A 112,770-nucleotide genomic window follows, 5' to 3' on the forward strand; every position below is an offset into this window, starting at 1 on the left:
CGAGGTGGAAGCCGTGCGCGACCTCCTGCCGCGCACGGTCAACCCGGAGAATCCCGAGAACGTGAGCGTTTCACGGCCCTCCGACGCTCTGGCGGCGAAGAACGCCGCGGACCTCGCGTTCACCGGCCTGCTGGTCGGGCTGGGCTCCGTCGCGCTGCTCGTCGGAGGCATCGGCGTCGCCAACACGATGGTGATCTCCGTACTCGAACGTCGCAGGGAGATCGGGCTGCGGCGCGCCCTCGGCGCCACCCGGGGGCACATCCGGACCCAGTTTCTCGCCGAAGCGCTCCTGCTGTCCGCACTCGGCGGCCTTGCCGGGACGGCCCTCGGGTTCGGAGTCATCGCGGTGTTCGCCGAGACGAACGGCTGGCCCATCTCCGTACCGCCCGCCGTGTTCGCCGGCGGCATCGGCGCGACCATGCTGATCGGGGCCGTCGCCGGCCTCTACCCGGCGATCCGTGCGGCGAGAACCCCTCCGACAGCCGCCCTGAACGGATAACCGTACCCGCGGCAGAAACCCCGTTCGTCCCCGCGTGGGAGGGGACGTATCGCGCCCCTCCCACGCGGCGGCCGAACGAATGCCATCGCGACGCGGCTCAGGCCACTGACGCAGGTATGCGCGTCTCCGATGTTCTCCAGGCCGAATGAATGCCATCGCGACTCAGACCTCTCACGCAGGCATACGCACCTCCGACGCTTTCCAAGCCGAACGAATGCCATCGCGACTCAGGCCGCTCACGCAGGCATACGCACCTCCGATGTCGATCAGGAAGGGAACCACTCATGGACATAAAGCTCGGCCCGCCATTCGCTCCGACCCGTCGGCACCCTGTCGTCACCCGCGGGAAGTGGCCGAGGCGCGTGCTCATCGCCGCACTGGCGATCGCCGTCACGGCCGGCCTCGGTTGGGCGGCGTTCGCCTTCGGCGCCCGATGGATGGGCACCGCTTCATTCACCGACGGATTCCCGGGGTGGGGCACCGGCCGCACCGTCGGCGTCCAGGACGGGTTCGTGCCGGACGGCGGGCACCTCTCTCCCCACGACACCGAACTGCCCGCGATCGCCAATCTGGACCCGAAGCTCCTGCACGCCGTACAGGAGGCGGCGGACGACGCGGCCGACGACGGCGTCGACCTGTTCCTGACGACCGGCTGGCGGAGCAAGGCGTACCAGCAGCGGTTGCTCGACGAGGCGGTCGTCAAATACGGCAGCGAGCGAGAGGCCCGCCGCTACGTCGGCACTCCCGAACAGTCGCACCACGTCACCGGCAAGGCGGTGGACATCGGTCCGACCGACGCCGACAGCTGGCTCAGCCAGCACGGAACCGACTACGGGCTGTGCCAGACCTACGGCAACGAGATGTGGCACTTCGAACTCGCCACGACGCCGGGAGGCGTCTGCCCCGAGATGCTCCCCGACGCGAGCGACGGCCGGTCGGCCCCAACGGAATAGATCTACGGCTGCGCCGTACGGCGCGCATCGAACGGCCGGCGGATCTCCATGGCCGCGATCGGCCGTAGTCGTCGAAGGAGGGCCGGAACTCACCGTCCGCGGGTGCTGTACGGCGGGTGTCGGCAGGTCCGATGGTGATCAGCGGCGTACGCCGGTAGGTCGGACGGTGATCAGCGGCGTACGCCGGTAGGTCGGACGGTGATCAGCGGCGTACGCCGGTAGGTCGGACGGTGATCAGCGGCGTACGCCGGTAGGTCGGACGGTGATCAGCGGCGTACGCCGGTAGGTCGGACGGTGATCAGCGGCGTACGCCGGTAGGTCGGACGGTGATCAGCGGCGTACGCCGGTAGGTCGGACGGTGATCAGCGGCGTACGTCGGTGGGTCGGACGGTGGTCAGGGGAGATCGGGGAAGCGTTCGACGTTGTCCTCGACCCAGGAGAGCAGTGACCCCAGGGGTACGCACGCGTCCCGTCCCAGGTCGGTCAGCTCGTACTCCACGTGCAGGGGGACGGCGGGGTAGATGGTCCGGGTGATCAGTTCGTTCTTCTCCAGCCGGCGCAGCACCGCCGTCAGGACCTTGGGGCTGATTCCGTCCAGCCGTGTTTTGATCGCGCCGAACCGGACAGGACCGGCCTCCAGGGCGCCCAGCGCCAGCGCGCTCCACTTGTCCGCCAGCAGATCGAGCACGAGCCGGCACGGGCAGCTTGCCGAGTAGACGTCCCGGGCCGCCTGCGGAATGTGGAAATGCGGCGTGGCCATGTTACTTCCCTTTGGATAGCAGGATCCGTTGCAGGTAACTAGTACCTGTGAAGTAGCTTGCCATAACGGACGTGCCGACGCCCAGCGCGGGTGCGCCGTACGGCCTGCGGTGCGGGGCTCAACGGGGAACGGGAACGGTCAGCGCGTCGTCATCAGTGCTGGGTTCTCCGCGTCCTCGGCGTGACCGTACTCGGCATGTTCAGTCGTGAGAGGAGATGGGGCCGATGGCGATGACGGCGTTGGACTACGAGGGCATCCGGCAACTCCTGGCGCGCTACAGCGTTGCGCTCGACCTTGGGGACGTGCCCGCCTTCCAGGCGTGCTTCGCGCCCGACGGCTACTTCGCCGAGACGGGGCTGCCGCTGGAGACACCCGAGGGGCGTTTCGAGGGGCGGAAGAGCATCGGCGAGTTCGCCGCGCACTTCATCGCGAACGCGCAAGGTCATATCCGGCACTGGTCGTCCCCGCCGTTGATCGAAGGCGATGGGCACGACGCGACAGGCTTCACCTTCCTGATGGTCCTGCGCCCGGGCTCGTCGCCCGGCACCGGCGTCATCCTGACCGGCGTGTACCGCGACCGCTACACCAAGATCGACGAGCGGTGGCACTTCGCGGCACGTGAGTTCACCGCCGATCCGCAGCCCGAGCATCGCGGCACCTCTTCGCGGGATCCGCTGGTCGCCCGTTTCGACGACTTCGTCGCCGGCCGATCACGATCCTGATCGAACTCCCCCACGTCAGGGTTCGGAAGCGCCCGGTCCGGCAGGGGGCTCGCGGTGCCATCGGACGGCCGATCACACATCTCGATCATGCGAACAGAACGCATGTCACCTGAGGCATGTCCCTAGATCTGAGGAGGTTGTCATGCCGCGACAGAACCGGTTGGGCAGGATCGGCATTTGGACCGGGGCCTGGAGCAACGCGTTGCGCGGCGACGGTCCGGCCGGCGCGGGCACGTTCGACGTGGCGGCCGAGCTGGACGCGCTGGGTTACGGCACCCTCTGGCTCGGCGGGAGCCCGGCCGTCGCCCACGCGGCCCCGCTCCTTGGGGCGACCTCCCGCATCACCGTGGCCACCGGCATTCTCAGCATCTGGGAGCACGAGGTCGCCGACGTCGCCGCCCAGCGGGCCGAGCTCGAACGGACCCACCCCGGACGCTTCGTCCTGGGACTTGGGGTGAGCCACAGCCACTTCACCGAACGGTACGAGCGTCCGTACGCCGCGATGCGGGAGTATCTGTCCGCCCTGGACTCCGCCCCGGATCCGGTGCCCGCCGAAGCGCGCGTGCTGGCCGCCCTCGGCCCCAGGATGCTGGCCCTGTCGCGGGACAGGGCCGCGGGCGCGCACCCGTATCTCGTGACCGTCGAGCACACCGCCCAGGCCCGCGAGATCCTGGGCGAGCACGCCCTGCTCGCCCCCGAGCTCAAGGTGGTCCTCGACCCGGACCTCGACAGCGCCCGCGCCACCGCGCGCGATTATCTCCGCTTCTACCTCTCGATGCCCAACTACACCGGCAACCTGCTCCGGCTGGGCTTCGGGAAGGACGACTTCCGCGACGGCGGCAGCGACCGGCTGGTGGACGCGGTGTTCGCGCTCGGGGACGCCGACGCCATCGCCGGAAGAGTCGCCGGTTTCCTGGCCGCGGGAGCCGATCACCTCGCGATCCAGGTGGTGACCGACGACCCCCAGCACGACCTGCCGCGCGACGCGTGGCGCCGCCTGGCCGAGACCCTTCCGCTGGCCGGCTGAGCACGGACCCGCTCCACGGCGGCACCCCGCCGTGGATCCATCAAGAACCATCATGAGGAGAACACGATGAGTGACACCCAGGAGAGCAAGGCCGCCATCGCCGTTGTACGGCGGAGCATCGAAGAAGTGCAGGGACGCGGCGATTTCGACGTCTTCGACGAGCTCTTCGCCGACGACTTCGTCGACCACACACCGCAGCCGGGCATCACCGCCGACAAGCCCGGCGTCAGAGTGCTGTACAGCGCGCTACGGTCCGCGTTCTCCGACTTCGATCCGGACATTCACTGGCAGGTGGCCGACGGCAACCTCGTGACGACATTCAAGATCTACTACGGGACGCACGCGGGCGAGTTCCTCGGCATTCCGCCGACCGGCCGGAGGATCCAGTTCGAATCGGTCGACGCCATGCGGGTGGTCGACGGCAAGATCGTCGAGCACTGGGGCGTGGGAAATCTCTACTCCCTCGTGCGGCAGCTCGGGGGGCTGCCCGACACGGGACAGTCGATCTAGTTAGTGCAAGGGAGATCACTCACGTGATCCGCCCCTGGAACACGCCCTAATCCTGGGCCGTGGGGCGAACGACGATGTCCCCCACGTCGACACCGTCCGGCTGCTCGATGGCGAAGGCGATGGCGCGGGCCACCGCGTCCGGCGGGATAGCGATTTTGTCCATCTTGTCGAGGATCTGGGCCTTGAGCTCGGGATTCGACATGGGCTCCGCGAAGTCCGTACGGACGAAGCCCGGTGAGACGACGGTTACGCGCAGGCTGTCGCCGGCTTCCTGGCGCAGGCCCTCGGAGATGGTGCGCACGGCGTTCTTCGTGCCGGCGTACACCGACTGGAGCGGAACGATGCGCAGTCCGGCAGTGGAGACGGTGTTGACGAAGTGTCCGAAGCCCTGCTCCCGGAACACGGGCAGGGCTGCCGCGATCCCGTACAGCACGCCCTTGAGATTGACGTCGATCATCTCCTCCCAGTCCTCGACGCGGAGGTCGTCCAGGGGGGAGATCAGGCCGACCCCGGCGTTGCTGACCAGGACGTCGATCTTGCCGAACCGGTCGCATGCCAGCTTGACGAGGCCGGACAGGTCCTCGCGCCGCTTCACGTCCGTGCGGGCCCAGGCGGCTTCACCGCCGGCCTTTTCGATGCGGGCGGCCAGGGCCTCAAGACGGTCCGGACGGCGTGCCCCGAGGACGACCTTCGCACCGCGCTCGGCGAGCAGAAGCGCGGTCGCCTCGCCGATGCCGCTGCCGGCGCCCGTGATCGCCACGACCTTGCCTTCGATTCCCAACATGATGGGCAGTCCTTCCGGAAGAGGAATGAGGGCAGATCACGCTCATGCCCTACAGTGAAAGTGGAGGCGCCGCCACTTCGTCCACACTAAGTGGCGACGCCTCCACTTAGCAAACGGAGAGAGGGAAGAGCCACTGATGGCCCGAGATGCAGGACGTCCACTGAGGGCTGACGCGCAGCGCAACCGGGACAAGATCCTGGCCACCGCGGTGCGTGTGTTCACCGAGGAGGGACTCGACGCGCACTTCGAGCGCATCGCCAGGGAAGCGGGCGTGGGAACCGGCACCCTCTACCGGAACTTCCCCACCCGGGAGGCCCTGATCGAGGCGGCCTACCGCAACGAAGTGGCCCGATTGTGCGACTCCGTCCCCGGCCTCCTGGCGACCATGCCGCCGCATGAGGCCCTGCGCGCCTGGACGCGCCGCTTCATCGACTACGCCACCGCCAAATTCGGCATGGCCGACGCCCTGCGAGCCGTCGTCGCCTCGGGCACCAACCCCTACGCCGACAGCCACGAGATGATTCAGGCGGCCCTCTCCTCGCTCATGGCCGCCGGTACCGCCGCCGGCACGATCCGGTCCGACATCCGCCCGACCGACATGTTCGCCGCTCTCGCCGGGATCGCCCTCACGTCGGCCAAGCCGGAGCAGCGAGAGCAGGCCGAACGCCTCCTCGACCTCACCCTGGACGGGCTGAGACCCGCCCGGCCACAGCTACCCGAAAGCTGACGTCGCAGCCCCGATCACCTCTGCCATACGCCCTAGTGCGGGGCGTGGCGAGCGTCCTCCACGTTGCCGAGTATGTGCTCCCGCCCCCATGCGCCGAGCGGCGCCAGTGCCTCGTTGAGCGAGAAGCCAAGCGAGGTCAGCGAGTATTCGACGTGGGGCGGCACCTCGTCGTACGCCTCGCGGTGCACGATGCCGTCCACCTCCAGCTCCCGCAGATGGGAGGCGAGCACCTTCTCGGTCACCCCCGGCAGCAACCTGCGCAGCTCACCGAAGCGGCACGCCCGTTCGTTGAGCGCCCAGAGGATCAGCACCTTCCACTTGCCGCCGATCACGTCCATCGCCGCGTCGATCCCGCATTCGTACGCCCCCGGCCTCCGCGCAACCGCCATGACCCACCCTTCCCACCTGCTCACTCACCCCAGGGTAACCACGCACTCCAAAGTGCGTACTTGATCGATTCGGGGCCTGCGACGAGTCTGACCAGCATGAATGACAACACTTTTGAGAAGTCCCGGCTCACTCTCCTCGGGCTCGGCGCCATGGGTACCGCGCTCGCCCATGCGTGGCTCGCCGCCGGGCATCCGCTGACCGTCTGGAACCGTACCGCCGGTCGGGCCGAGCCGCTCGCCGCCGAGGGCGCGACGGTCGCCGGCACGACCGCCGAGGCGGTGGCCGCGAGCGATCTCGTGGTGATCTGCCTGCTCGACGACGCCTCGGTCGGCGAGGCCCTGGCGGACGCCGATCTGACGGGCAAGGACCTGGTCAACCTCACCACCGGCACCCCCGCCCAGGCCCGCGCCCGCGCCGAGTGGGCCGAGGAACGCGGCGCCCGTTTCCTGGACGGTGGGATCATGGCGGTCCCGCCGATGATCGGCGCGCCGGGATCCGGCGGTTATGTCTTCTACAGCGGATCCCGCGCCCTCTTCGACGCCCATCACGGCACGTTGTCCATACCGGCCGGCACCAGGTATGTCGGGGAGGATCCCGGCTTCGCCGCCCTCCACGACGTGGCGTTGCTGAGCGCGATGACCGGGATGTTCGCCGGGGTCTCGCACGCCTTCGCCCTGGTCCGCAAGGAAGACCTCGCGCTGAAGGACTTCGCCCCGTTGCTCGTCGATTGGCTCACCGCCATGGCCCCCTACGCGTACGGGATCACCGGCCACCTGGAGAGCGGTGACTACACCGGGGGCGTGGTCTCCAACCTCGCCATGATGGTCGAGGGCAACGCGACACTGCTGCGCACGGCCGAGGAGCAGGGAGTCAGCGCCGAGCTGCTGACCCCGTTCATGGCCCTGATGGAGCGCCGCCTCGCCGACGGCCACAGTGATGAGGGCACCACAGGTGTGATCGACCTGCTCGCTCGCTGAGGGATGCCCCATGGATCTTCGCCTTCCCGCAACGAGGAGATCCGCGGGGAAGTCCGAGGTCGCCTCGCGCCGGTCGGCCTTCCGGCTCGGCCGGACTCTCCCGTCGTGGGAACGTCCATGCTGATGGTGTGAACGAGGAACACCTGCCGATCGGGCGGTTCGCGCGGCTCTGCCGGCTCAGCGTCAAGCAACTGCGTCACTACGACGAGCTGGGCCTGCTGCCCCCGGCGCACGTCGATCCGGACACCGGCTACCGCTACTACCGGCCCGATCAGGCACGCGACGCGCTGCTGATCGGCCTGCTGCGCTCTCTCGACGTGCCCCTGCCGTCGATCGGGCAGGTGCTGTCCGGCGAGACGGGCGTGCTCGGCGGCGTACGCGACCGCATGGAGGCCGACCTGGCGCGCCGCGAGCGCAATTTCGCCGCGCTCGAACGCATCCTCTCCCAGGGCCTGCCACGGCCGGAGGTGACCGTCGTCCGCGAGCCCGCCCGCCGGGTGGCCGTCGTACGGGACACCGCGTCGCCGGAGCGGATCGGCCCTGTCACCTCGGCGTGCATGACCCGGTTGATCGCGGCCGTGGGCGAGCCGAAGGGACTGTTGATCGGGCTGTTCCCGCTCGACCTCACCCACGAGGTCGCCGTGGCCGTCACGGTGGAGACGTCCGAGGACGTCCCCGGGACGTCCCCGGACGTCCTGCCGGGTGGCCTGTACGCCTCGGCGACCCACATCGGGCCGTACGACCAGATCTCCCTCACCGCGCACGCGCTGCTTGCCTGGGTGGGCGAGCGCGGGCACACGCCCGGCGGCCCGCTGCGTGAGGTGTACGTCTCCAACCCCGCCACCACGTCACCGGACCTGCTGGTGACCCATCTGATGATCAAACTGGAGGATCCGGAATGAACTGATGACGGCCACTCCTCAGGCGGAAAACCTGGGTACGACAACCCTTTGGGGCGGCCGGGCGTATGGACGGGTATGAGACCGAAGACGGCTACGTGAGCAGCCATCAGGAGTTCACCGAGTTCGTCGCGGCGCGGGGAACCAGCCTGTTCAGGATCGCTCACCTTACCTGCGGGTCCCGTGACGAGGCCGAAGACGTGCTGCAGAGCGCGCTGGAGAAGGCCTACCTCAACTGGGGCCGCCTGCACGCGGGTAGCGACCCCGAACCGTACGTGCGTCGCATCATCGTCAACACCGCGATCAGTCGTGCCCGTCGCCACGCGATCCTGCAGATCCTCTTCACCCCCGCGCCGCCCGATACCCCGGCGCCCGACGCCCTGCCCGGCGTCGAACTCCGCCAGATCCTGATGATCGGCCTTCGCGCCCTGGCACCTCGCCAGCGGGCGGTCCTGGTCCTGCGTTTCTTCGAGGATCTGACCGAGGCCCAGACCGCCGAGGTCCTGGGCTGCTCCACCGGAACGGTCAAAAGTCAGACGTCCAAGGCCCTGACCCGTCTGCGCGCTCTGATCGGCGCCGATCTCCTCGATGAGGCGTTGCCCCATGTCGAACCTTGAGAACGAACTCCGTCAAGCGATGATCGAGGAGACCACCGCTCTGGGGGCCCCGCCCGATCTCGCCCAGCAGACGATGCGGCGCGCGCGTCAGCGCAGGAGGTCTCACCTGAAGGCACTGGCCGTGGCCGCCGCGATCGTGGTCGGGGCGGTGGCCGTACCCGTCTATCTGGGGGGGCAGACGAGCGACGTGGCCGCCCCCACCCCGTCGGCCGTCGTCGACGGCGTCCAGACCGGATACCTCCCCCCCGGCCTCGGCACGCCCGAACAGGAGAAGGTCCGCGACGGAGGCCTCCCGGGAACCAGGGCGACCTGGGGCTCGGGAGACGACCAGGTCCTCGTCACGGTCTACCGTCCCACGGTCCTTGAGAGCGGAGATTCCGAGCACCTGCTGGCCAGGTTCGAAGAGTCCTCCGGCGCACTGCGAGGAGGCGTCCTGGTGCGCGGACGCCCGGGGCTCACCACACTCGCGGACGACGACCTGGTCTGGGTGGAGCGGCCGGACCTGGTCCTGCGCGTCTCCGTGGGCACCCGGCACCGGAGCGACCTCCGGGCCATCGCCGACGGCCTCGAACCCGAGGGTCGCACCGGTGATGTCTTCGAGGGGCTGCTCGTCACCTATCTCCCCGCCGGCCTGTACCTGGACGGACCCACCTCCGTCAACGGCTCCACCTCCTGGACCCAGATGCGGTGGAGCGGGAACGACGTCTCGATGCGGCTGCTGGCCGTGCGCGGAGCGGACGCCGAGGATTCGCAGACGCTGCTCGCCTGGGCCAGAACCCATCAAGATCTGTCCGGCGGCACCCCGAAGAAGGTCCGGGGGAAGCCTGGGTACAGTGCCACGCTGGACGACCCCGACCAGCGTCAGGCACACGTGCGCCTGTGGGTGGAGAAGCAGGGACTCGGATACATCCTGGCCATCAGCCGGCCCCTCGCCCCCGAACTGGACAGGATCATGGACGGCCTCGTTCCCGTCGAACCGGCACCCATACCCGGCGAATCGGTCGACGGAATCGGCGTCACCTATCTGCCCCCCGGCTTTCAGCGAACGACGCCCAGGGACGACATGCGGTTCGGTACCGGCTGGAGCGCGACGATCGGTCGCTGGTCGGGAAGTCGAGGCGACGTCGAGGTCACCGTGGCCCGAGGCGCAGTCGTGCACAGCAGCCAGTGGCTCAACGAGTTCTTGCGAGGGCAGAAGCGGCAGTCCTCCCCGGTGGGAAGAGCGCCTGCGGGGATATGGACCACCGACCCGAACGGCTGGCGGGGAGCCTTCTGGGTGGCCCCGGGCGTCGCCCTCCACGTCAAGGTCAGCCCGGACCTGGCCGGCGAGCTGGGCAAGATCGTCAAAGGTATCCAGGACCCGAACTCCTAGCCGCGGCGGGGCCTGGACCTGCGAGGTCCGGGCCCCAGGCCGACGACAACCGGTTCGGCAGACGGGTCCATGAAGGCACCCCGAGGTCCGGGCCTCGCGCTGACGGCAACCGGTGCGGCAGACAGGTCACCACGAAGGCACCCCGAGGTCCGGGCCTCGCTGACGGCAACCGGTGCGGCAGGTGGGTCATCGCGAAGGCATGGCTCCCGGATTACGCCCGAACCGCCCGGGACGTGAACAGGGTCCGTGCGCGGGCCAGCGCCTCGGCGTCTTCGAGCACCTGTCCCGGGCGGTTGCCGTATCCGAGGAGTTCTCCGCCCCACCGCATGCCCATGTAGTCGGCGGTCAACCGCAGCGTGCCGAGCAGGGGCTCCACCCGGGCGGTGTCCTGTGAGGTGTGCGCGGTGATCGCCCACATGGTCTTTCCCCGCATCCGGTTCTTGAAGTCGGCGCCCGGCACCCGGAGCCACGCCGTCCAGTGGTCGAGATAGGTCTTGGTGCTCGCGGACACGCTGTACCAGTAGAGCGGTGACGCGATCACCAGATCACTCGCCCCGAGGGTCGCCTCCAGCAGGACGCGCTCGTTGTCCACCGGCTGTGGATAAGTGCCCTCCCCCTCGTGGCGGACGTCGCCGAACGTCGGTAGCGGGAGGTCGCTCAGCCGCAACCAGCTCTGGTTCGCCTCCGCGGGAAGATGCGTGGCGGCCTGCCGTGCCAGCGCCTCGGTGTTGCCGTCCCGGCGCGTGCTGCCCAGCAGGAAAAGGAAGTCCACGGAACCACTCCTATGCTCATGCATTAGTTGCATGAGCATAGGAGAGCGTGCCCGGGCCATGCCAATCCGGACACGGCCTCCCGAGCGGACAGCCGTCGATCACCGCCTCGACACAGTCGTCGTAGCGGACAGCCGTCGATCACCGCCTCAGCCCGGTCGCCGCGCCCATGGCCCCGCAGCCGCCATAGCCATCGGGGCCGACCTGACCGCTGCGAAATCACCGAGGGCCGACAACCGGTCAGCGGCGCGGGTTCCAGCTCGTGGTGTCGACGGTCAGTCCGAGACGGCGGGCGATGTCATCCCACTTCACGTACTTGAAGTTGGTGTTCTCGCGCGCCTCGCCCTCGGGGTCCAGTGCTTCGGGGGTGTTGGCGCCGTCGTGCGTGACGAACAGGCCCTTGGGGAACCGGCGGCCGAGGGGCACGTTGACCACCATCGTCCCGTCGCTGCCCTGCACGCTGTCGACGCCGCCGCGCTCGCCGACCTGGAAGGAGCCGATGAAGGCGTTCCGGCCCCTGCGGTCGTAGACGGCGAAGGTGTCGCCGCCCTGGCCGGAGGCGATCAGGTAGCCCTTGCCGTCCTTGCCGTAGTAGATGGTCACGCCCTCGGCGTCCGCGGTCAGGTTGTCGCCGCCGTATCCGGGATCGACGCCGGAGACGCACTCCTCGGTATCGGCGTCGTAGGTGGCCGGTACGCCGTACTCGCGGACACGGTCGATCAGTACCGGTGAGCCGGTGAGGTCACCGGAGATACGCCAGATGCCGACATCCTCCTGAGCCGCGTAGAGCGTGCCGGTCTGGGCGTCGACGACCATGCCCTCGATCTGCGGGCCCACGCCCGGCTCGTCGCAGGGGCTCCAGCTCTGGCCGTTCGGGAGGGTGAAGCTCGACGGCAGGTCGATGGTCCGGAGCATCGTGTAGCCGACCTTGCCGCCCGGGGCGTCGGTGAGCTTCAGCAGCGCGAGCCGCGTCGTGTGCCGGCGGCTGACCAGGACGTAGGTGCCCGAGTTCCGCTTCCAGGTCGCGAGGCCGTACACGGTCTCGGCGTTGTTCACCTCCGCCTGGGTCGCGTTGAAGATGAACGGCGCCGCGGGGTCGGTGATGTCGGTGAGCGGCCGCCGGTTCCGGTCCGCCTTGGCCGGGTCGACGCGGTAGACGCGCAGCTTGTCCGAACCGCGATCGGAGGCGACGAAGATGTCCGACCGGCCCGCTCTGGAGGTGTGGCCGTAGACGACGTCCACGTTGTTCAGCCGGCCCGGCTCGTCGTCCTGACCGGGCGCGGCCGGCGCGGGCAGGTGCTGGAGTTGCTTGCCGTCGAGGTCGTAGACGTACAGACCGCCCTCCTTGGCGGTGGTTGCGATCACACTCGCCGCCGGTGAGGTGGGGTGGACCCAGATCGCCGGGTCGTCGCCGTTGGCGTTGCCGCCGGCCTCGTCGTCAAAAAGGGCCGGGGTCTCGACTCGGGGTTCGACGGTGGGCAGGTCTCTCGCCGTCGCCGGTAGTGCCGCGGCACCGAGCAGTCCGATCGTCAACGCGGTGGATGCCAGGGCGGTCAAAGGGCGCATTGACTTCTCCTCGTAAGGGAACCTTGCAACCTTGATCCTGTTCAGAGAAGAGGAAGGGGCGATGAACCGCGCCGAAACTCCCCGCCAAATCGGGGTTCCGTTAGTTGTCATGGCCGACCGCCTTCTTGCCGACGGCGACGGCGACGGTCGGCTGTGTCGAGAAGAATGGGCTCTGGGGACCGTCTGGTGAACTGAAAGTCGATGAGCTGGGGCAATCCGCCATGGGCGGCCATTTCACGATGCGGAGCCGGCCGAACAGATTGCCAGGCCCATCAGCGCTCGGGTGGCGCCCACAAAGCTGCGCGTACCCGTGCCACCTTGCAAGGTGAGGGCCCGGCGCAATGCCATACGGCCGAGGTTCTATAAATACGTCGCTGGATACACGGATGTAACACCCTTAACACATCATTAGTGCGAAATATCCTTAATCGACATTCGACGGCGATTGTGGCCGCGAAAGTGCGCTGAGGAGGATCATGAGGGTGCCGAAGAGCCCGAGCGACGTGCGGGACGCGCTGGTCAGAGGAGTGGGACGGCGAAACTTCCTGCGCGCGGCAGCGGTGATGACCGGCACTGGCGGCGCGCTTCTGGGATCGCGTTCCGCTCATGCCACGTCGGCATCGAATTCCGCCCCGGCGGTGACACTGCCCGGGGAAATACTCCAGCCGGGAAAGGGTCCCATCCACGGCAAGCATTACCTGCCGTCACGGGTCGAGCAGGTCAGGTGGGGTTACGTGCCCGCGGTGGGCAGCCGGCAGGTGCTGCGAATGAGATCGGGAGAGACCGTCACCGTCGACGCCGTGTCACACGAGGGCATCCTCGAAGACCAGGGACGTGACCCGGTCGCCTACTTCGGCAGGCATGGCGTGTCTCGCGGGAACGTGCTCGATGACGCCGTCACGATCGCCCGCGACTACTCGCGGACAGAGCGCAACTTCGATGTGGACGGGCCGCACGTCGTGACCGGGCCGATCTATGTGGACGGCGCGGAGCGAGGCGACGTGCTCAAGATCGAGGTGCTTTCGATGCTGCCGCGCGTGCCGTACGGCGTCGTGTCGAGCCGCCACGGCAAAGGGGCGCTGGCCCGGATGGCCGACGGTGGTGCACCGGCCGGAATAACCCTGGACGAGGTCATGCCTCCCGTGGCGACCGACGGACGGTCCACGGGCGACCCGACCCGCTACGGCAACGTGTCGGTGTTCACGCCGGTGCGCCGCGGGCGAAGGGGTGTGGCGAGCGGCGTCATGAAGCGCGGAAGGTCCGGTACGGTCACCTTCCCTTTGCGTCCGTTCATGGGAGTGATGGGGGTCGCGTTCGCATCCGAGGGCGAACTGACCGCGCCGGCCCTCAACTCGATTCCTCCCACCCTCGGCGGCGGCAACATCGACATCAACCTGCTCGGCGTGGGCGCGACCTTCTACCTGCCGGTGTTCGCCGAAGGGGCCCTCTTCTACACCGGGGACTCGCACATGGCCATGGGCAGTGGCGAGGTGGCGCTGACCGCGATGGAGGGATCGCTGCGCGGCACCTTCCGGCTCACCGTGTGCAAGCCCGGATCAGACGACGCCCCTTCGGTCGCCTTTCACTATCCGTTCGCCGAGACTCCGCAGGCATGGGTGCCGATCGGACTGTCCGACCCGGACGGCTCACAGAACGGGCAGGTGAACGACCTCAACATCGCCATGCGGAGGGCGGTCGCCAACGCACTCGACTTCCTCGAACACGACCAGGGCATGGACCGGGGCGTCGCCTATGCCTACCTGTCGGCGGCCGCGAACTTCGAGGTGTCCCAGGTCGTCGACCGCACCACCGGAGTGCACGGTGTCATCCTCAAGGAGCATTTCTCCGGCTGAACGCATCGGGAGACCATAGTTGTCGATAAGACAATTTACGGATTTATACGCTATTTGGCCTATATGCATATGAGCTGATCGAACCGATCGAGCGGAATCAACGTTTCAGCGTTGTGAAGCTTCTCTATGTGATCGGCGCCGCCCTGGCCGTGATCGCGATATGCGCGGCAGCCGTACTGATCTCACGACCGGTGAGCGAGTCGCCGCCGGTGCCGGTCGCGTGCCCGCAGCGATGGGACAGCACCACGATCGGCGGCTGGGTGCCCGCCGCCGCCGACCTCGACGGGATCGAGGAGTCCCTCGTGCCCGGCGAGCCGGCCGAGGCGATGATCTGCGCCTATCCCGGGGACAACGCGCACCCGGGCGGCGAGCGGCTCGCCGGGTCCCGGACCCTGACGGGCGAGACCAAGGCGATGGCCCGCGACCTCGCCTACCTTCCGGTGAGCACGGAGGCTCACGGCGGTCCGTGCACGGCGATGGGAGGGCCGATGACGAACTACCTCATCCGGTTCGCCTATCCCGGCGGGGAGGCGCTCTGGGTGGGCAGCGCCGAGGAGGTCAACTCCTGCGTGAGGACCACGAACGGCACGGCCGACAGCCGCTCCTACATCGGGCCGAGCCTCACCACCGCCTACCGGACGGGAACGTGGAAACTCTCACGGCCGGACGACCCCTGCACGGGGCGCACCACCGGACGCCGGGGCCAGGACGAGCGGATGGTGCCCGAGGGGCCCGTCTCGGTCCTGGTGTGCGGGGAGATCGCCTCATCCGACAAGCGGTCTCCCCGGCTGGAGCATGGCCGGCAGGTGGCCACGGCCCTGGCGGAGACGCTGAACTCCCCGGATACCCGGCCCAGCGAGAACATCTGCCATCAGATCGCCGGCGTGGACGACCGCACGCTCCGACTCCTGTTCGCCTACGCGGACGGACCGCCCGCGGACGTCCAGATCTCGATGGGCTGCAAGCCCGGCATCAACAACGGGCTGCTCCAAGCCGACCTCGACGACCCCGTCCGCGACGAAGTGACGCGACTCGCCCCGCCCAAGGACGGCGGAGCCGTACCGGGTGAATGATCTCAGTGGTCGAGATGCTCGGGCTTGTCGGTGCCCTCACCGCCGACAGGACCAGCGTGGCGGCTTGGAAGCCGGCGGCCACACGTCGTGGAGCACCGGCTCCTCCGTAGGGAGCAGGTCATCCGGCGTGCTTGTCGAAGGCCTCCACCCCTGCCTGGGCGACCGTGATGTCCTGCTCCACGTTTCCCGCGCTCACCCCGATCGCGCCGACGACCTCACCGCCCGCCCCGGCCAACGGGATGCCGCCGCCGAAGATCACCAGGCCTCCGTTGGTCACCTCGATGCCGTAGAGCGAGCCACCGGGCGCGGCTGCCACCCCAAGCTGCTCGGTGGTCATCCCCATCAGGATGGCGGTGCGGGCCTTGCGGACGGCGATGTCGATGCCGGCGCGGATGGCGCCGTCCTGGCGTGCGAACGCCAGCAGGTGTCCGCCGTCGTCGACCACGGCGATGTCCATGGGCTGGCCGATCTCATCCGCCTTGTCCAGCGCGGCGTCCAGCACGTGGCGGGCCTCGGCGAGGCCGAATCGTGCGGGCATGATGACGTCTCCCTTCACTGATCATTACGGTCGTGGGCGATCTCTCCCCTCGCCGATCGATACGGTCGTGGATGGTCCTCCCTTCGTCGATCGATGAGATCGCTGGCGCCTTCGCGCCCCTAGATGGGCACCTGTTCCAGCTCCGCGTCCAAGGTGATCTCCGTGGCGCTGAGTGCCACGGAGACGGGGCAGGTCTCCTTGGCCTTCGTGGCCGCCCGGCGAAAGGCCTCCGCGTCGACGCCCGGAACGGCGGCCCGCACGACCAGCCGGATCTCAGTGATCAGGTAGGCCTCGCCGCGCTGGTTCTGGGACACCGTCGCCGTGGTGTCGATCCGTTCCGGGGGTGTGCCGGCCGCGGTGAGCAGCGCTGACAACTGCATGCTGTAGCAGGCGGAGTGTGCCGCGGCGACCAGCTCCTCCGGGCTGGTCTGACCGTCCGGCTCGCCGGCCCGGGTGGGCAGCGAGAACGTGAACCGGCCCGCTCCCGAGGAGACGAGGGTGACCGTTCCCGATCCGGTCATCAGCTCACCGGTCCATCGTGTCGTGGCAATGCGATCAGGCATGGGAAGAGCCCTCCTGCTGCTTGAACGGGATGCCGACGACCAGCCGGGCGGCGTTGTGCCCCATGGTGCGGGCACTCGAAGGCGGGCCCGCCACCGCGGGCGCGTCCGGCGGCAACTTGGCGTGGTGCACACAGATGTACCCCGCGGCGTCCACGCCTATCCCCACGTCGAGGTTGGAGGCCTGGGCCGCGGCGAAGGCCAGCTCCCGCGCGCCTCCGTCCGCCGCGTTCCCGGCAGGGCACGACCCGTTCTCCGGACGGTACGGCCTGTCTTCAGCACGGTGGAGCCCGTCTTCGGTGCGGTGGAGCCCGTCTTCGGTGCGGTACGCCTCGTCCTCGGCATGGCGGGGCACGCTCTCGATGCGGCATGGCACGCCCTCCTCCTCCATGCCGGCGTTGATCTCACGCAGGCAGTGCCGATTTCCGAGATCCGGGTGGTGGAGCAGCACCACGGCGGGCCGGTTTCGCCCCGCGCGATCGGAGTGCCGGTCATTGGCAGGTGCGTGGTGCATGATCCGTCAGCTCCTCACCACGGTCCTGACCGCATGATCTGTCAACCTCTCGCCCACAATCCCGGCCGCATGATCCGCCGACCTCTCACCCGCGGTCCCGAGCACGTCATCCATCGGCGCTCACCGCGGTTCTGGCCGCCCGTGCCGCCGCGTAGCTGACGACCAGGCCGGTGGCCACCGCGTTGCGCGGGCCCTCGGAGCCACGTACGTTGCCGGTCCCGCTGACGATCCCGAACTCCGCGACGGCCTCCGCGATCATGTCCGGGATCTCGAAGTCCAGCGCGGAACCGCCCAGAACCACCACAAAACCCGTACGCCGGACGTTGCCGCCCGGGACCACCTGCTCCAGCGCACGGAGCGCGTTGACCACGAAGACCCGGTGCTTGGCGGATCTGCGCACCTGACGGATCTTCTCCACGCCGTGCCGGGTGGGGATCGGGTGCATGCCGGCGTCGGTGAGCACGACGACGCGGGCGAAGGTGTCGGCGGGCAGGGGCTTTTCGAAGAAGCGGACGGTGCCGTCCTCCATGCGGATGTGGAAGAAGCTCTCCGCCTTCGCCAGCGGGTACTTCTTGATCTCTTCGGCGAGTTCCAGGTTCTCCAGCCCGAGCTCGGAGTCGATCAGGTTGGTGACCAGGTCGCCCGCCCCGGCCAGGTGCACCGAGTGCACCTCGGCGCTCTCGGTGGACATCGCCGCGTCGGTGGATCCGCCGCCGAGGTCGAGGATCGCCACCGGCCTCTCGGTGCCCGGAGTGGTGAGCGCGCCCAGCAGCGCCATGTCGGCCTCGACACCGCCGATCAGCACCTCCGTACCGAGGGCCACGCGCAGCTGGGCGGCGAGCAGCTCCATCGGCCCCCTGCTGGTACGCACCATCGCGGCCAGCGCGACCGCGTTCTCCAGCGCGAACTCCCCCGCCAGACCACCGGTGATCCGCTGCGGTACGAAGGTGTCCACGGCGAGCACGTCCTGGATGCGTACGGTGTCGACCGGCATCGCGGTCAGCCCGGACATGGTGTCGCGGACGCGGGCGAGCATCCCGCCGACATGGGTGCCGGGCTCGCCGACGGCGTCGATCAGGGGCTGCACCCGCTGCAGCGTCGCCATGATCTCCTCGGCGCCGGCCTCCATCTCGACCGGCCGCTTGGCCTTCTCGCCGATCAGGGTCAGGGTGCCGGCGGGGATCCTGCGGTCGGTGATGTCCCCGGCCGGGGTGCGCACCACCACGGCCGAACGGTTGCCCACCAGCGCCCGCGCCACCGGCGCGATCATGCGGGTCTGCTCGGGATCGAGCTCGAACACCGTGGCGATCCCGTAGGAGTTGGACAGGGTCCGGATGGTGCGGCCCTGCTCCGCGACCTCGACGGCGGCCAGCATGCCCAGCGGCACCCTGTCCACCAGCGTGACCTCGTCGACCACCGGCACCTGCTCGGCCAGCCGGTTGGCGATCAGGTTGGCGTCGTCGGCGTGCACGACCACGCCGGTGACCCGGACCCCGCGCGCGGCGGCGCCGTTGATCCCCGCGGCGGCGTCCTCGAAGTCGACGCCGGCGCCGACCACGCAGATCACCGCGCTCCCGGCGGCGCAGCGCGGCAGATCCGGGAAGGCCACGGTGGTGCCGACCCCCAGCCCGACACCACCGGGCGTCTGTGGGTTGTGCCCGATCATCGTGGACTCCGTGATGATCGTCTCGGTGATCGTCTCCATGGCCATTCCGCTGATCACGGGGGTCGCCTCGTTGACCAGCACCGTCTGGAGTTCGGCCGGATCGCGTCCGGCCCTGGCCAGGGCCGTGCGCACGACCTCGACGACACCCGAGACGTTCTCCGTGGTGCCCTTCACCCCCGAGGTCCTGCCCAGCGCCCCGGAGAGGTAGGTGACCTTCCCGTCCTCGCCGACGTCCGTGAGGCACGCCTCCGTGGTCGAGTTGCCGATGTCCACCCCTGCCACCAGGGACATGATCTTCCCCAGCCTCAGCCGGCGTCGGCCATGCTGATCAGCGCACCGAGCTCCACCGGCCCGGCGTCCGGGCGTACGAACTCGGTCTCCTTGATGTGCAGCAGCGCGGCCTTGGCCTGCCAGCGCGGGCGGGCCATGTAGTCGTTGCGCGAGGGCACGGGTTCGGGCGATTCCCCCTTGGCGTACCGGGCCGCGTTGCGGCCGATCATTCGGAAGGTCTCCAGGTCCATCAACGGCGCCTGCGGGAACAGCTCCAGGTTGGAGAGACGGACCAGGTCCTTCTGGTGGATCATGGTGGTGCCGCGCGAGAGGATGCCGATCCCGATGCCGGAGCCGGAGAGCCTGGCCGCGGTGTGGGCGATGACCGCGAGGTCGGCGCTGGAGCGGAGCCGGATGATGCGGGCGTGCACGCCCTGCTCCTCCACCCCGGCCAGCAGCTCACGCAGCACCTCCGCGTGCGGAACGTCGACGATGGTCTTGGAGAAGAAGTCGCCGAACGCCGGTGAGATGCCGATGACCACCTCGTCGGAGCGGCGCCCCTGATGGGCCGCGCCCTTCTCCTCCAGGTGCAGCGTGCGCCGACCGGCTGTTCCTCCCGCCGTCCCGGTCGGAACCGCCTTCGGGGAGGAGCCTCCGACCTCCTGCTCCGGGTTGCGGGCGCTGACGACGTGCCGGAGTTGTTTCATCTCCTCCCACCGCGCGCCGCTCGGACGGTATCCGCTCCCCGGACCCGCGTAGTCGTTGGCGTCGTTGACGGCCGAGAGCGTCGTCAGCTCCGGGGTCAGGATCGCCGAGGTGTGCAGCAGGTCACCGGAGACCCGCTGCCTCAGCACGCCCAGCAGCGCCTCGGCCACGTCCGGGAAACCGCCGGCCTCCAGCCCCTTGACGATGTCGAGCCCGGTGACGCCCCGGTCCATCACCGACTGCGCCGACTTCAGGTCCTCGAGCACGTCCCGGAGCGGCAGCTCCTTGCTGCCGTGGGAGTAGGTGACGGCCTCGATCTCCCTGTCGGTGATCGGCGCCAGGTCGAGGTGGGCGAACACGCCCTGCAGCGCCCGCGCGGCCCGGTTGCGGGCGGCGAGGATCTCCGCCTCCGGGACGTGCCGGAGCGCGCCGTCGACCTGCAGGTCCCGCTGGAGGGTGTTCCAGTCGTCGTAGTCCTCGGGGTCCATGTTGGAACCGGCGAACATGTTGTCGTAGTTCGGCACGGCGGAGTAGCCCGAGCAGATGAAGTCGGTGCCGGGCAGCAGCTGCGGCATCATCCGCGCGGTGCGGCGCATGTCGGAGTGCGAGAAGGACTGGTCGTTGCCGGAGGCGCATTCGAGGTCGACGGTGCTGGCGATGAGGTTCTCGGCCAGTACGGCGCGGATCCCCGCCGGCACCGCGCCGGGCACGCCGATGCAGCTGATCGAGCCGTTCTGCAGCCCCTGGACCCCGGCGCCCTTGGCGACCAGGATGCAGCGGACCTCCAGGTACAGCATCGACTTGCCCTCGGCGTTGCCCATCTGGACCTCGGCGCCGGTGCCGGAGGTGAACCGCATCTTGATCCCGCGGGACGCGTACGCGGAGGCGAGGAACGCCTTCGACCACGGGGTGTCGTCGCCGTCGCAGAAGACCTGCTCGGTGCCGTACACCGAGATCGTCTCCGCGTAGGCGGTGATGCCGCGCATGCCCAGCTCAAGCTCCGTGGCCTCCTCCAGCGCGCACTGGGTGAGCACGCCTGGCTTCCCCGCCTGGGCGCCGACCTGCAGCGCGATGGCCACCAGCGGGGCGTACCGCACCACGCCGAGGGTGGTCTCCAGCTCGCGGAACCCTCGCAGCCCGGCCTCCGCGGCGTCCGCGGCCACCTGGACCGGGTTGTCCCGCGCGCTCGTGGAGTGTCCCTGGTTGGCCGGGGTGCGCCGCGCCCGCATCTTCTGCATCGCCATCATCATCTCGACCACGTTCATGGTCTTGACGACCTCGAGCAGCTTGGCGGGCGTCAGGCCGGACGACACCGCCAGCACCTCGGCGCGCGACACCCTCGGGTCCAGCAGCATGTGCGCGATCTCGGTCGCCGGGATGGCCATCGCCCGCTCGGCCGCGGCGGCGTCGATCGCGTGGTCGGCGATGAACTGGTCGAGGAAGTCGAAATCCTTCCTGTCCTTCCCGTCCATCTCCACGATGGTCCCGTCCTTCACCCGCACGCTCGGCTGCGGGTCGTACGGGCTGTCCATCGCGACCATGCCGACCTCGGGCCACTCCTCCACGAAGCCGTCGAGGTTGACCGGGCGGTTCTCCAGGATCTCCGTGCGCTTGGAACGCCTGGGGGCGGCCGGTGTCTGACGGCCGGGCCGCTGAGGGGCCGCCGTCGCTTGGGTCGTTGACGTTTGGGGACGTGCCGCGCGCTTGGTGCTCATCTCCGGTCTCACCTTCCTGATGCCTCTGTCGCCGGCGAATACGTCCGGCGAACGCGTCCTGTGAACGCGTGGCGTGCTCAGCTCGCGAGGATGCCCCGGCGCTCGTACACGTCGGCGGCCTCCCTGATCAGTTGCGCGCACAGCGTGGCGGAGTAGTCACGCTCCAGCTCCTCCGCGATCGCGGTCAACTGCTGTTTCGTGGAGGCGCGCGGCCGCAGCGCGTTGTAGAACCCCAGCACCTTCTCGTCCGGCAACGCGGTCAGCTCGGCGGCCCTGCGGAAGTTCTGCCCGAGCTGCGGCCTGCCGACGGAGTCCGCGATCTGCGCCTGCAGCCGCAGCGTCTCCGGCGCGATGCGGAGATCCTCGGCCGCCACCTCGCCGGCCAGGACGGCCTCCATGGTGATCTCGTCGAGACGCTTGCCGGTCGGAGTCCTGAGCAGCTCCGGACGGTGGGACGCCAACGGGTAGTCGCGCTGCGGATCCAGCTTTTCCGAGGTCATCGGCTCGCACCTGCCTTCTCCATCACGAGCCCCGCGGGCTCGATGTCACCGGAGTCGCCACCGTCTCGGGGCCGAACGCATGAACGGTCACCGCGGTGCCGATATGCGACGAATGCTAAGAAACGTTACGTTGCAATGACATAGCGCTCATTACTTGGGCAAATTTGGCGATTTAATTACCTCGTTTCAACGATGTGACCCCCTTACAGCCGGGTACGGCGAGCGGCTACTCGTCCTCGGCGAGCAGCCACGCCAGCCTCGCCACGACGGCCGGCCGCCGGGAGTCGTGCGCGGGCAGCTCCCCGGCGAGGCGTTCGAACACCTCGAGGTCGTCGTTGCCGGGCTCGCTCTGCGCGAACGTCCACAGGGCGTCGAGGTCGCGGTGATCGAGGACGGCCGACCGCAGCGCCGCCACCAGGTGGTAGCGCTCCGCCCGGATGGCGGGCGCCTCCGAGTTGGCGAGCAGCGGCGCGTGGCAGGCCGCCACCGCCGCGCGTACGTCACCCGAGCTCAGCGCGGCCCGCGCGGCGAGGAAATCGGCCTCGACGTCGGCCCGCAGCCGGTACGGCTTGGCCTGCATGCCCGCGTCGCCGAGCTGTGTCCGGAGCCGGTGGATCTCGGCGCGCACCGTCGCGGGGTTGCCGTCGTCGCCGTAGAGCTGCAGCGCCAGCTGCTCGGCGGTCAGCCCGGCGGGGTGCAGGGCGAGCAGGGCGAGAAGCTCGGCCCACCGCAGGGTCAGCGGCAGCTCGCGGCCGTCCAGCACCGCCACCGGCCGATCTCCGAGGAACGACAGCGACAGCTTGGGCCGGCGCGGCGCCGCCCGCGCCGAGCGGGGAATCCGGAGCAGGTATCCCTCGGCCAGCGGCTCGACCAGCGCCTCGCGGCCGTCGTCGAGCAGGACTCGATCGGCGCCGGATCGGATCCGGACACGCTCGGGCCACCGGCCGAGCGGCTCGGCGGCGATGACCCGCCCGGTCGGGGTCAGCAGCGCGCCCGCCTCGCCGCGCAGCCCGGCCAGGTGCGGCATGTTCCTGATCCGCAACCGCTCGTCATGCAGCTGCATCTGCCCGCGCAGGTGACTCTCGGCGAGCTGCGCGGTGGCGTTGACCAGGCAGACCACCGCGGGGTGCAACGCCTGGAGCAGTCCGCTGACGTCGACCGCGCCGAGCAGGTCTCCGGTGTCCGGGTCGTGGATGGGCGCGGCCGCGCAGGTCCAGGTGTGATAGGTCCGTACGAGATGCTCTGCGGAGTAGATCTGCACCGGGGCGTCGATCGCGAGGGCGGTGCCCATCGCGTTGGTCCCGATGACGTCCTCGGTCCAGCGGGCGCCCTCGCACAATCCGACCGGGTCCGCCCGCAGGCAGATGTCACTCGGCCCCTCACGCCAGAGGATGGTGCCCTCCGCGTCGGTGACGATCATGACGTGCCGTGACTCGTCGGCGATGCCGACCAGCAGATCACGCAGGAGTGGCACCACGGCACGCAGCGGATGGGCCGATCGCACGTCGGCCACCTCGTCCGATCCGTAGACCATCGGCGGCTGGTAGTCCTCCGGGTCCACGTGGGCGGCCAGTGAGCGCCGCCAGGACTCGGAGATCACCGAGCGGAGCGACGCCGTCGTCTTCTCGCCGCCGAGCGTGGCCTCGCGCACCTGCTGCAGCAGATGGAACTGCGCCACGGGGTCCGACGCCAGGCTCAGGGCCGTCGGGGCCACTGGGGCCGCTGTCGGTGTTTCGGAGGGGTGGACTTTCATAGTGCGCTCCGCGGCGACCCTGACGGGGCGCGTCAGGGCAACCGTCACTGCCGGTGACCGGGCCTACACCAGCATGCCGCGCGACGCCCGCCTCTACCTCGGCGAAAGCGGGCAGCCGACCGTGCCCGCCAGGCGTTCCCCCGTGCAACGATGCTGCAACGTCGGCCTTCCTAAGTTGATATATAACCGTCAATTCATGATATAGGGGGCAGAACCATGGCAAGGTACGCGGCGCCGGGTCAGCCAGGCAGTATCGTGACGTTCCAGCCACGCTATGACCACTTCATCGGCGGTGAGTACGTCCCACCGGCAAAGGGCCAGTACTTCGAGAATCCCACCCCGGTGACCGGCGGCACGTTCACCGAGATCGCCCGGGGCACCGCCGAGGACGTCGATCGTGCGGTGGCCGCCGCGGAGGGCGCCGCGGCCGCGTGGGGCCGTACCTCGCCCGCCGAGCGCGCCGGGGTGCTGAACAAGATCGCAGACAGGATCGAGCAGAACCTGGAGGCCATCGCGGTCGCCGAGTCCTGGGAGAACGGCAAGCCCGTACGGGAGACCCTGGCCGCGGACATCCCGCTGGCCGTCGACCACTTCCGCTACTTCGCCGGGGCGATCCGGGCGCAGGAGGGCTCGATCTCGCAGATCGACGCCGACACCGTGGCGTACCACTTCCACGAGCCCCTGGGCGTGGTCGCGCAGATCATCCCGTGGAACTTCCCGATCCTGATGGCCACCTGGAAGCTGGCCCCGGCGCTGGCCGCCGGCAACACGGTGGTGCTCAAGCCCGCCGAACAGACCCCGGCCTCGATCCACGTGCTGCTGGACCTGATCGCCGATCTCGTCCCGCCGGGCGTGCTGAACGTGGTCAACGGGTTCGGCGTGGAGGCCGGCAAGCCCCTGGCCCAGCACCCGCGGGTCCGCAAGGTGGCGTTCACCGGGGAGACCACCACCGGGCGGCTGATCATGCAGTACGCCAGCGAGAACATCATCCCGGTCACCCTCGAACTGGGCGGCAAGAGCCCCAACATCTTCTTCGCCGACGTCGCGGACTCGCGGGACGACTTCTACGACAAGGCGCAGGAGGGCTTCGCGATGTTCGCCTTGAACCAGGGCGAGGTGTGCACCTGCCCGTCGCGGGCGCTGATCCAGTCGTCCATCTACTCGACGTTCATGTCCGACGCCGTCGCGCGGGTGGAGAGGATCAAGCAGGGCCACCCCCTGGACACCGACACCATGATCGGGGCACAGGCCTCCAACGACCAGTTCGAGAAGATCCTCTCCTACATCGACATCGGGCAGAAGGAGGGCGCGAAGATCCTCACCGGCGGCGAGAGGGCGGACCTCGGCGGCGAGCTGTCCGGCGGTTACTACATCCGGCCGACGGTGTTCGAGGGCCACAACAAGATGAGGATCTTCCAGGAGGAGATCTTCGGCCCGGTGGTGTCGGTGACCCGGTTCGACGACTACGCCGACGCGATAAAGATCGCTAACGACACCCTGTACGGGCTGGGCGCGGGCGTGTGGTCGCGCGACGGCAACACCGCCTACCGCGCCGGCCGGGAGATCCAGGCGGGCCGGGTGTGGACCAACTGCTTCCACGCCTATCCCGCACACGCCGCGTTCGGCGGGTACAAGCAGTCCGGCATGGGCCGCGAGAACCACAAGATGATGCTCGACCACTACCAGCAGACGAAGAACCTGCTGGTGTCCTACTCGCAGAACGCCCAGGGTTTCTTCTGATCATGTCCGTTCGAAAACGCCGTTCTCGCCCTTCAGGAATCTGATCATGTCCGTTCAGGAGCACCGTCCCCGGCCTTCGGGGAAGCGAGTGGATCTCACCGACGCCGCGGCCGACCTGCTGCGACGGCTCACCGGACAGCATGGGCCGCTGATGTTCCACCAGTCCGGGGGATGCTGCGACGGCAGCTCCCCGATGTGCTACCCGCTGGGAGAGTTCCGCATCGGCAAGGCCGACGCCCTCGTCGGCGACCTCACGGTGGACGGCATCGACCAGCCGGTCCCGGTGTGGATGTCGGCGTCGCAGTTCGAGTACTGGAGTCACACCCACCTCACGATCGACGTGGTGCCCGGCCGGGGCAGCGGTTTCTCCGTGGAGGCTCCGGAGGGCGTGCGCTTCCTGGTCCGCTCCCGGCTGTTCACCGACGACGAGCTGAGCGAACTCGACGACGCCTGACCATCCACCCGCGCCCCGCCGGGATCGGGTGCCGACCGAACTCGCCGACGTCTGACCACCGGTCCCAACCGACAGGCGAAGGCCAGGACCGTCAGGAGCGCACGCCTCATACAGCGATCACCTAAAAGTCATGTGACACACGGATATCGAGTGATGCAGCTGTGACTGCCCGTGGCAGGGAGATGATGCTGAGGCCGTGTCCGGTTATCCGGTTAATCGTTGTGCGACGTCCGATACCCGCCAGCCCTGGCCGCCGGTGGCGGGCATGCTGTGTCAAATGGTCAACTTTTCCGAAGGGCTCATTGATCGGTTCGTCCTGTCCAGCACCGAGTTCGAACGGAAACTGCAAGCAGTGCGGTCCGAGCAGTGGACCTGGCCGACCCCCTGCACGGAGTGGAACGTGCGTCACCTGGTCAACCACATGACTCGGGGAAATCTCAGCTACACGCATCTGCTGCACGGCGGCACCGGTGCGGATTTCCTGCGTCTCCGGGACATCGACGCGCTGGGCACGGATCCGGTCGGTGCGTATACCCGGTCCGTGCAGAAGTGCGCCGAAGCCTTCGCCCGGCCCGGTGCCCTGCAGCGGGTTCTCGACTATCCCTTGGGCCAGGTGACCGGGCAGCAGGCGCTCGCCGTGAGGACCACGGACAGCACTGTCCACACGTGGGATCTCGCTCGGGCTCTCGGCGTCGATGACAACCTCGACATCAGTCTGGTCGCGTGGATCGACGACCATCTCGACGAGATCTATGACGGATTGGCGGAAACTCCCACCGCCGCCGAAACGAACCACCAGTTTTTTGCAGCTCCCCAGGATGTGCTCGCCCACGACGCGTCGCGACAGAACCGGCTGTTGCATCGAATGGGCAGGAGAATCAAAAGCGGTCGCTGAGATCCGCACGACATGTTCGCTGCGACGCTCACCTGCCGCCGCTGGTCCGCTGATGGCACAGGTCGTCCGAGCGAGACAGCACGATCGCAGGCGTCACGGCGGATGCTCTCACTCGTTCGAGTTCGGTGGCGGACGGCCTGATCCGCGGCGCGGCCGCTCGGTGTGGGACCGCCGGACCGACTCGGGCATGACCGGTCCATACCGCCGACGTGGCGTCCGATTTCTCCGGTTGCGTCCTGGATGGGGTGCACAGGCGTTTACCCTTGAGGTGAACGTCTGTGCACCCCATGCCGTCTCACGACCTACGGAGAACCGTGCCCGAAGCGATGACCGAACCCGCCGAGGCTTCCCACCCGCGTTTCCTCGTCGCCGTCCTGGCGTTCTGCGGCGTGGTGGTGGCCGTCATGCAGACGCTTGTCGTGCCGCTCCTGCCGCACATCCCCCGGCTCACCGGCAGCACCCCCACCGCCGCCAGCTGGCTGATCACCGTCACCCTGCTCACCGGCGCCGTCTGCACCCCCGTCCTCGGACGGGTCGGCGACATGTACGGCAAGCGCAGGGTGCTGCTGGCCTCCCTCGGCGTACTGGCCGCCGGCTCCGTGATGTGCGCCCTCAGCTCGCACATCGGAGTGCTCATCGCGGGCCGCGCCCTGCAGGGCGCGGCGCTGGCCGTGGTGCCGCTGGGCATCAGCATCATGCGGGACGAACTCGCACCCGAGCGGATCCTGCCCTCGGTCGCGCTGATGAGCTCGACGCTGGGCATCGGCGCGGCCGTCGGGTTGCCCGTCGCCGCCCTCGTCGTCGAACACGCCGACTGGCACATCATGTTCTGGGCGTCGGCCGGCATCGGCCTGCTCGACATCGTGCTGGTGCTCTGTTTCGTGCCCGAGTCGCCGCTGCGCTCGCGCGGCCACTTCGACGTCCTGGGCACCCTCGGCCTGACCGCCGCCCTGGTCAGCCTGCTGGTGGCGGTCACCCAGGGCGGCGACTGGGGCTGGACGTCCGTCCGGACCCTCGGGCTGCTCGCGGTGGCCGTGGTGGCCGCACTGCTCTGGGGCGTCTACGAGCTGCGCGCCTCCTCCCCGATCGTCGACCTGCGGGTGTCCGCACGGCCCGCGGTGCTGCTGACGAACCTCGCCGCCATGCTGATCGGCTTCGCCTTCTACGCCAACTCCCTGGTCACCGCGCAGATGGTGCAGGAGCCCACGAGCACCGGTTACGGTCTCGGCGCGTCCATCGTCGTCAGCGGTCTGTGCCTGCTACCCGGCGGCCTCGCGATGGTGGCGCTGTCGCCGGTGTCCGCCAGGATCTCGGCGCGCTACGGCCCCAAGGTCACCCTGGCGCTGGCCTCGGCCTTCATGGCCGTGGGCTACGTGGTGCGCTTCTTCACCAGCCACCAGCTGTGGACGATCATCCTCGGCGCCACCGTGGTGGCGGCGGGCACGGCCATCGCCTACTCCGCGCTGCCCGCGCTCGTGATGCGCGCGGTGCCGGTCGGCGAGACCGGCGCGGCCAACGGCCTCAACACGCTGATGCGATCGATCGGGCAGGCCTTCTGCAGCGCGGTCGTCGCCGCCGTCCTGGCCAACATCACCTTCCAGGTCGGCGGCCACACCGCACCGACCCTCCACGCCTACCTGCTGGTCTTCCTCATCGCCGCCGGTGCCGCGCTCCTCGCCCTGATCGTCACGCTGTGCCTGCCGGGTCGTACGGCTCCGGTTTCGACTACCGTCGGACAGGACCGGATGACGGACGCGGCAGAGCGTTCGCCGACGGCACTCGCGCGGGAGCACGCATGACCGGGCACGCCACCGACGAGGCGACGGGCACCGGGGCCGCCACCGACGCCGGTACGGGTCCCGCCGCCGATGTCGGCACGGGCCGCGGCGCCATCGTGCGCGCCGCCCGGCGGGCGTTCGCCCTGCGCCCCTACGCCGAGGTGACCCTGCGGGGCATCGCCGCCGACGCCGGGGTGAGCGCGTCGCTCATCGTCAAGCACTTCGGCAGCAAGGAACAGCTGTTCAACACCGTCGCCGACTTCGAGCCGGCGGCCGACGAACTCTTCGCGGCGCCCCTCGACACGCTCGGCCGGCACCTGGTCCTGACGGTGGTGCGCAGCCGTCGCGAGCAGAAGGGAGATCCGCTGCTGCGCGTCGTGTTCTCCCTGGGCAACAGCGACGAGCGCTCCCTCCTGCGGGAGCGTTTCCGCGAGCAGGTCACCTCGCGGCTGACCGCCCTGCTCACCGGCCCCGAGCCCGCCCTGCGAGCCGAGCTGATCGCCGGTCAGCTGCTCGGTCTGGGCGCCACCCTCAGCCTCCACCCTTCGGGCGCCGGATCACTGGCCACCCCCGAACACCTGGCCGACCTCTACGCGCCCGCGCTCCAGCGCCTGGTCACCGGCTGAGCGGGAGCGGTCGGGTGCCGCCCGTCCGATCTCCCGGCCGTTACGGGGCGGCGCCGCGGTGAGCCGGCCTACTTCGGCTGGTCCGCCGCGGCGAGCCGGGCGGCGCGGGTGGTGAGGTAGTCGCGCTCCGGGATGCTCGTCGTACGGCTCGCCGCCGTCCTGTAGTCGTCGACGGCGGCCTGCCGGTCGCCGGCCATCTCCAGCAGGTGGGCCCGGGCCGCGTAGAAGCGGTGATGCCCCGCCAGCCGCCCGTCGGCGTCGAGTGCCCTAAGCATGTCGAGGCCGAACGCGGCGCCGTGCGCCATGGCGGCGGCGACGGCCCGGTTGAGCGAGACCACGGGGTTGTCGGACATGCGTTCCAGCAGGCCGTACAGCGCCAGGATCTGCGGCCAGTCGGTCTCCTCGGCCGTCGCCGCCTCGTCGTGGATCGCGGCTATCGCCGCCTGGAGCTGGTAGGGGCCGACCGCGCCCCTGGCCAGGGCGCCGGTGACGAGCGCGACCCCTTCGGTGACGGCCTCGCCGTCCCACAGGCTCCGGTCCTGTTCGGCCAGCGGGATCGGGACGCCGCCCGCACCGGTCCGCGCGGGGCGCCGGGCATCGGTGAGCAGCATCAGCGCGAGAAGCCCGGCCACCTCGCACTCGTCGGGGAGCAGCCCGTGGAGCATCCTGGTCAGCCGGATCGCCTCGCGGGACAGCTCCACGCGTTGCAGGTCGGGGCCGGCGCTGCTGGCGTAGCCCTCGTTGAAGATGAGGTACAGGACGTGCAGCACCGAGCCGAGCCGTCGCGCCCGCTCCTGGGGGGCCGGCATGCGGAACGGGACGCCGGACGCCTTGATGCGCTGCTTGGCCCGGCTGATCCGCTGCGCCATGGTCGCCTCGGGCACCATGAAGGCCTTGGCGATCTCGGCCGTGGTCAGACCGCCCACGGAGCGCAGGGTGAGGGCGATCGCCGAGGCCGGGGTCAGCTCCGAATGGCAGCACAGGAACAACATGATCAGCGTGTCGTCCCGGTCCGTCTCGTACGCGTCGTCCGCCGGCGGCGCCGTCCGCCGGTCCGGGGGCTCCTGCGTGGCCACCCGTTCCTCCCTGCGGCGCCGGGCCTGCTCGTTGCGCAGCTGCTCGATCATCCGGCGGTACGCGACCTGGATGAGCCAGCCCCGCGGGTTGCCCGGCACGCCTTCCGCGGCCCACTGGGCCGCGGCGTCCAGCAGCGACTCCTGGACCGCGTCCTCGGCGGCGTCGAAATCTCCGAAGCGCCGGGTGAGCACGCCGACGACCTGCGGCGCGAGTTCGCGCAGCAGGTCGTCGACGACCGGACCACTCATCGGTCGCGGCTCCTCGGAACTGACCTGCACATCACCCGGCACGCCCCGATCGGCATTCGACGCTCACAGCTCCTCGGACCTGACCGACATCACCTGGCGCACCTCGATCGGCATGTTGAACGGCTTGCCGCCGGGCCCGGGCGCGGCGGAGACGTACGCGGCGAGCTCGATCGCCCGCTCGATGCTCTCGCAGTCGACGATCCAGTAGCCGACCAGGAACTCCTTCGTCTCGGGATACGGACCGTCCGTGACGACGGGAGGGCCGTCACCGTTCGCCCGCACGATCCGGCCCTGATCCGGGCTGGCCAGTCCCTGCGCCTCCACGAACTCCCCGGCGGCGGTGAGCTTCTCGTTCGTGGTGTGCATGAACTCGATGTGCGCCTTGACGTCCTCCGGGGCCCAGGTGTGCATCGGCTGGAGGTCGTTCTGCTCGCTGAACTGCATCAGCATCATGTACTTCATGTCATCGTCCCTTACGTTCTCGCCGGCGCTTTCACGTACAGGTAGAAGCACGCTCCCCCGGTCTCGACATCCTGGCGGGCATCCGGGAAAGAAAAATCAGCCCGGGTCCGTACGACGTGCCCCCACGGGCTGACCGGGGCCACCGCTGGAACGGCCCGCCGTCCTCACGGTGAGGTCGGCCCGGCCACACGTGAATGCGTCCTTCCCTCGGTCCAGAGCCCATCTGGCTCCTATCATCACGGAATGCTCCGTGAATCAAAGGGACTTGCCGTGCTGATCACCGCTTTCAGCCTGGCGGCTGCCGGTTGCGGCTCGGCGGGGCGGCAACCCTCGGCGGAGCGGAGACCGGAGGGCGTCGCGACAACCGCGGCGGTTCAGCCGGAGACGAGTCCCCCGTCATCGTCTCCCGAGGACGAGAAGTACGTGACGGGTGCGTTCGACTTCATCTATCCCGACCGTGGAGCCTTGGCGAGGGACCCGGTGAACGTTCCGCTCGCGGGCGATCCCTGGAAGCTCGTCCACCTCGCGGACTACGGCGTCTTCGACGCGCTGACGCACGTGGTGGCTCCCGCCGAGGACGACGCCTGGGCGTTCGGGTGGACCGGGGGCTCAAACGGTTCCCCCGTCGCACTCAGGTGGGACGGCTGGCAGTGGGTGAGCAGCGCGCTGCCGGGCGGCGTCAAGGGCTCCGTCATCGACGCCGGCTCCTCCGCGCCCGACGACGTCTGGTTGCACGTCAACGCCAAGGAAACCTCCTCCGCCCTCCACTGGGACGGCGTCCGCTGGACGGTCTCGAAGGAGTTTCCGTTCACGGTGTGGCAGATCGAGGTGCTGGACAGCACGCACGTCTGGGCTCTCCCCTCCGCTGACGCGACCGTGGCCTGGTTCTTCGACGGAACCGGCTGGCGGGAGGCGCCGCTGCCTGACGGAGTGCTCGGCCTGGCGATCGGCGCGACCGCACCGGGCACCCTGTGGGCGGTCGGCACGTCGGGGAAGGGCGCGCAGACGGCCACGGGACTCTTCCGCTCCGACGGAACCGGCTGGACACGCGTCTCCTTCGGCGGGATCTTCCCCGCCGACGACGGGGAGGGGTACCTGCGGCTGGAGAACCTGGTCACCGGCGGCGAGGACGACGTCTGGGTCTTCGGTTCCCGGACGGAGCGTCAGGAGGAGTCCGGCGAGGGCGAACGGCCGCGGAGCCTTCCCGTGGCGGCCCATTGGGACGGTCGCTCGTGGCGCGCGGTGACCGTACCGCCCAAGTGGCGGCTCCGCGCAGCCGTGGCCGACGGGCGTGGTGGCGCTCACGTCATCGTCTGGCCCGCCGACGACGACCCCGGCGCGGACATCCACACGACCTCGGTCCTGTCGCTCGCCGCGGACGGATCGTCATCGGTGTCCGTACCGGAGGTTTCCGGCGGGCGTGTGTCCCTGAACGACCTGGCCGCGGCACCGGAAAAGATCTGGGGAGTGGGCGCGGCCTACCCGTCGGAGGTGACGCTGACCGCCTCCACCTCCGCCGTCTACGCCCGGACGATCACCCCCTGAGACGCGTCACGGAGCGGATCGGCGGCCACATGATCCGTGGCATTCGGAGAGCGTTTCACCCGGTCTGCCGACTTCCCCGGAGTAAGGGCGCACGGAGCGGATCGGCGGCCCGGAACGCGGCCACGTGCTCCGTGGCATTCGGAGCCGGGTCTGCCGCCTTCCCCGGATGGGGGCGCTACGCGGCAGGCGTCGTCGACGTCGCCGTGGATCGGTATCGAGAGGGTGAGATCCCGTACTGCCTGACGAACGCCTGGCGCAGGGTCTCGGCCGTCCCGAACCCGCAGCGGGCCGCCACCCCGGCCATGGGCAGGGAGGTGGAGACCAGGAGGTGCGCGGCGGCCTCCGTACGGGCCTGCCGGACGAACCGGCCCGGTGTCTGTCCGAGGTGTTTGAGGAACAGCCGGGTCAGGTGCCGTCCGCTCACGCCCGCGCCGACCGCCAGCGCGACCGTGGTCAGGTCGGAGTCCAGGTGACCCGTGACATGGTCGACCACCTTCTTGACCAGGCTGTTCACCGACGGCGAGGCGACGGTGAACATGCTCATCTGCGCCTGGTTGCCGGGTCGCTGCAGGTAGGTCACCAGGCTCCGCGACACTCGCCGCGCCAGCTCGGCGCCGTGGTCTTCCTCGATGAAGGCGAGCGTGAGGTCCAGGGCACTGGTGACGCCGGCCGCCGTGTAGGTGTTCCCGTCGCGAATGAAGATCGGGCCGGGATCGAAGAGGACCTTTGGATGACGGGCCGCGATGTCGTACGCCTGCTCCCAATGGGTGGTGGCGCGCCGGCCGTCGAGCAGGCCCGAGCCCTCCCCGCTCCGAGCCGGAGGCCCGTCCGGGAGTTTCACGGGGCGACGAGCGGCACCGAACGTGGCCGGCCACGACCGGTGCCGCTCGCACCTCGGCTCACTGGTCAATCGCTACCCTCTGCCGCTGCCGACGGGGTTCTAGCGATTGAAGGGACCGCGGTGGTCGTGGTGCCAGTCGGGCCGTCCGCCGTGCCAGTGATTGTCGTGATGCCAATCGGGCCGTCCGCCGTGCCAGTGATCGTCGTGATGCCAGTCGGGCCGCCCGGCATGCCAGTGATTGTCATGGTGCCAGTCGGGCCGCCCGCCGTTCCAGTGGTTGTCATGGTGCCGGTCACGCCAACCGCCGGGTGGGGGGTCATTCCGTATTCCGGACAACAGAGGAGCGGCTTCCTGGGTTGTCGCGCTCGCGCCCGCGGGCTGAACCGACATCGTCAGGGCGACGATGAGACTGGAAGCCACCAATGTTGCGGCGGCGAGGGCATGCTTCACCATGGAAAATCACTCCGTGTCTGATGGTTGATCCCGGCATGCTGCCTGGACTGTCGAGCGCCGACCGAGTTCGCGAAAATGTCGAATCGACGTCCTGATTAAAGACGCTAGTTGAGGACATCTGGTCGATCTCCCCAGGGAGAACAAAGCCTTGGTCCGGGATCAATACCGAAAAAGAAAGTCGGAGGTTACGTCGGGACGGAGATGACAAGCCCGATATTGACGATGAATATGGTTATCAAGAATGCGCCGGCCCGGAGCGGGAAATCCCTTTGAAGGCCATGCCGGATGTGCGAGCCGACGCATGATCACGAACTCACAGGACTTCTCTCCGTCCGGGACGGCACCCCGGGCGGGCCCACCCGAGGTGCCGTGGAGCGACAAACCCACCTGAATGTCGCAGGCGATGAACTGCGGCGAACGTGGTCGACCACGACCGTTCGCACCTCAGCTCGCCGGCCAGTCGCTCCATTTACTCCCTTATTGGACTATTTCTAGTGGATGTGGCCGAAATAGCCGTAATTGTTGTAGTAGCCGCCCCAGCGGTTGCCCGGGTGGACGTGGTAGCCCGAGCCATCGAAATTCCTGTGAAGGTAGGGTCCGCCGCCCCAGGGATAGGTGGGGTCATAGGGGTCGTGGGAGATACGGCCGCCGTTCAGGAGCACGGATGCGGCCGTGGTTTCCTGGGTTACGACGCTTGCGCCGGCGGGCTGGGCGGACATCGTCAGGGCGACGATGAGACTGGAAGCCACCAATGTTCCGGCGGCGAGAACGTGCTTCACCATGAAAATCACTCCGTGTCTGATGGTTGATCCCTGCGTGCTGCCTGGACTTACAGGGCACCGTCTCGGTTTCCAGGAAATATGCCGAATCGGCGTCCTCACTAAAGACGCTAGTTGAGGGACATATGGGCGGTCTCCCCAGAGAGAACAAAGGCTTGGTCCGGGATCATTACGGAGCAAGAAAGCCGGAATTTACGCCACGGCAGAGATCATGAGCCCGGATGGGCGTCCGGATCCGTGTCACCTCCGCACTTCTTCTCCGGCATACACGGGCGGTGAATTCACCACTCCGGAGTGATGGAAGCACGGGCGGCCAGAGCCACGGTGGCGGCGGATCCGGGATGTTCCGCCCGCTCCTTCGCCGTCCGGTTAAGACCCGATGAGACGGCGGACCGCTCTGTCGCCAACGCGTTTCCACCGATTGGTAGGACAAATTTGCCGATAAATGGCCTGTTTGTCTGGTCCGACCGATGCCTAGTGTGGCGGGTATGACAACGACCGACTCGGCGCCGACGACGCCTCCGGAACAGCGCCCACCGTTCGTCCCGGAGCCCGCGGAGGCGATGGCGACGATCTCGAACGCCGGCGCGGGTGCCGCACCGCGGCAGTACTGACGTTCACCACCACACGCGACGAGAGAGTTCTTGCCATGCGCATATTCCTGGCCGGGGCCACCGGGGTCATCGGCAGGCGGATCGTGCCGCTGCTGATCGAGCAGGGTCACCAGGTCACCGGCCTGGTACGGCAAGCCGCGGGTGCGGCGGCACTACACGCCCAGGGTGCGGACGCGGCGCCGGCCGATGTCTACGATGTCGACGCGCTCGCCCGGGCCATCCAGAGTGCCGCGCCCGAGGTCGTCATACATCAGCTGACCGATCTGAGCGACGGCAACGGCGAGTCCAACGCGGTGATGCGGAAGACGGGCACCCGCAACCTGACCAATGCCGCACTGGCCGCGGGCGTCAGCCGCATCGTGGCGCAGAGCATCGCGTGGGCCTACGAGGGCGGGGATGATCCCGCCACCGAGCAGACACCGCTGGACCTGGGCGCGAGCATGCCCAGGCTGACGGCCGTACGGGGTGTGGCCGCGCTGGAGGGTGCCGTGCGAGAGGCTCCGGAGTGGGTGGTGCTGCGTTACGGGCTGCTTTACGGCCCCGGCACCTGGTACACGCGCGGCGGGCTGGCCGCCGGCAGGGCCCAGGCGCGTGAGCTGGTCGCGGACGCCGATGTCAGCAGCTTCGTACACGTCGACGACGCCGCCGCGGCCGCGGTGGCGGCTCTGGCATGGCCCTCGGGCGCGGTGAATGTCTGCGACGACGAGCCGGCCGCGGGATACGAGTGGGTTCCGGCGTTCTGTCAGTCGGTGGGAGCGGCGGCACCGCGACGCACCACCGACGCGGTCCGTCACGAGTGGGCACGGGGCGCGGACAATCACCACGCGCGCAAGCACCTGGGCTGGACTCCGCGCCACCCGTCCTGGCGGGAGGGATTCACCGCGTCGTGACGGGGTGCCAACGGCGGCACCCATCGGCACTCATCGGTGCGGCCGGGGCGGGAGGGATTCACCGCGTCATGACGGGTGGCGCGGAGTCCAGCCCATCGGCGCAGCCGGCGCGGGTCCGCCTCCCACCGGGGTTGTCCGCGGGCCGAAGCCCGGTGAGATCAGGACCGGCGGAACCAGGTCAGGGGAGCGTGACGAACTTGCCGAGGAAACGCCGCGCCGAAGGGGTGTCCAGGCGGTAGTCGATGTTGGTCGACTTGCAGGTGTCGTCGTCTCCACTGATCGTCGTGGCCACGAGCAGGTCCGAGGTGGAGTCTCCCAGGAAGTTCGGGCCGCCCGAGTCTCCGTAGCAGGTGCTGCCGTCGCCCTTGGAGTGGTCCACCGACAGCTGGAGCCACGAGCGGGTGAGCTTCTCGAAGGAGATGGACGTCCGGCTACGCGTGTCGTTGTAGTTGAACTCCTTGCCGTGCGTCCCCTTGATCGGGCCCACTGCGCCGTACCCGACGGGGGTGAACTCCGAGGTCTTCAGGCTGCTGTCGGCCTTGAGATTGTCGAGCATGCCCTCGGTGGGCAGGGTGGCGGGCTTGATGTCCGGGATGGCCGTGCTGAAGACGACGACCGCCATGTCGTAGAGCTCGTTCTTCTCCTTGAACCGCGAGTCGGGCACGTAACGACCGGTGTAGACCTTGTCCCCATGCTTGTAGTGGCTGGAGAACGTGACCCTGGCGGTCTTCTCCCCCGGGTCACCGCAGTGAGCGGCGGTCAGGAAGACGGTCGGCGAGATCAGCGTGCCGGTGCAGTAGGACCATGTGCCGTCGGGGTTCGGCTTGTGGCCGAGAATGGCCCCCACCTCCGGATGCGCGACGTCGTCAGCGGAGCCGTTGGTGATGGCCAAGGCGGGAGAGGCCATACCGGCGATCAGTACAGCGAAAATCGGGACAAAGGGAGCAAAACGCATGAAAGGACTTTAAGCACATAGGGCCTCTATATGACACAGTGCAGGGAAAAGATCTACTTCCGGAGCCGTCCGGCACCTGCCGAAACCTGACCCCGTTCTGTCCCGTCAGTCCCATCCCTTTTCGCCGGTCCCATCTTTGAAAAGAATGGGACCGGCCTCGTCGTCCCCTGGACGATCTCCTGGCCGACCGGCTGGGTCCGGGCCCGCCGGGTCGGCCTCAACCGCGCTCATCGCCCGTTCTACAGGTGGGGCAGCACTTCGGCGGCGATCAGTTCCAGGTGATCGAGATCGTCCATGTCGATCAGCCGCAGGTGCACCCGGGTGGTGCCGATCGCGGCGAACTCGCCGATCCGCTCGACCAGCTGTGCGGGCGAACCGATCACCGGGTCCTCCGGAGGCAGCGCGCTCGGCACGTGCAGCGGAGCGGCCCGGCGCCGGGCTTCGGCGTCATCGCGTCCGATCGCCACGACGATGCCCGCGGAGAGCGTCAGCGGGGCGCGGCCGGCGTCGGCCCGGCCCGTCCGCTCGCCGGCCTCGATGACCCGCTCGTACGCCTCGGCGGTCTCCGCCACGCTCTTGAACGGCATGTTGAACTCGTCCGCGTAGCGGGCGGCCAGCTCGGGGGTGCGCTTCGGCCCGCGACCACCGACGATGATCGGCGGACCGGGCACCTGTACCGGCTTGGGCAGGGCGGGCGCGTCGACCAGCCGGTAGTGGTCGCCGTGGTAGTTGAACAGGGAGCCCACCGGGGTCGCCCAGAGCCCGCCGATGATGGCGAGCTGCTCCTCCAGGCGGTCGAAGCGTTCGCCGAGCCCGGGGAACGGGATGCCGTACGAGGTGTGCTCCCGCTCGTACCAGCCCGCGCCGACGCCCAGCTCGATCCGGCCGCCGCTCATCTGGTCCACCTGCGCGACGATCATCGCCAGCGGGCCGGGGAGCCGGAAGGTCGCCGAGGTGACCAGCGTGCCGAGCCGGATCCGGGAGGTCTCCCTGGCCAGGCCCGCCAGGGTCACCCAGGCGTCCGTCGGGCCCGGCAGGCCGCTGTCGGGGCCCATTGACTGATAGTGGTCCGCGCGCAGGAAGCCCTCGAACCCGCCGTCCTCCGCCAGCCGGGCCATCCGCAGCTGGTCGTCGTAGGTGGCGCCGCGATGGGGCTCGGTGAAGACACACACACGCATGCTTGTCATCCTCTTTCCCCGGCCGGCGCCGGAGCGTCTCGCTCCATCAGCAGTTCGTGCAGGTCGGCACTGCACCGGGCGACCTGTTCCAGATGCGCGTTACGGCCCAGGCTGCGTGGTCGCGGGATGTCGATGTCGACCACCTTGCGGATCCGGCCCGGTCGCGGGCTGAGCACCACCACCCGGTCGGCCAGCAGCACCGCCTCGTCGATGGAGTGGGTGACGAAGACGATGGTGGCCGAGCTCTCCATGTGGACGCGCTGCAGCTCCACCGACAGCTCCTCGCGGGTGAGCGCGTCGAGTGCGGAGAACGGCTCGTCCATCAGCATCACCCGGGGATCGCCGATCAGCGATCGGCAGAGCGAGACCCGCTGCTGCATGCCGCCGGAGAGCTCGTGCGGCAGGCGCTTCTCGAAGCCGCCCAGCCCGACCATGTCCAGCAGTTCCTGGGCGCGGGCGCTGTACGCGGCCCGCCGCCAGCCGAAGATCTCCACCGGCAGCAGCACGTTGTCGAGCACCGACCGCCAGGGCAGCAGCGCGGGCCGCTGGAACAGCATCGCGATGTCGCGGCGGGCCTTGGTGATCCGCTCGCCCGCGACGGTGATCTCGCCTTCGGTGACGGGAAGCAGGCCGGCGATGAGGCGCAGGAGGGTGGACTTCCCGCATCCCGATCGGCCGACGACCGCGACGAACTCACCCTCCGCCACATCCAGGTCGATGCCGCGTAGCGCCTCCACCGTGCCGGAGCGTCCGGTGAAGGTACGGGAGACACCGGCGAGTCGGATCATGCGGGCAGGCTCCCCATCCAGCGACGGTGATTCCACATCTCACCAAGATTATCTGGATCGCCCGGCGAAAGGCAGTCCTCAGATATGAAATGCCGGTTTTATTCTATTTCACATATATGAATACCGTTTTGTGCATGATTCACCCCATAAAGCGACTCGCGCGCCCAGGGCGGTTTCCTCGTACGCTGTCCGCGAGGTTCCTCACCCACGGCTTCGGCCCTGGGCCGTCCCGCTCCAACTCCCCCGGCCGGCCGAAAACCCGCCGGCCGAAAGGAAACGGTGTTCATGAGAAGGCTCACTCATACGATTGCCGTCGCGACCCTGGCCGCCATGTTCGCCACCGTGGCCGGTTGTGGCGGAGAGGACAGTCCGGATAAAGCTGGTAGTTCTTCCGCTAAAGCCCTGGAAAAAGTGACCTATTTGACGTCATTTGGGAACTTTGGGCGAGACTCGTACGCGTGGGTCGCGAAAGAGAAGGGTTTCTTCGCGGACGCCGGGTTCGAGGTGGACATCAAGCCCGGAGGCGGCACCGGCGACAACATCACGAAGGTCGAGGCCGGCGCGGCGATGTTCACCCCGCTCGATCTCACCGGTGTTCTACTGGCCCGGGGGAACGGCGGCGCCAAGGGCGTCACGGTGGTGGCCGGCATCCAGCAGAACACCATGGCCGCGATCATCAGCCTTGAGGGCAACAAGATCACCACCCCGAAGGACCTGGAGGGCAAGACGCTCGCCGACAGCCCCGGTTCGGTGGTGCGCAACCTGTTTCCCACGTACGCGAAGCTGGCCGGCGTCGACGCGACGAAGGTCAAGTGGGTCAACGGCCTGCCGGCGAACCTGATCGGCCTGCTGGCGGGCGGGACGGTGGCCGGCATCGGCCAGTTCGTCGTGGGGCAGCCGACCGTGGAGTCGGTCGCCAAGGACAAGAAGGCCGTGGTGCTGCCGTACAGCGACGTGATGGACGACCTCTACGGCAACGTGCTGGTCACCTCGACAAAGATCGCCAAAGAGAACCCGGAGATGGTCAAGCGCTTCACCGCGGCGCTGATCAAGGGGCTCGTGTACAGCATCGACAACCCCAAGGAGTCGGGGGAGATCCTGCAGAAGAACGTCCCGGCCGCGACGGCCGCGCCGGCCGCGGCCGAGTGCGAGCTGATGGCCGCGTTCGTCCGGCCCGCGGATTCGGGCGCCGCGGCCGGCACGATCGACCCCGAACGGGTCGCCCGCAGCATCGGGATCCTGCAGGACGCCGGTGCGATCCCGGCCGGCCTGACCCCGGATCAGCTCATCGACTCCAGCCTGGTGCCGGCGTCCTGACCGTTCCGTCATCGAACGGGCGCACCCGCCGGTCTCACCGGCGGGTGCGCCCCTGGTGCCGCCGCCGGTCGATGAGCCGACCGGACGAGCCGCCGGTCGATGGGCCAGACCGAATGAACCACCCGTGATGGGCCGGACCGGATGAGCCGCCGATGGATGGGCCGGGCCGGATGAGGAGAAAGAACCGTGACATGGTCGAGGTGAGCGAGGCCCGCCCCCCGGTGCGCGCCAAGGGATCCCGGGAGCGCGGCCCCGGTGGCGGGGCGGCGACCACGGCGCTGTGGCCGATCCTCGGGCTGGTGGTGGCGATCACCGGTTGGTGGCTCGTCACCTCGGCGTTCAACCTTGTCCATCCGGCGGTGCTGCCGCCGCCGCAGGAGGTGCTGACCGCGTTCGACGCGAGGTCGGCGGAGTTGCTCGAGGGGTTGGGCGCCACCACGCTGGAGACCGTGGTCGGCTTCCTGCTCTCCGCGGTCGCGGGGGTTCTGATCGGGCTCGCGCTGGCCGCCTCGCGGGCGATCGAGCGGATGTTCTCGCCGCTGCTGGTGGCGATCAACGCGGTGCCGAAGATCGCGTTCGGGCCGCTCCTGGTCGTCTCCCTCGGCTGGGGGCAGCGGCCGATCCTGACCATGGTGTTCCTGCTCAGCTTCTTCCCGATCGTGCTCTCCACGGTGACCGGGCTGACCACCACCCCCGCCGACCTCGCCGAGCTGGCCAGGTCCCTGGACGCGTCGCGCTGGCAGGCGTTCCGCAAGGTACGGTTGCCGGCCGCGCTGCCGCAGATCTTCGTCGGTTTGAAGATCGCCATGCCGCTGGCCGCGATCGGCGCGGTGATCGGCGAGTTCCAGGCCGGTGAGGGGGGCCTGGGCTACCAGATCGTGCAGTACAGCGGGGTCGCCGACAGCGCCACCGCCTGGGCCGCGATCATCCTGGTCGGGGTGATGAGCATCGTTCTCTACTTCGCCCTGGTGCTGGTGGAACGGCTCGCCTTGCCATGGGTACGCGACACCACCTCGGCCCGGTGAGAGCGGGCCGCCCCGGCCCGGTGAGGTGACCGGACCTCGGTCCGGTGAGAGCCGATCGCCTCGGCCCGGTCGAGGCCGAGCCGTGTCGCACGCTCAGGCGCGCACTCCGTACCCCGTGAGCTCTCGCACCGTCGCACGCTCAGGCGCGTACCCCGTACCCCGCGAGCTCTCGCACCGTCGCACGGGCGCCTATCGTGTGCAGCGCGTCGAGCGCGTGCAGGTACGGCTCGACGAACCGCCTGTCGTCGGCGAGGTCGCCGAAGAGGTCCCGGTTCTCGATGAAGGCCGTGGGGCGCTCACGCTGCGTCCTCGCGGCGGCCGTGAGCCGGTCCCTCAACCGGTCGACGACCTCGATCGGCTCACCGGATTCGTCGGTCCCTTCGGCGTAGCGCGCCCAGCTGGCCACCACTGCGGCCGCGCGGGCCACCTCCCCGCCCCGGGCCAGCTGCTCTCGCACAACGGGAAGCAGCCATTTCGGGATCCGGTCCGACGACTCGGCGCACAGCCTCGCCAGCGTGTCCCGCATCTCGGGGTTGGAGAACCGTTCGATGAGGGTCCGCTTGTAGACGTCCAGGTCGATGCCCGGCACCGGCCGGAGCGTCGGTGTGGCCTCGACGTTCATGTAGTCGAGAAGGAACTTCGCGATCGCGGGGTCGGTGGCCGCCTCGTGGGCGTACCGGTATCCGCTGAGGTAGCCGAAGTAGCAGAGCGCCTGGTGGCCGGCGTTCAGCAGGCGCAGCTTCATCAACTCGTACGGCTCCACGTCCGCGACGACCCGGACCCCGGCCTCTTCCCAGGGGGGCCTCCCAGCGGGGAAACGCTCCTCGAGCACCCACTGGGCGAACGGCTCGCAGACCACCGGCCAGGCGTCCTCGACGCCGAACCGCAGAGCCGTGGCCTCGCGGTCCTGGCCGGTGGTGACGGGAGTGATGCGATCGACCATCGAGCTGGGGAACGCGACGGTGTCCTCGATCCAGGCGGCGAGATCGGGGTCGGCGAGCCGGGCGAACGCCGTGAAGGAGCGCCGTGCGACCTCCCCGTTCTCCTGGATGTTGTCGCACGACATGACGGTGAACGGCGTGATCCCCCGGGCCCGCCGACGGCGCAGAGCCTCGGTGACGAGCCCGAACACCGTGGCCGGGATCGCGCCGGGCTCCAGGTCCGCGCGGATCGCGGGGGCCTCCGCGTCGAACTCCCCGGTGACCGGATGGATGTTGTAGCCGCCCTCGGTGACCGTGAGCGACACGATCCGCACCGCCGGGTCGGCCATCTTCTCGATGACCGCCTCCGGATCGTCGGGGGCGAAGAGGTATTCGATGATCGATCCGATGACGCGGGCCTCCCGTGCTCCGCAGGGATGCTTCACCACGAGCGTGTAGAGGCCGTCCTGCGCGGTCAGCGCGTCCCGCATCCGCGCGTCTCCGGGGAGGACCCCGACGCCGCAGATGGCCCAGTCGTGCGCCTTGCCCTCGTTCATCAGCCGATCGAGATACATCGCCTGATGGGCGCGGTGGAACCCGCCCACCCCGAAGTGAACGATGCCTGCCGTGAGCCCCGACCGGTCATAGGAAGGAATCGCCACCTCCCCGGGAAAGGTTCCGACCGTCTCCTGCGTCAGTGCGGTCACCGCCATCAATCCCCTCGTCAGCGCCCCCTACCTCGTCTTTACGCTCATCCGGGCCAACTCCGACAGCTCCGAAATTTAAATTGTCGGTATAGGGAGAGGGCGGCAAGGAACGCTCCGGCCTCCGAGGGGGAATTGTGGTGACAAAGGTGGTGCGGGAGCCCCGGACTGCCCTCTACCTGCGCACTCGCGAAATCTCGGCGATCTCCCCGTCGTTTTGAGCCGGCTTCTCATGAACGTGCCGATCCGACGGGCCACCGGGGGGTGCGCGCCTCGGTCGGATTGTCCGTGCTCCGGGAGCCGGATACCGCCCAGCCCCATGAGGCCCCCTTAGCGGTGCCGCAGAGCTGGCGCTAATCTGGCGCGGACTGAGTTTGTGGGCTGACCCCCGCTCCTTCATGCAAGTGGGTTCCGTCCGGTTTACCGTCCGGCCGGAACCGATGAAAGGAACCACATGAGATCTCGCAGTATCGGTGGTGCCGCCCTCGCGGCCGCACTGTGCGTCGTGGTGAGCGCCCCACTGGCTCCCTCCGCCCTGGCCATTTCCGCCAATCCCGGTCATCAGCACTCTTCGGCGGGTGCGGCCAACATCGGCGACCCGTACTTCCCCGACCAGGGCAACGGGGGCTTCGACGTGCGGCACTACGACGTCGCGTTCACCTATGACCCGGCCACCAAGCGCATGGACGCCACCACGACGATCACTGCGACCGCGACTCAGGACCTGGACCGGTTCAACCTCGACTTCCGGGGCCCGGAGATCACTTCCCTGAAGGTGGACAGGCGCCGGGCCGAGTTCAAGCGTGACGGCCAGGAGCTCGTCGTGACGCCACGCGAGAAGCTCAGGGACCGGAAGTCCTTCACCGTGGTCGTGAAGTACGCGGGGACTCCGCCGGTCATCACGGACCCGGACGGCTCCATCGAGGGCTGGGTGCCGACCGATGACGGCGTGTTCGTGCCGGGCGAGCCGCAGGGCGCTCCCGCGTGGATCCCGGCCAACGACCACCCGACGGACAAGGCGACGTTCACCTTCCACGCGACCGTGCCGGAGGGCATCACCGCGGTCGGCAACGGCCAGCTGCTGTCGCAGAGGACCAGGAACGGCCAGACGACGTTCGTGTGGGACTCGACCGAGCCCATGGCGACCTATCTCGCCACGGTGACCATCGGCAAATTCCAGGTCGCCAAGTCAAGGACGCCGGGCGGGATCCCCGTCTACACCGCGGTCGACCCGGCGCTGGCGAGCGCGTCGGCGGCCAGCGTCGCCAAGATCCCGGACATCATCGAGTACTTCTCCTCGATCTTCGGGCGGTACCCCTTCGCCTCGGCAGGGGCGATCATCGACCGCGCGCCGGATGTCGGCTACGCCCTCGAGAGCCAGACCAAGCCGATCTTCTCCAGCGCCCCGAGCCTCAACACGATGGCGCACGAGATCGCACACCAGTGGTACGGCGACAGCGTGTCGGTCAAGCGGTGGTCCGACATCTGGCTCAACGAGGGTTTCGCGACCTACGCCCAGTGGCTGTGGACCGAGCACAGCGGAGGGGCCACGACGCAGCAGACGTTCGACAGCACGAGCAACTACGGGCGCGCCGCGACCTCGGCGTTCTGGCAGACCGTCACGGCCGACCCCGGCACCTCCGACATGTTCGGCAACGTGCCGTACAACCGCGGCGCGATGACGCTGCACGCGCTGCGCGGCAAGATCGGCGACACCGCCTTCTTCCAGCTGCTCAAGAAGTGGGCCACCGCGAACCGATACGGCAACGCGAGCACCGCCGATTTCATCCGTCAGGCGGAGAAGACCTCGGGCAAGGACCTGAAGACCTTCTTCGACGTGTGGCTCTACCAGAAGGGCAAGCCCACCACCTGGTAATTTCGCCCTCCCGGTGATCTCCCGCCGATGGCGGCGGGCTCATCGCCGACCGGCCGACAAGCCTTCCACCTGGAGGCTTCGCCCTTACCAGCCGCATCCGACGGCAGCCGATGGCCGTGCGAACCCGTTCGCACGGCCATCGGCCGTCACGGCTCCTGGAGCGGCGCTCCCCACCCGAGGTGGGTCAGGCAGGGTTCGACGTCACGGGCGCGATGCGGCTGTTGTGCAGGTGCTCGTAGATGACGGACGTGCGGACATCGGCTATCTCGGCGCGTTCGGTGAGTTTGTCGATGACAAACGCGTAGAGGCTGTCGTTGTCGGGCACCGCGACGTGGATGATGAAGTCTTCGGTGCCGGTGGTGACGAACACGCCCAGGGTGTCGGGCAGCCGGCTGACCCAGTTACGGAACGCCTCGATGTTGCGCCTGGACGGCGGCCGGATCCGTACGGCGATCAGGGCCTGGACCGGCCGGCCGATCGCGGCCAGATCGACGTCGAGCAGGGCGCCCCGGATGACACCCCGCTCGCGTAGCGCGCGGGTGCGGTCCAGTGCGGTGGTCGGCGAGACACCGACCGCGGCGGCGATGTCGCGGTTGGTCCGCCGCGCATCTATCTGCAGTTCTCGCAGAATCGCCGTATCAAGTTCATCCAAATCCGCCATGTGGCCATGGTAGCCGTACTTAATACGGATGCTTTGCTTCGATCTCGAATATCCGCCTACCATTCCAGCGAGATGGTGGATATCAGCAGCTACGGAGGGAGCAGGTCGGTGAGTGACAACCAAGCGGCCCCGGCGGTCGGATACGCCCCGGAGGAGATCCAGACGGGAGAGTCGACCCGGGCGGCGAAACTGAAGTGGGTGGTCGTCGTCGACGAGACGCTGCCCGCGGGACGCGGTGTGAATGCCGCGGTCTGCGTCGCCTCGGCCACCGCGGTGGCCGTTCCCGGGCTGCTCGGCCCGGACGCGAAGGACGCCGAGGGCGCCGCTCACCCGGGCCTGCCCTGGGCGGGATGCTCGATCCTGGCCGCCTCGGCCGAGCAACTGACGGCGATCCGGGCCAGGGCCGCCGAGGCCGGCGACGTGTTCGTCGCGGACATGCCGAGCCTCGCGCAGAGCACCCGCGTCTACGACGAATACCTCGACCAGATGGCCGCGTCCGGCCCGGACGAGATCGCCTACTACGCCTTGAGCCTCGTCGGCCCCCGGAACAGGATCGACAAGATGGTCCGCAAGCTCTCGCTGCTGCCGTGACCGGACGCGCCCGCACGGCGTCCGCTGAGGCCCGGTGAGCTCTCAGACACATTCGGCTGGTGGGGTGCCGATGGTCGTCGAGAAGCACCTGTCGCCGCGGGGACGGCCATGCCCGGCTCAGTGCGGGGCCGGCAGTCCCGCGGCGGCGGCGTCGAACAGCGCCGACGGGGTCGGTTGGGGCCGGCGGGACGGAGCCCTCAGCCGGTTACGGCAAAGTTTTTGTTGATCGGTCTGGGAGCGGGCGCCGGCGCCAGCCCCCTGTGGCCGTGGCCGTGGCCATGGCAGTGGACGCGCCTGTGGCAGTTTCCGCGGTCGTGTCCATGCCCCCGGCCGTGCCAGTACTCACGACCATGCCCGTGCTCGCGACCGTTGCCGCTGGCGTTGTTGTTGTTATTGCTGTTGTTGGTGCCGTGACCGGGCGCGGTCGGTGTGGGCATCGGCGTGACCGTCGGAGTCACCGTCGCTGTCGGGCTGACCGTCGGACTCACCGTCACCGTCGGACTCACGGTCGGACTGACCGTCACCGTCGGACTCACCGTCACCGTTGGACTGACGGTCACCGTCGGACTCACCGTCACGGTCGGACTCACCGTCACCGTCGGACTCACCGTCACGGTCGGACTCACCGTCACCGTGGGGCTCACGGTCACGGTCGGACTCACCGTCACCGTTGGACTCACGGTCACGGTCGGGCTCACCGTTACCGTCGGGCTGACCGTAGGGCTCACCGTCACCGTTGGACTGACGGTCGGGCTGACCGTCACCGTCGGACTCACCGTCGGCGCCGCGCAGTTGGCCCTGGTGATTGTGTTGGTGTCGAGGCTGACCTGACCGTTGCGGGCCAGCGCTCGGCCGTCAATGGTGGCGCCGGTTGTCACCGAGATCGACGTCAGGGCAAGGATGTTGCCCACGAAGGTGGAGTTCGTGCCCAGCGTCGCGGAACTGCCCACCTGCCAGAAGACGTTGCACGCCTGCGCGCCGCCGATGAGGTTGACGTTGCTGGCCGATCCGGTGATGAGCGTGGAGGCGATCTGGAAGATGAAGACGGCGTTGGGGTCGCCCTGGGCGTCCAGGGTGAGCGTGCCGGTCAGCCCAAGCGAGGACGTGGACTTGTATACGCCGGAAACGAGTGTCTGGCCGACGAGGTCACCTGCCACGCTGGTGGCCGGGGTCCGTCCGGCGGCGTCGTTGTACGCGGTGGTCAGGTCGGACTGCGCTTGAAGCGCGACGGCGTCGGCGACGTGCTGTGCCCCGATGACGGTGCCGGGAGGGAAACCGGTCACCGCGCTTCCCGGGCTCACTCCCAGATCCCCGATGATGGTGCTGGGACCGGTGTTGGTAACCGTGGTCCCGGCCAGAACCGCGAAGCCGCCGGCGGTTCCGAGACCCACCTGCGGTTCTGCGGCGCTCGCACTCAACTGCGTGGCGATGAGCACAGCCACGGCGGGGACGATCGCGAACCCCACCGCCAGCCGGGAGAATGCGGGCGACCTACGGGAGACACGGCTGAAGATGGCTTTCATTGAGCGGATCTTTCTCCTATGGAAGGGCCCTGGAGTCGCCCGGCTGTCACGTCGGCAGAGGGTGAAAACGTCCGGTCGCGTGAGTCACCGACCAATCGCGGGTGCCCCCGTGGAGCGATCAGCGGTTCGTGAAGCCCGAGAGCTCTACCCCGTGAATCCGCATGCTACGTGGAGATATCAACAATTGCGGACACGAACCGCTTAAACTGCAAATAAAGATCGATCAATTCTTGAGTTCATGTCCTGAAATCACCCAATAAAAGAATTCTCCTTTATCCCGCGGATATGCTGCCGAATGACCGGATCCGGCTCACCCCGGCGCGAAAGGCCGCGGTCAGGCGGTGATCATGACGGGGCTGCCCAAGGGCACCCGGGACAGCACGCTCAGCGCGTCGGCGGGAACTCGCACACATCCGTGGCTGACCCCGCGCCCGAACACGGTCTCGTCCGACCAGCCGTGCAGGGCGATCGTGCCGGGCCCGCCGCCGAAGGTGTCAAAGCTGTCCGAATGCGTGCCCAGCGGAAGGATCAGCGGGCTGTAGGTCGGGCGGGTGGGAGCTCGGGAGGCGAGCAGGAACGTCCGTCCCGTCGGCGTGGCCGTGGACGGGGCGCCCACGGCCACCGCCCACGATCCCAGCCTGCGGCCGGCGTCGAACACGGTGAGCCTGTGGGCAGAAAGATCGACCCGCACCCGGTAGGCGCTGTAGGCGTTCCGCAGCCCTCCACCGCCGACGTAGATCCATCCCGTCGACCGGTTCGGCCGGCTCGGCAGCAGAACCCGCGCCCACCCCGGCTGCTTCTGCACCACCGGAACCCACGTCGGGCTTCCCAGCTCCGTGGTGGGCAGCACCGCCACCGGCGGCCCACCCGGATGGGCATACACCACCTGCGGCGCCGTGGGATGTGACACGACCCCGTCCATGGGCTCGAACGGTTCCGGGTCCTGCGGCGCCTCCCGCAATCTTGCGAAGGTCGTGGCGAGCGGCAGTCGAGCCGCCTGTGCCGCCGACACCGCGACCGGCGTGACCGGCGTGACCGGCCTCGGCGAGACGGACGGCGCCCCGGCATCCGGTGGCACGTCCGTCCCGCAGGCGGCGGCCAGGGTCACGACGGCCAGCGTCGTGCACCACACGATCGCCTCTGCCGACCGGAGAGTCGCATGACCGGGCCTGCCGAACCGAAAGCGACCGGGCACCGAGAACCTCCAGAAAAGCCAGTGAATGCGACATCTTCCGCATTCGACCTTTGGGCCCGAAAGAGATTACGGCGCCGCGGCCATACCGGGCGGCCGACACCATACGAGGTACCAGAACCCCCGATTCGGAAGAACCATACACATATAGCACCGCAGAACAGCGTGAATGAATCTTCCTCGCCCTCGGCGGCTGCAAAGTTTTTCCGAGTCCTCGGTCGGCGGCGATTTTCCCGGAATTCCATGACATGGAGTAATACAGAAGGGATGGTGACGGAAATATCTCCGCCACCATCCCTTTTCGCTTACCTCAGTGCTTTTCTCCCATCACCGTCACCGGGAGTAGGCCTCCAGCTCGTAGAGGGAGTAGCCGTACGACGTCGCGCGCGTGACGCCCTGCATGCGGACGTAGCGGGCGCTGACCGGGCTGAACGTCACGTTGTCCACGCCGCCGTTTCCGGTGGTGGTGGAGTAGACGGTGGTCCAGGTGGAGCCGTTGGCCGACGTCTGGATCGAGTACGCCGACCCGTAGGCCGACTCCCAGCGCAGCACCGCCCGGGCCACGGTTTTCGCGGATCCGAGATCGACCTGGAGATACTGGTTGTCGTTCCACCCGCTCCCCCAGCGGGTCGTCGGGTCGCCGTCGACGGCCGCGCTCGCCGGGTAGAAGAGCTGGGATTCGGACGCCTTCACCGTTCCCCCGCTCGCCAGGTTGGCGATCGGGTCACCGCGGTGAGCGGGGAACGACACGACCTGCTGGTAGGTCGGCCGGTTCTGCCAGGAGATCAGCGACTGCTTGATCCCGCCGAGCGGCGACTGCCGGATGGAGTCGGCGCACCACTGGTCGCCCGCCGAGCACGCGTCGTCCGCCGGATAGGTCGTCGCCGCGGGTTCCGCGAGCGCCGCCGACAGGCTGTTCAGCAGGACCGTACGGCAGCCCGCCACCGTGCCGTCCCCGCAGTACTTGCTGGGCAGCGGACCGGTGACCGGGTCGCCGAGCACGGACCGGACGTCCTTGCTCACGTAGCCCCACCAGCCGTACTGGAACGACGAGCCCTTGTGCGTCTGGGCCTCGTTCGCGGAGGTGGGCAGGCTGGAGAGGTCACCCTGCTGATGGCCCGAGGGCGACTCGTTGATCTGCAGGGCGTTGACCAGCGACTGGTACAGGCCGGCGCCCAGGCCGGGCTTGAACTGCGCGTTGACGAGCTTCGGCCACCACGCGTCGAACGCGCGGATCGCGTCGGCGTTCGTGTAGGCCTTGCTGCCCTGCGAGGTTTCGAGCCTCCTGGCTCCCGACGCCGCCCAGGCGGACAGCTTGGAGACCGCCGAGGCGAGTGCCGGGTCGGTCACGGTCGCGCTGTTGATCACTCGGAGCAGGTCGGGCAGGACCTTCTTGCCGCGCAGGTCGGTCGTGGCGGCCTCGGCCATGATTTTCACGGTGCCGGCCCGGTCGAGCTTGCCGGATCCGGACAGGGCCGCCTTGACCGGGGCGTCCAGCAGGTCGGCCCGGTGAACCGGCCCGAAGCTGAAGTTGCCGTCCGCGGCGCCGTAGTCCTTGGCCTGCTTGTTGTTCCAGCTGACGAGGTAGTCCTGGTCGGCCGTCTGCGGGTGGGTGGCGGAAGCCTTGTACGTCGCGGTGTTGGTGGACGGGTCGAAGCCCGCCCACTCGTGGGCCGCGTCGGCCGGCATCGGGAGGTTCGGGTCGGAGACCGCGGACCTGACCGGGTCGTTGCCCGACATGAAGTACGCCGCGTCGGAGGAGTTCACGTAGAACCAGTTGAACGCGAAGCCGATGTTGGAGGCGGAGTTCGCGAACGCCGCCGCGTCACCCATCTGGTCCGTCTCGTTGAACATCTGGAACCCGATCGCCGAGTCGGCCTCGTGCTGGTACGTCGACCGCAGGGTGGCGAAGGCGGTGGGCTGCCCGCCGACGGTGCCGCGCCAGCTCACCAGCCCGTACTTCGTCCGCTCCACCACCAGGTCGTACGAACCCGCGGCGGTGGCGTCGGCGACGCTGGGCTTCCACGCGTTGGTCTTCTTCAGCGTCTCCATCGCCGTGCAGACGCCGTGGTAGAGGTAGTACTTCGACTCCTTGGTCACCGCGCCGCCGCCCGGCTCGCAGAGCTGGAGGGCGTAGGTGTCGGTGATGTCCTGGCCGCTGGAGGTCGCGCTCCAGGCGTAGTCCGCGCCCCGGCCGAGCAGCACGTAGAAGTTGAGCCCGGAGAACGCCGCGCCGCGTGCCTGGATGCCGGGCCCGGAGATCTCCTGCAGCATGAGCAGCTGGGGGGCGAAGTAGCCCGTCTGCGGGCCGAACACCGCGATCGGATGCCCGGACGCCGACTTGGCCGCCGACACCACCACGGCATTGGACATGCCGGGCTTGGAGTTGTCGACGAGCATCCCTTCGAGCACGCCCTTCGCGGCAGGGGTCGCGGCCGTGGCCGAGGCGGTGGCCGATCCGGTCTCGTTCTCGGTGATGTCCACGGGCGCCGTCCCCGGGTCGGGCAGTACGGCCCCGGTGGCGCCGGGCGCGTTGCCTGAGGGGAAGCTCTGGCCGTTGTGCAGGGTGAGTGTGGCCTCCGGGTCGTTCTGCGCCCGGAACGCCGACCAGACCTGGTCACCGGCCGCCGTGCCGTACTTGGCCCGGGCCGCGACCCGCACCAGCGCGGACTGCATCTCCGCGCCGCCGCCTCCGCCGAACAGCCCGCCGATCACTCCGGAGATCGCGATCAGGTCGGTCATGGTGAAGTCCTGGGGCCCGCCCGCGTTGGTGATCGCGTCCATGTGCCCGGTCAGGACGTACTCGCCGGGGCAGTCGCGGTTCGCCATGCAGCGGTCGATGTAGGCGTTGATCCCGCTCACGTAGTCCTGCACGTCGGCGTAGAGCTGCGCGCCTCGGGCGCTGGAATCCCTGAGCCTGTTGATCTGTCCCTGGAGGTCCGCCTCGGTGTAGGGGGAGTTCCGCCAGGCGCTCTGCTCCAGCGCGCGGTTGCCCGGTGCGCCACCGGCGAACGGCGTCAGCTCACCGCGGCCGACGTGCCGCATCAGGTCCATCACCCACAGGCGGTCCTGCGCGCCCGCGTATCCGGCGCCGAACATCGTGCCCTGCCTGGTCGTCCCGGTGATGTGCGGGACGCCGGTCGCCTTGTCTCGGACGATCTTCACGTCCGGTCGGGGGCTGGTCGTGCTCTCCACCTGCCCCGCCGGAACGCCGAACGAGCCGTCGTTGAAGAAGGTGGTGATCTGGTCGTCGGTCAGCCCGGTGTAGCCGGAGATGAGGTTGGCGTACTTGCCGAGCTGGTCGTTGCTGTGTCGCGGCATCGTGCCGAACCCCTGGTTGCCGAGGATCTCGACCAGGGTCGCGTTGCCGTTCTCGCCGGGTGGCAGGATGTCCGCGCATTCGCCGAGGCAGTAGTCGGCGGGGGTGAAGACCGCTGCGGATGCGGGCACGACGAGGGAAGCCAGCGTGAGGATCGCAGCCGCGGAGGCAGCAGTGATCTTCCGCCGGAGACGTGCGGGCATGTGAGAACCCCCAAAACATGAGGCGTGCTCGGATGTTGGGAGGAACATACTGCCGGGCCAACGGCGGATCAATGGCCGATGTGATAATCACCCACGCGGATCATGACTACCGGTAATCACCGGCGGTCGATCGGGCATCGTTCGACGAGCCGAAGGACGGCGGACGAGCCCGTCGCGGGGTCGGCGCCGCCTGGGGACAGCTCGAAAGCGTCCCGTCACAACGGGTCGAAGGCCGGGACGGCTGACCGGCCCGTTGCGGGGTCGGCGCCGCCTGGGGACGACTCGGACCCGACCTGGTGTGGAGTCGTCATCGCCTGGGGACGGCTCGGAGGCACCCGTCACATTCGGTCGAGAGCCGGGATGGCCGCCGCCAGGGTGGCCACGGCGTCCTCGGTCCACGGACCGGCCGTGATCACGACCACGTGCTCGATTCCGAGTGCCGCGAGTGCGGCACAGCGCTCGACGAACGCTTCGGAGGTCTCACCCGGTTCGAGGCGGGTGCTCAGCGTCTTCTCGATCTCGCCGTACGGCCGGCCCACCTCCTCGCAGTGCCCGGCGAGGACGTCGAGCTTGCGCCGCACGGTCTGGCCCCCGTCGGGGATGTCGAACAGGTTGCACGCGTCGGCGTACCGCGCCACGAAACGCAGCGTCTTGGTCTCGCCCATGCCTCCGAGCAGGATCGGCGGATGCGGCAGGCGCACGGCCGGAGGATTGTTGACGGGATACGCCAGCCGGTAGTGCCTGCCCTCGAACGGGGCGTCGTCACCCGACCACATCTGGATCGCGAGCCTCAGCGTCTCCTCCAACCGCTCGAACCGCTCCGCGACGGGCGGAAGCGGAAGATCCATCGAACGGGCCTCCATCTCGTGATAACCGGCCCCGATTCCCAGCCAGGCCCGCCCACCCGAGAGCACGTCGAGCGTGGTGACGGCCTTGATCAGCATGCTGGGCGGGCGGTAGGTCACGCCGGTCACCATGGTGCCGATCCGGACCCGCTCGGTCAGCGCGGCGAGAAACCCGAGCGTGGTGTACGCCTCCAGCATCTCCGCGCCGGGCGTACTGGTCGGGTCCGCCTGGATCAGATGATCCGCCACCCATACGGTGTCCAGGCCGCCCTCGTCCGCGGCTCGGACGATCCGTGCGAGCCGCGGGGCGAGGCCCTTCGAACCGTCCGGCCATGAGTAATTCGTGATGTTGAGACTGAGACGCATGGCTGCCAGCCTTCCGCGCGACCGGCCGCGGCGCGTCATACGGGGGACGGCCTCCGCCATACGTCGTCGGGAGTAGCAACCGCCCCATGCCCTACCGAGAAAACAGCCTCCTACCAGGGCGGCTTCCGTTTTGAGCCCGCACCGTTCGCGTTACTTTTCGAATGACCCGGGCATCGACCAGGAATGCACGAGAACCCAGACGATCCGGCCGCGGTGACGCCCCCTGAGAACCCTGACGGCTCCGTCACGGTGACTTCCCACGAGCACCCGGACGGCTCCGTCACGGTGACCCCTTGCGAGGACGGCCCGCTCCTGCTGCGCGGGGCGTTCACGATCCTGACCCAGGAGGGGCGTTCCATCGACCCGGGCAGGACGACGGTGGCGCTGTGCCGCTGCGGCCGGTCGGCGACCAAGCCGTTCTGCGACGGCTCGCACAAGGCCGCCGGATTCCGTGCTTCCAGCGAGCCCGACAGCCCGAACTGACGGCGCACCCCCGGCGCCCACCCGAACATCGCCGAGATCCGTCAGGGACTCGTCACGACGCCCACCTGCCGCAGGGACGTGGTCTCCTTCCGCCAGCAACCCAGGACATACTCGGCGAAGAGCCGCTCAAGGGCCAGTGAGCAGGCGGCGCCGTACAGAATGTCCCCGGCCAGCGACGGCTGCGCGTCCGTCAATCCGCCGCACATGTCGTTGGCGGCGATCTGCTCGTGGACGGCGTCGGCCTGCACGTGCTCGTCGTAGAAACGGGCCGCCGTGTCGTCACCGCCCAGCCGCCGCAGGCCCTGGCCATACCTGCGGTTGGGGAGCGATGAGGTCATCTCGAACGCCGCGAGGTGCCCCAGCAGGGCTCCGCGATGCCGCCGGTGGAGTCCGAACAGTGACATGACATTGGATATCGCCAGCGTGATCGCCGGAGCCCGGTCAAGGTAGGCGCCGTAGGAATCGTCAAGATCCAGCCCGCGCATGGTGGCCCGGAACAGCTCCGAATGCATCCGCTCGACGCGTCCGCCGCCGTACTCGTCCGCCTGGATCTCCACCAGCGCGGCCTTGGCGGAGCCGCGCAACCGGGGGATCGCCCACGTGTGCGGGTCGGCCTCCTTGAGATGGTAGATCGACCGGTGCATGACAAATTCGCGGAACTGCCCGAGGTCGGCCTCCTTCTGGAGGAACCTCGCCAGGGAGGGTCCGTCGTCGTCGGCCACCAGATCGGCCAGGACCTGGCGCATCTGCGCGGGTGGCGTGAAGGGTGGGCGCGGTACGGCCTGCGCCAGGCCGTGCTCCAACCGGCCTTCCAGGATCTCCCGCGCTGCCAGCAGCGCCGGGTTCCACTCCCACCGGTCGTCCACCCCGTCGAAGCCCTGGTAGTGCAGTTCGTAGCAGGCGAAGAGCGCGAGCTGGAGATCCTCGTCCCCCAGAACCGGGTCCCCGGAGTACGGGGGAAGGGGGTCGAGCGAGTGCGGCAGGCGCGTCAGGTGGTCGAAGAGCAGGGCCGTGATCGGACCCCGCGGCGTGGGCAGCCGCATTACCGCCTCCAGAAGCGATGGACTGCTCGGTAAGAGGTCCAAAATGGTGATCCGGCACGCGTACCCGGCTTCTGTTCCATGAGCCCTCTCCATTCCGCGGCCGATTTTCTGGCCGCTGGAGGTTCCGATGCCCTCGGCGACACCGCCGAAACGCCGGAAAGATCGCAATACATAACCTCTGAGCAGCTGAAACACCGCAAACCGAAGGCTTTACCCAGGGGATGGAGAACATGCTCTCCGCTGGATGGCTCGATAAAGAGAGCTCAAAAAAGACAATGGGTGCGTTATGCGAATCGGGATCCTGGGACCGCTGTACGTGCGCGACGCCGAGATCCATGGCGCTCGGCTGCGGGTCCTCCTGGTCAGGTGCCTCATGACCCGACGGGGTGCCCGGGGGTCTTCTCCACGATCCTGAAGCCCACCCCGCGCCAGGCCGGCTCGATGGCGAGCGTGAGCCCGGTCGGCCCCGCCCCGACGATGAGTACCTGGGTGTCGTTCATCACTTTCTCCTCCGTGGTCATGGAGAGGAGCGTGTCCGATCGCGCCGTCGGCTCACTGCCAGGACGCTGCCAGGACACTGCCCGGCCGCAGTATCAGGACGCCGTTGATCGCACCGCCGGGGTGCCGTCCCGCCGCGATACCGGGGCACTGTTGATCGCGGCCAAGGTGCTGTCCGCCCGCAACACCGGGACGCCGTTGATCGCGCTGCCGGGTGCCGTCCGTGCCTTCCGGGCTGCCCGGCTACCGGCCGCCGGCGGATGACGGGGCGGAATCAGGATTCGCCCGGCATGACCGAGGGAATACGACAGGCAGTCGCGCCCGCGGGAACGATGCCCATCGGATTGGGCATGTCCGGCAGAACCCGCCGTAACGCAGGGTCTTACCCGTGCCGACGCCTCGTGCCGTGGAAACTCGTCCTCGGTTCGGCCGACATGTGATCTCCTAGAACCCTGGCAGCAGGGGTCGGGAGGTACGGTCAGCTCATGTCTGAACGCAGCATGCCACACGACGCCACTTCATGGTCGTGCCCCCACGGGCAGGACGCCCGCCGAGGCTGCGAGGCCTGCTACGAGGAATCAGCCCGCCCCAGCCAGGAGCTGTCGTTCTGGACGGTCGCCGCCTGGTTCACCACCGACCGGCCCATCCCCATAAGGACCATTCAGGACGTTCACCACCACGGCCGCCATTTCGCCCTCGACCAGCCGTCCGCCCCGCTCGTCTACCTCCTGACCGGCGAAGCCTATGCCCGCGACGGCGTTCAGGCCGTGGCGGGCGTGATCGGCTTTCTCCTGCAGAACCGGCACGTGATCGCCACCTTCACCGTCACCGAGACCCGGGCCACCCACCGCTCACCCGCCACGGCCACCAAGCCCAAGACCACCCGCCAGACAGATGTATGGCTCCACGAGCGCGGGCCCTCCTGAGGAGCGCTCCAGACCGTGACGGCCATCGACGTGATCTCCCGCCGCACCCGGAAAGCGGCGGGACAGACCTGGCGCGGTGAGAACGGCCGGGACGGCGAAGACCACAAGGTGGCGAAGGGGATGAACCGATCCGGACTTGATTGACGCCTTGCTCTGGGGGAACTTTGGTACCTCACCCCGGGAAGGTACGGTCAGCTCATGTCTGAGCGCAGCATGCCGCACGACCCCAGCTCGTGGGCGTGCCCTCATGGGCAGGATGCCCGTCGAGGCTGCGTGGCATGTTACGAGGAATCGACCGACGCCGACCCGGAGCTGTCGTTCTGGGAGGTCGTCGCGTGGTTCACCACCGACCGGCCGATCCCCATCAGGACCCTGCAGGACGTCCACCACCACGGCCGCCGTTTCGCTCTCGACCAGCCGTCCACGCCGCTGGTCTATCTCCTGACGGGCCATGCCCGCGCCGAGGACAGCGTGCAGGCGATCGCGGGCGTGGTGGGCTTCCTCCTGCACAACCGGCACGTGGTCACCAGCTTCACCGTGACCGAGACCCGGGCCACCCGCCGCTCGGTCGCCACCCCGGCCAGGCCCGTCACCACCCGCCAGACCGACGTCTGGCTCCATGATCGCCGTCATCCCCGATGACGCCTTCCATTGCTAAACTGGACAATATAGTTGTCGATACAGCGAGGCGGGCCGTCGATCGTGTCAGATGACCCTCCCGGCTTCGAGCTTCCGCTCCGGCTCTTCCTCGGCTTCCGGACCCTCATCGACGAACTCCACGCCGAGCTCGCCCGTCAGGGCCATCCCGACCTGCGGCCGATGCACGGATTCGTTCTCCAGGCGATCGGCTCCCGCGGCACGACCGCCGTCGAGCTCGGCAGGCGGCTGGGGATCTCCAAGCAGGCGGCGGGCAAGACGGTCGACACCCTGGAGCACCTGGGCTACGTCGAGCGCGGCTCCGACCCCGCCGACGCGCGACGCAAGATCGTACGGTTGACCGAGCGGGGCGTGGACAGCCTGGTGCGGTCGGCGCGCATCTTCGACGACCTGCGGGCGGGCTGGGCGAAGACCCTCGGTGAGGAGCGTCTGCGCGCCCTGGAGGCCGATCTGCGCGCGGTGACACCGACGGACTTCTTCCGGCTCGACGTGCCCGGCTGGTTCGGCGGCTACTGACCCTGCGAACGTACGCCTCACTCGGCCACGAGTGCGTGCCGATCGCTCCGGGCATGCCGCCGGACCGGGTGGCGGCGGTCAAGAAGCGGTTCGACGCCGCATCATGACCGGGCCACGGACCACCTCGGAGCCACTCGTCTAGGGACGAGCGGGCCGGGCGTCCAGGGCGTCCTGGAGCGTGGGGAAAACAGGGATGCGCATCGTCAGCCCGGTGATCCAGAGGATGCGGGTGGCGCCGCGCTCGGTGGCCACCAGAGCGAACCAGCCCTCCTCGCTGAGGGCCTGCTTCCAGTAGTTCACGATGAGACCGGTCGCCCGGGAGTCCAGGAGGGCGAGACCCGAGAGATCCACGATCAGGTCCGAGCCGAACAGGGCGAAGGCCTGGTCGAGGAAGTCACCGGCGAGATCATGGATCGAGAAGTCGAGGCTTCCCCGGATCACCACGACCCCCACGCCCTCGTTGGCCGTGGCCCAGAACTCCGCGGCCGGCGTCTCCAGGTGAAGCTCGGGCATCAGACGCTCTTCCGGACAGACGGTGACGGCGAGTGAAGCCCTGCCCTTTGGCGGTGCCGTGAAACGCGAACCCCTGGGCGGCCTCTCCGATCGTTCACGCCAGGAAGAAGATCAGCGCACGTTGAAGTAGACGCGGACGGTGGTGGCGCCGTGAGCGGTGTGGACGCGGACGAGATCGCTGAGGAGGTTGGTCACGAGGAGACCCCGGGAGCCCGGGTGGCGGGGGCCGACCGGGCGGCGCCCGGCGAGGGGATCGGCGATGTGTCCGGCGTCACTGATGTCGAAGACCACCCGCAGATCCTCCGACCACAGGCGCAGAACCCCCGACCCACCGCCGTAGTCGAGGCTGTTCGCGGCCAGCTCGCTGACGATCAGCCGCAGGTCCTCCAGGCGTTCTCCGGCGAGCCCCGTCCGGGAGGCGTAGTCGACGGCGAACGCGCGCACGAGTGCCAGGGTGCCGTTGCCGAAGGCGAAGGTGACGAAGCCCGGCGGCGGATCGGACAGGGGCTGGTTGTAGTCCCGCACGATGCGGTCGGGCGCGTAATCGCCGCTGGAACGCGAGCCGGAGCCGTCGATGAGGACGGGATGGGTCGCCTCGGCGTCCCTGATGACCTCCGGGTCCAGCCCGTCGAGGTCGTAGGGGCACAGGATGGTGACGGCCCGGCCCGAGAACGCGAGGTTGATCAGTGCCTCGTGCTGCACGCACGCCGGATACTCCGTCGCCGACCGTCCGGGCCAGATCGGCTCTCCGATGATGCGGACCCTGCCGGAGGAGTGCCGGTCGGCGAAGGCGCGCAGGACCCCGGGAATGATGCGGCCGGGATTGCGGCCGGCCTCCGTCATGTCGAGAAACCGCACCTCGGAGGCCATCTCGCCCAGCTCGGTCTGGATCAGCTTCAGGTTCTGACCGGGCACGGCCACCGCGACCGGCTCACCCGCCTCCAGACCTTCGCGGATGAAGGGCAGGGTGCCGTCGAGATACTGCCGGCTCCCCCGATAGAACAGCGCCGGATGAACGAACGGATCCACCTCGGTGGTCGTCGTGCTCATCTGGTCTCCACTTCGATCGGGGAAGGATCTGATCCGATCAAAGTGAGTACGGATCTCAGACAGTAAGGCGAACGGTGCAGGTACACCTTGCTCTCGGAGGGAAGGTCACGCGCGGCCTTCGCCAGCAACCATGCCCCCCGAACATCGATGAACGTCAGTCCCGCCAGGTCAAGATGCATGTCCCCACCACTGGCAACCAGCCCGCCCAGGGCCTCCTGCCAGATTTTCCTGGTGGTGTGGTCGATCTCGCCACTCACCTTAAGTCCGTTGAGCCGGTCGATCCGGAGGCCCTCGAAACCCGGCCCGTGAACGCCGGACGCCGGGCGATCAACCTCCACCGCCGACAAAGGCCCGAGATGTCCCGACTCTGGCCAGATCGACACGATGACCATCCTGAAGTCGATGACGGACTCTTCCAAAGTACCTGCTTTTAACTTTTAACGGAAAAGGCAGAAAAATTCAGATGATGCCAGAGAAAAACCATCGCGACTTCGGCTCTCAAAGCACGTGGCGTGAACCTTCCTCACGACCGTGGCCCCGAAACACGCGGCGCGAAAACTCTACGCACCGTAGCCCCGAACACACAGCGTGAACGCTCGACCCGACCAAGATCCCGCAGCACACGGCGCGAACGTCCCGCACGACCACGGTCCCCGAAGCACGCGGCTACGGCCCCCCGAAGCGCGCGGCGCGAACGTCGTTGCCTCAACCCGGGGACGGCAAATCAAACCCATCCAAATATGCGACAAAATGGCATACATGAGGATTCTGATCATTGGCGGGACCCGGTTCGTCGGCCGTCACATCACCGAGGCCGCGCTCGCGGCCGGGCACGAGGTTTCCCTGCTGCACCGCGGGAAGACGGGTCCTGGCCTGTTCCCCGAGGCCGAGCACCTGCTGGCCGACCGCGACGCGGACCTGTCGATCCTGCGTGACCGGCAGTGGGACACGACGATCGACGTCAGCGCCTACCTGCCGTCGCAGATCACCCACCTCGCCGGCGCACTCTCCACCGGCCAGTACGTTTTTGTCTCCACCACCGCGGTCTACGCCCCGGAGGAGCCGAACTTCACCGAGGACTCGCCTCTGGCCGAGTTCGACGGACCGGTCACGGAAGAGGTGACCGGCGCGACCTACGGTCCGCTGAAGGTGCTGTGCGAGCGGGCGGTGACCGACGCGTTCGGGTCCGGGTCACTGATCGTACGGCCCACGTACGTGATCGGCCCGTACGACTACACCGGCCGCTTCACCTACTGGGTGAACCGGATCGCGCGCGGCGGCGAGGTTCTCGCACCCGGCAACCCCGACGACCCCATCCAGGTGATCGACGGACGCGACATGGCCTCCTGGATCATCGCCATGATCGAGAAGACGGGCTCGGGCACCTTCCACGCGGTCAGCCCCGCTCCGCCGTTCTCCTTCGGCGACATGCTGGAGGCGATCGTGGCCGAGGTCGGACCTCCCGGGACCACCCTGACCTGGGTCGGGCAGGACTTCCTGAAGGCCGAGGGCGAAGACGGCCGGTCACTGCCGCTCTGGCCGATGGGTGAGGACGGAACCTCGATCAACACCGCGAACCCGGCCGCCGCCTACGCCGCGGGGCTCAGCCCGCGCCCTCTCGGCCAGTCGGTACGCGAGATCCGCGACGCGGAGGCCTCCTTCTCGACGAGCACCACCATCACTCCCGACCGGGAGGCCGACATCCTGTCCCGCTGGCGAGCCCGGCCGTAGGTTCTGCCGTACGGCACGGGCCGGGTGACGGACCCGTACGGCACGGGGCCCGGGTGACGGATTTCCGTCCCGTGGGTCACGGAACCGGGTGACGGGACCGGCAGATCTCGGCCGAGGCCGTGTCGGTCGATGGCTTCTTCTTCTCCCCGCCGGCAGCGGGATGACCACCCGTCCCCTGCCGGCGATGGGACGGGTCAGATTCCCATTCTTGATGACCTGAGCGGGTTGTGGCCGACCTCCAGCAGCGCCCGCCGCCGATCGTCGTCATCCTCGGCGTCGAAGGAACTGTCGGTCAGCGCGTCCTCGACGCGGTCGATGGCCCGCTGCATCGTCTCGATGTCGTCCTGGGTGAGGTCGACCTTGCGTTTGCCGAGAACCCGCAGCACCTGACGCCCGAGTTCTGGCATCTGCGACTCGGGATCCCCCGGGAAAACCTCCCCGGAGCCGGACGCCAGCAGAAAGGCCCGTAGTTCATCCGACGTCATGTTCACGATCTCGTGGAATTCCTGCCACACCAGATCGAAGATCAGATCCGAATTCTCGGCCACCGTTCTCTCCTCTCCACCTCAGGTCTCTCCTCTCCACGTCAGGCCGGAACGGCCGTCTCACCGGATGCGGACCGGTGATCGATCTCCGCCTTCGGCCGCCCCAACGAGACCGACGCAGGCGGCCATACCCCGGCCCCCGCCGCCCTAACAAACACCATGGTCAAACCGGCGAATGGTACGGCCAGGCGCCTCCCCACCGCCCTCGCCGTCCGTGCCGGAGGCATCCGGTTCCTGGCATTTGTTCGCCGAGGACAGAACCGCGCCTCCGAGTGAGTGAGCCACTCACTCACTCAGGTAGGGTAAAGCATGTGATTTCGACCTCCCAGCGCGCCGCTCCACTCCCACCGGACGAACGGCGGGCCGCGCTCATCGCGTCCACCCTGTCACTGGTGCTCGCCCACGGCCCCGACGTGAGCACCCGGCAGATCGCGCAGGCCGCCGGCGTGGCGGAGGGGACCATCTTCAGGGTCTTCGCCACCAAGGAAGAGCTCGTGGACGCGGCCGTGGCCAGCGCCTTCGACCTCTCCCCGCTGCTGCGGGACCTGGCGACCATCGACCGCACGGCTCCCCTGCAGATCAGGCTCGTCGCGGCGGTCGAGATCCTACAGCAGCACACGACGCGCATCTTCCGGCTGGTGGACGCGCTGGGACCGCCCTGGCTCGCGGAGGCCCGTCGTAATCCCAAGGCCCGCACCGATCAGGGCAACGTCATCCGGCAGGCGCTCGCCGAGCTGATCGAGCCCGGCCCCGACCGGCTGCGATGCGAGCCGCTGGAGGCCGCACGCCGGCTGCAACTGATGACCACCGCGGGCAGCCATCCCCGGATCGTCGAGGGCAACCCGCTGTCACCTCCGGAGATCGTCTCCATGCTGCTGGACGGAATCCGCCTGCGCCCCGGACACGAGCCAAGCCCTGAACCCGAGCCACGCCCTGAACACGAGCCAAGCCCTGAACCCGAGCCACGCCCTGAACACGAGCCGAACCCCGAACCCGGCCTCTCCCCCGACCTCACGGAATCCACCTGCGCCCCCAACCCGGCCCTCCCTCAGAGCCCCCCGAACCCTCCGAACACGACCTCGCCTTAGAGCACGACATTCCCCCTGAACACGACGCGCTCCGCGCGGACGCCTCAGACGCGCCCCGCCCGGACGCCTCAAGTGGAGAGCCCCCATGCTGAGTCGGTTGCTACGCACCTACCTCAAGCCCTACTCATCAACATTGATCATCGTGGTGGTGCTGCAGCTGGTCGGCACCATGGCCTCGCTGTACCTGCCCAGCCTGAACGCCGACATCATCGACCAGGGTGTCGCCGTCGGCGACACCGGCTACATCCTGACCACCGGCGGCTGGATGCTGGCCGTGTCCCTCGTACAGATCGCCTGCTCGATCGCGGCGGTCTACTACGGCGCCCGCGCGGCGATGGGATTCGGACGAGACGTCCGCTCGGCCGTCTTCCACCAGGTGGGCGGGTTCTCCGCCCGTGAGGTCTCCCAGTTCGGGGCACCCTCGTTGATCACCCGCAGCATCAACGACGTGCAGCAGGTCCAGATTCTCGTGGTGATGACCTGCACGATGCTGGTCGCCGCGCCGATCATGTGCGTCGGCGGAATCATCATGGCGTTGCGACAGGACATCGGCCTGTCCTGGCTCATGCTCGTCTGCGTGCCCGCCCTGCTGGTGTCGATCGGCCTGATCATCTCCCGCATGGTTCCCCAGTTCCGCGCGCTGCAGACCCGCATCGACACGGTCAACCAGGTGATGCGCGAGCAGCTCTCCGGCATCCGCGTCGTCCGCGCCTTCGTCCGCGAGCGTGAGGAGACCCAGCGGTTCGCCGTGGCGAACACCGCGCTGACCGACACCTCGCTGCGTGTCGGACGGCTGACCGCGCTCATCTTCCCCATCGTGATGCTGATCCTCAACGCCTCAAGCATCGCCGTGCTCTGGTTCGGCTCCAGCCGGGTGGACAGCGGCGAGATGCAGATCGGCGCCCTCACCGCGTTCCTCATGTATCTGATGCAGATCCTCACCTCGGTGATGATGGCAACCTTCATCTCGATCATGATTCCGCGCGCCGCGGTCTGCGCCGAGCGCATCATCGAGGTGCTGGACACCGAGTCGTCGGTGGTCCCGCCCAAGAACCCCGTACGGCAGGTGCACACTCGCGGCGAGCTGGAAATGCGCGACGTCGAGTTCCGCTACCCGGGTGCGGCGGCGCCGGTGCTGTCCGGCATCTCCTTCCGCACCACCGCGGGACAGACCACCGCCATCATCGGCAGCACCGGTTCTGGCAAGACGACGCTGGTCTCCCTGATCCCCCGGCTGTTCGACGCCACCGCCGGCACGGTGTCGGTCGACGGGGTCGACGTCCGCGAGCTCGATCCCCAGATGCTCTGGACACGCATCGGCCTGGTGCCGCAGAAGCCGTACCTGTTCAGCGGCACCGTCGCGAGCAACCTGCGGTACGGCAACCCGGACGCCACCGACGAGGAGCTGTGGGAGGCGCTGGAGGTCGCCCAGGCCCGCGACTTCGTCGAGGCGATGCCCGAAGCCCTTGAGGCGCCCATCACCCAGGGCGGCACGAACGTGTCCGGCGGGCAGCGGCAGCGGCTCTCCATCGCCCGGGCACTGGTCAGCAAACCCGAGATCTACCTGTTCGACGACTCGTTCTCCGCCCTCGACCTGTCCACCGACGCCCGGCTACGCGCCGCCCTGCGTCCGCACACCGCCCAGGCCGCCGTCATCATCGTCGGCCAGCGGATCTCCACCATCGCCGACGCCGACCAGATCATCGTCCTCGACGACGGCGTGATCGTCGGCAAGGGAACCCATGACGAGCTGCTGGTTTCCTGCCCGACCTACATCGAGATCGTCGAGTCCCAACTAGCCGTGGAGAGCGCAGCATGAGCACCCCCATGACATCCGCGCGGCCGCGACCGCCCGTGGGAGGCGGAGGCTTCGGACGGGGGCCGTTCGCGGGAGGCGGGATGCCCGCGGAGAAGTCGATGAACTTCGGGCCGTCCGCCCGGAGACTGATGCGGCGGCTGGCCCCCGAACGCCCGAAGATCCTGGCCGTGATCAGCCTCGGCGTGATCAGCGTGGTGCTCTCCGTCATCGGACCGAAGATCCTCGGTCGCGCGACGGACCTGATCTTCACCGGCGTGATCGGCAAGCAGCTGCCCCTCGGAACGACCAAGGAGCAGGCGGTCCAGGCCGCCCAGGCGTCGGGCAACGACAACTTCGCCGGCCTGCTCTCGGGGATGGACGTCATCCCCGGTCACGGGATCGACTTCGGCGCTCTGGGCACGATCCTGATGTGGGTCCTGGTGCTCTACGTCGCGGCGTCGGTCTTCGCCTGGATGCAGGGCTACCTGTTCAACGGCGTGGTGCAGCGCACCGTGTTCCGGCTGCGGTCGGACGTCGAGGACAAGATCAACCGGCTCCCCCTGCGGTTCTTCGACGGCCAGCCCCGCGGCGAGCTGCTCAGCCGGGTCACCAACGACATCGACAACGTGTCCCAGACCCTGCAGCAGACGATGAGCCAGCTGCTGACCTCGGTGCTGACCCTGATCGGCGTGCTGGCGATGATGTTCGTGATCTCGCCGCTGCTCGCGCTGATCGCCCTGGTGACCATCCCGCTGTCGGTGATCGTCACCGGACAGATCGCGAAGCGCTCGCAGAAGCAGTTCGTCGCGCAGTGGTCCCACACCGGCGCTCTGAACGCCCACATCGAGGAGGCGTTCACCGGCCACGAGCTGGTGAAGGTGTTCGGACGCCTGCCGGAGGTCGAGGAGGTGTTCCGCGAGAGGAACGAGAAGCTCTTCAAGTCCAGCTTCGGCGCCCAGTTCATCTCCGGGCTCATCATGCCGATGATGATGTTCATCGGGAACCTCAACTACGTCGCCATCGCCGTCGTCGGAGGCCTGCGGGTCGCCACCGGGTCGCTGAGCCTGGGCGACGTCCAGGCGTTCATCCAGTACTCACGGCAGTTCACCCAGCCCCTGACCCAGGTCGCCTCGATGGCCAACCTCCTGCAGTCGGGCGTGGCGTCGGCCGAGCGGGTCTTCGAGCTGCTGGACGCCGAGGAGCAGAAGCCCGACCCCGCCACCCCGGTGCTGCCCACCGCCCGGCAGGGCCGCGTCGAGTTCGAGCACGTGTCCTTCCGCTACAACGAGGAGCAGCCCCTCATCGAGGATCTGTCCCTGGTGGCCGAACCCGGGCACACGGTCGCGATCGTCGGCCCGACCGGGGCGGGCAAGACCACCCTCGTCAACCTGGTCATGCGCTTCTACGAACTGGACGCCGGCCGGATCACCCTCGACGGCGTCGACATCACCGCGATGAGCCGCGACGACCTGCGCTCGCACATCGGCATGGTGCTGCAGGACACCTGGCTGTTCGGCGGCACCATCCGCGACAACCTCGCCTACGGCAACCCCCAGGCCACCGAGGAGCAGATCCAGGCCGCCGCGCGGGCCACGTTCGTCGACCGGTTCGTGCAGACCCTGCCCGACGGCTACGACACCGTGATCGACGACGAGGGAAACAACGTCAGCGCCGGGGAGAAGCAGCTGCTGACCATCGCCCGCGCCTTCCTCGCCGACCCGTCCCTGCTCATCCTCGACGAGGCCACCAGCTCGGTCGACACCCGGACCGAAGTCCTGGTGCAGCACGCGATGGCCGCGCTGCGCTCGGACCGCACCAGCTTCGTCATCGCCCACCGGCTCTCCACCATCCGCGACGCGGACCTCATCCTGGTGATGGAGTCCGGGCGCATCGTCGAGCAGGGCACCCACGAGGAGCTCCTCGCCACTCGGGGCGCCTACCACCGGCTGTACTCCGCGCAGTTCAGCGGCGCCGTGGACCCGCTCGACGAGGAGCTCGTCGAGAGCTGATCGCCGCGCGGGGCCACCGCGTCAGGTCGCACCGTACGGCGCCGCGCCACCTGGCCAGGTGGCGCGGCGCCGTGTTCGTCCGAGTTTCCCGGAGGCATCACATTCACCTGGTCCGGCCATTGACCGGCCCCTCACGAAAGGCGATCCGGATCGCCGCCGTACGCGGATGATCCGCGCCGCCCGGCGGTAGGACGGCCCCTCCGCAGGCTGCTTTCACCTCCGCGCAGTACATTGGAGTGGCGATCAGCAGACCGCCTGGAGCTGGGCCGATTCGGGGGCTCGCCATGTCTGAGCTGCGTTCACGTGCCTTGCGTTCCCTCCGGCGCGCCACCCAGAACAACGATCAAGCCGTACCGGGACCCCAGGAGGCCCCCGAGCGGTCGATGGACCCGCGGGCGACAACCGTCGACGTCCCCGTGGAGAACAGCATCATCGACTGCGCCGTCTACGTCGGCGGCCATCGCAGTCAATCTCCCACCACGCTGGCCGACACCTACCGGTGCCTGCGCGACAGGTCCGGCAGCATCGCCTGGATCGGCCTGTACCGGCCGGCGGAGGCGCAGCTGCTGTCGCTGGGCGGCGAGTTCGGGCTGCACGAGCTGGCCGTCGAGGACGCCATCGTCGCCCATCAGCGGCCCAAGCTGGAGCGCTACGGCGACACGCTGTTCGTCGTGCTGCGCGCGGCCCGCTACCTGGACGAGGCCGAGGAGGTCGACTTCGGCGAGTTGCACGTGTTCGTCGGCCCGGACTTCGTGCTCACCGTCCGCCACGGCGAGGCCCCGAACCTGTCGGCGGTCCGCCGCCGGATGGAGGCGGACCCGCAACTGCTGGCCCGGGGTCCCGAGGCCATCCTGTACGCCATCGTGGACGCGGTCGTGGACGGGTACGCGCCGGTGATCGCGGGTCTGCAGAACGACATCGACGAGATCGAGACCGAGGTGTTCCGCGGCGATCCCAGCGCCTCCCGCCGGATCTACGAGCTGTCACGCGAGGTGATCGAGTTTCAGCGGGCCACGCGTCCCCTGATGGGCATGCTGGAGTCGCTGTCCGCGGGGTTCGACAAATATGGCGTCGAGGATGAGATGCGCCGCTACCTGCGTGACGTGGTCGACCACCTGACCACGGTGGTGGAGCGGGTGGACGGATTCCGGCAGATGCTGCAGGACATCCTGAGCGTGAACGCCACGCTGGTGAACCAGGCCCAGAACGAGGAGATGCGCAACCTCACCCGGGCCAGCTACACCCAGAACGAGGAGATCAAGAGGATCTCCTCGTGGGCGGCCATCCTGTTCGCGCCCACCCTGATCGGCACCGTCTACGGGATGAACTTCGCCTTCATGCCGGAGCTGCACTGGATCTTCGGCTACCCCCTGGCCCTGACGCTGATGGCCCTGACCTGCGCGAGCCTGTACGTGATCTTCAAGCGTCGCAACTGGCTCTGAACCGCGAGGCCGTACGCCATCCCCTGGATCTGCGTTACGGCAGGCGCAGGATCGGCCCCGCCGGTGCCCCCGCTCTGAAGAACGACCGATCGACAGGTGCTAACCACCGGAGACGCCCCCGCTCTGAAGAACGACCGATCGACGGGTATTCACCACCGGAGACGGGTGCTCACCACTGGAGATGGAGTGCGAGAGGGCCCCGGTGGTCCACCGTGCCGCGGTATTCGATCCGCTGGTCCGGCACGAGACGGAGATCGGGCAGGCGTTCGGCGAGCAGGCGCAGGGAGATCTCGATCTGGCGGCGGGCCAGGCCGGCCCCGGGACAGTAGTGGGCGCCCTGGCCGAAGACCACGTTGGCCTTCAGGGGCCTGGTGATGTCGAACTCCTCGGCCCGTTCGAAGGCTTCCTCGTCACGGTTGGCGGAGGCGAGGCAGACGGCGATCTCGGTGCCGGCGGGGAAGTCTCGTCCTCCGACACTGGTGTCGGTGGTCGTCACCCGCAGGAAGACGTGCGTCGGGGTGTCGTAGCGGGCGATCTCTTCGGCCGCGTTCGGCACGAGGTCGGGCCGTTCACAGAGCAGCCGCCACTGGTCGGGCTGGGAGAGCAGCCGGAGCAGGCCGTTGCCGAGCAGCGCCGAGGTGGTGATGTGGCCCGGCAGGGCAACTGTCAGGATCAGGCCGACGAGTCCCTCCATCTGCTCGGCGGTGAGGGGCGCGCCACCCGGGGCGGACGCGGCGATGTATTCACTGATCACGTCGTCTCGGGGTGCGGCGGCGCGATCGGTCACGTACCGCATGATGAACCGCTGGAATCGGACCCAGGCCCGGGCGCACTCGATCTGCTCCTCATCCGACCTGAACTGATGCCCCATCCCGATGGCCGCCGCGGCACGGCTGTCGTCCCCGAACGCCCTGCTGTCCTCCTCCGCGAAGCCGACAAGCCGGGCGATCACATCGACGGGGAGCCGGTTGGCGTACTCCGCCATGAAGTCGACGCGACCGTCCTTGGCGAAACCGTCGATGAGGAGCGATGCCCGTTCGGTGATGTACCGCTCGGTCGCGGTGACGCGTTCGGGGGAAAGGGCCGCCGCCGCGAGAACCCGCAACCGCCGGTGCCCCTCGCCGTCCATGGTGATGAGCGTCTCCCGCAGCGGAAAGCCCTTGGACAGTTCCTCAAGGACCGCCGGCGGAAACGGCGTGTACGGCCGCAGGGTGTTGGCCGAGGAGAAGGTCCGCCCGTCGCGCAGGATCACGCGCGCATCGGCCATCTTCGTCACCACCCAGGCACCGACCACCGGGGAGAAGAACAGCGGCTCTTCGCGCCGTGCCCTCTCGTAGAAGGGATAGGGGTCGCTCAGGTGCGCACGGAGCGGGTCGTAGAGATCACCCAGGGACATGCCCATCACCTCTTCCCGGAAGATGGCAAAGTGCCCTGACTATAACTCGGCTCTGCCGAGGTGTCCCTTCCCCATTCAGCGCTCTGCTGAGACATCCCTTCTCCATTCAGGGCTCCGCTGAGGTGTCCCTCCTCCATTCAGCGAACGTCTTCGTTCAGCGAACGCCGCGGAAGAACTCGCGGACATCGCCGACAAGGAGGTCCGGTACCCGCAGCGCGGCGAAGTGGCCGCCGCGGTCGAACTCCGACCAGTGCGTGATGGTGTGCTCGCGTGCGGCGAAGGAGCGGATGGTGGAGTCCCCGGCGAAGACCGCCATTCCGGTCGGCACCGGGGACAGCTCGACCTGCCGCCCCCACGAGGCGGCGCCCTCCTTGTAGAGGCGGGCCGAGGACCCGGCGGTCCCGGTCAGCCAGTACAGCGCCACATTGGTGAGGATGACGTCCCGGTCGATCGTGCCGACGTCATGGCCGTAGCCGTCGAACCATTCGAGGTTCCAGGCGAGCTGACCGACCGGTGAGTCGACGAGAGAGTAGGCCAGCGTCTGCGGCCTGGTCGACTGGATCTGCGCGTAGCCCGACCGCTCGCCGGCCCAGCCGCTGATGTTCGCCAGACGCGCCTGCTCGGCCTCGGTCAGTGCCTCGACCTCTGCCGGGTCCCCGGACGGGAAGGCCACGAATCCGTTGAGGTGCAGGCCGGCGAGGTGAGCGGGGTCGACCCTCGCGAGTTCGGGCGAGATCCGCGCGCCCCAGTCGCCGCCCTGGGCGCCGTACCGCCCGTAGCCGAGGCGGCGCATCAGCTCCGCCCAGGCCCGGGCGATGCGCGACACGCCCCACCCGGTCGCGGTCGTCGGCCCGGAGAACCCGTAGCCCGGGATCGAGGGGACGACCACGTGAAACGCGTCCGCCGGATCGCCGCCGTACGCGCGGGGATCGGTCAGGGGCCCGATCAGCTCCAGGAACTCGACGACCGAGCCCGGCCAGCCATGGGTGAGGATCAGCGGCAGCGCGTCCGGCTCGGGCGAGCGGACATGCAGGAAGTGCACGTTCTGCCCGTCAATGGTGGTGGTGAACTGCGGAAACTCGTTCAGCCTCGCCTCGTGCCGGCGCCAGTCATAGGTCGTCCGCCAGTATTCGGCCATCTCCTTCAACCGGTCGAGCGGTACGCCGTACGACCAGCCGACGCCGGGCAGCTCGTCGGGCCAGCGGGTGCGGGCCAGGCGGTCGCGCAGGTCGTCCAGGTCGGCCTGGGAAATGTCGACGCGGAACGGGCGAATCTCCTCGCCCAGTCCGGCCGGGGGGACGTCAACGCTCAGCGGCCGGACCTCGCTGTCCGACTCGGTCTGGGGAATATCGCCGGCCAGGCCGGCACCCATCGGTTCGGGCACGCTGTCCAACTCGGCCCGGGACATATCGGTGGCCAGGCCGGCACCCATCGGTTCGGATGCGCTGTCCAGCTCGGTCCGGGAAATGTCAGTGCGAAATGCAGGGGTCTCGGTGTCCATGGCGCCACGGTAGAAACGATTGCGGCCAGGTTCAGGCCGCAATCGTTGGCAGACTACGGGCATGCTGGACACCTCGGCCCGTCTGCTCCGCCTGCTGTCGCTGCTCCAGGCACGCCGCGACTGGTCCGGCCCCGCCCTGGCCGAACGGCTGGGCGTCGGGGCGCGCACCGTCCGGCGTGACGTGGAACGGCTGCGCAGCCTCGGCTATCCCGTGCACGCGACCCCGGGCGTCTCGGGCGGCTACCGGCTGGGAGTCGGCGCTGCGCTGCCCCCGCTGCTGCTCGACGACGACGAGGCGGTGGCGGTCGCGGTGGGGCTCCGTTCGGCCGCCGCCGGTGGTGGCGTCGCGGGGATCGAGGAGACCTCGGTGCGCGCCCTCACGAAGCTGGAACAGGTGCTGCCGTCCCGGCTGCGGCGCCGCGTCAACGCGGTCCACGACTACACCGTCACGATGCCCGGCACCGGCCCGACCGTCGACGTCGGCGTGCTGACCGCCGTCACGGCCGCCTGCCGCGACCATGAGCGCCTGCGCTTCGACTACACCGTCCACGACGGATCCGGCAGCGTCCGCACCGTCGAGCCACACCGCCTGGTGAGCTGGGGCCGTCGCTGGTATCTGGTGGCGTGGGACCTCGACCGGCAGGACTGGCGCATCTTCCGCGCCGACCGGATCCAGCCCCGCACCCCGACCGGCCCGCGGTTCGTCCCCCGTGACCCGCCCGACGGCGACGTCGTCGCCTACGTCTCGCACCGCATGGGCACCGCGATGTGGCCGTACCAGGCACGGGTGCGGGTGCACGCGCCGGCCGAGAGCATCGCCGACCGGATAACCGGGCTGCTGGAGGCGATCGACGAGCACAGCTGCATGCTGACCGTCGCCGGCGACAGTCTCGGTGTCATCACCGTCTTCCTGAGCATGATCGACGCCGACTTCGACGTCATCGAACCACCCGAACTCGTCGAGCACGTCGCCAGGCTGGCCGACCGCTACCATCGCGCGGCACACCTGTCCGCCCCCGGTGCCTGAGGGTCTCCTCGGCGCCTGCCTCCGCGAGTCCCGTTGAGATTCCGTATCGAGGCGACTCACGTCGAGGAGTTCCCGCCGATGCGCATCGCGCACGAAACAGACCCGCCGTTCGTTCTGTTTCGTGTGGACGAAATATCAAGTTCGTGTCGACCAAGGCGCTCTAGCATCGTTGTGGAGAGTTGGAAAACACCCCCAGGGAGATCGATATGATCGCGTTCATCGGCAGCATCATCACGTTCGTCCTCAGCGCCATTCTCGTCGGGGCCGTAACCGGCTTCCTCGGCCGGCTCCTGATACCCGGCCGCCAGGACATCGGGTGGAGGGCCACGATCCTCGCGGGCATCGCGGCCGCCCTTGCCGGTACGGTTGCCGCCCACCTTCTGGACTTCGCGGACGACGCCTGGATCGTCCTCCTGGTGCAGTTCGGCCTGGCCATCATCTGCGTGGGTGTCGTATCGAGATACCAGAACGGCAACCAGAGCGAGGCTGAGTTCAACGATGGGCGGACCGAGGTCCTGCCCCTTCCGAACACGGACCCGCGTAAGAGGTAGCGGAAAGTCCAGAAGACCAGGGCTCGGCACGTCACCCGGCCGGCCCGCCGCATTCCGGCTCGGGTAGACCAGAAGACCAGAGTTCGGCACGTCACCCGGCCGGCTCGGGTAGACCAGAAGGCCGGGGCCTCGGCACGTCACCCGGCCGGCCCGCCGCCTTTCGGCTCGGGTAGAGTTACCGACTCCAGCAGTGAACGCATCGAGGAGGTGGGACCCATTACCGCTGTATCAGGTCGGGTGCTCCCATCTCACGGCCGCGCGGTCCATCCGACATAGGTGACCGAGGGAGCGCCCACAGGCATCCCGAAAGGTTCCCATGTCGGTTTCCCCTCGATCCGTTGCTTCTTCCTCGGCTCTTTCTCGATCTGTCATCGTCACCAGGCTTCGGGCCGCCGGCTGTGTCTTCGCCGAGGACGAGGCGGAGTTGCTCATCTCCACGGCATCGACCCCGGACGACCTCGCCGCCATGGTGGAACGGCGAGTCGCGGGTCTGCCCCTCGAACACGTCCTTGGCTGGGCGGAGTTCTGCGGCCTGCGGATAGCCGTGAACCCCGGGGTCTTCGTGCCTCGCCGCCGCACCGAGTTTCTCGCCCGTCAGGCCACCGCCCTCGCCCGCCAGACCGCCGGCCTCACCGACCAGGTCGTCACCCCCGTACGACACCGGCTCGTGAGCCCCGTCGATCAGGCCACCGCCGCCGCACGCCCGGCCGCCGGTCCCGCCGGTCCCGCCGGTCCCGCCGACTCCACCGACTCCACCGACTCCACCGACTCCACCGACTCCACCGACTCCACCGACCAGGCTCGCGCCCGGCCACGCATCGTCGTCGTCGACCTGTGCTGCGGCTCGGGTGCGGTGGGCGCCGCGCTGGTCGCGGCGCTGGACCAGGTCGAGTTGCACGCCGTCGACATCGACCCCGCCGAGGTACGGTGCGCCCGCCGCAACGTCGCCGCCGGTCAGGTGTACGAAGGCGACCTCTACGAGCCGCTGCCCGCCCGGCTACGGGGCCACGTCGACATCCTGGTCGCCAGCGCACCCTACGTACCCACCGAGGCGATCGGGCTGCTGCCTCCGGAGGCCCGCATATACGAGCCGTGGGTGGCACTCGACGGTGGCGCGGACGGGCTCGACATCGTGCGGCGGGTGATCGCCGAGGCGTCAGAATGGCTGGCGCCGGGCGGCTACCTACTGGTCGAGACGAGTGAGCGCCAGGCGCCGCAGACCGTCGAAACCTTCACCCGCAACGGGCTGATCCCTCGGGTGACCAGTTCCGACGATCTGGACGCCACCGTCGTCATCGGAACGCTGAACTCCACCGTTGTCATCGGTACCAGGCCCGCCCTCCCGGAGGGCTCCGGCGGCTGACCCCGTCCTTCGGACCTGGGCAGTCGCGGGATCGACATCGAGGAGACCCGGCGGCCGCGGGCCGAAAGGCGAGGTGGATCCGCGGCGAGGTGCGAGCCTCGCCGCGGATCAATCCGCCGGTAGGTTCCGCACGACCGCCGAGGTGGAGGCCGTCGAGCTCGACGGCGGGAACGATCTTATTTCCGGGACTGCCAGGGGGAGGCGGAGCACAAACCGAGCTCCCGTGCGAGGCCCCTCTTCCACCACGAGCGTTCCGTTATGGACGACCGCGATATTACGGGCGAGAGGCAGACCGAGTCCGGTGCCGCCGCGGTCGCGATCCCGGGCGGTGTCCAGCCTGGTGAAGGCGTCGAAGACGCTCTCCCGATCCGGGGCGGAGATCCCCGGTCCATCGTCGGTGATCACCAGTTCGGCGCAGCCGTCGACGCGGCGCATCTGAACCTCGACGACCTGCGCCGCGTGCCGCTGCGCGTTGTCGAGCAGGTTCGTCAGTGCTCGGGCGATCAGAGAGGGGACGGCGTTCACCATGGTCGCCCCCGGGTCCAGCCGTACGTTCACCGTGATCTCATCGTCTCGCATGCCAACCTGCGTCCGGACGAGCTCGGCCAGATCCAGCTGCTCCCCCGCGGTGATCGTGCCGGTTTCCAGCTGGACCAGCAGAAGGAGATCGGTGATGATCCGTTGCAGGCGGTCGACGTCTTTGAGCGCGTAATCCAGCAGCTCGGGCATGGGGGTCTCACCCGGGTGCAGCCGGGCTTCCTCCAATTGGGCGCGGAGCCCGGCGACAGGAGTTCGCAGCTCGTGCGCCGCATCGGCGGCGAACCGCCGTTGCTGATCGCTCGTCTGTTTCAGATGGCTGCGAACGCAGTCCAGGATGTCGTTCACCCTGCCCAGCTCATACTGGCAGTCATGCAGGTTGGTCGGGCTTTTCATGTCCGGGCCCCCTCGGTCCCCTGACAACGTGGAAATCCCCAGTAGCTGTGCACGGCTCGCGGACCGCTGAGTCCAGCGTAGAACTCCGACATCCACAGACGTCATCTGGCCTGGAGACGAGCGATGGTCTCGGAGGATCGCCCGCGGCCGCAGGCCCGGTCCCCGGCGTCCTCGCCGTCATATGCGGGTGCTCGGCTTATTGACCTCAACTTTACTTGAGGTTACAGACTGGGCGCACTGTCCCCGCTGCTGGAAGAGAAGCCCTCATGATCCTTGTCACCGGAGCCACCGGCAATGTCGGCCGCCAGGCCGTGTTCCAGCTTCTGGCCGCGGGCGCCGACGTGCGCGCGCTGACCCGCGGCCCCGCGTCCGCGTCCCTGCCGGAAGGCGTCGAGGTCGTACGCGGAGACCTGGCCGACCCCGCCTCCCTGGACGCCGCCCTGGACGGGATCGAGTCGGTGTTCCTGGTCTGGCCCACCCTCTCGGCCGATCACGCGGCGCCCGCGACCATCGAGGCGATCGCCAAGCACGCCCGCCGCATCGTCTACGTCTCCGCGCGCGGCGTGTCCGATGATCTGGAGCAGCGGCCGGGCTCGATCCTCGGCTCCCATGCCCACGTCGAACGCCTGATCAGGAGGTCGGGGCCGGAGTGGACGTTCCTGCGCCCCGGCGGGTTCGCCGCCAACACCCTGATGTGGGCGGCGCAGATCCGGGACTCGGGCGCCGTCCGCTGGGTGCACGGGGCGGCGGCCAGGGCGCTGATCCACGAACGCGACATCGCCGCGGTGGGAGTGCGCGCGCTGACCGGCTCCGGCCATGGCGGTGCGACGTACGAGCTGACCGGGCCCGAGACGTTGACCCAGATCGAACAGGTGACCGCCATCGGCGAGGCGATCGGACGGCCGGTGCGCTGGGAGGAGCTCCCCTCGGAGGTCGCGCTGCGGGAGCTCGTCGCCCAGGGCATGCCCGCGGCCGTGGCCGAGGGAATCCTCCAAGCGCACGCCCAGATGGTGACGTTGCCGGAGTCGGTCACCTCCACGGTGGAGGAACTCACCGGGGCCCCGGCCACCCCGTTCCGCCAGTGGGCGGCCGACCACGCGGACGCCTTCCGCCCGGCGACCTGAGCAGGAGCGATCCTCACCTTCCGTACGGCGACGCGAGCGGGAGCGATCCTCACCTTCCGCCCGGCGACGTCGGTGGGAGCGATCCTCACGGGTCCGGGCGGGCGCTCTGTTACCTCGCCGGAATCCTTTGCACGTAAGCGATAGGTTGCTATCGTTTTTGTCAGATCGGTCAGGATGGTGAGTCATCCAGGAGGTTGCATGAGCGAGTCTTCGACACTACCGCTGCACATGCGGCGAGCGGAGTTCGGTCCCGATCCGGAGCTGGGAGCGCTGCGGGACGGGGAGGGGGTCAGGCGCGTCAGCACACCTCTGGGCATCGATGCCTGGCTGGTGACCCGCTACGAGGACGTGCGCACGGTGATGGGCGACGCCGAGCGGTTCAGCACCGCCTGGAGGGGCGGCATCCGGCTCCCCGGCGTCATGGAGATGAGCGACGAGGAGCGCGCCGAACTGCGCGCGGGCAACCTGCTCGCCTTCGACCCTCCCGAGCACACCCGTCTGCGCCGGATGCTGACGCCGGAGTTCACGATCCGCCGGATGCGCCGGCTGGAGCCGCGGGTCACCCGCATCGTCGAGGAGCACCTGGACGCGATGGAAAGCGCCGGCTCTCCGGCCGACCTCGTGTCCTCGTTCGCGCTGCCGGTCCCGTCGCTGGTGATCTGCGAGCTGCTGGGCGTGCCGTACGCCGACCGGGAGGACTTCCAGCGCACGACCAGCCGGCTGCTCGACGTCTCGGCTCCCCCCGCGGAACGCATGGCGATGCAGAGGCAGTCACGCGCCTACATGGCCGAACTGGTCGCCCGCGCCCAGGCCGACCCGGGCGAGGAACTGCTCGGCATGCTGGTGCGCGAGCACGGCGACGACCTGACCGCGAGCGAGCTCGTCGGCATCGGCAGCCTGCTGCTGCTCGCCGGTCACGAGACCACCGCCAACATGCTCGGGCTGGGCACGCTGGCCCTGCTGCGCCATCCCGAGCAGCTGGAGCTGCTCAGGAAGGAGCCCGAGCGCATCGACGCCGCGGTGGAGGAGCTGCTGCGCTGGCTCAGCATCGTCCACTCCGGCACCTCCAAGGTGACCACCACGGAGGTCGAGCTCTCCGGACACACCATCGGGCCCGGCGAGATGGTGATGTGCGCCCTGCCCACCGCCAACCGCGATCCCGCTCTCCTGTCCGACCCGGAGGCGCTGGACATCACCCGGAGCTCACCCCACGTGGCCTTCGGTCACGGCGTGCACCACTGCCTGGGCGCGCCGCTGGCGCGGATGGAGATGCGCATCGCCTTCCCGGCGCTGCTCCAGCGCTTCCCCGAGCTCCGCGTGACCGGGCCCGAGGCAGACTTCCGTTCCTTCCAAGCCATCTACGGCCTGGCATCCCTGCAGGTCGCGTGGTGACCGTCCCCGGATGACCGCATGCGAGCTGCTAGCGTTCGACACGTGCCGGAGCACCGACCCCGAGCCGATGCTCTGCGCAACTCCGACAGGATCGTCCGGGCGGCGATCGCGGCTCTGCGGGAGTCCGGCGTGGCCGTCCCCCTGGAGGAGATCGCTCGCCGGGCCGGCGTCGGGATCGCCACCGTCTACCGGCGGTTCGGTGACCGCGACGGTGTGATCCGGGCCTGCTTCGAGACGTACTTCGCCGAAGAGGTGGAGCCCCTCGCCCTGGCCGCCCGCGAGGCCGCCGACCCCCGCCGGGGGCTGGCCGAGGCGCTGGGCTCCATCATCGACACGCTGGCAGCCCATCAGTCCCTCCTCACCGCCGCGCGGGAGGTCGGCGCGTTCACGGTCGCCATCGCCGAACGGTTCGCGGAGCCGCTCGGCGAGGTGCTGGCCGACGCCCAGCGGCGCGGGCTGGTCCGTGCCGACCTGCTGGTCCGCGACCTGGCGGCGATCGTGGTGATGGTGCTGGCGACCGGCTACCGGGCGGACCACGACGACGCCGACCAGAGGCGCTACCTGGCGCTCCTCCTGGACGGCATCCGCCCATCGGCCGAGCCGCTCCCCCGCCCCTCGACCGCCCGTCTCCTCGGCGAGAAGGGCGGCCATCCCGCTCCCGGCGCCGGAGGGGGCGCCCACCTGTAAGGGAAGCGCACGCGTGAGAGGGCAGGCCCCTTGGAAAAAGCCCTCTCGTGTGAGCGGAACAGGCCGCCCGGAAGGCACTCACGCACAAGAGAAAGGAGCCGCGTGGCTCGGAGCCCTCCAGCTTCCGAGCCACGCGGCCCCCTCCCGGGCCGTACCTCCCATCGCGCCGCGCAGTGATCTGTCCTCAGCGAAACACCGGCACCCTGTCGTCCCGGCACCAGGAGATACGCACCGGCCGCCCGATCGGATTGGTCTGGCGGGAAAATCGAGGTCGCCGCAGGTAGGGGGCCTGCCACGGCCATGCGAACCGGGAACGGAATACGGACAACGACCGGTACGGAGCCCCGTACAGACAGGCAGTGGGCATGGACGACAGCGAGCCGCACGGCCCCCGACGGCGGGGCACGGACGACAATCGACGCGAACCCCGCCGACCGATGTGGCAACGTCATGGTTTGTACGCCCGGTACCGGACCGGCAGATCCACGGAGGTCGCACGTGAGCCTACTTCTGCGCAACGCCCTGGTCCTCGACGTGGTCAGCGGTGACTACACCGAGGGCGACCTGCGCTGCGAGGACGGCCGGGTCGTCGAGGCCGGCCACGGCCTGACCGCGCCGGACGCGCGAGTGATCGACGTCGACGGCGCCGTGGTCGTTCCCGGCCTGATCGACGCGCACGTGCACGTCACGGCGTGCACCGCCGACCTCGGAGCCCTCACCTCGCTGTCCCCGTCCTACGTCGCCGCGCACAGCGCGCGGATCATGGGGCAGATGCTCGATCGTGGTTTCACCACGGTCCGCGACGCCTCCGGCGCCGACTACGGGCTCGCCGACGCGCAGGCCGAGGGCCTGATCCGTGGGCCTCGGCTGCTGTTCTGCGGCAAGGCGCTGAGCCAGACGGGTGGTCACGGCGACGTGCGCGACCGCGGTACGGACAGGCACGACGACCACCCGTGCTGCGCCGGTCTCGGCCGGGTCGCCGACGGGGTGGACGCGGTCCGCGTCGCCGCCCGTGACGAGCTGCGCAAGGGCGCCCACCACATCAAGGTCATGGCGTCCGGGGGCGTCAGCTCGCCCACCGATCGGATCGACTCCACCCAGTACTCCATGGACGAGCTACGGGCGATCGTCGACGAGGCCGGAGCGGCCAACCGCTACGTCGCCGCGCACGCCTACACCGCGCGGGCCGTCAACCGCGCGCTGGAGGCGGGCGTACGGTCCGTCGAGCACGGCAACCTGCTCGACGACCGCAGCGTGGAGCTGTTCCTGCGGCACGACGCCTACCTCGTGCCGACCCTGGTGACCTACTGGGCGCTCAAGGAGGAGGGCATGTCCTTCGGGCTGCCGGAGTCCAGCTGGCACAAGGTCGACGCGGTGCTCGGCGCGGGTGTCGAGGCGCTGGAGCGCGCGGCGCGCGGCGGGGTGCGGCTGGTTTTCGGGACCGACCTGCTCGGCGGCATGCACCGGCACCAGAACCAGGAGTTCCGTCTGCGCCGCGAGGTGCAGGAGCCCCTCGACGTGATCCGCTCGGCGACCGTCAACGCGGCGGACCTCGTCGGCATGGCGGGCCAGATCGGCACGCTCGCCGTGGGCGCCCACGCCGACCTGCTCGTCCTCGACGGCGACCCCCTGCGGGACATCGGGGTCCTCGCCGAGCCGAAGCACATCCGCCACGTCGTCCAGGCGGGCAGGGTGATCTCCTCCCGATGAGCCCGTCCGGCGATTCGGAGAGATCAAGGCGGCGCCGCTTGACGGGGGGCCTGAGGCTCGCCCGGTATGAGCGGTGAGGCAGCATGGAGGGGTGAGCGAGGGTACGAACATGCTGGCGAAGCTGTTGGCCGCGGGCGACGTCGTGGTGCTGAGCGGAGCCGGGATATCGACGGAGTCGGGGATTCCCGACTACCGGGGGCCGAGCGGCGCCCTGAAACGGAACACTCCGATGACCTACCAGGCGTTCGTCGGCGACCCGGTGGCCAGGCGACGTTACTGGGCCCGGAGCTTTGTCGGGTGGCGGACGATGACCCGGGCGACGCCCAACAGCGGCCACCACGCGGTCGCGCAGCTCCAGCGGCGGGACCTGGTGACCGGCATCGTGACGCAGAACGTCGACGGCCTGCACCAGACGGGCGGCGCCCAGGCGGTCGTCGAGCTGCACGGCAGCCTGCATGACGTGGTCTGCCTGGGCTGCGGCGACCTGAGCCCGCGGGAGGAGCTGGACCGGCGCCTGACCGAGGCCAATCCGGAGTTCGGCGCCCTGGCCACCGCGGTCAACCCCGACGGTGACGCCGACCTCCATGACGAGGAGATCGACGGGTTCCAGGTGGTCGGCTGCCGGGCGTGCGACGGAGGGGTGCTGAAGCCCGACGTCGTCTTCTTCGGGGAGACCGTCCCGGCGGAGCGGGTGCGCGAGTGCTTCGACCTCGTGGAAGGGGCTCGCCTGCTCCTGGTTCTCGGCTCGTCGTTGACGGTGATGTCGGGCCGCCGGTTCGTACTGCGCGCCGCGAAGCTCGGCATCCCCGTGGCGATCGTCAACCAGGGCCCGACCCGTGGCGACGACTACGCGACGCTCACCGTCGACGCCCCGCTGGGCACGGTCCTTCCGGAGCTGGTCCGCCTCGTCGACGCGAGGGCCTGACCGCCGGCTCGCCGGGGGCCGATGAGCCCGCCCCCGGGGCAGGGGCCACCGGCGCACCCGAACCGGTGAGCCGCACAAGCCCACCGAAGCACCCGAACCGGTGAACCCGCCGCGTTGCGCTCCGGCGCATCCGCGCCGATGGGCCCGCCCCTGTGGGGCCCACCGGCGCGTGTCTCAGTAGGTCATCAGCAACCGGTCGAGGACCCGCGTGCCGAACTGCAGCGCGTCCACGGGCACCCGCTCGTCCACGCCGTGGAACATCCCGGCGAAGTCCATCTCGGCGGGCAGCCGCAGCGGGACGAACCCGAACCCCCGGATGTTCAGGTCGGCGAAGAACGTCTTGTTGTCGGTGCCGCCGGACAGGCAGTACGGCACCACGCGGGCGGTCGGGTCCTCCTCCTTCAGCACCGAGATCATCGTTTCGACCAGCGGGCCGTCGAACGTCGTCTCCAGCGCGATGTCGTGGACGAGCTGCTCGCGCCGGACGTTCGGCCCGAGCAGCTTGTCCACCGTGGCGAAGAAGTCGTCCTCCAGGCCGGGCAGGAACCGGCCGTCCACCACGGCGCTGGCCTGGCCGGGGATGACGTTCGCCTTGTAGCCCGCGGAGAGCATGCTCGGGTTGGCCGTGTGGTGCAGGGTCGCTCCGACGAACTTGGCCAGCGGGCCGATGGCGTCGATGATCGGCGCCGGGTTCTCCGGGTCGAAGGGCAGGCCGAAGGCGTCGGCCACCTCGGAGAGGAACCGGTGCACGGTCGGCGTCAGCGTGAGCGGCCACTCGTACGAGCCGATCCTGGCCACCGCCTTGGCGACCTCGGTGACCGCGTTGTCCGCGTTGAGCATGGAGCCGTGCCCGGCGGTGCCGTCGGCGACCAGCCGCATCCAGGCCAGGCCCTTCTGCGCCGTCTCGATCAGGTAGAGCCGCAGCGAGGGATCGACCTCCAGGGAGTAACCGCCGACCTCGCTGATGGCGTTGTCGACCCCGTCGAACAGCTCCGGGTGCTTGGAGGTGAGGTATTTGGCCCCGTGCTCGCCGCCGGCCTCCTCGTCGGCCAGCCAGGCGAAGACGATGTCGCGCCTGGGCTTACGGCCCTCGGTGACCATCTGCCGCAGGACCGCCAGCATCATGGCGTCCATGTCCTTCATGTCGACCGCGCCCCGGCCCCAGATGTAGCCGTCCTTGATCTCCCCGCTGAACGGGTCGACGGTCCAGTCGGCGGCGTTGGCGGGCACGACGTCGAGGTGACCGTGGACCAGCAGCGCGGGCAGGCCGGGGTCGGAGCCCTCGATCCTGGTCACGACGTTGCCGCGGGTCGGCGCGCTCTCCACGTAGGTCGCCTCCACGCCGACCTCCGCGAGCCTGGCCATGACGACCTCGGCCGCGGCGCGCTCGCCGGGGCCGCTGCCGTCCCCGTAGTTGCTGGTGTCGACGCGGATGAGCTCGGCGCAGAGCTCTGCTACCTCGGTCTCGGCGGGGGTCATTCGTACTCCAGGGTGAGCAGGCCCGACTTGCGCAGGTGTCCACGCTTGTAGGCACGGGTGATGAGGGTGACGTTGACGTCGGTGACGTCGTCGAGCGGGCCGAGGACCGTGGTGAGGAAACGGTAGAGCTCCGTCTCGTGGGCCACGGCGACCTGAACGATCATGGTGTGGGCGCCCGAGGTGGCGGCGCAGTAACGCACGCTCGGGTGCGCGGCGAGCGTCCTGCCCACCCTGTCCAGGCCGTGGGCGCGGACCGAGAGCCAGAGCTGGGCCTCCACCTCCAGGCCGAGCAGCATGGGCTCCACCTCCGCGCGCAGGTGCACGACCCCGCGATCGAGGAGCGCCGTGACCCGGCGGCGGGCGGTCGGCACGGACAGGTCCAGCCGCTCGGCGATCGCGGTGAAACCGATGCGTCCGTCGGCGGCCAGCAGCGCGACGACGTCCCTCTCGGCCGCGGTCAGCTCGACCCGTTCCGGCGGCGGGCCGGCCGACGGCGGAGCCGTGGCCCTCAGGAGCGTGACCTGCTCCTCCGTTAGGTACGGCGCGTGCCACTCGGCCACCGTCTGGAAGGCGTACAGCACGACCTGGGTCTGGGTCTGGGTGATCCCCGGTGTGGCGGGAATCTGCGCGGTCAGGACGTCGTGCAGGAGTTCCCTGGAGGGGACCACCAGCTCGCAGCCGACGTCGGCGCTTCCCGTGACCCCGTAGACCGAGCGGGTGTCCGGCCGCTGGGAAAGGGCCTCGGCGACCTGCTCGACCGTGCAGGGCCTGACCTGGACGTGCAGGTGGACCGGCGTGCCGAGCCCGCAGCGCAGCTCGTCGAGGATGGCGGTGACCCGTACGGCCCCGGTGGACAGGAGCCGTTGGAGGCGACGGGCCACGGTCCGTTCGTTCTCACCGACGGCGCCGCCGATCTCACCCCAGGTCGCGCGGGGGCTGACCTGAAGGGCCGCGACCAGGCGGCGGTCGAGAACATCCAAAGCAGTCACGAAGGCTCGTCTTTGTGTCGCAAATATAAAGAGATCTGGAGATGTTTGACCATTTCTATCATCGAGTCGCGCGGTAGGCCACCCGAGACCTCACCTGTCCCGCCTCGGCGGGGCGGCCGAGGGAGCCTACGCCGCGACACCGCCATCCGGGAGACTGAGGGGGTGACTACCGAGAACGCCCTTCCAGGTCCGCCGGCGACCAGCCCCTCCATCGTGCTGCTCACGCTGGCGCACCGGATCGAGTCCCAGCTCGGCGCCGCCCTCGCGCCGCTCGGGCTGACGGTCAGCAGGCTCGGTCTGCTCGGGCACATCACCGGCGTGCCCGGCGCGTCGTTCAGCGACCTGGCGCGCATGTCCGGGATCACCGTCCAGAGCGTCCATACGGCGGTGAAGGCGCTGTCCGGCGCCGGACTCGTCCGTGACAACACCGCTCGCGCCGGATCCGCCTCGGCCATCGAGATCACCCCCGAGGGCGAGCACCTCATGCGGGAGGCGATGAAGGCCGTGGCCGAGGTTGACGAGCAGCTGTTCGGCCCGGACGCCGACCCGATCCAGCGTCAGATCGCCGAGACCGTACGCACCGCGTTCGAAGGTCGTTTCCCGCGCTGACCTGACGGACGGGACGCCCAGATGGTAGGCCCCTTCCCCTCCGCTGGCAGGACGCCCTTCCCTCCACAAATCACAACCTTCAGGCAGGCTGAAGCATCTGATACGCTTCAGCCTGCCTGAAGGTTGTGGAGGGGAGAATTCATGGAAGGTTTATTGCTGTCGCTGCATGTGCTCGCCGGCATCGTGCTCGTCGGGGGCTCGGCCGTCGCGGCAAGCCTGTTCCCGCGCTATGCCCCGGTCACCACGAGCGTCATGGCGAGCGCGGCCGCCGTCGGCGCGCCCGTCGACCCGCAGCCGGAAACCTCGGGAGGCCGCAACCGGGCCGTGGCCGTCGCGATGCACCGCATCACCCGCGGATACGGCATTTTCGGCATCGTCGTGCCTGTTGTGGGAATCGCCCTGGCCCTCGTCCAGGGCCGGATGGGCGAGATCTGGATCAACATCTCCATGATCCTCACCGTGGGCGCAGGCGGGCTGCTCGCCCTGCAGATCTATCCGCGTCAACGCGACGCCCTCGCCACCCCGGACGACGGCAGGCAGCTGCGCACCCTGAGCATGCTCGCCGGAATCTACAACCTGCTGTGGGCGACCGTCGTGGTCCTCATGATCGTCCGGCCGGGAGCCTACAGGTGAGCACGGTCTCGGCACGTGAACCCATCGGCCTCGCCGGGTCGGCGCGGCGGTCGTCTGATACCGGCGTCTGCGACGAAAGGAGGAGCGCCCCTTCACGAAGGTCGTGCGATGTGACGGCGGGGGGTGCCTAGTCTCGGTCGTATGAGATGGAGCAGAGTCACCGCCCTCCTGCGCGCGGCCGTTCCATGGATGCTCGGGACGACGGTGTTCCTGCTGTCCTGGGCCTCCGCCGAGGGGTTCACGGGGACGCGCGCCTCGGTGGGAACGCCGGTCGTGCTCGTGGTCGCGGCCCTGTCGGGCGTGGCCGCCGGCCTGGCCCCGCGTCGCCACTGGCCGCTGTTCACCATGGCCGCCGTCGGCTGGGCCCTGCTCGCGATGTGGCCGGCCCCGCTGCTGGCGTCCTACCACGCCGCGGTCCTCGTCCGGCGTCGTGCCCACCTCGCCGGTTATCTCGCCGGGGCCCTCGCGGTCATGGGAGTGGGCATCCTGATCGCCCTCGACATCGGCGGGGTGCGCGCCATGAACACCGCGACCTCGGGGAACGCGGTGATAACAGCGTTGCTGCTGGTCGGGCTGCCGCTGACGGCCGGGTTGTGGCTCGACGCGCGCAGGCTGGCGTTCTCGGCCCTGCGCGACCGGGCCGAACGCCTCGAACGCGAGCAGGAGGCGCGCACCGAGCAGGCCCGGGCGCAGGAAAGGGCCCGGATCGCGCGGGAGATGCACGACGTCGTGGCCCACAAGATCTCGCTGCTGGTGCTGCACGCCGGGGCGCTGGAGGTCAGCACTCCTGACGACACGACCAGGGAGACGGCCACGCTCCTCCGCTCGATCGGGCGGGAGGCCCTGGTGAACCTGCGGGAGGTGCTGGGCGTGCTGCGCTCGCCGTACCACGCGGCGGACGCGATGCTGGCTCCGCAGCCGGTGCTGGAGGACCTCGACCGGCTGCTGGACCAGTCGCGTACGGCGGGTGTCCCCGTCACCCGGCACGACGAGGGCGACGTGCGAGCGCTGCCGTCCACGGTGGAGCGCACCGCCTACCGGGTGGTCCAGGAGGCGCTCACCAACATCCACAAGCACGCGGGGAACGCCGCTGCCCAGGTGACGCTGCGCTATCTCGGCGACCACCTGAAGGTGACGGTGAGCAACGACCCGCCGGAGCGGCGGGCCGACGCGCTGCCCGGATCGGGGACCGGCCTCGCCGGGCTGAGGGAGCGCGTCGAACTCCTCGGCGGCACGCTGGAGGCCCGTCCCCGACCGGACGGCGGGTTCGAGGTCCACGCCCGGATCCCGGTCGCCCCCGTGGGAGCACTCGCATGATCCGTGCGCTGCCGCCCCCGTGTTCTCACCGCCTCCGTGTTCTCACCGCCTCCGCGTTCTCACCGCCTCCGCGTTCTCACCGCCTCCGTGGAGGTGCCCGTACGCTCCGTGTTCTGGCTGCCCCGTGAAGGTTTTCGCATGGCCCGTGTTCCGATCGCTCCCGTGGAGATGACCGCATGATCCGTGTTCTGGTCGTCGACGACGAGTTCCTCGTCCGGACCGGCATCCGGACGATCCTGGAGGCCGCGGGCGACATCGTGGTCGTCGGTGAGGCGAAGGACGGTGACGAGGCGGTCGGCGCGGTCATCCGGCTCCGCCCCCACGTTGTGCTCCTGGACGTGCGGATGCCCGGCAAGGATGGTCTGAGCGCCGCGTCGGAGATCGGGCGGTTGCCCGATCCGCCGAAGGTCGTCATGCTGACGACCTTCGATCTCGACGAGTACGTCCATCCGGCGCTGCGGGCCGGCGCCGTCGGGTTCCTGCTGAAGGACACCCCGCCGCTCGAGATCGCCGCCGCCGTCCGTACGGTCGCCGCCGGCGAGGCCATGCTCTCGCCGTCGGTCACCAGGCGGCTGATCGGCACGTTCGTGGAGCGAGGCCCGGACCGGGCGAAGCTCGCGCACGACCGCCTCGCCCAGCTCACCGACCGTGAGGGTGACGTCGTCCAGGCCGTGGCGCGGGGGCTGTCCAACGCCGAGATCGGGCGCGAGCTGGCCATGTCGGAGGCGACCGTGAAGAGCCACGTCAGCCGCGCGCTGGCCAAGCTCGGGCTGAGCAACCGGGTGCAGGCGGCGATCCTGGTCCACGACGCCGGCCTGCTGTGACCGCCCGAACCGCCCGCCGGACCGTTTCCGGCGGGCGGTCCTTCATCTGCGGTTCTTCTCATCCGGTCCGTACGCACTATCCGTCCGGCTCAGCCCGTACGGGCCGGCTGTCCGGCCCAGTCCGTACAGGCTGACCGTCTGGCTCAGCCCGTACGCGCTATCCGTCCGGCCCAGTTCGTACGGGCCGGCCGTCTGGCTCAGCCCGTACGGGCTGACTGACCGGCGCTGCCCGTGCGCGCTATCCGTCCGGCGCCGTCCATACGGGCTGACCATCCGGCGCCGTCCGTACGGGCCGGCCGTCCGGTGTTGTCCGTAGCGCGGGCTTTACGGGACGAGTTCGACGTCGGGATGGAGCGGTGAGGGACGGTCGAGCAGCGGCTGGGGCCTGCCCCGCAGGTGCTCGTCGAAGAAGGCGGTGACGTAGGCGCGCTGCGAGCGCAGGCTGCGCGCCGGGTCCACCGTGCCGACGGCGTCGGTCACGACCTTCTGCGGCACGTCGAACCTCTTGCCGAGCTGGGGCACGATCGACTGGAAGTCGGTGTAGGACGAGTGCTCCCCCTTCGCCATGTACACATCGAGTTTCCAGCCCGTCGAGCGCTCCCAGAAGGACTTCCAGTCCGGCGCGTCCCGGTGGGTGTGCGGCAGGTCCCTCGACATGCCCGCGCCCATGAGCATGAACGGCCGGTCCAGCCCGCGCTCGGCCACCTCGCCGTACACGCCGTTCGTCATGCTGTAGGCCATGCTGCCGTCGAGGTCGGCGCCGGCGTCGATCCGCCTGTCGGTCAGCATCGCCTCGCCCGCGGTGAACCCGCCCGCGGAATGACCGAACATGCCAATCCTGGTCAGGTCGAGCGCCCGGCCGAGCCCGCTGGGCAACCGCCGTCCCTCGGCGTCGGGATTGCGACCGGCCGCCAGCTCTGCCAGGGCGTCGAGCACGAACCGGGTGTCCTTGACCCGGGTGTCGATCATCTTTCTGTTCAGCGCGACGGAATCACCGGAGCTCGGCAGGGACTGCGTCGCGACCCGGCCGCCGGGAAACTCCACCGCGGGTGTCTCATAGGTGTGGTCCATGGTCACCACGACGTAGCCGCGGCTGGCCAGGTCCTCCACCAGCGTGGTGCCGAGGTGCCGCGGGTTGCCGCCTCCCGGGGAGTAGAGCACGACCGGCCGGTCTCGCCGATCACGCAGCGGGGCGCCGATCCGCGCGTGGGTCATGACCTCCGCGGCGTCCACCTGGCCCTCCTCCAGCCCGAGCTGGGCGACGGTGAGCCCGTCGAGGTAATCGGCCAACGGCGGCGACAGGTAAGGGGCGCGGTCGCCGCCTCCCCTCTTGGCGGGGTACCACACGCTGACCATGAGCTCCCTGCTCCTGCCGGCCACCCAGGGGTCGGGCCTGTCCCGGTCGACCAGATGCAGCTCGACCGTGCCGACGGCGTACGGTCCGCTCGGCTCGGGCAGGGCGAAGCGGAAGGCCTTCGGACCGATGGGCCGGGGTAAGGCGGAGTGGAGGGCCGGAGCCTGCCGTACCTGCGCCGTGGTCGCGGCGGCGGCCGGTGTGGTCGGTACGGCTACGGTCCCGGCGGCGGCGCAGAGACAGAGAGCCGCAACTGCTCCCGGCAGGTGTGATCGACGTACGGACACGGTTGTTCTCCCGGAGGGTTTCGTCCCAGCGTGGCGGGCGTTCCCGCCACGTGACGACCGTAGGAACGGAACACCCTCCAGCGGATCATGCGAAGGTCGCCGAACCCTGCGACCTTCGTCGCAGCCGGACCGGCTGTTCACCCGTCCTGGACGGGTAGTCCGGCGGTGGGTAGGGGGCACCGACCGGCTCACGCGCCCAACCAGCTCGCATGCCCGGCCGGCTCACGCACCCGGCCGATGGGCGCGAAGGGCCTACCGGACGACGCGCAGCCAGATGTTCGTCGCCAGCGGCGCGTGGGTCAGGCCGATGCGTTCGAGCTTGACGTTGGTCCCGCCCGGGTGGTCGAACAGCCGGACGCCGTCGCCGAGCAGGACGGGCGCGACGCACACGAAGATCTCGTCGAGCACGCCGGCCTCGACGCACTGCCGGGCGATGCTCGCGCCGAGCACGTTGACGTACTTGTCACCCGCGGCGGCCCTGGCCGCGGCGACGCCGCTGTCGAGGTCACCGACGAAGGTGACACCCGGCACCGGGGTGTGGGGCGCGTGGTGGGTGAGCACGAACTGCGGTCCGTCCCATCCCCCGCCGAACGGCTTGCCCTCCCTGTCCGTGTCCCGGTGCGGGTCGTCGCCGCGGAAGGTGCGGTTGCCGACGAGAAGCGCGCCGATGTCGCCGATCAACGCGTCCACCGTCGGGTTGGGCCCGATGTGCTCGGTCAACCAGGACATGTCACCACCTGGACCGGCGATGAAACCGTCCAGCGACATGGTGACCGAGTACAGCACCTTACCCATGGCCTACCTCCATCAAGATCAATTTTCTGCTGACCCCCGTTGGCCCCCCGTTGAGACGGCGGATCGCGCGAAAACTCATCGGTACGTCGGCTCTCTGCGACAACGCTCGGCCGGCGCCGCGAACGCGGACTCGCCACCCGCCCGCGTGGCGGCCACGACCGCGTCGTTGTCACCCGTGCCCAACAACCGCTCTCCGTCTCCGCCTCGACCACCGGTTGGTCTCTGGCCAGAACGCTACGACAAGTCCGCGGGGCGCGAGCGGCATATCCATCCGCCCATGGGCTCGAACGACATCCACCGGCTCACCCCGACGGTCCCAAGCCGCCACACCCTCTGAACCGCCCCGGCTCGTCGAGCACGTCGCCAGACCTGCTGCCGATACGGCCTCGGCCCGAAGAGCCTCTCCACCTCGATCCACGGCGGAGGTAGCGTGGATCACATGCCGAAGGTCCATCTAACCGGCGAGAAGGCCACGATGCTCGCCACCCTGTACGGCCGGGCGCTGGACGCCGAGGCACCCGGCTCCATCCTTCACGACACGATGGCCGTCGAAGCCGTCAAACAGATCGACTTCGACTTCTCCAAGGTCGGCCTCCGACGCGGCGACCATGGCGCCGTCGCGCTCAGGGGCAGACATTTCGACGGGTGGACCCGCGAGTTCCTCGCCGCGCATCCGGACGTCACCGTGCTGCACCTGGGCTGCGGTCTGGACACCCGCGTCTACCGCCTCGACCCCGGACCGGGCGTGCGGTGGTTCGACGTGGACTACCCCGAGGTCATCGGCCTGCGACGACAGCTGTATCCCCCACGCGCGGGCTACGAGATGATCGGCTCGTCGGTGACCGACCTCTCCTGGCTGGCCCGGGTGCCCGGCGACCTGCCCGTACTGGTGGTCGCCGAGGGCCTGGTTCCGTACCTCAGGGAAGAGGAGGGCAAGGAGCTCTTCCGGGGGATCGTGCACCACTTCCCCGGCGGCCAGCTCGTCTTCGACGCGCTCAGCAGCAGCGGCATCAAGATCTCGAAGTACGACAAGGTGATCCGGGCCGCGGGGGCGACCGTCTCCTGGGGCGTCGACGGCTGCGCGGATCTGGAGGCGATAGACCCCCGGCTGCGGTGCGTGACCTCCATGAGCGCCTTCGACATCGAGGGCTTCGAGAAGCTACGGGCGAGCTACCGCGTGTTCATCAAGGTGGCGAGGTTCTTCCCCGTCATCAAGAAGATGGCGGGCGTCTACCGGCTGGAGTTCTGACGGGCCTCTGTCCCCGCCTCGCCCCGATGAGACAGAGGCGAGCCGGGCGGAGAGTGGGCTCTGGCTTGGAGGCCCCAAGGGATGGTCGCCGGTTGTGCCGCAGGTGCGAGACGTCGTAACCGTCGCTGCCGCTGGTCCAGCGGCCTCGTGGCCGACTGCGAGCCGGTCGGCGGCACCGGGCCCCGCTCGGCCCTCCCGAGGGCAGCTGACCGGCCCTTTCCGGACGCGCGACAGGGCCTCCAGGGGACGTCTGCCGCATTTCTGGAGGCCCTGTCGCGGCGAATGGGAACACCCGGCCGGACTCAGGGAATCAGCAGGACGATCTTTCCGCGCGTGTGACCTTCCGCGTTGAGCCGGAACGCCTCGGCGGTCTCCGACAGCGGAAGCGCCGTGCCGACGTGGACCGTGAGCTTCCCTTCTTCGACGAGATCGCCGAGCGCGGTCAGGTCGGCGGCATCGGGCCGGACGAAGACGTACTGGCCGCCGTGCTCCTTGACCCCGCCGTCGATGATGGACACCACGCGAGACGGTGACGTGGCGAGCTCCAGGGAGACGGGGATGGCATCGCCGCCGACGTAGTCGAAGGCCGCGTCGACGCCCTCGGGAGCCAGCGCCCGCACCCGCTCGACGAGCCCATCGCCGTATGCCACGGGCTCCGCGCCCAGCGAGCGCAGGAAGTCATGATTGTGCTCGCTCGCCGTACCGATCACGCGCGCGCCCCATGCGACCGCGAGTTGCACGGCGATCGAACCGACACCGCCCGCCGCCGCGTGCACCAGCACCGTGTCGCCCTTCCCGACACCCGCGGCACGCAGCGACTGGTAGGCGGTGAGCCCGGCCAGCGGCAGACCCGCGGCCTGCTCCCAGCTGAGCGAGGCGGGCTTGCGCGCGAGCGTGCGGACGGGTGCGGCGACCCGTTCAGCATAGGTGCCGTGCTGCACGGTGTCCTGCCGGTTGTAGCCGATCACCTCATCCCCGGGAGCGAACTCGGTGACCGAGGCGCCGACCTGTTCCACCACACCGGCCAGGTCCCAACCGGGGATGAGCGGGAAGTGGACGTACATGATCTGGTCGAGAAAACCTGCCGCGATCTTCCAGTCCACCGGGTTCACCCCGGCCGCCTTGATGCGGACGAGCACGGAGTCCGGACCCACCTTGGGCTCGGGCTCCTCCGTGATCTGCGGGGACTCACCGTATGCGTTAATCGTGACTGCCTTCATAGCCGCTGGAACAGCGGGTCGGGAACGATGATTCCCGGCCTGCCCCACCCGCGCCTTGAGGTGACGGCCGTGACCGGCCTGCCGATCACGAACAGGTGGTGGCCGAACTGCGCGACGTCGCGGAGCTCTCCCGGCAGGCGCACTCCGAGATCCGTGCGGCCGTCCCTCTCGTCCGCGTCCGGCGGTAACGGCGATCGGAACCGCCGTTACCGCTGAACGCCCCCTTTTTTGATCAGAGTGCCAGGTCGCGGCGCCGGAACAGGACGGCTCCGGCCGCCGTCAGCACCGCCGCCACCGCCACCAGCCCCACGATCGGCCCCGCCGTGGCGGCCACCGCGGGAATCGCCGGGACGTGGCTGAACGGGGACAGATCGCGCACCGACTGCGGCAGCCCGATCACGTCGCCGAGCAGGCCGAAGGTGATCGCGATCGCCAGCCCGGCCCAGGCCAGCGTGACCGACAGCCGGGGCAGGCCGCCGAACACCAGCACCACGAACCCCGCCATGGCCAGCGCCGCCGGCAGCTGCGCGAGCCCGGCGCCGGCCAGCGTCACCACGCCGGTGTCACCGCCGGCGGCGGCGTCGGCGAGTCCGGCGCCGGCACCGGCCAGCACCAGCATCGCCGCAGCGCCGCCGACCGCGCAGGTCAGGTGCGAGGCGAGCCACTTGGCCCGGCCGACCGCCGTGGCCAGTACGGCCTCGGCCTGCCCGCCGGACTCCTCCGCGCGCAACCGCAGCAGGATCTGGACGGCGAAGCTCGCCGCCAGCACGCCGAACACGTTCATCATCGCGGCGAAGAACACGTCCACCAGGTCGGGGCCGCCCGTCCCTGCGAGCTGGCCGAGCAGCTCGGAGGCGCCCTCGTTGCCGGCCATCGCGTCGTTCACCGCGGAGCCGAGTGAGCCGATCGCCAGGCCGGACACGGCGCTGCCTATCACCCAGCCGTACGTCGCGCCCCGGTTCAGCCGCCAGGCCAGCCCGAGCGGGCTGAGCAGCGACCGCGACGCGATCGCCGGTCCCGGACGGTCGGGGAGCAGCCCCGCGCCCAGGTCCCGCCGGTCGACCAGTGCGAAGGCGACGCCCACGCAGACCACGAGCAGCGCGACCGGCAGCGCGAGCGCCCACCAGCGCTCGTCCCCGTACGGGCGCACCTGCGCGCCCCAGCCGAGCGGGGACAGCCACGACAGCCAGGCGCTGTTCACCTGGATGCCGTCCGCGGCCCGTTCGCCGAGCGCGTCACCGACGCCGCGGAGCATGAAGGCCACCCCGACGGCCGTGGCGGCGAAGGTGTTCGTGGCGCGGGCGCCCTGGAACAGCTGCGCGGCGATCGCGGCGATCCCGGTGAACGCCATGCCGGTCACGGCGCACGCGGCGCCGAAGGCCAGCGAGCCGTCCACCGCCAGGCCGGAACCCAGCAGGGTGGCGGTCACCAGCGCGCCGAGCAGCAGGTTCGCGGCGATCGTCACGGTCAGCGCGGCGGTCAGCGCGGCGTGCCGGCCCACCACACCGGAGCCGATCAGCTCGGCCCGGCCGTTCTCCTCGTTCTGCCGGGTGTGCCGGACCATCGCGAACGTGCTCATCAGCCCGATCACGACCAGCAGGGAGGAGAAGTTGCGGAAGTTCACCAGGGCGCCGAGGTCGGTGCCGACCGGAGTGCCGCGCATCAGCAGCACGGCGGGGCTGCCACCGGCCGCCTGCAGCGCGGTGATCCGGCCGGCCTCGGTCGGGAACTCGTCGGCGACGGCCGCGGCGCCGGATCCCATGAAGGCCACCAAGGCGAGGATCCAGACCGGCAGCTGGATGCGATCGCGGCGCGCGGCCAGCCGGATCAGCCTTCCTGTGCCCGCGTAGGCGCTCATCGGGACACCTCGGAAACGGGCACGCCGTTGCCGTAGTGACGCATGAACAGCTTCTCCAGCGTCGGCGGATGGCTCGTCAGCACGTGCACCTCGAACGCGGCCAGGTGGCGCAGCACCCCGGGCAGCTCCGCCGAGTCCACGTCGAAGCTGGCCCGCGTGCCCTCGGCCACCAGGTCGTGCACGCCGGGCAGCCCGTCCAGCCCGGTGATCGGCTCGGTGGCCTCCACGGCGACCGCGGTGCGGGTCAGGTGACGCAGCTCGGCCAGCGTTCCGGACTCGACCGTACGGCCGTCGCGGATGATGCTGACCCGGGAGCAGAGCGCCTCCACCTCGGAGAAGATGTGGCTGGACAGCAGCACGGTCGCGCCCCTGCCGCTCACCTCGCGAACGGTCTGCTGGAACGCCGCCTCCATCAGCGGGTCCAGTCCCGAGGTGGGCTCGTCCAGGATGAACAGCTCCACGTCGGAGGCGAACGCGGCGACCAGCGCCACCTTCTGCCGGTTGCCCTTGGAGTAGGTGCGGCAGCGCTTGGTCGGGTCCAGCTGGAACCGTTCCATCAGCTCCTGGCGCCGGGCCTTGTCCAGCCCGCCGCGCAGGTCGCCGAGCAGGTCGATGGCCTCTCCGCCGGACAGGTTCGGCCACAGGTTCACGTCGCCCGGTACATAGGCCAGCCGGTGGTGCAGCGCGACCGCGTCCTTCCAGGGGTCGCCGCCGAGCACCTTGACCTGACCGGAGTCGGCGTGCAGCAGGCCCAGCAGCACCCGGATCGTGGTGGTCTTGCCTGCGCCGTTGGGTCCCAGGAAGCCGTGCACCTCGCCGGTGCGCACGTGGAGATCCAGACCGTCCAGTGCTCGGGTCGAGCCGAAGGCCTTGACCAGTCCGGTCACTTCTAAGGCGTCATTCATCGAGGTCCTCTTCGAATGAGGGTGGGGGTGGGGGTGGGGTTTGCTGGGCCTTGTCGAGGGCGGCCCGCACCAGGGCGGCGTCCTCCAGGCTCATCAGCGGGTGGGAGTAGACGTCGATCAGGGCCCGGGACAGCAGCTGGTCGCCCTCGGGGCTGAGCAGGTCGACGCCGACCACCCGGGACATGTGCCGGTGCATCACCATGACGGACAGCGCCATCGCGGTGTTCACCGTCGCCCGGATCCTGAGGTCGACGTCGGGAGGATCGGGACGGTTCCGGTCGGCCTCGGCGAGCCACTCCTCGGTCAGCCGGACCATCTCGTCGAACAGCGGCTCGGCCGATCCCTCGGCCAGGGCTCGGCCCATGTACTGCTGGTACGGCCTGGTCGCGGCGCGGGCCGCCGCCACGTAGTTCACGTCGGAATAGGCGCCGTCGGCCCGGACCTGGTCGTTGAGCCGGCGGACCATCTTGACCAGGTGGGCGTCGCACGCCTCACGCAGCTCCTGCTTGGAGCCGAAGTGATGGCGCACCAGCCCCGAGGACACACCGGCGGTCGCGGCGATCTCCCGGATCGTGGTCCGCTCGAACCCGTGCTCGCCGAAGTGCAGCATCGCCGCATCTCTGATCCGGGCGCGGGCCGTGAGGTCCTCGGGGTCTGGGCTGATCGTCGTCACTGGCACCCGCTCCTACTCGCTCATGTAGCTGACTGTATTCCTGTGAAAGTCGCTACACAAGCGTATAGGAAGTTAAGAACGCGTATAGCCCCGCATGGACGAGCCTGCCGGCGTCTGCCGGATACGGGGCCACGCGATCGGTCCTGCGAGCTAGCGCGGGCCGCGCCGGCCAGGAACGGGATCACCCGAGCGAGAACCGGCACGTGAACACGTCCGCGAGCCATGAAGCCCCGAATGGACGGCGGTCAACCTGGGTGGCGGTCAACGGTGGCGGTCAACCGATCCGTCGTGGAAGAAAGGTCAGGCGATGCCATGGGCGATCAGGCTGTGAGCGCAGTCGAGGACGGTCTGGGCGGCCGGTCGGGGCTGCCAGCCGAGGACGCGCCTGGCCCTGTCGGTGCTGTGCCGGTTGCGGCGTCCAAGGGAGACGGTGATCGAACGCAGGGGCCTGTCGAAGATCGCGGTGAGGCGGACGAGGAAGTCGGGGAGCCGGCGGGTCGACACCTTCGATCCCGCGTCCCCGAGGCCCTCGCGCAGGGCGATCGCCATCTGGCGCATCCAGACGAACTCGCCGGTGGCGAGGAATCGCTGCCCGCCCGCCTCCGGTGAGGTCATGGCGCGGATGTGGATGTCGGCGAGGTCGCGCACGTCGACGACCTCGAGCCCGATGCGCGGGCTGCCCGGCAGCCTGCCGCCGATCATGCGCGCGACGATCTGGACCGAGCCGAGATTGGCGGCGGTCAGAATCGGGCCGAAGACCGCGCCGGGAAGGACCGTGGTCAGGGTCGTCGGCCCGTGGTGGCCGTCCATGAAGTCCCAGGCCGCCTTCTCGGCGACGGTCTTGGACCGGCGGTACGGGGTGAGCGTCGGGTCGGCCGGATCGGTCCAGAGGGTTTCGTCGGTGATGCCTTCCTCGGCGTACGACGACGGGCTCGCGGCGTTCGCCGCGGAGGTCATGACGACGCGCCGTACGCCGGCCCCGGTCGCCGCGCGCAGCACGCGCAACGTGCCGTCACGGGCGGGAACGACCAGGGCGTCGTCGGTCGCGTCGGCCGTACCCAGAGGCGAGGCCACGTGGAGCACGTAGTCGCAGCCGGCCGTCGCGGCGTCCCACCCGTCGTCCGAGGTGAGGTCGGCGACGGCGAAGGTCAGCCGGTCGCCCGGATCGACGGCGGTGGAGACGGCGTCCCGGACCGCGGCCCCCTTCGACGCGTCGCGGACGGTCGCCCGTACCCGGTAGCCGCGCTGGAGAAGCTCGACGATGCACCAGCCGGCGATGTAACCGGCGCCGCCGGTCACCAGCACTGTCTCGGTCATGTCAGATCCGATCTTGGATTCAGGTGGTCACGTGCCCGCTGGATCGGCGCCGCGTCCGCTTCGTCCCGCCGGCGGGAGGTGACGTCAGGGCCGGCCTTCGACGTACGGTTCCGGCAGCCGGTGGATCGCGCACCCGGGCGTTGAGGTCAACGCCCGCGCCGCGCACGGGTAGGCTGCCTATGTGGAGGATTCTTCCAATTACTATATGGAGGAATCTTCCATTTAGCAACCGCTCGGCGACAGGCAGCCGTGCGGTGACAGACCAAGGGGAAGGGCGCCGGATGACCGGGAGCACATGACCGGCCGGATGGCTGGAGAGCACATCACCGGCGGAGGACGCCCGCTCCGCGCGGATGCCCGGCGGAGAACTGGAGAGCAGATGACCGGCCGGATGATCGGAGAGCACATGACCGGCGGAGCACGCCCGCCGCGTGCGGATGCCCGGGAGACCACGTGACCGGTGAAGGACGCCCGCTGCGTGCGGATGCCCGGCGGAAGCGCGACGCGATCCTGGTCGCCGCCGTCGACGTCTTCGCCGAACGCGGCATCGAGATCGCCCTCGACGAGGTCGCGCGGCGCGCCGGCGTCGGAATCGCCACCCTCTACCGCCACTTCCCCACCCGGGAAGCACTCATCGCCGGCGCCTACATCCGCGAGATCGAGCTACTCTGCGACGGCGTCGACGACCTGCTGGCCGCCATGCCGGCCGACGAGGCCCTGGTGGCCTGGATGCAGCGGTTCGTCGGTTACGTGGCCGGCAAGCCCGGCATGGCGCTGGCCCTCAAGTCCATCGTCGTCACCACCGACGCGGCGGCCCTGCAGACAAGCCACGACCGCGTTTACGCCGCGCTCGGCCAGCTCGTCGAGGCCGGCCAACGTGATGGCCTCATCCGCGCCGACGCCTCGTCCGCGGACCTGGCCAACGGCCTCAGCGGCGTCAGCCTCGCCAACAGCCAACCCGGCACCGAGGAGCGGGCGAACCGGCTCATCGTCCTGCTCGTCGACGGCCTGCGCTACAACGCCGCACCCCGCCGGGCCGCCCGATAACGGCCCGGTACTGCACCTGAGCTGCGGCCTGGACACCCGCGTCCACCACCTCGGCCCCGGACCGGGCATGCGAGGACTTCCCAATGCGGTCAGCAGCGGGGAGGCGACCCGGCCGGGCTTGGTTCAGAACGACATCAGATCGAAGGCGTCCACGGTGCGGAAGCCGATGCTGTGGTAGACCGATTCACCGGCGGCGGTCGAGGTGAGGGCGGCCGTGCGTATGCCCCGCTCGCGGGCCAGATCGAGCGCGGCCCTGGTCATGGCGGCGCCGATGCCATGTCGGCGATGCTCGGGCTGGGTTCCGATGAAGTACAGCGTGAGCAGATCATGGCTCAGCCAGGCGACGGCCGTGCCGACAATCCGACCGTCGTCGAGGCGACCGGCCAGCCTGATCACCGTACCGTCACCGGAGAATGCCCTTTCCCGCTCGATCGCGACAGCCACGCCGTCCGGGCTGATTCCGGATACTCGGGCGTAGGCAGGGACGAATTCGAACAGGTCGGTGGTCTCTGTGATGTGCAATCCCGGCGGCGTGGGCACGGAGGCCGCCTTGTCGATCGCCACGGTCATGATCGGCATGCGGGCGAGCCGGACAGCGCCGAGAGACAGCAGAGCGTCCGCGGTGCCGACGTCACTGTCCGGGCCGACCCACCAGATTCGGGGTACGCCGTCGAGACGGTCGCGGGCCTCGGCGAGCGCCTCCTGCGGGGCGCGCCCGCCCACGCGCAACACGCCGTTGAGCGGCGCGTGCGGCACCTCGCTGCGGTAGATCGGCAGGTCGTGGCTCCCTGAGGCCCCGTTGTTCCAGCCGAGGAGGTACGCGCGGTGCGCGGCGAGCGATGTTGCGAGTGATTCCACCAGACGACGGTAGCCGGATGCTCAGCAGGGCACGAGACCGGCCCCAGGCGGCTGAGTGACGGTCAAGGCTCCTGGCGGATCATGACAGGTCTCTCGCGGGAAGCTCGGCACGGATGGTGAAGCCGCCTCCCGGACGGGGCGCGGCGTGCAACCGGCCACCCAGCGCGGCGACGCGCTCGCGCATGCCGGTCAGCCCGATGCCGGGCACCGGCGGGCTCCCGCTCGGACAGGCGTCGCCGTCGTCGTCGACCTGCACGATCAGCTCACCGGGTCCGTAGCCGATGTGCACCGACGCCGACGCCCGGCCCGCGTGACGGGTGACGTTGTTCAGCGCCTCCTGAACGATCCGGTAGGCGGCCCTGTCGACGGCGGCGGGTAGAGCCTGCTGATCACCGCTGATCGTGACGGTGGCGGGCAGGCCGGTGGCGCGGGCCCGGTCCACCAGTTCGTCGAGCCGGTCCAGCCCGCTGCCCGGCGGCTCGTCGGCGGAGTCGCGCAACACCTCCAGGGTGGCGCGCAGCTCGCGCATCGCCTCGCCACTGGCCTCTTCGATGACCAGCAGCGCCCCCGGCACCTCCTGCCCGCGCCTGCGCGCGAGGTGGACGGCCACGCCGGCCTGCACCTTGATGACCGAGATGCTGTGGGTGAGCGAGTCGTGGAGCTCCCTGGCGATGCGCAGCCTTTCCTCCCCTGCCCGTCGCAGCGCGGCCTCCTCCCGGGTCCGCTCGGCTTCGAGGGCCCGCTGCTCGGCCTGATGCAGGTAGGCCAGCCGATGCTTGCTGACCATTCCGGCGACCGCGGCGGCGAGGAACCAGCCGAGCAGCAGAACCGTGCGATCCACAAGGTCCTGGACGGACTGTTCGGTGGCTTCGGCCAGGCTGGCCGCCAGGGTGCCGCCCAGGAACGCGACACCGGCGACCACCATGGGTATCCGGTGGCCCGCCCGGGTCGTGGCGTAGATCGCGACCAGCACGGGGAAGGCGGCCGGTGGCCCCGGGTTCGTCCGCGTCGCGTAGAGCAGCATGCACGCCGTGGTGACGACCAGAATGCTCACCGGAGCCCTGCGCCACGCGACGAGCGTGAGCGAGGCGACCACGATGGCGAGGTAGTCCAGGGGCTGCGTATCGGGGGCCGACAGCGCGCCGACCGTCAGCAACACGCCGACCACCACCGCGAGCGCCACGTCCCCCGCCGGCGGGCGCCGTCCAAGCTCAGCCCTCATCCCTGCACAGTAGGGCTCGTCCTGATCGCCGTCCTCCGCGCCAGGTTGTAGTCCGCGTTACTCCCCGCGTGGTAGTTCCACCCGGCGTCTGCGCTCCGCGGCGTAGCGAAGGAATCGTCCCGGGGAGGACGACCGCGAGTGAGGACGGAAGCGACGATCTCGGCATGAGAACGACTCAGACGGAAGCCGCGGCATGGAAGCCGCGTGACCTCTTCGGGGGCCCCACACCCGTGGCCGGAGGTGATCGTCCCGACGTGCCGCCCGCAAGAACGTGGTGAGCTGCCGCGTCAAGGCAGCTCAGACCGCCGGGTGCACCCCTCTTCCTCATTCTCACAGGAGATCTCGTCATGCTGGTTCGACCCGTCAAAACGTTCGCGCTTCTGTCCACGGGCTTGCTCGCGGGTGCGTTCGGCTATGGCGCCGTGAACGTCGTCTACGCGTTCCGGGCCGTTCCCCTCGATGTGCGATTCACGTTCCACACGGCGTTGATGGGGGTGAACGGCCTCGTCATGCAGACGCTGATGGCCCTGGCGGTGGTCAGCTCGTTCCTGCTCGCCGTCATGACGCGCGCCGTCCCGCGGCTTCTCGCGGCGGGCGCGGGCGCCCTGGTGGTGACCTCGTTCCTGGTCACCCGGTTCGGCAATGTTCCCATCAACGGCCAGATCAGGCAGTGGGCCGTCTCCTCGGCCCCGGCCGACTACGCGGCGATCCTGCAGCGGTGGGAGGCGTGGCACGTCGTGCGAACCGTCACCGGGCTCGTCGCGTTCCTCCTCATCGTCCTTCTTACTGTCTTCGGCGACCGGCTCGGCAAGTCCGGCACCGCTGAATGACGGACGGCTGCGCTCCCCCTTCCTTCACCGCACCTCACCGACCATCCGAACCGCTGCCCATGCGGTCAATCATCAGGAGATCGCCCATGCGTTTTGTACCCCGACGTTCGCTGTTGTCCATCTCGGCCCTCACTCTCGCCACGTTGCTGGCCGGCTCCGAGGTGGCGTCCGCGGCGACCCCGGCGCCGGCCGCCGTCACGGCCCGCGGCTGGAGCGCCACCTGGAGTACCTCGCCGCAGCGCCCGGGCCCGAACTACACCCCGAACTGGTCCGAGCAGGGCTTCGCGAACCAGACGATCCGCCAGGTGGTCCGGATCAGCGCCGGTGGAATCGCGGTTCGCGTCCGGCTGTCGAACGCCTACGGCAGCGCCCCGCTCAAGGTCACCGGCGCCACCGTCGCCCGCACCGCGAACGGCGCCGCCATCCGGCCGGGGTCGCTGCGGCACCTCACCGTCAACCGGGCACGCTCCTTCACGATCCCGGCCGGCGGCGAGCTGGCCAGTGACGCGGTGCCGCTGCCGCTGGGCGCACTGGACTCGGTGACAGTCACGCTCTACCTGGCCGCGCCAACCGGCCCGGCGACGTACCACGCCCAGGCCATGGCGACCAGCTACCGCGCCACCGGCGACCACAGGGCCGACGGCAGCGCCGCGGCCTTCGGTGAGACCTCGCTGTCCTGGTACTACCTGAGCGGAGTCGATGTCATCGGGGCGCCACGCCGCGAGGGCGTGGTCGCCTTCGGCGACTCCCTCACCGATGGCTACGGGGCCACGTTCGAGGCCGACAACCGCTACCCCGACGAACTGGCCGAGCGCCTGGCCGCCGCGGGCCGGCCCCGAGCCGTCCTCAACCAGGGCATCAGCGGCAACCGGGTGACGGTCGACTCCGCCTGGCTCGGTGACAGGGCGACCTCCCGGTTCCGGCGCGACGTCCTCAGCCAGCCAGGCGTGGGCACCGTCGTCATCCTGGAAGGCATCAACGACCTCGGCATGACCGAAGCCCCCTCACCGATGAACGCGCCGCTCACCGAGGTCTCCGCCGGGGAGCTCATCGCCGCGCACCGCGACCTGATCCGGCAGGCTCACGCCGGAGGCCTGCGGGTCATCGGCGCCACGCTGCCGCCGATGAAAGGATCGCGGTACTACACCGCGCGCAGCGAGACCAAGCGGGACGAGGTCAATACGTGGATCAGGACCTCGGGAGAGTACGACGCGGTGGCCGATCTCGATCGCGCGCTGGCCTCGCCCACCGACGGAGACCAGCTCAACCCCGCCTTTGACAGCGGCGACCACCTGCACCCCAACGACGCCGGATACCGCGCGATGGCTCACGCCATCAACCCGGCCGACCTCGATTGAGGCCCTGAGCCTTTTCCAAGAAAGGCGTCCATACCGGGACTACTCCGTGCCGTCCGCCGGCAGGCGCTCCGGCAGCCCGAGCCGCGGGAACCGGTCGTCGTGGAACGTGACGATCTCGGTGATCGCCCCGCCGGTGACGCGCAGGACGTCGATCGTCAGCGGTAGGTACGCGCCCTCCTGCTTCCGCCAGAGGTAGAAGGCGACGGCGGGCTGCCGGTTCACGGAGGTGAGGACGGCGCGCATGTGCTTCATGCTCTCGAAGCCGTTCTCGACCCAGTCGTTCACCACCGTGTCGCGGCCGACGTGCAGGCCCGGCGTGGGCGGCATCGAGCAGCGGACATCGTCCCGCAGCAGTGCGGCGAGCCCGTCGACGTCCGTGGCCACGCTGGCGTCGGTATAGCGGCGCACCAGCTCGCGCGTCCCGGCGTCCTCCTCGCCGCCGGTCCAGTCCTGCCGCTCGGCGGGCAGGTGCTCCCGCATGCCGGCACGGGCCCGCTGCAGCGCGCTGTTCACCGAGTTGACGGAGTCCCCGAGGAGCTCCGCGACGTCCTTCGCCGGCCAGCCGAGCACGTCCCGCAGGATCAGCACGGCCCGCGGGCGCGGCGCGAGGTGCTGGACCGCGATCAGGTACGCCAGCTCGATCGTCTCCCGCGCGACGGCGACGGCCTCCGGCTCGTCCGCGTCGCCCGCGGGCAGCTCGTCGAGCAGCCGGTCCGGGTAGGGCTGCAGCCACAGCACCTCGCCGCCGGTCGCAGGCTCCGGGCGGCACTTGGCGAGCAAGTCCAGGCAGGCGTTGGTGGCGATCCGGTACAGCCAGGCCCGGAACGTCGACCGCCCCTCGAAGGTCTCCCGCCGCCGCCAGGCACGGAGGAACGTCTCCTGCACGGTGTCCTCGGCGTCCTCGAACGACCCGAGCATCCGATAGCAGTGCACGTGCAGCTCCCGCCGGTGCCGCTCCGCCAGCCCCGAGAACGCCGGCTCGTCGACCTCGCCCAGATCGCTCACGCCCAGCTCCTCCAGTCGCGTGTCCGCACTCATCACGTCATCCTTCCGCCTCGTCGTGTCCCGTCATAGGTGTGACGGGTGCGGGCGCGATAACTCATCACCAGGGTCGGCCGGCATGGCTGATCCGGTGACGGATCCGGTGGCGGAGCACGACGCGCGGTACGGCGAGGAGGGCGATCGCCTCCTGCACGTAGCGCCAGGCGGTGGCGACGCCGATCTCGAATCCGGCGGCGAGGTACGGCCCGTCTACCGATCCGTTGCCGCGAGTACGGCCCGCACGACGGCAGCGGTATCGGTGAGGTCCTCCAGCACCAGATCGGCGCCGGCCGCTTTCAGAGTCTGGACATCACTGGAGCCGGTGGCGACGGCCACCACCCTCGCCCCGCCCAGGTGGCCGGCGAGGACGTCGTTCGGCGTATCCCCGACCAGCACCGTGTTGTGCCTGGTGAAGGATTCCCCGTACTTCCGGGCGGCCCGCTCCTGCGCCAACCCCACCAGTACGGCGCGGTCCTCGTGGTCCATGCCGTAGGCACCCACCTCGAAGTCCACGAGATGCTCCAGCTCGAACGCCGTGAGCTTGCCGATCGCAAGAGGCTCCATGTTCCCGGTGAGCACCGACTGGATCACATCGACTCGGCCCGCCAGCACATCGAGCACCTCGCGCGCCCCGGCCAGGACCCTGCCCCGCTCCGAGATCGCCGCCTCGTAGACGACGAACGCCTCGGCGAGGGCAGCACCGAAGGACTCCAGGAGCTCCTCCGACACCTCGACATCATGCATCCGGAGCGTCTCCACCGTGATCGCCCAATCGGTCCGCCCCGCCATGGCCGCGACCCGCTGCATCGACCGCCCGGTGACCACACGGAAGGCCTCGGCATAGATGTCCTTGCCGACCCCATCGATGCTGACCAGCGTGTGGTCGATGTCCCACAGCACAAGCGTCCTCGCAGAACTCACCTCACAAGCATAACGAGACACCTGTTTTCCCAGGTCATCGCCATTAATGGCCTAGCGTCCGGGACCTGACGGCAGCGGAGGAGGACCGTCCCCTTCCAGCTTGGTCGTGACCTCATCGGCGGGCGGGGCCTTGATGGCGACCTTGGCTCCCCAGCCGGTGAAGCGCGTCTCTCTCCGCTTGGGCCCGCTGATGCCGCCTGCATATGTGGTCAGTTGTCGAGGCAGGCCGGACGTGCTCACGACAAGCCGCCAGCCGATCTTCGCCTTCTTGTCGGGGCCCCAGTACGCGGTCGCCCGGGTCCACGCGGAGACCCTGAACAGCTCCTTTTCGCTGATCTCGCCACGGTAGGTGTTGCCGCTTCGTTTGGCGTGGGCGAGCAACGCCTTGAGGGTGGCCGGTTCGGCGACGTTGAGATAGTCGCCGAACCTGGCGCTGTAGCCCGAGGTCCATCCGGGCGACTGCTTCCACCAGGACTTTCCCTTCGGGAGCATGGCGCCGACGATAAGTCCACGGACATACGAGGTCCGTCCAATCCTGATCGTCCGCTCGGGTACGCGCAGAGGAGACTCCGGAGCGGCCTTCCGGCCGTTCTTGTCCTCGAAGTTGAGCTTCCCGGTGACATCGGATGCCACGATCCCGGCTTTGCCGTACTGCAGGAGGCCCTTGCGCTCGACGGCGGGCTTGCTTCCGCTGAGATTGGGGGAAATTTCAGCGAAGGAGACGCCCCGTCCTTCGATGAGCTGCTTTCTCAGAGCTGCGAGGGGGTCCATGGGGGCGGCCTGGGCGGGGGTGGCGGTCGCCAGTACGGCGAGCGCCGTCGTGGTGACCGCGAGCGTTTTCCTCATGTGAATGGATCATGGTCCAGGCTGATCACGACCGCATCTCGGAGCAGCGCGTTGAGGTCTGCGGTCACGAACCGATCCTTGACACCTTTCGCCGTCTCCGTAGCCAAACGAGTTCGAGCACGGCCGGTCGATACCACCCCGTGACGTGCCTATCCACTCCTCATAAGCTCCACGGATCAACCAACGAGGCCACCCACTTTTCTGTCGAGTGGACGTTGGTCTGCCGGAGGGTATGTGTTCGGTGGGTGAGCTGGTCCGTCGAAGGGAGCGAGCCGTGCTGGACGCCGGACTCCGTGATGAGCTGCTACGCCGCATGGAGCGCGATCAGGAGGTACGGACCCGCGTCCCGCTGAGCGAGCCCTGGCCGGAGGAGGTACATGAAGAGTGCTGGGTTGTCGACACCGATAACACCGCGTTCCTCAAGTCCGTGATCGCCGAACATGGCTGGCCCAGTCATGACCTGGTCGGCGAGCAGGCCGCTCACGCGGCCTGGCTGCTGGTACAGCACGCTGATCAAGATCTGGAGTTCCAGAAGAGCTGCCTGCGGCTCCTGCAGAACGCCGTCGACGCCGGCCAGGCAAAGCCCTCGGATCTGGCTTATCTGATCGATCGTGTCCACGTCGGCGAGAAGCGGCTCCAGGTGTACGGCACCCAGTACCACTCCCCGGACGGAATCCTTATGCCACGACCGATCGAGGACCCCGAACGCCTTGACGAACGTCGTGCCCAGGTCGGCCTAGAACCCCACGCTGACTACGACCGGACCATGCGCGAGCTGTATGGCTGAGGAGGCCTCGTTTCAGAGAGCGTTCGCTCTGTCGGTATCAGCAGGTGACTAAAGTGTCGGCGAGGCTCTTGCCCGAGGTCAGCGATTATTGAGTAGGCGATCTGCAACGGCGTCGATCCCAGCGTGAGGAAGATGCCATGTCGCGGTGAGTCCCTCAGGCGGAGCGGTTCCCAGATAGACCGACGTACCAACGGCCGCGAGCATCGGCACGTCACCGAATGAGTCACCGACAGCGGCGGTCTCGCTCAGGTCGATGCCGACGGTGGCCGCGTGCTCGGCGAGCAGGGTCGGCTTGGTGCTGGGAAAGACGTGTCGAAACGCTCCGGAGCTGGAGACCTTGGTGGCGATCACGTGATCAATATTAAGGCGCCGAGCGAACCACCGTACGTGGATTTCAAAGGCCAGAGAAACGATCACTGTCTGGATGCCAGCTTGGTGCAGCAGTCGAATACCTTCAGCGGCGCCGGGCGCGAGCGAGATATCGCGAAAATGACCGGCCTGGTCCTCGATGGCCTTGGCCCCAAGCAGGTGCCACACGCCCTGTCGTACTGCAGTGATCTCCGCTTCGCTTCGGGCCTGTTCCCAGCGAGCCACCTGGTCAACGACATCGAACCGTTGCGCCAGCGCCTCCAGACAAGTGAGCCCGCGGGTAAGAGTGCCATCCAGGTCAAAGGCGACCAACCGAAGTGCGCTCATCGCCATGACCTTCTCATAAGATCCTGCTGAGGGATATCTTCCGTATGCCCTCCTGCACAAGATCTATGTTTCCGGAAATCTCATCAGACGTAATCTCGGCAAACTGATGGGATAGCGCTTATCGAAGGCATCGAGAGATGAGAACGAGCGCAGAACCCATCTGGTCGCATCACTACGCACCATCGATGAAACGTATGCTAAGCAAGGGAGAATGCGTCACACTAGGGGTTAAACTCAGTGCAGAAAGATCAGATAAAAATGACAGAAATTCACCCCGAAGAGATTTAGGGCCCGCATCGACCGGCTTGAAAATGGACACAAGAAAAACGTGGCGCGAATGATATAACTTCGCCAGGACGAGTTATTGCGACGAAATTTTCTTTTAGCTCGAGATTGGCGTTCAGGGTCAATCCCTTTGGGCTGACTGGCGAGCTACATTGAGCCAATGCTCCCTGAGATGGCTTCAGCTTCGCGCTTCTGGCGGGAGAAGGTAATTTGTTCGGCAATCCGCCTGGCCGATGAGATCGGATCCTCATGCTCCCAAAAGCGGATCACGGTCCAACCGGCCTCGGCAAGGACCCTGTTGTTCTTGGCATCGAGCTCTCTGTTCTTACGGAATTTCTCCGCCCAATATTCTGCGTTCGTCGCCGATTTGGTGTGGTGCTCAGGGCAGCCATGCCAGAAACAGCCGTCCATGAAGACCGCGACTTTCGCCCTGGTGAAGACCATGTCAGCTGTACAGCGAAGGTTTGGCAGTGGACGGACCGAGACTCGGTACCGGAGCCCGAGGGCATGGGCCGCACGCCTGAGCGCGAGTTCCGGCTTGGTGTCCCGTCCCCGGTTGCCCTGCATGCTCTTGCGGACGCCTTCGCTGAAGGCACGAGTCGGCCTCTCGACTGCCATGTGACTACCGTACCGAAATATCAGCGCCCGAATTGAGAACTCAAGCGGCCAGCAACTCGCACCTTGAGATAGAACATCGCCATAGTTCCAAGTCGGACAAGCGGGGTGGAGGAGACACATGCGAGAGGAGCTGATGCTGGTCGGTCGCTATCAGTTGGACGAGCGACTCGGACAGAGCGCCCATGGGTGCCGCCTGGAAGGTCGTCGGCCTGTGGTTGGGGCACGAAGCTGTCCTGAGGATCCTCCCGGATCACCCGCCGAACGAGCCACGCGAGGTTGAGCACTTCCTGTCCGAAACCAAGGTCGGTGCCGCACTTCATCGTTCGGGCATCACCGAGGTGTTCGATGCCGACGAACATGAAGGACAGCAGTTCTTTGCGATAGAGCTGTTAGTTGGTGAAGACTTGACCAAAATGCTGTCGCATTCGCGTAACGGCCTGCCGATCCTGAAAGTCATCCGCATGAGCGAGCGGCTGGCCGAAGCGCTCACCGCACAGATCGCTATGGACGTATGGACCGTTCTGTTCAACACGGCGATATACCAGGACGACGGTGATACCCCGAAGCGGCCTGGTGGGTGGCGTGAGTCGGTGCTTCGACGGATGCTCCCGGACCTGTTCCCCAAGCACTCTCCTGACGATGCGCTCGTCTGTCAACGACGGAGTCCTTTCAGGCAGCGTCGACAGGATTCAGCGGAGGCAGTCCTGCCTGGACTGATCTTTCACTCGGGACAGGCCAACCCTCTGCTGCTAGAGCCGTCAGGGATTCAGTCACGACGTCACGAAGTCGCATCCGGATTTGCCGTTCGTCGAGAGCCAGAAACGAGGTGAACGGGATGAGCCGGCTGACCCGTTTGGTCACATCACGGACGATGTCACGACGTGGAAGGCTTGATTCGGCGATGCGGGTGTCAGCGAGCTCTGAGACGAGAGCGCGGGCCAGCGGCGGAGTGCCACCGATACTACGACGTTCGAAGACCTGGTTGAGATCTGCCTCGGACAGCGTGTCGAGCAGCGCATAGTCGCGTCCATCGCCAGCTGGGACGCCAAGGGCGTATGCCTGCCACCACAACCGACCGAGAGTGTGTCGGACTAGGCCGCGGCCGATCCAGCGTTTTTCGTTATACTTCGGCTGCCAGCGCCACATGACGACATCAGGAACCAGCCGGGTCGCCATGTAAGTCCATACTTCGGGTGCAGCGGCCTCGGCCGGAGCCATATCGGTGTCCTCGAACACGACGGCGGCTAAGGCATGGTCGAAGTCGCGTGTGACGTCGCCGATACGGTTGGGGTAGCCGTAATCCTTAGCGCACTGGCGGATCGCCTGGGCGACGGCCTCCAGATGCTCCCGGCCAGCGGGGATGCCGCCAGTCGGCGCGTAGACCATCGGGTGGTCGAGCCGCGCATTGCGGGCAAGCGTGTCGACATCCTGAAGTCGGATCCGGTCAAGCAGGATCCGCCCCTCGGCATCAGACAGTCGGGGGTACAGCGTCATCATCACGGTGTGCTCGCATCCGTCTCTGAGCGCCCTGCAGACGGGAGTGGAATCGCCCCGGGTCGCTGTCGCGCATCGTGGCCAGCATCGGTGGGGATTCGTATGGGAACAGGGTCCTTAGCAGAACAGCAAGGCTCGCGCCGATACTGTCGACGTCGTCGGCGTAGTCGTGCAAGGTCTCGCGCCACTCGGGCCTTAGCGCGGCTTCGACCAAGCGGCTGGTTAGATCCGACTCCATCCACGCGAGGATCCGCTGTTGTACTGGTGTCGGTGCAGCAGCCTTCTTCGCGGCGTTGACGACCTCTATGTCGGCACTGTTGAGGTAGAGCCGCACTGCGGCCATCGCTGGCTCGGACAGGCTCGTAGGCAACTCGACATGCCAGCGCGCATCGGGGTCGAACCCAGCCTCTGCGAAGTTCACTACGTATGTGGGAAGTCGACCTGCGGTGCCCTGCAACTCGATGCGGGCGGTGTCCTCATACAAGACGTCGCCGGCGTGTTGTGCGAGGAACGGGTCCGTGGCCGGGGTGTCTTCGCCGAGGACTAGGCGGGTGGTGAGGATCAGAGCGCCGCCGAGACATGCCCCACGGATGTCTGCTGTCACAGTGACCTTGGCGCTGTCGGGTACTGAAGTGCGGGAGGCACGGTCGGAGGTTTGTGCAGCGGCTGCAGTCCATTCCACGACGAGCAGCAGCGGAGCCCTACTAGGCAGTGCGGCCTCTCGTAGGGCCCGTACCGTGTCGACCTGGATATCGCGAGTTAGGCGCAGATCAGTGCTGTAGTCCCAGTCTGCCAGAAACGCTGGCAGCGGGACGGTGCCGGTGTCCTGGTGCAGTTGCCAAGGACGGGCGTTGACGACGTCTGCGTCGGGTAGCAGGAATGGGGGAACGCCGCGGTTCATACGTCATCGTCCTCGGTGACAAGGAGTCGCACCTTTGCTGCGGCTCCACTCGCCGGGCGAATGACTACAGTCCAGTCTCGCCGATCGGCTGGGCCCACGGTAACGATGCTGCCGGGAATGATTCGACCAACCTCATCTCGCAGTTCCAGGACGACCGGAATGTCCGCACCGACTGGCGGTTCGTTCTCGCTACCAACATCTAAGGCGACGGACGTTACGACCTGCACTGTTATAGGACGCGAGGCGGGGTGTACCTGAAATCCAGCGACGATGCGTGAGGCGCCGTCCAGACGCACCATTCGGGGCGCGTTTGTAATCCGTGCCGCCGCCGGGACTCCGCCGCCGTCAGGGCGGAATGTGCCTCCGCTACCATCGGCGCCTGGACCGCTCGCAGTCGGAATCAGCCCAGCCAGGCGACTGGATAGCGCCCCCAGCGGTGGCTGGGTGCCGCCGCTCAGTGACATGCCGTTCTGTTGTTCAACATATGTCGCGAGTTCTGTACGCAGTTCCACCTCGGCCCGGCGGATGATGCTGGCTGCATTACCGGTCAGTTTGTCGGGCACCCAGGCATCGTGAGTCGGCGGTTCAGCGTCGGCGAAAGCTTGATCGTGTTCGGGGTCAGCGACGAATACTGCGCCGTAGTGCACTACGTCGTTCGTCGACCGAGGGCCTTCTAGGTAGTCGACGACCAGTCGTGGCGCGCGCATCCGCGCACAGTGATGGGCCGAGCCCGTGAATGGGGCGGCCAGTGAGGCAACGGTCGTATGGATCGGCGCGATACCAGTGCGGATGGCAAAGTGGCCGAGCACGGTGGCTGGGCGTTTCCGGCGAATGATCGTCGGAGCTTCGTCCAGCGCCCGGTAAGCATCAACGAACGGCCTGATGCATGGCTCTTCTTCCGGACGTGGTAAGGAAATGTTCACGCCATCGGCGGTGACCTGGCAGTGCAGCGGCACGACTCCAGCGTCTGTAGGCAGCATAAGCGGCCACAGGTTCCACATCATCGCTGAAGCGAGATATTCAGCGGCCTGATGAACAGTGCGAGGGCGCTCTTCATCGTCCTCACTGCCCACGGCGACAGTCCCAAGAGCCGCGCCCATAATTACGATGTCGGTACCCGTTTCGTTCGGGTGCATCGGCGGTAGATCGAGATAATCGGCTATGTCTTCCGCTTTGGTGTCCAGCATCGGGTCGGGGATTTCGTTGATGATCGGGCCCCACCAATGCCGGCCGGTGTAGACGCGACCATCACGTTGGAATCCTGTTCCCAGCGCAGCAGCAATCAGTCGGGTCTGCAGCCGGCCCTGCCAGCGGCAGCGGGTGCGGACGAGGATTGTGCCGATGCTGCTGGTGGTGAACAGGACCCCCTTGCCGAATCCGTAAGTGCCTCCCCCGAACTGCCGGTCGCGAGGTTCACCGATGTTACGCAGGAGGTTGACGAAGTCGGCCCCGGGCGCGAGGGCTACGTCAGCGCGCAGTGGGCCGCCCAGCCCTTGGGTGCCACGGTCACTGATCACTGCCATGACCGGGTTGCCCGAGCTGAGGAGTTCTTCGATACCGAGGTTGGCACGTTCCGGTCCAGGACACAGCAGGGACCGCCAGCGCAGCAGTTGCTCGGATCCCGGCTGGGACAGACCAATGCTGTAACGGACGCCGCCTCCGGCAGGATCGGCCGCGTCCAAGCTGTTCTGGGCGCTCTCGCGAACCAGGACAGTCAGCGGGTCCATCCGAGGGGTGCCTAGCTGATTGCGGACGCCTTCGGCTTTGGCCGAGCCGGTCGCTGCGACCGGCTCGGACCACCAACATAGTTCCGGGTTCAGGACAGGGTTCCCTTCGCGAACAGCGGTACGACGGAGGCGTCGGTGAGTGCGCTGGGCAGCAAAAACGACAGGTCCAAGGTGTAAGACAGGGCACTGACCTCGTCAGGCAGCGCGTCGGCTAGCGACGAGGGGACAATGCGCGGAAATCCGTCATCGACGGGTAGCGCGGCGATTTGCGTGACGACGAACCGGCGGTCGCGGTAGTGCTCGGCGTCAGTCTCGCTGTAGCCGGCCCGTGCCAGAGCGACGGCGAACGCTCGGTGATCGTCGGTCTTTGGCTGGATCCGCTCGACGAGGTCGGGGAGGGCTAGCCCGTCATGGTCGGTGACCAGGCGGACTACGACCAAATACAGGTCACCGTCCTCAGGCGGTTCAAGCTGTTCGATACCATGAATCCGGACCGCTGCCCCGGTCGCGCCGAGAACCTTAACCTCCAAGTCGCCGCCTGGGAGGCGGAAGTCGTGAGGTTCGCGGTCAGGTCCGCGCCACACCGACAGATCGTGCGCTTCGCCTGCCGTCAGGATCTGTTCCAGGATGATGAGTTCTCCGAACAGGCCTCGCAGTGCGTCGTCGCCGAGCAGACCTCCGCGACGTCTTAATAGTTCACGCCACTCGTCCAAAACTTGCTTGCAGACGGCGTCAGGCCGTTCTCCAGAGCTGGATGCAAGCTGAGTGAGCATGGCGGCGAGGATGTCATCAAACAGTTCGAATAGGTCGGCGCGGTGGCAGACGACATCGGCGTAAGTCCGGACGTATCCGTCGACGACCAATGCGCGTCGTTGGATCCTGACGTACGCAGCCTGCGAGTCCTCGGCAACGGATCTATCGACACCAGTAGGGACAAGCAGGTGGTGGTCTCCGCGCGCGTCGATACCTGCCAGTACCTCTGCGCCATCATCAACCGTGATGCCCATGCCGCTGGTAACCACACCGGCAGGGTCGCGGCGTGCGCTCAGCAGAGCCCAGCGTGCCCGCAACTGCGCTTGCCAGACCCGGTTGATAGTTGTCATGCCGTCTCCGGGTCTTGACTGCCTTCGAGAGCATCGTTTATCTCGTCATATTCGGATATATCGACGCCACTGGTGTCAACCTGCACATATTTGTTGCTCACCTTGTCCTCGGCGTTGCCAGGGAAGACCAATGCCATGCCGATCACGTGGTCGGTGGCATTGAACGGCACACGTGAATCGATGTTGGCCGGATCAGGCTGCGAGTCGCGGGCGATGGGATAAAGCAGGAGCAGCCCAGTCGTTGCATGTTCGATGCTGGCGTTGCGTAGGTCGACCAGTGCGCCCTCCGACTTTCCACGTGCCTCCGATGCGCTGATGTCCATGTCGATAACCCGATGCTCTTTGGACATCAGCGTCTTGATGTCGGCCTCATCGCCGCCTGTATCCTTGATCAGCGACCGGTTGATCGTGCCGAGCCGGATTCCACCACCGAAGTCGACGACGTGATCTACATCGCTGACTGGGGTGCCCATCAGCGCCACATTCCAGGTCAACAGCGAGGGGTGGGCGCGTCGGCTCTCCTTGCCGATGTATGCGGTCACCAGGCGCGGGTCCAGATCGGGCGAACCCTCATGAACGCGGTAGGTCTGGAGAAATGTGAGTACATGCGAGACGTCGACGTCCCGAAGGATCATGGTGCCGTCCCCACGGTTGTCAACCTTGACGCCGTCAGCGATGGCTTCAGTGACCAGCGCGGTCGCTGCCACACGGTTTGCGCCGAGCCAGGTGTCGTCATTCTCGCGGAAATATCTAGTCTGTACTCGTCGGCCTCCGTAGGAGGCGTAGGAGATGCGAGCAGCCCCCATCTTGGCGGTGATGTTGAGTACTGGATGAGTCCTGATCCGCACTCCTACTTCGCGCGGAGATAGGTTTTGCTCCTCGTATCGGGCAATGTCCAAGCGGATCTCGGCCTCGACAGTTGCCAGGTGCCGGAAGTCTGCCTTCAAGCCTTTGGTCATCCAGATACGCGGCAGGTCCTCGTAGCCATTCCGGTAGCCGAACCACCGGCCCATCTGCAGCAGGGTGTCGTAGGT

At 68.6% G+C, this 112,770-nt stretch carries 109 protein-coding genes (2 of these 109 only partly in view); 53 read left to right on the plus strand and 56 right to left on the minus strand.

Annotated features, from left to right (window positions below; all coding sequences use genetic code 11):
* A protein-coding gene (locus DKM19_RS42450) for an ABC transporter permease (protein WP_110704055.1) crosses the window boundary here: on the plus strand, positions 1 to 499 show its 3' portion. 707 nt of this gene lie to the left of the window's left edge; only the last 499 of its 1,206 coding nucleotides appear in the window; the start codon falls outside the window, past its left edge; it ends in the stop codon at positions 497 to 499.
* Positions 500 to 861: 362 nt separating this feature from the next.
* Positions 862 to 1,452, plus strand: a complete 591-nt coding sequence (locus DKM19_RS42455; protein ID WP_239513892.1) for a M15 family metallopeptidase — start codon at positions 862 to 864, stop codon at positions 1,450 to 1,452.
* A gap of 394 nt (positions 1,453 to 1,846) precedes the next feature.
* Here the strand turns inward: DKM19_RS42455 and DKM19_RS42460 are convergent, their stop codons facing one another.
* Positions 1,847 to 2,212: a helix-turn-helix domain-containing protein gene (locus tag DKM19_RS42460; RefSeq protein WP_110704059.1), complete on the minus strand. Its 366-nt coding sequence runs from the start codon at positions 2,210 to 2,212 to the stop codon at positions 1,847 to 1,849.
* A 224-nt stretch (positions 2,213 to 2,436) separates the two neighbouring features.
* Between DKM19_RS42460 and DKM19_RS42465 the strand changes: the two genes are divergently transcribed.
* The 3 genes from DKM19_RS42465 to DKM19_RS42475 all read left to right on the plus strand — a co-directional run bounded on the left by DKM19_RS42465 (position 2,437) and on the right by DKM19_RS42475 (position 4,471).
* Positions 2,437 to 2,934 carry a nuclear transport factor 2 family protein gene (locus tag DKM19_RS42465; RefSeq protein WP_162642180.1) on the plus strand — a complete coding sequence of 166 codons (498 nt, stop codon included), beginning with the start codon at positions 2,437 to 2,439 and terminating at the stop codon, positions 2,932 to 2,934.
* Positions 2,935 to 3,076: 142 nt separating this feature from the next.
* Entirely contained in the window at positions 3,077 to 3,961 is an 885-nt protein-coding gene (locus tag DKM19_RS42470; RefSeq protein ID WP_110704063.1) for an LLM class F420-dependent oxidoreductase, read from the plus strand.
* 66 nt (positions 3,962 to 4,027) lie between these two features.
* Positions 4,028 to 4,471, plus strand: coding sequence for an ester cyclase (locus tag DKM19_RS42475; RefSeq protein ID WP_110704065.1), 444 nt, complete (start codon positions 4,028 to 4,030; stop codon positions 4,469 to 4,471).
* 46 nt (positions 4,472 to 4,517) lie between these two features.
* On the opposite strand, the gene DKM19_RS42480 is transcribed toward DKM19_RS42475, so the two are convergent.
* On the minus strand, positions 4,518 to 5,255 hold the full coding sequence (locus DKM19_RS42480; protein ID WP_110704067.1) for an SDR family oxidoreductase: 738 nt from the start codon (positions 5,253 to 5,255) through the stop codon (positions 4,518 to 4,520).
* A 136-nt stretch (positions 5,256 to 5,391) separates the two neighbouring features.
* On the opposite strand from DKM19_RS42480, the gene DKM19_RS42485 reads away from it, so the two are divergent.
* A complete protein-coding gene (locus tag DKM19_RS42485) occupies positions 5,392 to 5,982 on the plus strand; it encodes a TetR/AcrR family transcriptional regulator (RefSeq protein WP_110704069.1) in 591 nt (196 codons plus the stop codon).
* Positions 5,983 to 6,014: 32 nt separating this feature from the next.
* Here DKM19_RS42485 and DKM19_RS42490 read toward each other — a convergent pair whose 3' ends face one another.
* Complete coding sequence (locus tag DKM19_RS42490; protein WP_110704071.1) at positions 6,015 to 6,371, minus strand: helix-turn-helix domain-containing protein; 357 nt, start codon at positions 6,369 to 6,371, stop codon at positions 6,015 to 6,017.
* Positions 6,372 to 6,467: 96 nt separating this feature from the next.
* On the opposite strand from DKM19_RS42490, the gene DKM19_RS42495 reads away from it, so the two are divergent.
* From DKM19_RS42495 to DKM19_RS42515, 4 genes are all read left to right on the plus strand, one after another.
* On the plus strand, positions 6,468 to 7,349 hold the full coding sequence (locus tag DKM19_RS42495; RefSeq protein ID WP_110704073.1) for an NAD(P)-dependent oxidoreductase: 882 nt from the start codon (positions 6,468 to 6,470) through the stop codon (positions 7,347 to 7,349).
* 128 nt (positions 7,350 to 7,477) lie between these two features.
* Positions 7,478 to 8,251 carry a MerR family transcriptional regulator gene (locus tag DKM19_RS42500; RefSeq protein WP_110704075.1) on the plus strand — a complete coding sequence of 258 codons (774 nt, stop codon included), beginning with the start codon at positions 7,478 to 7,480 and terminating at the stop codon, positions 8,249 to 8,251.
* A gap of 95 nt (positions 8,252 to 8,346) precedes the next feature.
* Positions 8,347 to 8,865, plus strand: a complete 519-nt coding sequence (locus DKM19_RS42505; protein WP_204358467.1) for a SigE family RNA polymerase sigma factor — start codon at positions 8,347 to 8,349, stop codon at positions 8,863 to 8,865.
* Positions 8,852 to 10,237, plus strand: a complete 1,386-nt coding sequence (locus DKM19_RS42515) for a hypothetical protein (protein WP_162642181.1) — start codon at positions 8,852 to 8,854, stop codon at positions 10,235 to 10,237. The genes DKM19_RS42505 and DKM19_RS42515 overlap by 14 nt, the downstream gene beginning before the upstream one ends.
* Before the next feature lie 211 nt (positions 10,238 to 10,448).
* Here DKM19_RS42515 and DKM19_RS42520 read toward each other — a convergent pair whose 3' ends face one another.
* Both DKM19_RS42520 and DKM19_RS42525 read right to left on the minus strand, forming a co-directional pair.
* The gene (locus tag DKM19_RS42520; protein ID WP_204358468.1) at positions 10,449 to 11,009 is read right to left on the minus strand and encodes a flavodoxin family protein; all 561 of its coding nucleotides are present in this window, start codon (positions 11,007 to 11,009) and stop codon (positions 10,449 to 10,451) included.
* A gap of 238 nt (positions 11,010 to 11,247) precedes the next feature.
* Complete coding sequence (locus DKM19_RS42525; RefSeq protein ID WP_110704084.1) at positions 11,248 to 12,573, minus strand: phytase; 1,326 nt, start codon at positions 12,571 to 12,573, stop codon at positions 11,248 to 11,250.
* A gap of 476 nt (positions 12,574 to 13,049) precedes the next feature.
* Between DKM19_RS42525 and DKM19_RS42530 the strand changes: the two genes are divergently transcribed.
* Together DKM19_RS42530 and DKM19_RS42535 are read left to right on the plus strand one after the other, a co-directional pair.
* On the plus strand, positions 13,050 to 14,426 hold the full coding sequence (locus DKM19_RS42530; RefSeq protein ID WP_110704086.1) for an acetamidase/formamidase family protein: 1,377 nt from the start codon (positions 13,050 to 13,052) through the stop codon (positions 14,424 to 14,426).
* A 113-nt stretch (positions 14,427 to 14,539) separates the two neighbouring features.
* On the plus strand, positions 14,540 to 15,499 hold the full coding sequence (locus DKM19_RS42535) for a hypothetical protein (protein ID WP_110704088.1): 960 nt from the start codon (positions 14,540 to 14,542) through the stop codon (positions 15,497 to 15,499).
* Between the two features lie 118 nt (positions 15,500 to 15,617).
* Here DKM19_RS42535 and DKM19_RS42540 read toward each other — a convergent pair whose 3' ends face one another.
* The 7 genes from DKM19_RS42540 to DKM19_RS42570 all read right to left on the minus strand — a co-directional run bounded on the left by DKM19_RS42540 (position 15,618) and on the right by DKM19_RS42570 (position 23,720).
* On the minus strand, positions 15,618 to 16,037 hold the full coding sequence (locus DKM19_RS42540; protein ID WP_110706376.1) for a heme-binding protein: 420 nt from the start codon (positions 16,035 to 16,037) through the stop codon (positions 15,618 to 15,620).
* A 119-nt stretch (positions 16,038 to 16,156) separates the two neighbouring features.
* Entirely contained in the window at positions 16,157 to 16,600 is a 444-nt protein-coding gene (locus DKM19_RS42545; RefSeq protein ID WP_110704090.1) for an OsmC family peroxiredoxin, read from the minus strand.
* A complete protein-coding gene (locus DKM19_RS42550) occupies positions 16,593 to 17,111 on the minus strand; it encodes a glycerol dehydratase reactivase beta/small subunit family protein (RefSeq protein WP_204358469.1) in 519 nt (172 codons plus the stop codon). Before DKM19_RS42550 ends, DKM19_RS42545 begins: the two co-directional genes overlap by 8 nt.
* Positions 17,112 to 17,217: 106 nt before the next feature.
* Complete coding sequence (locus tag DKM19_RS42555; RefSeq protein WP_110704092.1) at positions 17,218 to 19,068, minus strand: diol dehydratase reactivase subunit alpha; 1,851 nt, start codon at positions 19,066 to 19,068, stop codon at positions 17,218 to 17,220.
* Between the two features lie 14 nt (positions 19,069 to 19,082).
* Positions 19,083 to 21,467: a propanediol/glycerol family dehydratase large subunit gene (locus DKM19_RS42560; protein ID WP_110704094.1), complete on the minus strand. Its 2,385-nt coding sequence runs from the start codon at positions 21,465 to 21,467 to the stop codon at positions 19,083 to 19,085.
* 77 nt (positions 21,468 to 21,544) lie between these two features.
* Complete coding sequence (locus DKM19_RS42565) at positions 21,545 to 21,967, minus strand: diol dehydratase small subunit (protein WP_110704096.1); 423 nt, start codon at positions 21,965 to 21,967, stop codon at positions 21,545 to 21,547.
* A 226-nt stretch (positions 21,968 to 22,193) separates the two neighbouring features.
* Positions 22,194 to 23,720 carry a GAF domain-containing protein gene (locus DKM19_RS42570; RefSeq protein WP_110704098.1) on the minus strand — a complete coding sequence of 509 codons (1,527 nt, stop codon included), beginning with the start codon at positions 23,718 to 23,720 and terminating at the stop codon, positions 22,194 to 22,196.
* A gap of 216 nt (positions 23,721 to 23,936) precedes the next feature.
* On the opposite strand from DKM19_RS42570, the gene adh reads away from it, so the two are divergent.
* The 5 genes from adh (at position 23,937) to DKM19_RS42595 (ending at position 29,213) form a co-directional block, all read left to right on the plus strand.
* Entirely contained in the window at positions 23,937 to 25,460 is a 1,524-nt protein-coding gene (gene adh / locus DKM19_RS42575; protein ID WP_110704100.1) for an aldehyde dehydrogenase, read from the plus strand.
* A 46-nt stretch (positions 25,461 to 25,506) separates the two neighbouring features.
* Complete coding sequence (locus tag DKM19_RS42580) at positions 25,507 to 25,914, plus strand: DUF779 domain-containing protein (protein WP_110704102.1); 408 nt, start codon at positions 25,507 to 25,509, stop codon at positions 25,912 to 25,914.
* A gap of 196 nt (positions 25,915 to 26,110) precedes the next feature.
* Positions 26,111 to 26,809 (plus strand): TIGR03086 family metal-binding protein, encoded by a 699-nt coding sequence (locus DKM19_RS42585; RefSeq protein WP_204358470.1) that lies wholly within the window; start codon positions 26,111 to 26,113, stop codon positions 26,807 to 26,809.
* A gap of 314 nt (positions 26,810 to 27,123) precedes the next feature.
* Positions 27,124 to 28,608: an MFS transporter gene (locus DKM19_RS42590; protein WP_239513893.1), complete on the plus strand. Its 1,485-nt coding sequence runs from the start codon at positions 27,124 to 27,126 to the stop codon at positions 28,606 to 28,608.
* Positions 28,605 to 29,213 (plus strand): TetR family transcriptional regulator, encoded by a 609-nt coding sequence (locus tag DKM19_RS42595; protein ID WP_110704106.1) that lies wholly within the window; start codon positions 28,605 to 28,607, stop codon positions 29,211 to 29,213. The genes DKM19_RS42590 and DKM19_RS42595 overlap by 4 nt, the downstream gene beginning before the upstream one ends.
* 68 nt (positions 29,214 to 29,281) lie before the next feature.
* Here DKM19_RS42595 and DKM19_RS42600 read toward each other — a convergent pair whose 3' ends face one another.
* Both DKM19_RS42600 and DKM19_RS42605 read right to left on the minus strand, forming a co-directional pair.
* Positions 29,282 to 30,538 carry an RNA polymerase sigma factor gene (locus DKM19_RS42600; protein WP_110704108.1) on the minus strand — a complete coding sequence of 419 codons (1,257 nt, stop codon included), beginning with the start codon at positions 30,536 to 30,538 and terminating at the stop codon, positions 29,282 to 29,284.
* A gap of 63 nt (positions 30,539 to 30,601) precedes the next feature.
* On the minus strand, positions 30,602 to 31,000 hold the full coding sequence (locus DKM19_RS42605) for a YciI family protein (protein WP_110704109.1): 399 nt from the start codon (positions 30,998 to 31,000) through the stop codon (positions 30,602 to 30,604).
* Between the two features lie 270 nt (positions 31,001 to 31,270).
* Between DKM19_RS42605 and DKM19_RS42610 the strand changes: the two genes are divergently transcribed.
* The gene (locus tag DKM19_RS42610) at positions 31,271 to 32,545 is read left to right on the plus strand and encodes a hypothetical protein (protein ID WP_162642182.1); all 1,275 of its coding nucleotides are present in this window, start codon (positions 31,271 to 31,273) and stop codon (positions 32,543 to 32,545) included.
* A 175-nt stretch (positions 32,546 to 32,720) separates the two neighbouring features.
* On the opposite strand, the gene DKM19_RS42615 is transcribed toward DKM19_RS42610, so the two are convergent.
* From DKM19_RS42615 to DKM19_RS42620, 3 genes are all read right to left on the minus strand, one after another.
* Entirely contained in the window at positions 32,721 to 33,386 is a 666-nt protein-coding gene (locus tag DKM19_RS42615) for a GlxA family transcriptional regulator (RefSeq protein ID WP_239513894.1), read from the minus strand.
* Positions 33,387 to 33,485: 99 nt separating this feature from the next.
* A complete protein-coding gene (locus DKM19_RS50245; RefSeq protein WP_162642183.1) occupies positions 33,486 to 33,839 on the minus strand; it encodes a hypothetical protein in 354 nt (117 codons plus the stop codon).
* Positions 33,840 to 34,330: 491 nt separating this feature from the next.
* Positions 34,331 to 34,621 carry a hypothetical protein gene (locus DKM19_RS42620; RefSeq protein WP_110704116.1) on the minus strand — a complete coding sequence of 97 codons (291 nt, stop codon included), beginning with the start codon at positions 34,619 to 34,621 and terminating at the stop codon, positions 34,331 to 34,333.
* Between the two features lie 485 nt (positions 34,622 to 35,106).
* Here DKM19_RS42620 and DKM19_RS52665 point away from each other — a divergent pair, with 485 nt between their 5' ends.
* Entirely contained in the window at positions 35,107 to 35,232 is a 126-nt protein-coding gene (locus DKM19_RS52665; protein WP_255415471.1) for a hypothetical protein, read from the plus strand.
* A 35-nt stretch (positions 35,233 to 35,267) separates the two neighbouring features.
* A complete protein-coding gene (locus DKM19_RS42625; RefSeq protein WP_110704117.1) occupies positions 35,268 to 36,122 on the plus strand; it encodes an NAD(P)-dependent oxidoreductase in 855 nt (284 codons plus the stop codon).
* Positions 36,123 to 36,300: 178 nt separating this feature from the next.
* On the opposite strand, the gene DKM19_RS42630 is transcribed toward DKM19_RS42625, so the two are convergent.
* The 3 genes from DKM19_RS42630 to DKM19_RS42640 all read right to left on the minus strand — a co-directional run bounded on the left by DKM19_RS42630 (position 36,301) and on the right by DKM19_RS42640 (position 39,043).
* Positions 36,301 to 37,077: a trypsin-like serine protease gene (locus tag DKM19_RS42630; RefSeq protein WP_110704119.1), complete on the minus strand. Its 777-nt coding sequence runs from the start codon at positions 37,075 to 37,077 to the stop codon at positions 36,301 to 36,303.
* Between the two features lie 239 nt (positions 37,078 to 37,316).
* Positions 37,317 to 38,255, minus strand: a complete 939-nt coding sequence (locus tag DKM19_RS42635) for an LLM class F420-dependent oxidoreductase (RefSeq protein ID WP_110704121.1) — start codon at positions 38,253 to 38,255, stop codon at positions 37,317 to 37,319.
* Between the two features lie 5 nt (positions 38,256 to 38,260).
* On the minus strand, positions 38,261 to 39,043 hold the full coding sequence (locus DKM19_RS42640; protein ID WP_089207536.1) for an ABC transporter ATP-binding protein: 783 nt from the start codon (positions 39,041 to 39,043) through the stop codon (positions 38,261 to 38,263).
* Between the two features lie 420 nt (positions 39,044 to 39,463).
* Here DKM19_RS42640 and DKM19_RS42645 point away from each other — a divergent pair, with 420 nt between their 5' ends.
* Both DKM19_RS42645 and DKM19_RS42650 read left to right on the plus strand, forming a co-directional pair.
* Positions 39,464 to 40,360: an ABC transporter substrate-binding protein gene (locus DKM19_RS42645; protein ID WP_204358471.1), complete on the plus strand. Its 897-nt coding sequence runs from the start codon at positions 39,464 to 39,466 to the stop codon at positions 40,358 to 40,360.
* A gap of 170 nt (positions 40,361 to 40,530) precedes the next feature.
* Positions 40,531 to 41,385 (plus strand): ABC transporter permease, encoded by an 855-nt coding sequence (locus DKM19_RS42650; RefSeq protein WP_204358472.1) that lies wholly within the window; start codon positions 40,531 to 40,533, stop codon positions 41,383 to 41,385.
* A gap of 139 nt (positions 41,386 to 41,524) precedes the next feature.
* Here the strand turns inward: DKM19_RS42650 and DKM19_RS42655 are convergent, their stop codons facing one another.
* A complete protein-coding gene (locus DKM19_RS42655; protein WP_110704127.1) occupies positions 41,525 to 43,018 on the minus strand; it encodes a mannitol dehydrogenase family protein in 1,494 nt (497 codons plus the stop codon).
* A gap of 445 nt (positions 43,019 to 43,463) precedes the next feature.
* Between DKM19_RS42655 and DKM19_RS42660 the strand changes: the two genes are divergently transcribed.
* Positions 43,464 to 44,885 carry a M1 family metallopeptidase gene (locus DKM19_RS42660; RefSeq protein ID WP_110704129.1) on the plus strand — a complete coding sequence of 474 codons (1,422 nt, stop codon included), beginning with the start codon at positions 43,464 to 43,466 and terminating at the stop codon, positions 44,883 to 44,885.
* Positions 44,886 to 45,069: 184 nt separating this feature from the next.
* Here DKM19_RS42660 and DKM19_RS42665 read toward each other — a convergent pair whose 3' ends face one another.
* Complete coding sequence (locus tag DKM19_RS42665) at positions 45,070 to 45,546, minus strand: Lrp/AsnC family transcriptional regulator (RefSeq protein WP_204358473.1); 477 nt, start codon at positions 45,544 to 45,546, stop codon at positions 45,070 to 45,072.
* A gap of 108 nt (positions 45,547 to 45,654) precedes the next feature.
* Between DKM19_RS42665 and DKM19_RS42670 the strand changes: the two genes are divergently transcribed.
* Positions 45,655 to 46,137 carry a DUF2000 domain-containing protein gene (locus DKM19_RS42670; RefSeq protein ID WP_204358474.1) on the plus strand — a complete coding sequence of 161 codons (483 nt, stop codon included), beginning with the start codon at positions 45,655 to 45,657 and terminating at the stop codon, positions 46,135 to 46,137.
* 197 nt (positions 46,138 to 46,334) lie between these two features.
* On the opposite strand, the gene DKM19_RS42675 is transcribed toward DKM19_RS42670, so the two are convergent.
* The 4 genes from DKM19_RS42675 to DKM19_RS42690 all read right to left on the minus strand — a co-directional run bounded on the left by DKM19_RS42675 (position 46,335) and on the right by DKM19_RS42690 (position 53,585).
* A complete protein-coding gene (locus tag DKM19_RS42675; RefSeq protein ID WP_110704133.1) occupies positions 46,335 to 47,660 on the minus strand; it encodes an ice-binding family protein in 1,326 nt (441 codons plus the stop codon).
* 334 nt (positions 47,661 to 47,994) lie between these two features.
* Positions 47,995 to 48,792: a L,D-transpeptidase gene (locus tag DKM19_RS42680; protein ID WP_239513895.1), complete on the minus strand. Its 798-nt coding sequence runs from the start codon at positions 48,790 to 48,792 to the stop codon at positions 47,995 to 47,997.
* A gap of 393 nt (positions 48,793 to 49,185) precedes the next feature.
* Positions 49,186 to 52,374 (minus strand): penicillin acylase family protein, encoded by a 3,189-nt coding sequence (locus tag DKM19_RS42685; protein WP_110704135.1) that lies wholly within the window; start codon positions 52,372 to 52,374, stop codon positions 49,186 to 49,188.
* A gap of 338 nt (positions 52,375 to 52,712) precedes the next feature.
* Positions 52,713 to 53,585 (minus strand): LLM class F420-dependent oxidoreductase, encoded by an 873-nt coding sequence (locus tag DKM19_RS42690; RefSeq protein ID WP_110704137.1) that lies wholly within the window; start codon positions 53,583 to 53,585, stop codon positions 52,713 to 52,715.
* A gap of 183 nt (positions 53,586 to 53,768) precedes the next feature.
* On the opposite strand from DKM19_RS42690, the gene DKM19_RS42695 reads away from it, so the two are divergent.
* Positions 53,769 to 54,068, plus strand: coding sequence for a CDGSH iron-sulfur domain-containing protein (locus DKM19_RS42695; RefSeq protein WP_110704139.1), 300 nt, complete (start codon positions 53,769 to 53,771; stop codon positions 54,066 to 54,068).
* Between the two features lie 41 nt (positions 54,069 to 54,109).
* On the opposite strand, the gene DKM19_RS42700 is transcribed toward DKM19_RS42695, so the two are convergent.
* Entirely contained in the window at positions 54,110 to 55,111 is a 1,002-nt protein-coding gene (locus tag DKM19_RS42700; RefSeq protein WP_110704141.1) for an iron-containing redox enzyme family protein, read from the minus strand.
* A gap of 371 nt (positions 55,112 to 55,482) precedes the next feature.
* Positions 55,483 to 55,611 carry an FAD-dependent monooxygenase gene (locus tag DKM19_RS42705; RefSeq protein WP_204358475.1) on the minus strand — a complete coding sequence of 43 codons (129 nt, stop codon included), beginning with the start codon at positions 55,609 to 55,611 and terminating at the stop codon, positions 55,483 to 55,485.
* Between the two features lie 31 nt (positions 55,612 to 55,642).
* On the opposite strand from DKM19_RS42705, the gene DKM19_RS42710 reads away from it, so the two are divergent.
* The 5 genes from DKM19_RS42710 to DKM19_RS42725 all read left to right on the plus strand — a co-directional run bounded on the left by DKM19_RS42710 (position 55,643) and on the right by DKM19_RS42725 (position 57,708).
* Positions 55,643 to 55,873 carry a hypothetical protein gene (locus DKM19_RS42710; protein WP_162642184.1) on the plus strand — a complete coding sequence of 77 codons (231 nt, stop codon included), beginning with the start codon at positions 55,643 to 55,645 and terminating at the stop codon, positions 55,871 to 55,873.
* A gap of 221 nt (positions 55,874 to 56,094) precedes the next feature.
* Complete coding sequence (locus DKM19_RS42715) at positions 56,095 to 56,535, plus strand: hypothetical protein (RefSeq protein ID WP_162642185.1); 441 nt, start codon at positions 56,095 to 56,097, stop codon at positions 56,533 to 56,535.
* Positions 56,536 to 56,550: 15 nt separating this feature from the next.
* Positions 56,551 to 56,679, plus strand: coding sequence for a hypothetical protein (locus DKM19_RS52670; RefSeq protein WP_255415472.1), 129 nt, complete (start codon positions 56,551 to 56,553; stop codon positions 56,677 to 56,679).
* A 129-nt stretch (positions 56,680 to 56,808) separates the two neighbouring features.
* Positions 56,809 to 57,177 carry a hypothetical protein gene (locus tag DKM19_RS42720; protein WP_089207519.1) on the plus strand — a complete coding sequence of 123 codons (369 nt, stop codon included), beginning with the start codon at positions 56,809 to 56,811 and terminating at the stop codon, positions 57,175 to 57,177.
* A gap of 60 nt (positions 57,178 to 57,237) precedes the next feature.
* Positions 57,238 to 57,708 (plus strand): MarR family winged helix-turn-helix transcriptional regulator, encoded by a 471-nt coding sequence (locus DKM19_RS42725; RefSeq protein WP_204358476.1) that lies wholly within the window; start codon positions 57,238 to 57,240, stop codon positions 57,706 to 57,708.
* A 138-nt stretch (positions 57,709 to 57,846) separates the two neighbouring features.
* Here the strand turns inward: DKM19_RS42725 and DKM19_RS42730 are convergent, their stop codons facing one another.
* The 3 genes from DKM19_RS42730 to DKM19_RS42740 form a co-directional block, all read right to left on the minus strand.
* Entirely contained in the window at positions 57,847 to 58,221 is a 375-nt protein-coding gene (locus tag DKM19_RS42730; RefSeq protein WP_110704147.1) for an STAS domain-containing protein, read from the minus strand.
* A 111-nt stretch (positions 58,222 to 58,332) separates the two neighbouring features.
* Complete coding sequence (locus DKM19_RS42735) at positions 58,333 to 59,271, minus strand: sensor histidine kinase (RefSeq protein WP_110704149.1); 939 nt, start codon at positions 59,269 to 59,271, stop codon at positions 58,333 to 58,335.
* Positions 59,268 to 59,690: an STAS domain-containing protein gene (locus DKM19_RS42740; protein ID WP_110704151.1), complete on the minus strand. Its 423-nt coding sequence runs from the start codon at positions 59,688 to 59,690 to the stop codon at positions 59,268 to 59,270. Before DKM19_RS42740 ends, DKM19_RS42735 begins: the two co-directional genes overlap by 4 nt.
* Positions 59,691 to 60,030: 340 nt before the next feature.
* On the opposite strand from DKM19_RS42740, the gene DKM19_RS42745 reads away from it, so the two are divergent.
* Positions 60,031 to 61,002, plus strand: a complete 972-nt coding sequence (locus DKM19_RS42745) for an NAD-dependent epimerase/dehydratase family protein (RefSeq protein WP_110706382.1) — start codon at positions 60,031 to 60,033, stop codon at positions 61,000 to 61,002.
* A 194-nt stretch (positions 61,003 to 61,196) separates the two neighbouring features.
* On the opposite strand, the gene DKM19_RS42750 is transcribed toward DKM19_RS42745, so the two are convergent.
* Positions 61,197 to 61,550 (minus strand): DUF3140 domain-containing protein, encoded by a 354-nt coding sequence (locus DKM19_RS42750; RefSeq protein WP_204358477.1) that lies wholly within the window; start codon positions 61,548 to 61,550, stop codon positions 61,197 to 61,199.
* A 308-nt stretch (positions 61,551 to 61,858) separates the two neighbouring features.
* Here DKM19_RS42750 and DKM19_RS42755 point away from each other — a divergent pair, with 308 nt between their 5' ends.
* The 4 genes from DKM19_RS42755 (at position 61,859) to corA (ending at position 67,884) form a co-directional block, all read left to right on the plus strand.
* A complete protein-coding gene (locus DKM19_RS42755; RefSeq protein WP_162642186.1) occupies positions 61,859 to 62,635 on the plus strand; it encodes a TetR/AcrR family transcriptional regulator in 777 nt (258 codons plus the stop codon).
* Positions 62,636 to 62,720: 85 nt separating this feature from the next.
* Positions 62,721 to 64,454, plus strand: a complete 1,734-nt coding sequence (locus tag DKM19_RS42760; RefSeq protein ID WP_110704155.1) for an ABC transporter ATP-binding protein — start codon at positions 62,721 to 62,723, stop codon at positions 64,452 to 64,454.
* Positions 64,455 to 64,534: 80 nt separating this feature from the next.
* Positions 64,535 to 66,442, plus strand: coding sequence for an ABC transporter ATP-binding protein (locus DKM19_RS42765; RefSeq protein ID WP_239513896.1), 1,908 nt, complete (start codon positions 64,535 to 64,537; stop codon positions 66,440 to 66,442).
* Positions 66,443 to 66,726: 284 nt separating this feature from the next.
* Positions 66,727 to 67,884 carry a magnesium/cobalt transporter CorA gene (corA, locus tag DKM19_RS42770; protein WP_110704159.1) on the plus strand — a complete coding sequence of 386 codons (1,158 nt, stop codon included), beginning with the start codon at positions 66,727 to 66,729 and terminating at the stop codon, positions 67,882 to 67,884.
* Between the two features lie 169 nt (positions 67,885 to 68,053).
* Here the strand turns inward: corA and DKM19_RS42775 are convergent, their stop codons facing one another.
* Positions 68,054 to 69,280: a cytochrome P450 gene (locus tag DKM19_RS42775; RefSeq protein WP_162642187.1), complete on the minus strand. Its 1,227-nt coding sequence runs from the start codon at positions 69,278 to 69,280 to the stop codon at positions 68,054 to 68,056.
* Between the two features lie 154 nt (positions 69,281 to 69,434).
* Positions 69,435 to 70,712 (minus strand): epoxide hydrolase family protein, encoded by a 1,278-nt coding sequence (locus DKM19_RS42780; RefSeq protein WP_239513897.1) that lies wholly within the window; start codon positions 70,710 to 70,712, stop codon positions 69,435 to 69,437.
* 130 nt (positions 70,713 to 70,842) lie between these two features.
* Between DKM19_RS42780 and DKM19_RS50250 the strand changes: the two genes are divergently transcribed.
* From DKM19_RS50250 to DKM19_RS51325, 3 genes are all read left to right on the plus strand, one after another.
* Positions 70,843 to 71,808, plus strand: a complete 966-nt coding sequence (locus DKM19_RS50250; RefSeq protein ID WP_162642188.1) for a YafY family protein — start codon at positions 70,843 to 70,845, stop codon at positions 71,806 to 71,808.
* Between the two features lie 206 nt (positions 71,809 to 72,014).
* Positions 72,015 to 72,359, plus strand: a complete 345-nt coding sequence (locus DKM19_RS42795) for a GlsB/YeaQ/YmgE family stress response membrane protein (protein ID WP_204358478.1) — start codon at positions 72,015 to 72,017, stop codon at positions 72,357 to 72,359.
* 316 nt (positions 72,360 to 72,675) lie between these two features.
* Positions 72,676 to 73,722: a putative protein N(5)-glutamine methyltransferase gene (locus tag DKM19_RS51325; RefSeq protein WP_204358479.1), complete on the plus strand. Its 1,047-nt coding sequence runs from the start codon at positions 72,676 to 72,678 to the stop codon at positions 73,720 to 73,722.
* Positions 73,723 to 73,830: 108 nt separating this feature from the next.
* Here DKM19_RS51325 and DKM19_RS42810 read toward each other — a convergent pair whose 3' ends face one another.
* The gene (locus DKM19_RS42810; protein ID WP_162642189.1) at positions 73,831 to 74,655 is read right to left on the minus strand and encodes a cell wall metabolism sensor histidine kinase WalK; all 825 of its coding nucleotides are present in this window, start codon (positions 74,653 to 74,655) and stop codon (positions 73,831 to 73,833) included.
* Between the two features lie 266 nt (positions 74,656 to 74,921).
* On the opposite strand from DKM19_RS42810, the gene DKM19_RS42815 reads away from it, so the two are divergent.
* From DKM19_RS42815 to DKM19_RS42835, 5 genes are all read left to right on the plus strand, one after another.
* On the plus strand, positions 74,922 to 75,779 hold the full coding sequence (locus tag DKM19_RS42815; RefSeq protein ID WP_110704167.1) for an NAD(P)H-binding protein: 858 nt from the start codon (positions 74,922 to 74,924) through the stop codon (positions 75,777 to 75,779).
* Between the two features lie 198 nt (positions 75,780 to 75,977).
* Positions 75,978 to 77,171: a cytochrome P450 gene (locus tag DKM19_RS42820; RefSeq protein WP_110704169.1), complete on the plus strand. Its 1,194-nt coding sequence runs from the start codon at positions 75,978 to 75,980 to the stop codon at positions 77,169 to 77,171.
* Positions 77,172 to 77,213: 42 nt separating this feature from the next.
* Complete coding sequence (locus tag DKM19_RS42825; RefSeq protein ID WP_239513898.1) at positions 77,214 to 77,858, plus strand: TetR/AcrR family transcriptional regulator; 645 nt, start codon at positions 77,214 to 77,216, stop codon at positions 77,856 to 77,858.
* Positions 77,859 to 78,308: 450 nt separating this feature from the next.
* Positions 78,309 to 79,568 (plus strand): amidohydrolase family protein, encoded by a 1,260-nt coding sequence (locus DKM19_RS42830; protein WP_110704174.1) that lies wholly within the window; start codon positions 78,309 to 78,311, stop codon positions 79,566 to 79,568.
* Positions 79,569 to 79,659: 91 nt separating this feature from the next.
* Entirely contained in the window at positions 79,660 to 80,493 is an 834-nt protein-coding gene (locus tag DKM19_RS42835; RefSeq protein ID WP_239513900.1) for an NAD-dependent protein deacetylase, read from the plus strand.
* Between the two features lie 174 nt (positions 80,494 to 80,667).
* Here DKM19_RS42835 and DKM19_RS42840 read toward each other — a convergent pair whose 3' ends face one another.
* Positions 80,668 to 81,972, minus strand: a complete 1,305-nt coding sequence (locus tag DKM19_RS42840) for a M20/M25/M40 family metallo-hydrolase (protein ID WP_110704176.1) — start codon at positions 81,970 to 81,972, stop codon at positions 80,668 to 80,670.
* On the minus strand, positions 81,969 to 82,961 hold the full coding sequence (locus DKM19_RS42845) for an Lrp/AsnC family transcriptional regulator (RefSeq protein WP_110704178.1): 993 nt from the start codon (positions 82,959 to 82,961) through the stop codon (positions 81,969 to 81,971). Before DKM19_RS42845 ends, DKM19_RS42840 begins: the two co-directional genes overlap by 4 nt.
* A gap of 162 nt (positions 82,962 to 83,123) precedes the next feature.
* Here DKM19_RS42845 and DKM19_RS42850 point away from each other — a divergent pair, with 162 nt between their 5' ends.
* The 4 genes from DKM19_RS42850 (at position 83,124) to DKM19_RS42865 (ending at position 86,344) form a co-directional block, all read left to right on the plus strand.
* Positions 83,124 to 83,570 carry a MarR family winged helix-turn-helix transcriptional regulator gene (locus tag DKM19_RS42850; protein ID WP_110704180.1) on the plus strand — a complete coding sequence of 149 codons (447 nt, stop codon included), beginning with the start codon at positions 83,124 to 83,126 and terminating at the stop codon, positions 83,568 to 83,570.
* A 141-nt stretch (positions 83,571 to 83,711) separates the two neighbouring features.
* On the plus strand, positions 83,712 to 84,203 hold the full coding sequence (locus DKM19_RS42855) for a hypothetical protein (RefSeq protein WP_110704182.1): 492 nt from the start codon (positions 83,712 to 83,714) through the stop codon (positions 84,201 to 84,203).
* A 141-nt stretch (positions 84,204 to 84,344) separates the two neighbouring features.
* Entirely contained in the window at positions 84,345 to 85,520 is a 1,176-nt protein-coding gene (locus DKM19_RS42860; RefSeq protein WP_110704184.1) for a sensor histidine kinase, read from the plus strand.
* 176 nt (positions 85,521 to 85,696) lie between these two features.
* On the plus strand, positions 85,697 to 86,344 hold the full coding sequence (locus tag DKM19_RS42865) for a response regulator transcription factor (protein ID WP_110704186.1): 648 nt from the start codon (positions 85,697 to 85,699) through the stop codon (positions 86,342 to 86,344).
* A gap of 324 nt (positions 86,345 to 86,668) precedes the next feature.
* Here DKM19_RS42865 and DKM19_RS42870 read toward each other — a convergent pair whose 3' ends face one another.
* A complete protein-coding gene (locus tag DKM19_RS42870; protein ID WP_239513901.1) occupies positions 86,669 to 87,985 on the minus strand; it encodes a hypothetical protein in 1,317 nt (438 codons plus the stop codon).
* A gap of 252 nt (positions 87,986 to 88,237) precedes the next feature.
* Positions 88,238 to 88,780: a dihydrofolate reductase family protein gene (locus DKM19_RS42875; protein ID WP_110704188.1), complete on the minus strand. Its 543-nt coding sequence runs from the start codon at positions 88,778 to 88,780 to the stop codon at positions 88,238 to 88,240.
* 439 nt (positions 88,781 to 89,219) lie between these two features.
* On the opposite strand from DKM19_RS42875, the gene DKM19_RS42880 reads away from it, so the two are divergent.
* On the plus strand, positions 89,220 to 90,029 hold the full coding sequence (locus DKM19_RS42880; RefSeq protein WP_110704190.1) for a class I SAM-dependent methyltransferase: 810 nt from the start codon (positions 89,220 to 89,222) through the stop codon (positions 90,027 to 90,029).
* A 302-nt stretch (positions 90,030 to 90,331) separates the two neighbouring features.
* Here the strand turns inward: DKM19_RS42880 and DKM19_RS42885 are convergent, their stop codons facing one another.
* The 6 genes from DKM19_RS42885 to DKM19_RS42905 all read right to left on the minus strand — a co-directional run bounded on the left by DKM19_RS42885 (position 90,332) and on the right by DKM19_RS42905 (position 96,002).
* Positions 90,332 to 91,249, minus strand: a complete 918-nt coding sequence (locus tag DKM19_RS42885) for an NADP-dependent oxidoreductase (RefSeq protein WP_204358480.1) — start codon at positions 91,247 to 91,249, stop codon at positions 90,332 to 90,334.
* The gene (locus DKM19_RS50255) at positions 91,246 to 91,392 is read right to left on the minus strand and encodes a hypothetical protein (RefSeq protein WP_162642190.1); all 147 of its coding nucleotides are present in this window, start codon (positions 91,390 to 91,392) and stop codon (positions 91,246 to 91,248) included. The genes DKM19_RS42885 and DKM19_RS50255 overlap by 4 nt, the downstream gene beginning before the upstream one ends.
* An 89-nt stretch (positions 91,393 to 91,481) precedes the next feature.
* Positions 91,482 to 93,107 carry an ABC transporter permease gene (locus DKM19_RS42890; RefSeq protein WP_110704192.1) on the minus strand — a complete coding sequence of 542 codons (1,626 nt, stop codon included), beginning with the start codon at positions 93,105 to 93,107 and terminating at the stop codon, positions 91,482 to 91,484.
* On the minus strand, positions 93,104 to 94,012 hold the full coding sequence (locus DKM19_RS42895) for an ABC transporter ATP-binding protein (RefSeq protein ID WP_110704194.1): 909 nt from the start codon (positions 94,010 to 94,012) through the stop codon (positions 93,104 to 93,106). Before DKM19_RS42895 ends, DKM19_RS42890 begins: the two co-directional genes overlap by 4 nt.
* Positions 94,005 to 94,685 carry a TetR/AcrR family transcriptional regulator gene (locus DKM19_RS42900; RefSeq protein ID WP_239513903.1) on the minus strand — a complete coding sequence of 227 codons (681 nt, stop codon included), beginning with the start codon at positions 94,683 to 94,685 and terminating at the stop codon, positions 94,005 to 94,007. Before DKM19_RS42900 ends, DKM19_RS42895 begins: the two co-directional genes overlap by 8 nt.
* Positions 94,686 to 94,985: 300 nt before the next feature.
* Complete coding sequence (locus DKM19_RS42905; RefSeq protein ID WP_110704196.1) at positions 94,986 to 96,002, minus strand: NAD-dependent epimerase/dehydratase family protein; 1,017 nt, start codon at positions 96,000 to 96,002, stop codon at positions 94,986 to 94,988.
* A gap of 453 nt (positions 96,003 to 96,455) precedes the next feature.
* Between DKM19_RS42905 and DKM19_RS42910 the strand changes: the two genes are divergently transcribed.
* Complete coding sequence (locus DKM19_RS42910) at positions 96,456 to 97,049, plus strand: TetR/AcrR family transcriptional regulator (RefSeq protein WP_110704198.1); 594 nt, start codon at positions 96,456 to 96,458, stop codon at positions 97,047 to 97,049.
* A 123-nt stretch (positions 97,050 to 97,172) separates the two neighbouring features.
* Here DKM19_RS42910 and DKM19_RS42915 read toward each other — a convergent pair whose 3' ends face one another.
* Positions 97,173 to 97,907, minus strand: a complete 735-nt coding sequence (locus DKM19_RS42915; protein ID WP_110704200.1) for a GNAT family N-acetyltransferase — start codon at positions 97,905 to 97,907, stop codon at positions 97,173 to 97,175.
* 79 nt (positions 97,908 to 97,986) lie between these two features.
* Complete coding sequence (locus DKM19_RS42920) at positions 97,987 to 99,129, minus strand: sensor histidine kinase (protein ID WP_110704202.1); 1,143 nt, start codon at positions 99,127 to 99,129, stop codon at positions 97,987 to 97,989.
* A 347-nt stretch (positions 99,130 to 99,476) separates the two neighbouring features.
* On the opposite strand from DKM19_RS42920, the gene DKM19_RS42925 reads away from it, so the two are divergent.
* Positions 99,477 to 99,959, plus strand: coding sequence for a DUF1772 domain-containing protein (locus DKM19_RS42925; protein ID WP_110704204.1), 483 nt, complete (start codon positions 99,477 to 99,479; stop codon positions 99,957 to 99,959).
* Between the two features lie 86 nt (positions 99,960 to 100,045).
* Complete coding sequence (locus DKM19_RS42930; RefSeq protein WP_110704206.1) at positions 100,046 to 101,317, plus strand: SGNH/GDSL hydrolase family protein; 1,272 nt, start codon at positions 100,046 to 100,048, stop codon at positions 101,315 to 101,317.
* A gap of 39 nt (positions 101,318 to 101,356) precedes the next feature.
* Here the strand turns inward: DKM19_RS42930 and DKM19_RS42935 are convergent, their stop codons facing one another.
* From DKM19_RS42935 to DKM19_RS42945, 3 genes are all read right to left on the minus strand, one after another.
* The gene (locus DKM19_RS42935) at positions 101,357 to 102,355 is read right to left on the minus strand and encodes an RNA polymerase subunit sigma-70 (RefSeq protein WP_110704208.1); all 999 of its coding nucleotides are present in this window, start codon (positions 102,353 to 102,355) and stop codon (positions 101,357 to 101,359) included.
* Positions 102,356 to 102,568: 213 nt separating this feature from the next.
* Positions 102,569 to 103,279 (minus strand): HAD hydrolase-like protein, encoded by a 711-nt coding sequence (locus DKM19_RS42940; protein WP_162642191.1) that lies wholly within the window; start codon positions 103,277 to 103,279, stop codon positions 102,569 to 102,571.
* Between the two features lie 51 nt (positions 103,280 to 103,330).
* Positions 103,331 to 104,125, minus strand: coding sequence for a hypothetical protein (locus tag DKM19_RS42945; protein ID WP_110704212.1), 795 nt, complete (start codon positions 104,123 to 104,125; stop codon positions 103,331 to 103,333).
* A 274-nt stretch (positions 104,126 to 104,399) separates the two neighbouring features.
* On the opposite strand from DKM19_RS42945, the gene DKM19_RS42950 reads away from it, so the two are divergent.
* Positions 104,400 to 104,912: a DUF6624 domain-containing protein gene (locus DKM19_RS42950; RefSeq protein ID WP_204358481.1), complete on the plus strand. Its 513-nt coding sequence runs from the start codon at positions 104,400 to 104,402 to the stop codon at positions 104,910 to 104,912.
* A gap of 78 nt (positions 104,913 to 104,990) precedes the next feature.
* Here DKM19_RS42950 and DKM19_RS42955 read toward each other — a convergent pair whose 3' ends face one another.
* The 3 genes from DKM19_RS42955 to DKM19_RS42965 all read right to left on the minus strand — a co-directional run bounded on the left by DKM19_RS42955 (position 104,991) and on the right by DKM19_RS42965 (position 108,008).
* Positions 104,991 to 105,614: an HAD family phosphatase gene (locus tag DKM19_RS42955; protein ID WP_110704214.1), complete on the minus strand. Its 624-nt coding sequence runs from the start codon at positions 105,612 to 105,614 to the stop codon at positions 104,991 to 104,993.
* A gap of 426 nt (positions 105,615 to 106,040) precedes the next feature.
* Positions 106,041 to 106,631 (minus strand): very short patch repair endonuclease, encoded by a 591-nt coding sequence (locus DKM19_RS42960; protein ID WP_369987252.1) that lies wholly within the window; start codon positions 106,629 to 106,631, stop codon positions 106,041 to 106,043.
* 549 nt (positions 106,632 to 107,180) lie between these two features.
* Positions 107,181 to 108,008, minus strand: a complete 828-nt coding sequence (locus tag DKM19_RS42965; RefSeq protein WP_239514531.1) for a DUF6339 family protein — start codon at positions 108,006 to 108,008, stop codon at positions 107,181 to 107,183.
* Positions 108,009 to 108,107: 99 nt separating this feature from the next.
* Between DKM19_RS42965 and DKM19_RS53160 the strand changes: the two genes are divergently transcribed.
* A complete protein-coding gene (locus DKM19_RS53160; RefSeq protein ID WP_369987254.1) occupies positions 108,108 to 108,302 on the plus strand; it encodes an RRXRR domain-containing protein in 195 nt (64 codons plus the stop codon).
* Between the two features lie 600 nt (positions 108,303 to 108,902).
* Here DKM19_RS53160 and DKM19_RS50265 read toward each other — a convergent pair.
* The 3 genes from DKM19_RS50265 to DKM19_RS42985 all read right to left on the minus strand — a co-directional run.
* On the minus strand, positions 108,903 to 110,633 hold the full coding sequence (locus tag DKM19_RS50265; protein WP_162642193.1) for a hypothetical protein: 1,731 nt from the start codon (positions 110,631 to 110,633) through the stop codon (positions 108,903 to 108,905).
* Positions 110,634 to 110,722: 89 nt separating this feature from the next.
* Entirely contained in the window at positions 110,723 to 111,736 is a 1,014-nt protein-coding gene (locus DKM19_RS42980) for a PD-(D/E)XK motif protein (RefSeq protein WP_110704224.1), read from the minus strand.
* Positions 111,733 to 112,770: the 3' end of a Z1 domain-containing protein gene (locus DKM19_RS42985; protein ID WP_162642195.1), read on the minus strand. Its footprint extends 1,545 nt past the window's final position; only the last 1,038 of its 2,583 coding nucleotides appear in the window; its start codon lies beyond the right edge, outside the window — the gene reads right to left on this strand; it ends in the stop codon at positions 111,733 to 111,735. Before DKM19_RS42985 ends, DKM19_RS42980 begins: the two co-directional genes overlap by 4 nt.

It is taken from the genome of Streptosporangium sp. 'caverna' (genome assembly GCF_003203775.1).
Lineage (GTDB): Bacteria > Actinomycetota > Actinomycetes > Streptosporangiales > Streptosporangiaceae > Streptosporangium > Streptosporangium subroseum.

Coding starts and splice junctions, on each gene's coding strand:
- DKM19_RS42550 (WP_204358469.1), bottom strand. CDS start 17,111: ATGCACCACGCACCTGCCAATGACCGGCACTCCGATCGCGCGGGGCGA.
- DKM19_RS42515 (WP_162642181.1), top strand. CDS start 8,852: ATGTCGAACCTTGAGAACGAACTCCGTCAAGCGATGATCGAGGAGACC.
- DKM19_RS42765 (WP_239513896.1), top strand. CDS start 64,535: ATGCCCGCGGAGAAGTCGATGAACTTCGGGCCGTCCGCCCGGAGACTG.
- DKM19_RS42690 (WP_110704137.1), bottom strand. CDS start 53,585: ATGCGTCTCAGTCTCAACATCACGAATTACTCATGGCCGGACGGTTCG.
- DKM19_RS42570 (WP_110704098.1), bottom strand. CDS start 23,720: ATGAAAGTCCACCCCTCCGAAACACCGACAGCGGCCCCAGTGGCCCCG.
- DKM19_RS42930 (WP_110704206.1), top strand. CDS start 100,046: ATGCGTTTTGTACCCCGACGTTCGCTGTTGTCCATCTCGGCCCTCACT.
- DKM19_RS42545 (WP_110704090.1), bottom strand. CDS start 16,600: ATGCCTGATCGCATTGCCACGACACGATGGACCGGTGAGCTGATGACC.
- DKM19_RS42890 (WP_110704192.1), bottom strand. CDS start 93,107: ATGAGCGCCTACGCGGGCACAGGAAGGCTGATCCGGCTGGCCGCGCGC.
- DKM19_RS42935 (WP_110704208.1), bottom strand. CDS start 102,355: ATGAGTGCGGACACGCGACTGGAGGAGCTGGGCGTGAGCGATCTGGGC.
- DKM19_RS42655 (WP_110704127.1), bottom strand. CDS start 43,018: ATGGCGGTGACCGCACTGACGCAGGAGACGGTCGGAACCTTTCCCGGG.
- DKM19_RS42640 (WP_089207536.1), bottom strand. CDS start 39,043: ATGATCCGACTCGCCGGTGTCTCCCGTACCTTCACCGGACGCTCCGGC.
- DKM19_RS42620 (WP_110704116.1), bottom strand. CDS start 34,621: ATGGTGAAGCACGTTCTCGCCGCCGGAACATTGGTGGCTTCCAGTCTC.
- DKM19_RS42925 (WP_110704204.1), top strand. CDS start 99,477: ATGCTGGTTCGACCCGTCAAAACGTTCGCGCTTCTGTCCACGGGCTTG.
- DKM19_RS42880 (WP_110704190.1), top strand. CDS start 89,220: ATGCCGAAGGTCCATCTAACCGGCGAGAAGGCCACGATGCTCGCCACC.
- DKM19_RS42605 (WP_110704109.1), bottom strand. CDS start 31,000: ATGAAGTACATGATGCTGATGCAGTTCAGCGAGCAGAACGACCTCCAG.
- DKM19_RS42460 (WP_110704059.1), bottom strand. CDS start 2,212: ATGGCCACGCCGCATTTCCACATTCCGCAGGCGGCCCGGGACGTCTAC.
- DKM19_RS42715 (WP_162642185.1), top strand. CDS start 56,095: ATGTCTGAACGCAGCATGCCACACGACGCCACTTCATGGTCGTGCCCC.
- DKM19_RS42650 (WP_204358472.1), top strand. CDS start 40,531: ATGAGGAGAAAGAACCGTGACATGGTCGAGGTGAGCGAGGCCCGCCCC.
- DKM19_RS42465 (WP_162642180.1), top strand. CDS start 2,437: ATGGCGATGACGGCGTTGGACTACGAGGGCATCCGGCAACTCCTGGCG.
- DKM19_RS42730 (WP_110704147.1), bottom strand. CDS start 58,221: ATGCCCGAGCTTCACCTGGAGACGCCGGCCGCGGAGTTCTGGGCCACG.
- DKM19_RS42945 (WP_110704212.1), bottom strand. CDS start 104,125: ATGAGGAAAACGCTCGCGGTCACCACGACGGCGCTCGCCGTACTGGCG.
- DKM19_RS42820 (WP_110704169.1), top strand. CDS start 75,978: ATGAGCGAGTCTTCGACACTACCGCTGCACATGCGGCGAGCGGAGTTC.
- DKM19_RS42885 (WP_204358480.1), bottom strand. CDS start 91,249: ATGAAGGCAGTCACGATTAACGCATACGGTGAGTCCCCGCAGATCACG.
- DKM19_RS42485 (WP_110704069.1), top strand. CDS start 5,392: ATGGCCCGAGATGCAGGACGTCCACTGAGGGCTGACGCGCAGCGCAAC.
- DKM19_RS42665 (WP_204358473.1), bottom strand. CDS start 45,546: ATGGCGGATTTGGATGAACTTGATACGGCGATTCTGCGAGAACTGCAG.
- DKM19_RS42660 (WP_110704129.1), top strand. CDS start 43,464: ATGAGATCTCGCAGTATCGGTGGTGCCGCCCTCGCGGCCGCACTGTGC.
- DKM19_RS42780 (WP_239513897.1), bottom strand. CDS start 70,712: ATGGGTGCCGGCCTGGCCACCGATATGTCCCGGGCCGAGTTGGACAGC.
- DKM19_RS42675 (WP_110704133.1), bottom strand. CDS start 47,660: ATGAAAGCCATCTTCAGCCGTGTCTCCCGTAGGTCGCCCGCATTCTCC.
- DKM19_RS42600 (WP_110704108.1), bottom strand. CDS start 30,538: ATGAGTGGTCCGGTCGTCGACGACCTGCTGCGCGAACTCGCGCCGCAG.
- DKM19_RS42635 (WP_110704121.1), bottom strand. CDS start 38,255: ATGCGTGTGTGTGTCTTCACCGAGCCCCATCGCGGCGCCACCTACGAC.
- DKM19_RS42860 (WP_110704184.1), top strand. CDS start 84,345: ATGAGATGGAGCAGAGTCACCGCCCTCCTGCGCGCGGCCGTTCCATGG.
- DKM19_RS42580 (WP_110704102.1), top strand. CDS start 25,507: ATGTCCGTTCAGGAGCACCGTCCCCGGCCTTCGGGGAAGCGAGTGGAT.
- DKM19_RS42625 (WP_110704117.1), top strand. CDS start 35,268: ATGCGCATATTCCTGGCCGGGGCCACCGGGGTCATCGGCAGGCGGATC.
- corA (WP_110704159.1), top strand. CDS start 66,727: ATGTCTGAGCTGCGTTCACGTGCCTTGCGTTCCCTCCGGCGCGCCACC.
- DKM19_RS42530 (WP_110704086.1), top strand. CDS start 13,050: ATGAGGGTGCCGAAGAGCCCGAGCGACGTGCGGGACGCGCTGGTCAGA.
- DKM19_RS42795 (WP_204358478.1), top strand. CDS start 72,015: ATGATCGCGTTCATCGGCAGCATCATCACGTTCGTCCTCAGCGCCATT.
- DKM19_RS42525 (WP_110704084.1), bottom strand. CDS start 12,573: ATGCGCCCTTTGACCGCCCTGGCATCCACCGCGTTGACGATCGGACTG.
- DKM19_RS42540 (WP_110706376.1), bottom strand. CDS start 16,037: ATGCCCGCACGATTCGGCCTCGCCGAGGCCCGCCACGTGCTGGACGCC.
- DKM19_RS42480 (WP_110704067.1), bottom strand. CDS start 5,255: ATGTTGGGAATCGAAGGCAAGGTCGTGGCGATCACGGGCGCCGGCAGC.
- adh (WP_110704100.1), top strand. CDS start 23,937: ATGGCAAGGTACGCGGCGCCGGGTCAGCCAGGCAGTATCGTGACGTTC.
- DKM19_RS42865 (WP_110704186.1), top strand. CDS start 85,697: ATGATCCGTGTTCTGGTCGTCGACGACGAGTTCCTCGTCCGGACCGGC.
- DKM19_RS42875 (WP_110704188.1), bottom strand. CDS start 88,780: ATGGGTAAGGTGCTGTACTCGGTCACCATGTCGCTGGACGGTTTCATC.
- DKM19_RS42565 (WP_110704096.1), bottom strand. CDS start 21,967: ATGACCTCGGAAAAGCTGGATCCGCAGCGCGACTACCCGTTGGCGTCC.
- DKM19_RS42955 (WP_110704214.1), bottom strand. CDS start 105,614: ATGGCGATGAGCGCACTTCGGTTGGTCGCCTTTGACCTGGATGGCACT.
- DKM19_RS42965 (WP_239514531.1), bottom strand. CDS start 108,008: ATGATGACGCTGTACCCCCGACTGTCTGATGCCGAGGGGCGGATCCTG.
- DKM19_RS42560 (WP_110704094.1), bottom strand. CDS start 21,467: ATGAGCACCAAGCGCGCGGCACGTCCCCAAACGTCAACGACCCAAGCG.
- DKM19_RS42980 (WP_110704224.1), bottom strand. CDS start 111,736: ATGACAACTATCAACCGGGTCTGGCAAGCGCAGTTGCGGGCACGCTGG.
- DKM19_RS50245 (WP_162642183.1), bottom strand. CDS start 33,839: ATGGTGAAGCATGCCCTCGCCGCCGCAACATTGGTGGCTTCCAGTCTC.
- DKM19_RS42810 (WP_162642189.1), bottom strand. CDS start 74,655: ATGAAAAGCCCGACCAACCTGCATGACTGCCAGTATGAGCTGGGCAGG.
- DKM19_RS42685 (WP_110704135.1), bottom strand. CDS start 52,374: ATGCCCGCACGTCTCCGGCGGAAGATCACTGCTGCCTCCGCGGCTGCG.
- DKM19_RS42695 (WP_110704139.1), top strand. CDS start 53,769: ATGCACGAGAACCCAGACGATCCGGCCGCGGTGACGCCCCCTGAGAAC.
- DKM19_RS42745 (WP_110706382.1), top strand. CDS start 60,031: ATGAGGATTCTGATCATTGGCGGGACCCGGTTCGTCGGCCGTCACATC.
- DKM19_RS42760 (WP_110704155.1), top strand. CDS start 62,721: ATGCTGAGTCGGTTGCTACGCACCTACCTCAAGCCCTACTCATCAACA.
- DKM19_RS42775 (WP_162642187.1), bottom strand. CDS start 69,280: ATGTCCCTGGGTGATCTCTACGACCCGCTCCGTGCGCACCTGAGCGAC.
- DKM19_RS50250 (WP_162642188.1), top strand. CDS start 70,843: ATGCTGGACACCTCGGCCCGTCTGCTCCGCCTGCTGTCGCTGCTCCAG.
- DKM19_RS42595 (WP_110704106.1), top strand. CDS start 28,605: ATGACCGGGCACGCCACCGACGAGGCGACGGGCACCGGGGCCGCCACC.
- DKM19_RS50265 (WP_162642193.1), bottom strand. CDS start 110,633: ATGGACCCGCTGACTGTCCTGGTTCGCGAGAGCGCCCAGAACAGCTTG.
- DKM19_RS42815 (WP_110704167.1), top strand. CDS start 74,922: ATGATCCTTGTCACCGGAGCCACCGGCAATGTCGGCCGCCAGGCCGTG.
- DKM19_RS42495 (WP_110704073.1), top strand. CDS start 6,468: ATGAATGACAACACTTTTGAGAAGTCCCGGCTCACTCTCCTCGGGCTC.
- DKM19_RS42840 (WP_110704176.1), bottom strand. CDS start 81,972: ATGACCCCCGCCGAGACCGAGGTAGCAGAGCTCTGCGCCGAGCTCATC.
- DKM19_RS42490 (WP_110704071.1), bottom strand. CDS start 6,371: ATGGCGGTTGCGCGGAGGCCGGGGGCGTACGAATGCGGGATCGACGCG.
- DKM19_RS42555 (WP_110704092.1), bottom strand. CDS start 19,068: ATGTCCCTGGTGGCAGGGGTGGACATCGGCAACTCGACCACGGAGGCG.
- DKM19_RS42920 (WP_110704202.1), bottom strand. CDS start 99,129: ATGAGGGCTGAGCTTGGACGGCGCCCGCCGGCGGGGGACGTGGCGCTC.
- DKM19_RS42905 (WP_110704196.1), bottom strand. CDS start 96,002: ATGACCGAGACAGTGCTGGTGACCGGCGGCGCCGGTTACATCGCCGGC.
- DKM19_RS42735 (WP_110704149.1), bottom strand. CDS start 59,271: ATGAGCACGACGACCACCGAGGTGGATCCGTTCGTTCATCCGGCGCTG.
- DKM19_RS42855 (WP_110704182.1), top strand. CDS start 83,712: ATGGAAGGTTTATTGCTGTCGCTGCATGTGCTCGCCGGCATCGTGCTC.
- DKM19_RS53160 (WP_369987254.1), top strand. CDS start 108,108: ATGGGAACAGGGTCCTTAGCAGAACAGCAAGGCTCGCGCCGATACTGT.
- DKM19_RS51325 (WP_204358479.1), top strand. CDS start 72,676: ATGTCGGTTTCCCCTCGATCCGTTGCTTCTTCCTCGGCTCTTTCTCGA.
- DKM19_RS52665 (WP_255415471.1), top strand. CDS start 35,107: ATGACAACGACCGACTCGGCGCCGACGACGCCTCCGGAACAGCGCCCA.
- DKM19_RS42630 (WP_110704119.1), bottom strand. CDS start 37,077: ATGCGTTTTGCTCCCTTTGTCCCGATTTTCGCTGTACTGATCGCCGGT.
- DKM19_RS42470 (WP_110704063.1), top strand. CDS start 3,077: ATGCCGCGACAGAACCGGTTGGGCAGGATCGGCATTTGGACCGGGGCC.
- DKM19_RS42700 (WP_110704141.1), bottom strand. CDS start 55,111: ATGCGGCTGCCCACGCCGCGGGGTCCGATCACGGCCCTGCTCTTCGAC.
- DKM19_RS42475 (WP_110704065.1), top strand. CDS start 4,028: ATGAGTGACACCCAGGAGAGCAAGGCCGCCATCGCCGTTGTACGGCGG.
- DKM19_RS42895 (WP_110704194.1), bottom strand. CDS start 94,012: ATGAATGACGCCTTAGAAGTGACCGGACTGGTCAAGGCCTTCGGCTCG.
- DKM19_RS42830 (WP_110704174.1), top strand. CDS start 78,309: ATGGTTTGTACGCCCGGTACCGGACCGGCAGATCCACGGAGGTCGCAC.
- DKM19_RS42705 (WP_204358475.1), bottom strand. CDS start 55,611: ATGAACGACACCCAGGTACTCATCGTCGGGGCGGGGCCGACCGGGCTC.
- DKM19_RS42960 (WP_369987252.1), bottom strand. CDS start 106,631: ATGTGTCTCCTCCACCCCGCTTGTCCGACTTGGAACTATGGCGATGTT.